We start from the raw sequence: 113,347 nt of genomic DNA on the forward strand, positions 1-113,347 counted from the left end.
CTCCGGCCCCGCGCCGGCCTTGCCGCCCGGCGGCATGCCGCTGCCGCCGGCACCGCCGCCCGTGGTGGCCGCAGCGCCCCCGGCCCGACCCGTGACACCGCCCGGTCCGCCGCCGCGCGCCACGGCCAGCCGCACCGACCGCATCATCATCGTGGCGCTCGACCCCGGCCACGGCGGCGAAGACCCCGGCGCCATCGGCCCGAACGGCACGCGCGAGAAAGACATCGTGCTGCAGGTGGCGCACCGCCTGCGCGAGCGCATCAACGCGGCCAGCGTCAACGGCAGCCCGATGCGCGCCTTTCTCACGCGCGACGCCGACTTCTTCGTACCGCTGGGCGTGCGCGTGCAGAAGGCGCGGCGCGTGCAGGCCGACCTGTTCGTGAGCATCCACGCCGACGCCTTCACCACGCCCGCCGCGCGCGGCGCCAGCGTGTTCGCATTGAGCCAGAGCGGCGCCTCCAGCAGCGCCGCGCGCTGGCTGGCCAACAAGGAAAACGACGCCGACAAGGTCGGCGGCGTGAACGTGGGCAACCACGAGGCCCAGGTGCAGCGCGCGCTGCTCGACATGAGCACCACCGCGCAGATCAACGACAGCCTGAAGCTCGGCGGCGCGATGCTCGGCGAAATCAAGGGCATCGGCGCGCGGCTGCACAAGGCGCAGGTCGAGCAGGCCGGTTTCGCGGTGCTGAAGGCGCCCGACATCCCGAGCGTGCTGGTCGAGACCGCCTTCATCAGCAACCCCGAGGAAGAAGCCAACCTGCGCCGCGCCGACTACCAGGAGAACCTGGCCGACGCGCTGATGCGCGGCATCCAGCGCTACTTCGCGCAGAACCCGCCGCTCGCGCGCAGCCGGCAGCTCTAGGCTAGAAGCCCGCCACGCGGGCGACCCACGCGGCCAGGTAAAGACCGATGCCGAAGACGCTGTGCGTGATCAGGCTCTGGAACCGCGCCATCGCAGGGCGCGGCGTGCGGCGCGCCGCAAAGCCCGCGCCCATCGCGGGCTGCATCACGCAGAACGGCACGAGCACGGTGCCGATGCCGACGATCAACGCAGGCACCAGCGTCGGCTGGCGCGCCCATTCCAATCCCCAGCCCGCGAGCAGCACGGCCGCGAACGCGATGCCGAGCAGGTAGTGCGCGGTCCAGCCGATGACGCCCTCGCCGGCCACGCGCGGCGACTTGCCGATGGGGTCGTGAAAGAAGCGCCCGCGCGTCAGGTGCACGAGCCAGCGGCCCACGAGCGCGTAGTCCAGCGACGGAATGCCGAACAGGCGCTGGCGCAGCACGGCCCACAGGTCCATCACCACGGTCGCGCCGACGCCGATCCACAGCGTGCGCAGTGCGCATTCGACCGCCTCAGACATGGCCGCGCTCCCGCATCGGGGCGCGCGCCGCGATCATCCAGCAGGCCGCGACAAAGCGCACGTCGTCGCCCTGCACATAGGGCGCGAAGGCGGCATGCAGCGTCTCGACGGCCTGCGCGCGCGTTGCGTCATCCACCCCCTGCAGGACCAGGCCGACCGGCCCGAGCCACGTGAAGTAGTCGGCCAGCGCCGTCGTGGGGAACGCGCATTCGACCTCGAAGGGCTGGATGTCGACCTCGCCCCATCCGCTCGCCTCGAGGATGCCCGCCACCCGCGCGCGGTCGGCAAACGCGAACTGGCCCGGTGCGTTCGGCTGGCGCGGCGGCAGGCCGGGCAGCAGCGGCGCGGCGGCGCGCTCGGCCGTGGTCATGAACGGGTTGTCGGCCCCGCCGCGCCAGGCGATGCAGCGCAGGGCCGCGCCGTCGGTCGCCGCATGCCGCAGGTTCGCGAAAGCCCGCACCGGGTCGTCGAAGAACATCACGCCCAGGCGCGAGATCACCGTGTCGAACGCGGCCGGCTCGAAGGCGTGGCCCTGCACGTCGGCGCAGACGAAGCGGGCCGACGGGAGCACCTCGCGTGCAGCGCGGGCCTTCGCCGCCTCGATCATCGGTGCCGAGATGTCGACGCCGAGGCACTGGCCCGCCGGGCCGAGTTGCCGCGCCACGGCGAGCGTCGTGCGGCCGGTGCCGCAACCCACGTCGAGCACGCGGCGGGCGCCCACGGCGCGCACCGCGTCGCTCAGCCGCGCTTCGAGCGGCTGGAACATCGCGTCGAGCACGGCCTGCGTCCGGACCCAGGCGCTGCCGGCGTGGCCGTTCCACAAGGCGGCCTGTTCGGCATTGGCGGGAGATGTGTCGTCCATGATCGTTTTCCTTCAGGTGCCTTCAAGCGGCGAGAGCTAGACTGTGCCAATTCAAGTCGACTTGAAGTCAAGAGGGGGCCGGCACATGGACATTTCGGAAGTCGCGCAACGCGCCGGCGTTCCCGCCTCGACGCTGCGCTTCTATGAAGAAAAAGGGCTGATCGCCTCGACCGGCCGGCACGGCCTGCGCCGCGTGTTCGCGCCCGAGGTGCTGGAGCGGCTGGCGCTCATCGCGCTGGGGCGCGCCGCCGGTTTCTCGCTGGAGGAAATCGGCCACATGTTCTCGCCCGAAGGCAAGCCGCGCATCGACCGGCAGGTGCTCGCGGACAAGGCGCAGGACCTCGACCGCACGATCCGCCAGCTCACGGCGATGCGCGACGGCCTGCGGCATGCGGCGGTCTGCCCCGCGCCCAGCCACATGGAATGCCCTACCTTCCGCCGCATCCTGCGGGCGGCGTCGTCGGGCGCGCTGGAAGCCCCGAAGAAGAAGACGCCGAAGCCGCGAACCCCCTAGCCACACGTGCTTTCAGGCGTTACGTTCCGCAACACGCGCCCCTGCGCACAGGCAAGCGCGGCAGGCTCCTACACCGCGAAATGCATACTTTTGACCATGATGAGCCATCACTCTCGAAAGGTGGACCTCATGTTGAAGACACGTCTCTGGATCGCCGCTGCAGCTGCCACTTCGGTCATGACGCTGGCAGGTTGTGCGAGCGGTCCGAACCAGAACCTCGGCACCGGCATTGGCGCACTCGGCGGCGCGGCGGTGGGCCATGCGATCGGCGGCAACACGGGCAGCACGCTCGGCGGCGCGGCCATCGGCGGCATCATCGGCAACCAGGTGGGCCGCAACGTCGACGAGCGCAACTACTACAACCAGCAACGCTACCCGCGCGGCAGTGGCTACTACCCGGACAACGGGCCGCGCTACTGATTGATCCTTCCAACCCTCAACGAAAAAACGCGCCCTCCGGCGCGTTTTTTTTCGGGGGGTGAGCCGAGAGCGGCTCAGGCCTGCGACGCCGCCGCCCGCGCCTTCTCGGCCTTCGAAGCGCGCCACGCGCCGAAGATGGCCAGCAGGCCGGGCACGAAGATCAGTGCCCAGATGATCTTGTCCAGGTGCTGGCGCACGAACGGCAGGTTGCCGAAGAAGTAGCCCGCGGTGGCGATGCCCAGCACCCAGATGAGCGCACCGCCCACGTTGTAGGCCGTGAACTTCGCGCGGTTCATCTCGGCCACGCCGGCCACGAAGGGCGCGAAGGTGCGAATGAAGGGCATGAAGCGCGCCAGCACGATGGTGATGCCGCCGTAGCGTTCGTAGAAGCTGTGGGCCTGGTCGAAGGCCTTGCGGTTGAAGAAGCGCGAGTTCTCCCACTGGAACACCTTGGGCCCGAAGTAGCGCCCGATCGAGTAGTTGCACTGGTCGCCCAGGATGGCCGCCGCGATCAGGATGCCGCAGGCCAGCGGAAAACTCATGAGGCCCACGCCGCACAGCGCGCCGACGATGAAGAGCAGCGAGTCGCCCGGCAGGAACGGCATGACCACCGCGCCGGTCTCGACGAACACGATCAGGAACAGCAGCGCATAGACCCAGGGGCCGTAGGCGACCACGAAGGCCTCGAGGTGTTTGTCGACGTGAAGGATGAAGTCGACGAGAAAGCTGATGATTTCCATGGGCGCGGATTATCCTTGTTGGCATGCCGCACCCTTTCCGAATCACCCCATGATCCAGATCCGCGAAGCCCTCGATACCGACTGGCCCGCCCTCTGGGCCGTCCTCGAACCGACGTTCCGCCGCGGCGACACCTACACCTACCCGCCCGATGTCACGGAGGAGCAGGCCCGCCACTCGTGGATGAAGGTGCCCACCCTGACCTTCGTGGCCTGCAGCGACGAAGGCGCCGTGCTCGGCACCTATGTGATCCGCCCCAACCAGCCCGGCCAGGGCGCGCATGTGAGCAACTGCGGGTACGTGGTGTCCGAGGCGGCGCGCGGCCTGGGCGTGGCCTCGGCGCTGTGCGAACACTCGCAGCAACAGGCCCTGCGCATGGGCTTCCTGGCGATGCAGTTCAACTTCGTCGTCTCCACCAACGAGCGCGCGGTGCGGCTGTGGCAGCACATGGGCTTCGCCATCGTCGGCACGCTGCCGGGCGCATTCAGGCATCCGCAGCTGGGCTTCGTGGACGCCTTCGTCATGTACAAGCAGCTGCAGCCTTTCCCCGGCGCGGCATGAAGAAGATCGAGCCCCGGCTCCTGCAGGCCTTCGTGGCCGTGGCCCGCGAGGGCTCGGTGTCGCGCGGCGCGCAGCGCCTGTTCCTCACACAACCGGCCGTGAGCCTGCAGCTCAAGGAACTGGGCGCGCTGGTCGAGCTGGAGCTGTTCCAGCGCACGCCCACCGGCCTGCTGCTCACGCGCGACGGCGCGGCGCTGCTCAACCACGCGGAGCATGCGCTCGAGAGCCTGAACGATTTCGCGGTGGCCGCCGAGCGGCTCAAGGGCGGCGTGCGCGGCTCGCTGCGCATCGGCACCATCCTCGACCCCGACTTCACGCGGCTCAGCCCCTTCCTCACCGAACTGGTGGCGCTGGCGCCCGAGCTCGAGACCGAGCTGCACCAGGGCACGAGCGGCGACGTGCTCGCCCAACTGCTCAACAAGGAACTGGACATCGGCTTCTACCTCGGAGACCCCGAGGCCACCGACCTGCCGCAGGCCAGCGCCGCGTCACGGCGCCACGACGGCGAGCTGTTCCATTCGCAGGTGCTGGCGCGCTTCAACTACCAGGTGATCGGCCCGAGCGGCTGGGCGCCGCAGGTGCTGGGCCGCGACTGGCCCGAGCTGGCCTACCTGCCGTGGGTGCTGGCACCGGCGACCTCCTCGCATTCGCGGCTGCTGGCGCCGGTGCTGCAGGCCCACAAGCTGGTGCTGAAGAAAGCCGCGCAGGCCGACCAGGAGATGTCGATGCTGGCGCTGGTGCGCGCCGGCGTGGGCATTTCGCTGGCGCGCGATGCGCTGGCGCTGCAGGCCAGCCAGCGCGACGGCCTGGTCATTGCCGACCGCGTGAGCATCGGCTGCGACCTGCGCTTTGTCTGCCTGGCCGGCGCGCTCAAGCGGCCGGAAGTCGACTGCGCGTGGCAGGCGCTGTCGCGCGTCTGGCGACAGGCCTTCTGAACGATCAGGCGCGCGCCCGGCCGTCGCGCACGGCCGCCGGCGCCGCAGCCGCCCCACTCTTCTTCGCCACGCGCCAGCCCTTGGGCATGAGCGCCAGCATCAGTGCGGCCAGCAGCGCCGCGCTGCCCAGCGTGTACAGCCCCGCGGCCGAGCCGCCGTGGTTCTGCTCCACGTAGGTCCGCAGGTTGGGCGCCACGAAGCCGCCCAGGTTGCCGATGGAGTTGACCAGCGCGATGCCCGTGGCAATGCCCAGCCCCGACAGCCGCTCCGACAGGAAGGCATAGAAGATCGGCGTGCCCGACAGGTAGGTCGACGCACCGATCGACAGCGCCGCGATCGCGAAAATCGGCGAGCCGTGCGCCGACAGGCACACGCACACGCCGAAGATCGTGTACAGCGTGGCCACGGTGACGCGGCGGCGGTCGTGGTGGCGGTCGGACCAGCGCGTGACGAAGTACACGACGAACAGCGCCAGCAGCCACGGGATGCTGGTGACGAAGCCGACCAGCAGGCCGATCTTCTGGCCCAGGATCTGCCCCACCTGGGTCGGGAGATAGAAGATGAGGCCGTAGGCGGCGATCTGCACGATGAAGAAGTTCAGCGCGAAGAACATGACCCGCGGATTGCACAGCGTCTGCCACACGGTCTGCGGGCTGTCGGCCGACTTCTCCGCCGCTTCCTGGTCGAGCACGGCCTGCAGTGCGTTCTGCTGCGCGGTCGTGAGCCAGGGCGCGTTGTGCGGCCGGTCGACGATGACGAAGAAGGCCACGATGCCCACCACCACGGCCATCAAGCCCTCGATGAGGAACATCCACTCCCAGCCCTTCAGGCCGCCGATGCCGTTCATGTCGAGCAGCGCACCGGAGATCGGCCCGCCGATGACGAGCGCGCCCGCAAAGCCGAACAGCAGGATGCCGTTGGCCTGCGCGCGCACCTTGGCCGGGAACCAGTAGGTCAGCGTGAGCAGCACGCCGGGGTAGAAGCCCGCCTCCGCGATGCCGAGCAGGAAGCGCAGCACGTAGAAGGAGGTCTCGGTGGTCGCGAACATCATGGCCGAGGCCACGAGCCCCCAGGTGACCATGATCCGGCACAGCCAGATGCGCGGGCCGACGCGCGACAAAATCACGTTGCTCGGCACTTCGAAGATCGCGTAGCTCACGAAGAAGATGCCGGCGCCGAGCGCGAAGGCGCTGTTGCTCAGGCCGGTGTCGATCTGCAGCGCCTGCTTGGCGAAGCCGACGTTCACGCGGTCGAGGATCGACATGATGTACATGACGATCAGCATGGGCAGCAGGCGCCAGCGCGCCTTGTGGATGGCGCCTGTGACCAGCTCGCCGTAGGGACTCGTGGTTGTCATTGTTGTTGTCTCCTGAATAGTTAGGTCTGTCTGGAAGCCGTGGAGGCTAGCCGCGTGCGACCGCGCCGTGGACCGGGTTGGTCACCGCGCCGAGCCCGTCGATCTCGACCGAGACCACGTCGCCGCGCTTGAGGAAGCGTGGCGGCTTCAGGCCCAGCCCGACGCCGGCGGGCGTGCCGGTGAGGATCAGGTCGCCGGGCTCCAGCGTGATGGCGCGCGAGAGGTACGCGATGAGGAACGCGACCGAGAAGATCATTTCGCTGGTGTTGGACGACTGCACGGCCTCGCCGTTGACGAGGCAGCGGATGCCCAGCGATTGCACGTCGGCCACTTCGTCGCGCGTGACGACGGTGGGCGCGAGCGGGCAGAAGCCGTCGAGCGACTTGCCGCGCACCCACTGCGCCTCGCCCAGTTGCACGTCGCGCGCGCTCACGTCGTTGGCTGCGACGTAGCCGAACACATGCGAGAGCGCATCCGCTTCGCTCACGCCTTGTGCGCGTTTGCCGATGACGACGCCGAGTTCGGCTTCCCAGTCGACCTTCTCGGTGAAGCCTTCGGGCCAGGTGATCGCATCGCCATCGGCGGCCAGCGTGTTGCTGAACTTCGCGAACACGACGGGCTTCTCGGGGATGGCCAGGCCGGTCTCGATGCAATGGTCGCGGTAGTTGGCGCCGATGCAGATGATGTTTCTCGGTGCGAACGGCAGCGTGGGCTTGACGTCGGCGAGGGGGATCGGCTGGCCTGCATCGCGCCAGGGCTTGCCTTCGACGATGTCCTGCATGCGGGCTGCATCGACGGGCTGCAGTGCGCCGTCCTTGATGTAACCCACGCGGGGGCCCTGCGGCGTTTGAACGCTCATCCACTTCATGTCTGACTCCTTCTTCTGATTTAAAAAATTCTGGGTGCGGGGGCGGGTTCATTCAGGGCGTGTGCTCAGGCCACCGGGTACTTCCCTCCGCGAATGTCCCCCGGGGCTTCGCCCCTCCTCCTTGATTTCGCTGCGGGAAGCACCCAGTGTCCTGAGCACGATGGGCGCGGTCGTTGTGCGGGCCGATCAACATGTGCTCTGAACACGCTCACGTCGATGGGGTGCCTTGCGCAGCGAAACCAAGGGGGAGGGGCGGAAGCCCGCAGGCCGGGGGACATTCGCGGAGCAAGGCTCCCCGTTGGCGGGAGCGTCGCCCTGAACAACCGTCCTCAGTGATTCCGACGCGGAATCCCCGCCGTCTGTGCCACGCGCTGGTACTTGGTCGCCGGTTTCAGCACCATGCCTTCGGACAGCGTGTCCACCATCGCGCGCTGGATCTCCTGCCATGGCGTCTGGCTCGCGGGAATCGGGTAACCGCCCTTCGCCTCGAGGTCGCGGGCGCGCGCTTGCAGCACCGCGTCGTCGACGAGCATGTTGACGGTGCGCTCCTTCAAATCCACGCGCACCTTGTCGCCGGTCTGCAGCAGCGCCAGGCCCGCGCCTGCGGCGGCTTCGGGCGAAGCGTTGAGGATCGACGGCGAGCCCGAGGTGCCCGACTGCCGGCCGTCTCCGATGCAGGGCAAGGCCGACACGCCGCTCTTGAGCAGGTGCGACGGCGCGCGCATGTTGACCACTTCCGACGAGCCCGGGTGCCCGATGGGGCCGACGCCGCGCATGAACAAGATGCAGCTCGCATCGATGTCCAGCGACGGGTCTTCGATGCGGGCTTCGAAATCTTCCGGGCCGTCGAACACGATGGCGCGGCCCACGAAGGCGTCGAGGTCGCCGGCCTTGCTGAGGTAGCGCGCGCGGAACTCGTCGGAGATGACGCTGGTCTTCATGATCGCGCTGTCGAACAGGTTGCCCGACATCACGAGGAAGCCGGCGTTCTCGCGCAGCGGCTGGTCGAAGGGGCGGATCACGTCGGCGTCTTTCACCGGCGCGTCGGCGCAGTTGACGGCCAGGGTGTGGCCGTTGACGGTGCGCGCGTCGGTGCGGATCAGGCCGTGGCGATGCAGCTCGGCTACGACGGCAGGCACGCCGCCTGCGCGGTAGAACTCCTCGCCGAGGTACTTGCCGGCGGGCTGCATGTCGAGCAGCAGCGGCACGTCGAGGCCGACCGTTTCCCAGTCCTGGATGTTGAGCTCGACGCCCGCATGCTTGGCGATGGCGATGAGGTGGATCGGCGCGTTGGTCGAGCCGCCGATGGCCGAGTTGACGACGATCGCGTTCTCGAAGGCCGAGCGCGTGAGGATGTCCGAGGGCTTGAGGTCTTCGCGCACCATGTCGACGATGCGCCGGCCGGTTTCGTAGGCCATCTGGCCGCGCTCGCGGTACGGCGCGGGAATGGCCGCGCAGCCGGGCAGGCTCATGCCCAGGGCTTCGGCCAGGGCGTTCATCGTCGAGGCCGTGCCCATCACGTTGCAGTGGCCGGCCGAGGGCACCGTGGAACCCACGAGGTCGATGTAGCCGGGGAAGTCGATGCTGCCCTTGGCGAACAGCTCGCGCGCCTTGAACAGCGTGGTGCCGGTGCCGGTGCGCTGGCCTTCGTGCCAGCCGTTGAGCATGGGCCCGCCCGACAACACGATGGCGGGGATGTTGGCGGTGGCCGCGGCCATCAGCGCGGCCGGCGTGGTCTTGTCGCAGCCGGTGGTCAGCACCACGCCGTCGATCGGGTAGCCGGTGAGGATCTCGACCAGCCCCAGGTAAGCCAGGTTGCGGTCGAGCGCGGCCGTGGGGCGGCGGCCGTTCTCCTGGATCGGGTGCATCGGGAATTCCATCGCGATGCCGCCCATCTCGCGGATGCCCTCGCGCACCCGCAGCGACAGCTCGCGGTGGTGGCGGTTGCAGGGCGTGAGGTCGGAGCCGCTTTGCGCGATGCCGATGATCGGCTTGCCCGATTGCAGCTCCTCGCGGGTGAGGCCGTAGTTCAGGAACCAGGCCAGGTGCAGGACCGAGAGTTCGCTGTGTTCGGGGTTGTTGAACCAGGCGGCGGAGCGCAGGGGGCGGGGTGTCGTCATGGCGTCGGCTTTCAGGGTGGTCGGCGAACGCGCGCGGCGGCCCCCTGCGCGGCATGGCGGTGGGCCATGGCGGTGTATTGGGTGTCTCCGGTGCGTTCTTGTTGTGCGAATACGTTGGCGAGAGGGAGCTTAGGTTTTCGCCTTCGCCAAAGCCAATGAGATCGGTTGAGGATCGGTATAAGCGCGCCAAATACACCGCCAACCGCCCTGCTCGGGCGCCGCTTTTAGAATGTTTCCGGTGAGTGCCCTACCCTCCTCCCTCCCCCCCGCCGAACGCCGCCCGATCCGTGAACTCCCCGACGAGCTGATCAGCCAGATCGCCGCCGGTGAAATGGTCGAGCGCCCCGCCTCGGTGGTGCGCGAACTGCTCGACAACGCGCTGGACGCCGGCGCGCGCCAGATCACCGTGCGGCTGGCCTCGGGCGGCGTGCGGCTGATCTCGGTCGAAGACGACGGCCTGGGCATTCCGCGCGAGGAACTCACGGTGGCGCTGCGTCGCCACGCCACCAGCAAGATCGCGAGCCTGAGCGACCTCGAAACGGTCGGCACCATGGGCTTTCGCGGCGAGGCGCTGGCGGCCATCAACGCGATCGCCGAGCTCAGCATCCTCTCGCGCTTCACCGGCGCCGACAGCGCCTACGTGCTCGACGGCGGCACCGGCGAGCTGCGGCCGGTGGCGCGCTCGGTGGGCACCACGGTCGAGGTGCGTGAGCTGTTCTTTGCCACGCCCGCGCGGCGCAAGTTCTTGAAGACCGACGCCACCGAGCTGGCCCACTGCATCGAGGCCGTGCGCCGCCATGCGCTGGCGCGGCCCGAGGTGGGCTTCTCGGTCTGGCACGACGGCAAGTTGATCGAACAATGGCGCGCCGCCGCCACGCCCGAGCAGCGGCTGGCCGATGCGCTGAGCGACGACTTCGTGTCGCAAAGCGTCTCCGTGCTGCGCGAAGGCGGCCCGGTGCGCGTGGTCGGCCGTGCCGGCATTCCCGATGCGGCGCGCTCGCGCAACGACCAACAGTTCTTCTACGTCAACGGCCGCTTCGTGCGCGACAAGGTGCTGTCGCACGCGGTGCGCAGCGCCTACGAAGACGTGCTGCACGGCCAGCGCCAGCCGGTGTACGTGCTGTACCTGGAGATCGACCCCGCGCGCGTCGACGTCAACGTGCACCCGACCAAGATCGAGGTGCGCTTCCGCGACGGGCGCGAGGTGCACCAGGCGGTGCGCCATGCCATCGAGGACGCCCTGGCCGCACCGCGCGCCGGCGATGCGCTGGCACCGGCCGACGCGCCGCCGCAGCCCTTCTTCAAGCAGACCCCACTGCCGCCGAGCGCCAGCTGGTCGCAGCCCGCGATCCCGTTCCAGGCGCGCGAGCGCGGTGCCGGCGACTTCGAGGCCATGTGGCCGCGGCGCACCGAGGAACAGGGACACGCGCCGGTCACGGCCCCGTCGCAGTGGCAGACCGAAGCGCCGGCGATGTCGTTCCGCGCACCGGTCGGGCTGCCGGAAGACGAAGCGCCCGCTCCCGCCCCCGTCATGAACCAGGACGCCTGGCCGCTGGGCCGCGCGCTGGCCCAGTTGCAGGGCATCTACATCCTGGCCGAGAACAGTCAGGGCCTGGTGATCGTCGACATGCACGCAGCGCACGAGCGCATCGTCTACGAGCGGCTCAAGACCCAGCTCGATGGCGCGGCCATCACGAGCCAGCCGCTCCTGATCCCGGCCACCTTCGCGGCCACGCCGCAGGAAGTGGCCACGGCCGAAGCCTGCGCCGAGGTGCTGCCCACGCTGGGGCTGGAGATCACGCCCTTCTCGGCCCGCACGCTGGCGGTGCGTGCCGTGCCCGGCACACTGGCCGACGGCGACCCGGTGGAGCTGGCGCGCAGCGTGCTCGCCGAGCTGGGCCAGCACGACGCGAGCACCGTGGTGCAGCGCGCGCAGAACGAACTGCTGTCGACCATGGCCTGCCACGGCGCGGTGCGCGCCAACCGCAAGCTCACCATCGACGAGATGAACGCCCTGCTGCGCCAGATGGAAGCCACCGAGCGCTCCGACCAGTGCAACCACGGCCGGCCGACCTGGCGCCAGCTGTCGATCCGCGAGCTCGATTCGCTGTTCATGCGCGGGCGCTGAGCCCGTCATCGGCGGCCACGCCGACATGCCGCAGCGTGACGGCAGCCAGCACCGCCAGGACCGCGATGCTGACGGCGCTGGTGGCTGCGGCGGCATTCAGTCCTGCGAGGAAGGCGGCTTGTGCTTGCTCCAGCACACCGACAGGCAGTTCGTGCGCCACCGATGTCGCGCCGGCCAGGCTGTCCGATACGGCGCGTTGAAGGTTCACGGCCATGCCATCGATCGGGTCGCCCATTCGCGTGCGATACACCGCCGTCGTCAGGCTGCCCAGCGTGGCGATGCCCACGGCCAGGCCCAGCTCCTGCACCGTTTCGGACAAGGCCGAGGCCGATCCCGCCTTCTCGGGCGGCGCGGCGCCCACGACCAGGTCGGTCCCCAGCGCGGCGATGGTGCCCAGGCCGAGGTACACGAGCGAGAACGCGGCCGTCACCCACGCAATGCCATGCGGCGTGCGATCGAGCTGGCTCAGCACCAGGTAGCCCACGACCGACAACCCCAGCGCGCCCGCCATCACATGGCCCGGCCGGATGCGCCGCGCGAGCAGCGGCGCCGTGGTGCCGGCCACCAGCATCGCAAGCGCCGGCGGCCCCATCCACAACCCGGCTTCCAGCGGCGACAGGCCCGCCACCAGCTGCAGGTACTGGGTCACCAGCAGCATCGTGCCGCCGACACCGACCAGCCCCACCAGCAACACCACGAGCGCGACGCTGAAGGCCCGGCTGGCGAACAGGCCGAGGTCGATCAGCGGATGGCGCAGCCGCCGTTGCCGCCGGACGAACCCCAGCGCGAACGCCAGCCCGCCGACGAGCGCCAGCACGGCCCCGACACCGATCCCGTCCTTCGCGACCTGCTTGATGCCGTAGACCACCGGCAGCAAGGCCAGCAGCGACAGCGCGACGCTGGGCAGATCGAGCCGCCCCTGCTGCGGCGCGCGGTACTCCGGCAGCAGGAACGGCGCCGCCACCAGCAGCAGCCCGACCACCGGCAGCGCGACGAGAAAGGCCGCGCCCCAGCCGTGGTGCGCCAGCAGCAGGCCGCCCACCACGGGCCCGGCCGCCATGCCGAGCGCGAACATGGTCGCCCACAGCCCGATCGCCAGCGCGCGCTGGTGCGGGTGCAGGAACATGTTGCTGATCAGCGCCAGCGTCGACGGCATCAGCGTCGCGCCCGCCACGCCGAGCACGGCACGCGCGGCGATCAGCTGGGCGGCGCTGGTCGAGCAGGCCGCCATGACCGATGCGGCCCCGAACGCCGCCGCGCCCACCATCAGCAGCTTGCGCCGCCCGATGCGGTCGCCCAGCGTGCCCATCGTGACGAGAAAGCCGGCAATCATGAAACCGTAGGCATCGACGATCCACAGCGCCTGCGCGCTCGTGGGGCGCAGGTCCAGGGCCAGCGCGGGCAGTGCGAGGTGCAGCAGCGTGAGGTCGAGGCCGAGCAGGAAGGTCGGCAGCGCCAGCAGCGCGAGCCCGGTCCATTCGCGGGCGCCTGCGCGGCCTTCGCGCCGCGCGGCCGGAAGGTGGTCGGAAAGGGAAAGTGAATCGCAAGGTGCGGTCAAAAGGGGCCTCCGGGTGCGCGTTCGGGTTGCGGAAGCCCCATCTTCAGGACAAGATCATCACATTACAATTTAAGCGTTTATCCTATTACTGGAGACAACAGCCTTGATCGAGCGCAGCCTCAGCCGCACCAAGAACGAGCTGTCGGAATTCCTGACCCGGCACCGCCGCAAGCTCACGCCCGCCGATGTGGGCCTGCCCTCGCAGGGGCGGCGCCGCACGCCCGGCCTGCGGCGCGAAGAAGTCGCGGTGATGGCCGGCGTGGGGCTCACCTGGTACACCTGGTTCGAGCAGGGGCGCGAGATCCAGGTGTCGCAGAAATTCCTGCTCGGCGTGGCGCACGCCCTGGAGCTGGACGACGCCGAGTGCAGCCACCTGTTCCTGCTGGCCCACCAGCGCCCGCCGCCGCCGGAGGCCCATCAGCAGGCGTCGGTCACGCCTCGCATCCAGCAGCTCATGGACGAGCTGCCCACCCGCCCCGCCTACGTGTTCAACCTGCGCTGGGACGTGGTGGCCTGGAACGCCGCGGCCGACGCGCTCTTCGGCTTCAGCGCGCGCGAGCGCGAGGCGCGCAACCTCCTTCGCATGGTGTTCGCCGACCCCGAGCTGCGCCGGCGCCTGCCCGCCTGGCGCGACGATGCGCCCGGGCTGCTGGCGCAATTCCGATACGACTTCGCCATCGCACCCGACGATCCGGCCATGCTGGGCCTGGTCGCGGACCTGCAAGCGCTCTCGCCCGACTTCCGCCGCTGGTGGGACACCCCCGACAGCGCGCCCGCCCGGCGCGGCCTCGGATGCGTACAGACGGCCGACAGCGGACCGTTGGAGTTTCACCACGAAACCTTGGTGGTCGACACGCACCGGCACCTGCGGATGGTGGTGTATTTCGTGCAGCCGGCGCCGGGCTGACCCCCGGGGCCTGTGCGGCAGATAAGCGCCGTCAGCGCCCATTTCGAGGGTTTTCGAGGGTTTTGTGGCGTCATCCACGGTGCGGGCACGCACGTTGCATGGTCTCGTGCCAGGCGCCGGCGAGCGCTGCACAGGGGGAGCTGACACGCGATGCCGACGCGTTTCAGAAAGCAAGCAGATGAACTTTCGGCCGACTTTCGCTGTCCCTCCACCCCATGATCAAACGCTGGCCCCTCCTCGCGTCCATCTTTTCGCTCTGTGCCCTCCTGGCAGCCGGCTGTTCGACCCTCGACGAACGCCAGCGCGAATGGATCTTCCAGCCCAGCGACCGCAGCTGGGGCAATTCGGCCCAGATGACCGAAGGCATGCAGGATGTCTGGATCGACTTCCAGTCGTCCATCACCGGTGAACCGGCGCGCCTGCACGGCCTGTGGCTCGGCGGCGCCCCCGAAACCACCGAGACCCCCGTGCTGCTGTACCTGCATGGTGCGCGCTACAACGTGGCCGGCTCGGCGCCGCGCATCCAGCGCATGCACGAGCTGGGCTTCTCGGTGCTGGCCATCGACTACCGCGGCTTCGGCAAGAGCTCCAAGGGCCTGCCCTCGGAAGCCTCGGCCCGCGAAGACGCCCGCGCCGCCTGGACCTGGCTCGCCGCACGCCACCCGCGCCAGCACCGTTACATCTTCGGCCACTCGCTGGGCGGCGCCATCGGCATCGACCTGGCGGCCACGGTGAACGACGAGAGCGGCACCATCGTCGAGAGCACCTTCACCTCCATCGCCGACGTGGCCAGCAGCTTCAAGTGGGGCTGGTTGCCCTTCGGCCCGTTCATCACGCAGCGCTTCGAGGCGATTCGCACCGTCAAGGACATCGGCGCGCCGCTGCTCGTGGTGCACGGCACCGCCGACAGCCTGATCAACCCGACGCTCGGGCGCAAGCTGTACGACGCGGCCACGGTGCCCAAGATGTTCGTGCTGGTCGAGGGCGGCTCGCACCACAACACCAACTCGGTGGGCGCGACGCAGTACCGCGCCGCGCTGTCGCAGCTGTTTCGCATGAAGCCCGAGGACAGCAGCACCGTGGCGGACAGCCGGCCGCAGCCGCGGCTGGTGTCGCCGCGGCCTGCACCGCCTTCCTTGCCTTCCGCGGCGCTGTCGCCGCAAGAGGTGCGGGGCGAGGCGCACACGCCCGCGCCCGCCGCCATCTAAACCGGCTTCTTCAACCGGTTCCGTTCCCGCGTCAGGCCGAGGCCAGGTCGAACGGCAGCTGGCGCAAGGGCTTGCCCGTCAGCCGCGCCACGGCATTCGCGAAAGCAGGCGCCAGCGGCGGCAGGCCGGGTTCCCCCATGCCCTTGGGCGCATCGGCACTCGGCACGATGTGCACGTCGAACTCGGGCACCTGCGTGATGCGCGCCACGCTGAAGTCGCCGAAGTTGCCCTGTTGCACGACGCCGTCCTTCAGCGTGATGGCGCTGCCCTGCAGGCAGGTCGACAGCCCCATCACCGCCGCGCCCTGCACCTGCGCCTCCACGCTGCGCGGATTCACCGCCAGGTTGCAGTGCACGCCCGAGGTCACGCGGTGCAGCACCGGCTGGCCGTCCTTCACCGACGCTTCGACCACATAGGCCACCACCGACTCGAAGGACTCGTGCACGGCCACGCCCCAGGCGCGGCCTTCGGCCAGCTTCTTCTTGCCGTAGCCGCTCTTGTCGACCGCCAGTTGCAGCGCGGCGCGGTGGCGCGGGTGCTTGTCGCCGAAGAGGTTCATGCGGTAGGCCACCGGGTCCTGCTTGGTCGTGCGGGCGATCTCGTCGATCAGCGTCTCCATCACGAAGGCGGTGTGCGTGGAGCCCACGCTGCGCCACCACAGCACCGGCACGTTGACCTGCGGATGGTGCACCGTGAGGCGCATCGGCACGGGGTACGGATCGCGCATGCCCTCCACCGCGGTGGCGTCGATGCCGTCCTTCACCATGGAACCCGCGAACACCGTGCCCGCGGTGATCGACTGGCCGACGATCACGTGGTCCCACGCCAGGATCTTGCCGCGTTCGTCGAAGCCGATGCGTGCGCGGTGCAGGTGCATGGGGCGGTAGTAGCCGCCCTTGATGTCGTCCTCGCGGCTCCACAGCAGGCGCACGGGGGCGTCTTTGAGGCCGGCGGTGCGCGCGGCCTTGGCGATCTCGCAGGCCTCGACCACGAAGTCGCTCGAGCCCACGAAGCGCCGGCCGAAGCCGCCGCCCGCCATCTGCACGTTCACCTTCACCTGCGCGGGGTCGAGCTTCAGCGTGCGTGCCGCGGCCTGGCCGTCGAGGTCGGCGGACTGCGTGCCGACCCACAGCTCGGCGCGGCCGTCCGACAGCTTCACGGTGCAGTTCTCCGGCTCCATGGGCGCGTGGGCCAGGTAGGGAAACACGAACTCGGCCTCGAGCTTGTGCGGCGCGCCGGCCAGCGGCGCCATGTCGGCGTCGAACTTGCGGTTGCCGGGGCGGCCGGCCAGTTCGCGGTACTGCGCCAGCTGCTTGTCGCTGTCGACCTTCTCCACCGCATCGGTGTTCCACTGCAGCTTGAGCGCGTCGCGGCCCAGCTTGGCGGGCCAGTAGCCGTCGGCCACCACGGCCACGCCCTCGGCGCCGCGGTCCAGCGGAATGCGCAGCACGGCCTTCACGCCCTTGACGGCGCGCGCCGCGCTGTCGTCCACCGAGGCCAGGCGGGCGCCGAACACGGGCGGATGCGCCACCACGGCCGTGAGCTGGCCGGGCTGCTTCACGTCGATGCCGAAGTCCTGTCGCCCGCTGCTCTTGGCGCGCGCGTCCAGGCGCGTGGTCGGGCGGCCGATGATCCGGAAGTCCTTCGGGCTCTTCAGCGTGACCGTCTCGGGCACCGGCAGTGCCATGGCCGCTTCGGCCAGCTCGCCGTAGCCCGCCTTGCGCCCGCCCGGGCCGATGACTGTGCCGGCTTGCGTGCGCAGCGTGGCCACGTCGACCTTCCAGCGCTGCGCCGCAGCCGACAGCAGCATGGCCCGCGCACGCGCGCCCAGTTCGCGGTACTGCGTGTAGCTGTTCTTGATCGAGTTGGAACCGCCCGTCAGGTGCATGCCGAACAGCGGGTCGGCGTAGGCGGCATCGTTGGTGCCGTTGCGGCTGCGCACCAGGGCCCAGTCGGCATCGAGCTCTTCGGCCAGGATCATCGGCAGGCCGGTCTGCACGCCCTGGCCGAACTCAAGGCGGTTGATGGTGACCGTGACCTCGCCGTTGGGCGCGATCTGCACGAAGGCCGAGGGCTGTTGCGTCGGCTTGAGCGCGCCGCCGGCCTTGGCCGGGCCGTCGGCCTGCGCCATGGCCAGGTGCGGAAAGGCGCCAAGCACGAGGCCGCCGGCGCCGGCCATCTTCAGGAAGCTGCGACGGGGCAGCGTGGCGGCCGCGTCGGCGTCATCGGTCGCAGGCTGGACCATCAGGCGCTGCAGCGCGCGCGGCAGGTCGTTGTAGTCGATGTTTGGCAGCATGTCGTCGGCTCCTTCAGGCGAGGGTCTTGGCCGCATCGGTCACCGCGGCGCGGATGCGGGCGTAGGTGCCGCAGCGGCAGATGTTGCCGGCCATGGCCGAGTCGATCTCGTCGGTGCTGGGCTGCTTGCCCTTGGGGAGCGACTGCAGGAAGGCCGTTGCGCTCATGATCTGGCCGCTCTGGCAGTAGCCGCACTGCGCGACGTCGTGCTTGACCCACGCGGCATGCACGGCCGCGCCGACGCGGTCGTTGCCGCCGGTCACGGCTTCGATGGTGGTGATCTTCTTGCCCTCGGCCGCCGCGATGGGCGTGATGCACGAGCGGATGGCCTGGCCGTCCATGTGCACGGTGCAGGCGCCGCACAGCGCGGCGCCGCAGCCGAACTTGGTGCCGGTCATGCCCAGCGTGTCGCGCAGGGCCCAGAGGATGGGGGTGCCGGGGTCGGCGTCGACCGTGTGGTCACGGCCGTTGACGTGGAGCGCGCTCATGTTGGTTTTCTCCGTGGGTAGGTGGGATGGGTCGGATTCACTTGGCGCCGTCGAGCACCCATTGCGCGAGCGCCTGAAGGTCCGCGTCGGGAACCTGGGCTTGCGCGGGCATGGGCATCGCGCCCCACTTGCCCGAGCTGCCGGCCTTCATGCTGGCCGCCAGCTGCGCGGCCGTGCCCTTGCCATCGCCGTAGCGCGCGCCGATTTCTTTCCAGGAAGGGCCCACCACCTTCACGGCGGCTTGGTGGCAGGCCACGCACGCGTACTTCTGCGCCAGCGCGGTGCTGGCGAAAGCGGGCGCGGACCCGGCCATGCTCGCGCCGATGGCCAGCGCGGCCACGAGCGAGGCGGTGATGCGATGCGGATGTCGTTCGTCGTGGGTCATTTCTTTTTTCATCATCGTGGAGGGGAAGCACGGTCCTCGCGCCGCACGCGGCAGGACTTCACGGCGGCCAGTGTCCGACGAAGCGCCCGCCGCCACTTGCCCAATCCGCGCGCGTTCTTGCCTGAAACAACGAGACTGCGCCAAAAACGCCAAGCGCATGAGAAGCGCCCGCTAGACTTTGCGCAAGCACCCGAAAGGATTCAGATGGAAGTGCTACAGCCGACGCAGCCAGACGATTCGGCCGTCCTCGGTGCCCTGGCCGCGGCCGTCGGGCGCATTGCCCGAAACGACGGCGACCACGCCACCGCCATTCCCGAGCTCTCGCTGCACCGTCGCAGCGCCGCGACCGAGCCCGTGCATTGCATCTACGGCTTCGGCCTGGGCATCACCGTCGGCGGACAGAAGCGCGCGGCGCTCGGCGACGAGATCTATGAATACGGCGCGGGCCAGTCGCTGCTGATCACGGCCGACCTGCCCGTGGTGGCGCACGTCACCCGTGCCAGCGCGGCGCAGCCCTTCCTGGGCCTCATGATCCGGCTCGATCCGCGCGCCATCGTGCAGGTGGCGACCGAGATGGCGCTGCCCCCGCCGTCCAGGGAGCCCCACAACCAGCGCGCCCTGTCGCTGGGCGCGCTCGACGCGACGCTGCTGGGCACCGTCACGCGGCTCGTCGAGCTGCTGGCCGAGCCCCAACTCGTTCCGCAGCTCGCGCCGCTGCTGCAAAAGGAAATCGTCGTGCGCCTGCTCGCCGGGCGCCACGGCCCGCAGCTGCAGCGCCTCATGACCGTGGGCTCGCCCAGCCAGCAGGTGGCGCAGAGCCTGGCGTGGCTCAAGATGAATTTCAGGAAGCCCGTGCAGGCGGACGAACTGGCCGCGTCGGCGCACATGAGCCCGTCGACCTACCGCCAGCACTTCCGCGCCGTGACCGGCATGAGCCCGATGCAGTACCTGAAGCAGCTGCGCCTGCAGGAAGCGCGGCAGCTGATGCTGAACCAGAACATCGATGCCGGCACCGCCGGCGTGCGCGTGGGCTACGAAAGCGCCTCGCAGTTCAGCCGCGAGTACGCGCGCCTGTTCGGTGCGCCGCCGCTGCGCGACATCCGGCGGATGCGGGACGCGACCGTCGTCGCCTGACGCACGGCGTCGCAGGCAAGCCCCGCGCTGCTGGCTGGCGCGCGCCATTTGCTACCCTCGACGCATGCCCCCCGCTTCCCCTGTTCCCCCGCGCTACATCGCGCTCGCCGGCCCCACTGCGTCCGGCAAGACCGCCGTGGCCCTGGCCGTGGCCCGGCTGCAGCCGGTCGAGATCGTCAGCGTCGACTCGGCGCTGGTCTACCGCGGCATGGACATCGGCACTGCCAAGCCCACCGCCGCCGAGCAGGCTGCGGTGCCGCACCACCTGATCGACATCCTCGATGCGCGCGACAGCTACAGCGCCGCCGCCTTCGTGGCCGACGCCACGCGCCTGATCGATGACATCCACGCACGCGGCGCGCTGCCGCTGCTCGTGGGCGGCACCATGCTGTACTTCAAGGCGCTGTTCGACGGCATCGACGCCATGCCCGCGGCCGACCCCGCCGTGCGCGCGCGCCTCGATGCCGAAGCCGCCGCGCTCGGCTGGCCCGCCATGCATGCGCGGCTCGCGCAGGTCGACCCCGTCACCGCCGCGCGGCTCGCACCGCAGGACAGCCAGCGCATCCAACGCGCGCTCGAGGTGTGGGAGAGCAGCGGCCAGCCGCTGTCGAGCTTCCATGCGAGCGACACCAAGGCCGCCAAGGCCGTCGACGGCGGCGTGCTCGTGTCGCTCGAACCGGAGGACCGCGCCTGGCTGCACGGGCGCATCGCCGAGCGCTTCGACGCCATGCTCGCGGCCGGTTTTCTCGACGAGGTGAAGGCGCTGCGCGCGCACGGCGACCTGTCGCCCGACCTGCCCTCGATGCGCTGCGTCGGCTACCGCCAGGCCTGGGAGATGCTCGACGCCTGCGGCGACGCACCGCCCGATGCCAAGGCGCTGGGCGAGTTGCGCGAGCGCGGCATCGCCGCCACGCGCCAGCTCGCCAAGCGGCAGATCACCTGGCTGCGCAGCATGCCGCAGCGCACCGTGATCGCCTGCGACGCGCCCGACGCGGTGCAGGCCGCCGTGCAGCACATCGCCCACATCGCACGCGGGGCGACGCCCGCATGACGCTGCACCTCTCCAACCTCGGCAAGCACTACGGCGACGCGCCCGTCTTCGAACACGTGAGCCTGCAGGTCGCGCCCGGCGAGTTCGTCGCCATCGTCGGCGAATCGGGCGTGGGCAAATCGACCCTGCTCAACTGCATGGCCGGCCTCGACACTTGGGACGAAGGCAGCGTGTCGCACGACGGCACCGACATCGGCGCGCTCGACGGCGAGGCCCGCGCGCTGTGGAGGCGCCAGCACGTGGGCTTCGTGTTCCAGGCTTTTCATGTGCTGCCGCACCTCGACGTGGCGCAGAACGTGTCGCTGCCGCTGATGCTCTTGGGCCGCCCGCGCGAAGACGCGCGCGTGGCCCACATGCTCGACGCCGTCGGCCTGCCCGGCATGGGCGCGCGGCTGCCGCAGACGCTCTCGGGCGGCCAGCTGCAACGCGTGGCGATCGCCCGCGCGCTGGTGCACCGTCCCGCGCTGCTGCTGGCCGACGAGCCCACCGGCAACCTCGACCCGTCCACCGCCGCGAAGGTGATGGACCTGCTGATCGGCCAGACGCGCGAGCACGGCGCCTCGCTGGTGCTGGTCACGCACTCGGAGAGCGCGGCGGCGCGCGCGGACCGGTTGCTGCACCTGACGGCGAGCGGTATCCGGGCCTGAGAAGAATCAGCCGATCAGCGAGGCGTAGCGCGACAGGTCGACGTTCCCGCCGCTGATCACGATGCCCACGCGCTGGCCTTCGATGGCCTTCGCAGCCGCGACGGCACCCGCGAACGCGAGGCACCCCGTCGGCTCCACCACCATCTTCATGCGCTCGGCGAAGAAGCGCATCGCCTCGACGAGCTGCTCGTCGGTGACGGTGAAGATGTCGTCCACATCACGCTGGATGATGCCGAAGGTGTACGCGCCCAGGTGCTGCGTCTGCGCACCGTCGGCGATGGTCTTGGGGGTTTCGATGTGCACGATCTTCCCGGCGCGCAGCGACTGCTGGCCGTCGTTGCCGGCCTCGGGCTCCACGCCGTAGACCTTGCAGGCGGGCGACAGCGCACGCGCCGACAGCGCCGAGCCCGAGAGCAACCCGCCGCCGCCGAGGCACACGAAGAGGTGATCGAGCGGGCCGGTCTCTTCGATGAGTTCCTTCACCGCCGTGCCCTGCCCCGTGAGCACGTCGGGGTGGTCGTAGGGCGGAATCATCGTCATGCCGCGCTCCTGCGCGAGCCGCTTCGTCAGCGCCTCGCGGTCTTCGGTGAAGCGGTCGTACATCACCACTTCGGCGCCGTAGCCCTTGGTGGCGGCAACCTTGGCGGCGGGTGCGTCCTTGGGCATGACGATCACGGCCGGCATCGACAGCAGGCGCGCCGACAGCGCGATGGCCTGCGCGTGGTTGCCTGACGAGAAGGCGATGACGCCGCCCTGGCGCTGCGCCGCGTCGAACTTCGACAGCGCATTGAACGCACCGCGGAACTTGAACGCGCCCATGCGCTGGAAGTTCTCGCACTTGAAGAAGAACTGCGCGCCCCAGCGCTCGTTGGCGGTGGTCGATTGCAGCACCGGCGTGCGGTGGGCATGGCCTTCGAGCCGCGCGGCCGCGGCGATGACGTCGTCGTAGGTAGGGAGTTGCATGGGTCGAGCTTAGCGGCGGCGCGCCGTTCCTTGCAGCCCCGATGGGTAAAAACCCGGGGATGCGCCCCGCCGCCGAAGTCCGTACTCTGTATACAGAGTTCAGAAAAGGCCCGTCATGCCCGCCCAGTTGCTCAGCATCGAAGTCGCCCCCGACCTCGTCGACCAGGTCTACCGCGCCCTGCTCGGCGCCATCAGCAGCGGCGCGCTCGCGCCGGGCGAGCGGCTCACGCAGGAGGACATCGCGGCGCGGCTCGCGGTGTCGCGCCAGCCGGTGCTGCAGGCGCTGCGGCTGCTCAAGAAAGACGGCTTCGTGCAGGACGCGCCCGGGCGCGGCGTGCTGGTGGCGCCGCTGGAGGCCGAGGCGATGCGCAAGGTCTACCAGGTGCGCGGCGCGCTCGACGTGCTGGCCGCGCGGCTGGCGGCGCAGCAGCGCTTTCGCATCGACCCGAAGCTCATCGAACGCGGCCGGCGCGCGGCGCGCGGGCGCAATGTCGAAGCCATGATCGACGCCGACGTGGCCTTTCACCAGGCCATCTACGCCGCCTCGGGCAACCCGCTGATCGGTCAGAGCGCCGACCCGCACTGGCGCCACCTGCGCCGCGCGATGGGCGCGGTGCTGCAGGCCGAGCCGCAGCGCGAGTCGCTGTGGGACGAGCACGAAGCCATTGCCGACGCCATTGCCGCCGGCGACGTCGAACGCGCCGCGCGCCTGAGCGACGAGCACGTCTCGCGCGCCAGCGATGCGCTGGCCGAGCGGCTCGCGCAGCAGCTGGCACGCACGGCATCCGCATCTGGAACCCCCACCCGAAAAGGAGACAAGGCATGAAGCTGACCCCCGAGCAACGCGCGCAGTTCGAGCGCGAGGGCTACCTGTTCTTCCCCGGCCACTTCTCGCCCGAAGAGACGAAGGTGCTGACCGATGCGGTGCCCGACCTGTACAGCAAGCGCGCGGCCTTCAACGTGCGCGAGAAAGGCTCCGACGCCGTGCGCACGAACTTCGCGGCGCACCTCATCAGCGAGCCCTTCGCGCGGCTGGCGCGCCACCCGCGCATGGTCGAGCCGGTGATGGACCTGTTCGACGAAGCGGTCTACATGCACCAGTTCAAGATCAACGGCAAGATGGCCTTCGAGGGCGACGTGTGGCAGTGGCACCAGGACTACGGCACCTGGCTCAACGACGACCTGATGCCCACCGAGCGCGCGATGAACGTGGCCATCTTTCTCGATGAAGTGACCGAGCACAACGGCCCGCTGATGTTCATTCCGGGCAGCCACCGCAAGGGCGTGGTCGATGCCAGGCACGACCTCACGACCACCAGCTACCCGCTGTGGACGGTCGACAACGACCTGATCCGCCAGCTGGTCGACCGCGCGGGTGGCAGGCAGGGCGGCATCGTCTCGCCCAAGGGCCCGGCCGGCTCGATGATCCTGTTCCACAGCTGCCTCGTGCATGCCTCGGGCAGCAACCTCTCGCCCTTCAACCGCGTGGCCGTGTACCTGAGCCTGTGCGCGGTCAGCAACCACATCCGCCGCCACCAGCGGCCCGAGTACATCGCGCACCGCGACTTCACGCCGATCGAGGTGCTGCCCGACGACTGCCTGCTGACGCCCTACCCCGTCGAGGTGCCGTGGAAAGACGGCCTGCCCGAGAGCGCGCTGCGCACCTCGCCCGACGTCATCGAAACCGTGGAAGCCTGACCGCCATGAGCCTGCACACCCGCCTGCAACAACGCGCCGCCGAAGGCCGCCCCATCCGCATCGGCCTGATCGGCGCCGGCAAGTTCGGCGCCATGTACCTGGCGCAGATCCCGCGCACGCCCGGCGTGCAACTGGTCGCCATTGCCGACCTCTCGCCCGCCGCCGCGCGCGTCAACCTGGAACGCGTGGGCTGGCAGGCCGAGCGCAGCAACGCCGGCTCGGTGCAGGAGGCGCTGAAGACCGGCGCCACCTGGATCACCGACGACTGGCAGGCCGTGACGCGCGAGCACGGCATCGACATCGTGGTCGAGTGCACCGGCAACCCGATTGCCGCGGTCGACCACTGCCTGGACGCCTTTGCGCACGGCAAGCACGTGGTCAACGTGACGGTCGAAGCCGACGCCTTCTGCGGCCCGCTGCTTGCGCACAAGGCGCAGCAGGCCGGCGTGGTGTATTCGCTGGCCTTCGGCGACCAGCCCGCGCTGATCTGCGACCTGGTCGACTGGGCCCGCACCTGCGGCTTTCCGGTGGTGGCGGCCGGGCGCGGCCACAAGTGGCTGCCGCACTTCACCGAATCGACGCCCGAGACGGTGTGGGGCAACTACGGCCTCACGCCCGAGCAGGCGAAACGCGGCGGGCTCAACCCGAAGATGTTCAACAGCTTTCTCGACGGCTCCAAGCCGTCGATCGAGAGCTCGGCCGTGGCCAACGCCACCGGCCTGGGCGTGCCTTCCGACGGCCTGCTCTACCCGCCCGCGAGCGTGGAAGACATTCCCTTCGTCACGCGTCCGCGCAGCGAAGGCGGCGTGCTGGAGCGCAAGGGCATGGTCGAGGTGATCTCGTCGCTCGAGGCCGACGGCCGCAAGATCCCGTACGACATCCGCATGGGCGTGTGGGTCACGGTCGAGGCCGAGACCGACTACATCAAGAACTGCTTCGAGGAATACAACGCCCACACCGACCCGAGCGGGCGCTACTTCACGCTGTACAAGCGCTGGCACCTGATCGGGCTCGAGGTGGGCATGTCGGTCGCCAGCGTCGCGCTGCGCGGCGAGCCCACGGGCGTGGCCACCGGCTGGAATGCCGACGTGGTCGCCACCGCCAAGCGCGACCTCGCCGCGGGCGAGATGCTCGACGGCGAAGGCGGCTACACCGTCTGGGGCAAGCTGCTGCCGGCCGAGCGCTCGCTGCGCCTGGGCGGCCTGCCGCTCGGGCTGGCGCACAACGTCAAGCTCGTGCGCCCCGTGAAGAAGGGCCAGAGCCTGAGCTGGGCCGACGTGGCGATGGACACCAGCACCGCCGCCTACCGGCTGCGCCAGGAAATGGAAACGCTGTTCACGCCCGCGGTACGCGCCCACGCGGCCTGAGCGCAGGGCCTGGCGCCCACGTTGCGCCAAAGAGCGAACAGGACAAGAATCTTCTGCTCGGCACCGGTCCGGTGTCGAAATGACCGGTTGCGGGCCGTCATTGTGGTGAGCGCTCTTGCTCGGCAAGCTTTTCCTCACGGAGAAACACCATGCAGTACATGTTGATGTTCTACCAACCCGCGGCCGAATTCGAACAACGCAACGACGCCTCGTCGCAGGCCTACCGCGCCAGCTGGGTCGCGTACGCCGACGCGGTGCGCCAGTCGGGCATTTCGCTCGGCGGCCACGGCCTGCTGCCGCCCATGACCGGCACCACGCTGCGCGTGCGCGGCGACAAGCGCCAGGTGCAGGACGGCCCCTTCGCCGACACCAAGGAACAGCTCGGCGGCTACTTCGTCGTCGACGTGCCCGACCTCGACGCCGCGCTCGAATGGGCCGCGCGTGCGCCCTGCGCCGCCAGTGGCGGTGTCGAAGTCCGGCCGGTCTTCACCGCCACCGCAGCGGCGGGCGCGAGCCAGACGTGACCACTCCGGCGGCACACCACGCCGCCGAACGCGCGGCACGCGAGTCGTACGGGCGGCTGCTGGCCATCCTGTCCGCCCGCACGCACGACATCGCGGCCTCCGAAGACGCCCTGGCCGACGCCTTCGCCCGCGCGCTCGAGCGCTGGCCCGCCGACGGCGTGCCGGTGCAGCCCGACGCCTGGCTGCTGAGCGTCGCGCGGCACCGCAAGCTCGACGCCTGGCGCCACAGCCGTGTGCAGGACGACGCCACGCAGACCCTGCTGCTGCTCGCCGGCGAGATGGACGAGGCCGACCCCGATGCCGCCACCGTGCCCGACGAGCGCCTGCGCCTGCTCTTCGTCTGCGCGCACCCGGCCATCGACGCCGCCGCGCGCGCGCCGCTCATGCTGCAGACCGTGCTCGGGCTCGATGCCGCGCGCATGGCCGGCGCCTTCCTCACCTCGCCTTCCGCGCTGGGCCAGCGGCTGGTGCGCGCCAAGGCCCGCATCCGCGCGGCCGGCATTCCTTTCGAATACCCGCAGGCGCGCGACCTGCCGCACCGGCTGCGCGACGTGCTCGACGGCATCTACGCCGCCTACGGCACCGGCTGGGACGACGTCGACGGCGCCGACGCCCTGCCGCGCGGCCTGACGACCGAGGCCATCGACCTGGGCCGCATCCTGTGCCGCCTGCTGCCCGCCGAGCCCGAGCCGCTGGGCCTGCTGGCGCTGATGCTGTTCTGCGAGGCGCGCACCGCGGCGCGCCGCACCGAGGCCGGCGCCTACGTGCCGCTCGACCAGCAGGACATCACGCGCTGGGACCACGCGCTGCTGGCCGAGGCCGAGCACCATCTGCGCATCGCATCGGCCATGCAGTCGCTCGGTCCCTACCAGCTCGAGGCTGCGATCCAGTCGGCCCACTGCGAGCGCCGCGCCGGCGCACCGGTGCCGCCCGAAGTGCTGGTGTCGCTGTACGAAGGCCTGCTCGCGCTGCGGCCCAGCATCGGCGCGCAGGTCAGCCTGGCGTGCGCGCTGGCGAATGCGCGCGGGCCCGAAACCGGGCTGCGCGCGCTCGATGCCATTCCGTCGGACGAGGTGGCGAGCTACCAGCCGTTCTGGGCGGCGCGCGCGCACCTGCTCGCGGCCGGTGGCGCGCGCGTGGCGGCGCGACAGGCCTACGACCGGGCGATCGGGTTGAGCAGCAATGGCGCGGTGCGGGCGTACCTGCACACGATGTCGGAGCGGGCCTGAGGCGTTCAGTCCTGCGGCACAGCAACGCCGACCCGCCGCCCTTCGAGCCGGCTGCCACCCTGCGTCAGCGTGACGCCGATCACCTCGCCCCCATCCCCACGCCGGAACACGAACTGCGCACCGATCGCCGTCACCGCAAAGCGATCCGGCCCGGTGGGCGTGAGCCCGTTGTAGCCCTTGCCCGATTCACGCGCCAGCAAACGCCCGTCGCGCACGGTGAAGCCCAGCACCTGCGCCTTGCCGACGCGGAACTCGCCGGCGTAGTCGGCCAGGCGCTTCGGATCGATGGGCACTTCGGTCGTCGGCACCGGGTAGCGGCTCTTGCCGATGGCGAGCATCACGGGCTGCAGCGGCGCGCGCTGATTGCTGGCCAGCACGATGAGCGCCTCGCCGGTGTCGGGCGCCAGCAGCCAGAGCGTGCGGTAGCCCTCGGTGACGCCCGCGTGGTAGTAGGTGCGTCGGCCGGTCTCGGGGCCGCGCACCATCACGGCATAGCCGATCTCGGCGCCCTCGTAGCGCGCGAGCGGCGTGAGCAGGCGCGCGGCGGCCGGGCCCAGCGGGCCATGCGCGCCGGCGAGGATGGCGCGGCTGAAGGCCAGCATGTCGGCGGCGGTCGAGCGCAGCGCGCTGGCGGGCGCGTAGGCATGCATGTCGAAGCGGCGCTGGCGCTGGTCGCCCGCGAACGGCGGCGCCATGCGCGAGGCCTTGTCGCCGAGGGGGATCACGGTGTCGTTCATGCCCAGCGGCTCGGTGATGCGCGCACGCACCAGCTCGCCCCACGAGGTGCCGTAGCGCAGCGCCAGCAGCTGTCCGAGCAGCGCCATGCCGAAGTTGCTGTAGCGCGCCTCGCACGGCGGCGCGGCGGCGGTGAGGCGAATGCGCGCGAGCGCGGCCCAGAACATCGGCAGGTCGAAGCTGCGGAACTGCTCGGCCAGCGCGGCACCGCCGGTCACGCCGTCGGCCATCACGGGCAGGCAGCCGGTGTGGGTGACGAGCTGCCGCAGCGTGATCGATGCCACGGCGGGCGGCACGCCCTCGGCGTGGCCGGCCAGCAGCTTGCCCACGCTGTCGTCGAGCGCCACGTCGCCGCGCTCCACGGCCTGCGCGAGCAGCAGGCCGGTGAAGACCTTGGTGACCGAGCCGATCTCGAACATCGGCTGCTCCGCGCTGGCCGCCGCAATGGCGCGCGCCACCAGCGGCTCGGGGTTGTGGGCGATGCCGTAGGCGGCCTTGTCGCCGCGCAGCACGCCGACCACCAGCGTGCCGCGCTCGGCGCCGAGCGCGGTGCGGGCCAGCACGGCGGGGTCGCTGGCGAGCGAGAGCGGTGCGGCCGGCGGTGCGAGTTGCGCGCTCGCCGCGCCCGCCAGCCAGGGCACGAGAAGCCAGGGCGCCAGCCAGCGGCGGCACCAGGCGGAGGGCAGAAGCCGCATCGTCGGAATCCTCGGGCGTGAAGTCGTCATCGTCGAACAGACGCCATCCTGCCACGGCGGCCACAATGACCCCATGCGTGCATTGCTTTCGACTTTCTCCTGGCAGGAACTGCGCCACCACCCCTGGCGCAACGCGGCGGCCGTGCTGGCCGTGATGCTGGGCGTGGCGCTGGCGTTTTCGGTGCAGCTCATCAACGCCTCGGCGCTCGACGAGTTCTCCAGCGCAGTGCGCTCGGTGAACGGCCAGCCCGACCTCGAGGTGCGCGCCGCGCAGGGCAGCTTCGACGAGGCCGTGTTCGGCCGGCTCGCGCGGCGGCCCGAGGTGGCGCTGGCGAGCCCGGTGCTCGAGTTCCAGGGCCTTGCGCTGAGCGGCGACGGACGCCAGGTGCCGCTGCGCGTGATCGGCGTCGATGCGCTCGCGCTGCCCACCATCGCGCCCGCGCTGATGCCGCAGTCGGCCGCCGGTGCGGACCGCTTCGCGCTGTTCGCGCCCGGCCATGTGTTCCTCAACGCGGCGGCGCGCCAGGCGCTGCAGCTGCCATTGCAGCCTGCGACCGATGAGAGCCTGCAGCTGCGCAGCGGCGCCGCGTGGCAGCGCCTTGCGGTGTCGGGCCACGTGACGGCCGGCGGCGCGGCGCTGGCGGTGATGGACATCGCGGTCGCGCAGGAGCTGTTCGGCCCGCTCGGCCAGTTGAGCCGCATCGACCTGCGGCTCGCGCCGGGCACCGACCGCGCGGCCTTCGTGGCCACGCTCGAGAAGTCGCCCGATTGGCCGGCGGGCCTGAAGTTCGCCGAGCCGGGCGATGCGGCCGAGCGCGTGAGCAACCTGTCGCGCGCCTACCGCGTCAACCTCACGGTACTGGCGCTGGTGGCGTTGTTCACCGGCGCGTTCCTGGTGTTCTCGGTGCTCGCGCTCAGCGTGGCCAAGCGCGCGCAGCAGTTCGCGCTGCTCGGCGTGCTGGGCCTCACGCCGCGCGGACGGCTGCGGCTGGTGCTGGCCGAATCGCTGGTGCTCGGGTTGATCGGCAGCGCCGCCGGCCTGGCGCTCGGCACCGCGCTCGCGGCCTTCGCGTTGCGCGTGCTGGGCGGCGACCTGGGCGGCGGCTACTTCGAAGGCGTGGCGCCTCGGCTGCACTGGAGCAGTGGCGCCGCGCTGCTGTACGGCGGACTCGGCGTGGTGGCCGCGCTGGTGGGCGGCTGGTGGCCCGCGCGCGCCGCGCAGGCACTGCCCGAGGCGCAGACGCTCAAGGGCCTGGGCGCGGCGCCCGCGCAGGGCCGCCACCACTGGCTCGCGCTCGGGCTCATCGGCGCGGGCGCGGCGCTGGCCAACCTGCCGGCCATCGGCGGCATTCCGGTGGCGGCGTACCTGTCGGTGGCCTGCCTGCTGGTGGGCGGCATCACCGCCCTGCCCTGGCTCATCGCGCTGCTGTACGACCGCGTGGCGCCGGCGTTCGCACGGCGCGTGCTGCCGATGCTCGCCGTCGAGCGCGCGCGGCGCATGCGCGGCACGGCGGCCGTGGCGGTGAGCGGCGTGGTCGCGAGCCTGAGCCTGGCGGTGGCGCTCACGGTGATGGTCGCGAGCTTTCGCGAGTCGGTCACGCACTGGCTCGACGTGGTGCTGCCGGCCGACCTGTACGTGCGCGCCACCTCGGGCGGGCGCGGCAGCGGCAACAGCGGCGGCACGAGCAGCACCGACACCGCGACCTTCGCGCCGGCCTTCGTGCAGGCGCTGGCGCAACTGCCCGGCGTGGCGCGCACCGGCACGCTGCGCACGCAGTCGCTGCAGCTCGACCCCGCGCAGCCCGCCGTGACGCTGATCGCGCGCAGCCTCGAAGGCGGCGTGGTGCGCGGGCTGCCGCTGGTGGGCGAGGCGCTGCCGGTGCCGCCCGGGCAGACCGGCATCTACGTGAGCGAGCCGATGGTCGAGCTGTACGGCGCGAAGCCGGGCAGCGCGTTCGCGCCGCTGTCCGATGCGATGCGCACGGCGACGCCGCAGGTGTTCTTCGTGGCCGGCGTGTGGCGCGACTACGCGCGGCAGTTCGGCGCGATCGCGATGGACGCGCGCGACTTCGAGCGCATCACCGGCGAGCACGACGTGAGCGACGTCGCGCTGTGGCTCGCGCCCGGTGCGTCCGAAGCAGAAGTGCAGGCGGCCGTTCGCGCGCTCGCCTCGCGCGCATCACGCGACGGCGCCGTGGAGCTCGCCTCGGTCGGCCAGATCCGCGCCACCTCGCTGCGCATCTTCGACCGCAGCTTCGCCGTCACCTACTGGCTGCAGGCCGTGGCCATCGCCATCGGCCTGTTCGGCATCGCGGCCAGCTTCAGCGCGCAGGTGCTGGCGCGGCGCAAGGAGTTCGGCCTGCTCGCGCACCTGGGCTTCACGCGGCGGCAGGTGCTGGCCGTGGTGGCCGGCGAAGGCGCGGCCTGGACGGCCATCGGCGCGGTGGCCGGGCTGCTGCTCGGGCTGGCCGTGTCGGTGGTGCTGGTGAAGGTGGTGAACCCGCAGAGCTTCCACTGGAGCATGGACCTGCTGGTGCCGTGGGTGCGACTGCTGGCGCTGTGCGCGGCCGTGGTGGCGGCCGGCACGTTCACGGCGTGGATGGCGGGGCGCGCCGCGGCGGGGCGCGACGTGGTGCTGGCGGTGAAAGAGGACTGGTAGCGCCCGACATCCGCTGGACCCGTTCCACGGCCTCCTTCTCGCCAGCCGGGCGGCAGGTCTTCGGTGGCCAGGTGATCGGTGTCGCCAAAGGCCTGCCACTGGCCGTTGGCTACCTTGCGGGCCGGTTCGTCGGTCGCAACGCGCCCGGCCACGGCCCTTGATCGCGCGAACACGCCCTAGCCATCGCGGCTAGTGCGTCCGGCCCTGCGTCGCACGACGATCACCAAGGGAACGGATTGCGCCGTGACGCCTTCGGCGGATCGCTCCGTTCCGTCACCCAAGGAGATCGCGACATGCAGGTCGAACGCAGCGTCTATCGTGAGGACCACGAGACATTCCGCACCACGGTGCGCCGCTTTCTCGAACGCGAGTGCGTGCCCCACCAGGCCGATTGGGACCGCGCCGGCCAGGTCAGCCGCGAGGTCTGGCTAAAGGCCGGCCGCGAGGGCCTGCTGTGCACCACGCTGCCCACCGAATACGGCGGCGGTGGCGGCGACTTCGGCCACGCGGCCATCATTGCCGAGGAGATTGCGCACGCCGGTGTCGGCGGCCTGTCGATCGGGCTGCATTCGGACATCGTGGCGCCCTACATCCACCGCCTGGGCACCGAGGCGCAAAAACGGAAATGGCTGCCGGGCATCTGCCGCGGCGAGCAGATCCTGGCGGTGGCCATCACCGAACCGGGCGGCGGCTCGGACGTGAAATCGCTGCGCACCACCGCCGTGCGCGACGGCGACGACTACCTCATCAACGGCAGCAAGACCTTCATCAGCAACGGCTTTCTCAGCGACCTGGTGGTCGTGGTGTGCAAGACCGACCCGGCCGCCGGCGCCAAGGGCGTGAGCCTGGTCGTGGTCGAGACGGACCGCCCCGGCTTTCGCCGCGGCCGCAAGCTCGACAAGGTCGGCATGCGCGCCCAGGACACGGCCGAGCTGTTCTTCGACAACATCCGCGTGCCGGTAGCCAACCGGCTGGGTGAAGAAGGCAAGGGCTTCGCCTACCTGATGCAGGAGCTGCCGCAGGAGCGTTTCATGATCGCCGTCAGCGCCGCGACCAAGCTCGAGCGGCTGCTCCAGCAGACCCTCGACTACGTGAAGGACCGCCGCGCCTTCGACCAGACGGTGTGGGATTTCCAGAACACGAAGTTCAAGCTGGCCGACATCAAGGCCCAGTCGGTGGCACTGCGCACGATGGTCGACCACTACCTCGCGGCCCACATGAGCCGGCGCCTCACGGTGGAAGAAGCCGCCATCGCCAAGCTCTTCGCCACCGAGACGCTGTGGAAGTGCATCGACGACATGGTGCAGCTGCACGGCGGCTACGGCTACATGCTGGAGTACCCCATCGCACGCGCCTTCGTCGACATGCGCGTGAGCCGCATCTACGGCGGCACCAGCGAAGTGATGCGCGACCTGATCTCGCGCAAGCTGTAGGCCGGGCAAGCCGGCATTCAAACAAGGAGCATCTTCATGATCGACAGGAACATCATCGGCATGGCTTTCCCGCCCTTTGCCATCACCGCCGAAGCCGGGCAGCTGCGCTTCTTCGCCAAGGCCATCGGCGAGACCGATCCGGTCTACTTCGACGAGTCCGCCGCGCGCGATGCCGGCCACCCCACCTTGCCGCTGCCGCCCACCTTCCTGTTCTCGCTGGAACTCGCGCGTCCGCCGAGCAACTGGCGCGAGGAAGCCGGCATCGAATTGGCGCGCGTGCTGCACGGCGAGCAGTCTTTTACCTACCGGCGCATGGCCCATGCGGGCGACACGCTGCACTTCGACAGCCGGGTCACCGACGTCTACGAGAAGAAAGGCGGCGCGCTCGAGTTCGTCGTCATGGAAACCCGCGTCACCAACCAGCGCTCGGAGCACGTGGCCGACATCCGCAAGGTGCTGGTGCACCGCAATGGCTGAACACAAGGAACACCCGATGAAGACCCTGAATTTCGACGCCCTCGAACCTGGCGATACCTTGCCCCCACTGGCACTCGCCCCGATCAACCGCACGACCCTGGCGCTTTTTGCCGGCGCATCGAACGACCACAACCCGATGCACATCGACCTGGACTTCGCGCAGCGCGGCGGCATGCCCGACGTGTTCGCGCACGGCATGCTGTCGATGGCCTACCTGGGCCGCCTGCTGACGCAGTGGGTCGACCAGCGCAAGGTGCGCCAGTTCAACGCGCGCTTCGCCGGCATCACGCACCTGGGCCATGCCATCACCTGCACGGGCGAGGTCATCGAGAAGTTCGAGGCCGGCGGCGAGGAGCGGGTGAAGGTGGAAATCCGCACCACCAACCAGGACGGCGAGGTGAAGATCCTGGGCGACGCGGTCATCGCGCGCTGACCCGGCCTGAACGTGGTCCCCGGTGCCACGGCGCCGGGGACCGCGCGATCGATCACTGCATGAAATTCGGCCCGGCCAGCTTGACCAGTTCGCGCGTGCGCACCGACTCGCTGGCGATCATGGCGCTGAAGGGCTCCCGGCCCGTGCCGGCGAACTCCCCGCCGCTGATGCGCACCACCTGCTCGCGGAACGCCGGATCGGCAGCCGCGCGCACCATCAGCGCCTCGAACTTGCCGGCAATCGGCGCCGGCGTCTTGGCGCGGATCGCAAAGCCGATGAAGGTGAAGAGCGTGTAGTCGGCCACGCCACCTTCCTGCACGGTGGGCACTCCCGGCATCAACGCATGGCGCTTGCCCGACGACACACCCAGCCCGCGCACCTTGCCCGAGGCGATCAGCGGCGCCGCGCCGCCGACGTCGGTCAGCGCCGCATCGGCCACACCGCCGATCACGTCGGCGATGGCCTGCGAGGCACCCTTGTAGGGAATGGCGTTGAACTTCACGCCCGCCCGGCGCGCGAGGTCCAGCGCGCCCAGCCGGTACGAATTGCCGTAGACACCGATGCTGACCGACCCCGGCGCCTTGCGGGCCGCATCGAGCAGATCGCCCAGCGTCTTGAACCGCGAGTCGGGCGATGTCACCAGCACGGCCGGAATGCGCACCAGGTCGAGCATCGGCGTCAGGTCTTCCACCTTGTAGGGCAGGTCCTTGATGACCAGCGGATTGATCACCATGGTGCTGTTGCTGACGAGCACCACTGAATGGCCGTCCGCCGGCGCGCCCAGCAGGTTCTGCGTGCCCACGACAAGATCGGCGCCGGGCCGGTTCTCGACGAAGGTCGCCTGCCCCGAGACGGCCCTGAACTGCTCCGCCATCAGCCGCGTGAGCGTGTCCCCGCTGCTGCCGGGCCCGATGGGCACGATGAAGCGCACCGCGCGAGAGGGATACCCCTCGTCGGCCTGGGCCTGCGAGAGCGTGGGGACGGCCACGGCCAGGGCCAGCCACACGGCACCGATCTTCTTGTTCATGTCTTGTCTCCTTGAAGGGTCTTCACGTGAGCGCGAGTGCGGCAGCGCGCGCGGCCTGGTCGTTCGCGTCCTGCTGCGCCTGCATCTCGCGCCACAGGATCTTTCCGGTCGCGGTCTTGGGCAGGGCCTCGACGAACTCGACCAGGCGCGGAACCTTGTAGGCCGACAGGCGCGTGCGCGCCCATTCCGTGACCGCCTCCGGCGCCAGCGTGCCGCGCGCCGCCGGACGCAGCACGACGAAGGCCTTGACGGTCTCGCCGCGGCGCGCATCGAAGGCCGAGATCACGCAGGCTTCCTGCACCGCCGGGTGGCCGTACAGCGAGGTCTCGATCTCGGCGGGCCAGATCTTCAGGCCCGCCGCGTTGATCATTCGCTTGAGCCGGTCGGTGACATAGAAATAGCCGTCTTCGTCGTGATGGCCGATGTCGCCGCTGCGCAGGAAGCGCTTGCCGTCGATCTCGATGGTCGCCGCCGCCGTGGCCTCCGGCTGGTTCCAGTAGCCCTCGAACAGGGTCGGCGCGTGGATCACGATTTCCCCAGGGTGCGCGGGCCCCAGCTCCGCGCCCGAATCCGGATCGATCACGCGCGCATCGCAGTTGATGTGCGGCACGCCTGCGCACTGGCGCCGCGCCGCGTGGGGCGGGTTGATGTGCGAGGCGCCGCAGGCCTCCGTGAGGCCGTAGCTTTCGATGAAGGACAGCCCCAGCCGTTCCTCGATCTTGCGGATCAGCGCCTCGGGCATGGCCGTGGCGCCGCCATAGAGCCGCCGCAGCGACGACAGGTCGCGCTGCGCGATGTCGGGCCGCGAGAACACCTCGGCCAGCATCGGCGTGACGGCGCACCAGGCGTACAGGCGCAGCCGCTCGATCAGCTCGACCACCGCGTCGCCATCCCAGCGCGACAGCAGCACGACGGTGCGCCCGACGTAGATCGCCAGGTTCATCACGTTCATGCCGGCCAGGTGGCTGGCCGGCAGCACCAGCAGCTCGGACTGGTCGGCCTGCTCCGACAGCCACTGCACGCGCTGCAGCGATGCATGGGCAAAGTTGCGGTGCGTCAGCATGGCGCCCTTGGGCTTGCCGGTGGTGCCCGAGGTGTAGGCCACCACGGCAAGGTCGCCGCCCCCGCCCTGCATCGGGGTCGGCGCGATGCCTGCCGCGAGCGCGCCGGAGAACGTGTGCAGCCCGGGGCCGGCCAACGGCCGCCGCGCTTCGCGCACGAACTCGGGAATCTCGAGGAAGGGCACATCCTGCGGCCTTCCGGCCAGCTCGGAGACCGCGCCGACCACGCAGCCGTCCAGGCGGTTGTCGTCGAGCAGGGACTGCGCCCTGTCCATCATGTCCTGCGTGGCGATCAGCACCCGCGCGCCGGAATCGCTGGCGTAGTAGGCGACCTCCTCGGCGGTGCTCATGGCGTTCATCGCCACCACCACGGCATCGCACCGCAGCACCGCGTAGTAGGCGATGACGAACTGCGGGCAGTTCTGCATCAGCAGCATCACGCGGTCGCCGCGCCGCACGCCCAGCCGCTGCTGCAGGTAGCCGGCCAGCGCCAGTGCATCCGCATGCAGGCTGCGGTAGCTGGTCGAGCGTCCGTAGTAGGAGATCGCGACCTTGTCCGGCGCGGCCTCGGCGCTTCTGGCGAGGTGGCTGAACAGGTTGCGATCGGCCACTTCCAGCGTCTGCGGAACGCCGGCGGGCCAGTGTGCGTAGTGGCGGGTCAACCGTGCCATGAAAGCTGCCTTGAGGCGTGCCTGGCTAGAAACCGCCGCGCCCGCCGCCGCAGATCAGCGTCTGGCCGGTGACGTAGTTCGACTCCGGAATGCAGAACATGTAGACCGAGCCCGCCGCTTCCTCGGGCGTGCCGGGGCGGCCCAGCGGAATCTCGCTGCTGGCGCGCTCGATGGTCTCGGGGCGCACGCCGATGCGGATTTCCTTGCCCTCGATCTGGATCGTCTTGGCTTCCTTCACGGGCTGCGTGAGCCGGGTCGCGATGAAGCCGAAGGCCACGCAGTTCACGTTGACCTTCATGCGGCCCCATTCCTTGGCCAGCGTCTTGGTCATGCCCACCAGGCCCGCCTTGGCGGCCGAGTAGTTGACCTGGCCCGTGCTGCCCTGCGTGCCCGAGATCGAGGAGATGTTCACCACCTTGCGAAACACCTCCTTGCCGTTCTCGGCCTCGGCCTTGCTCACTTCGCGAAAGTACGGCTGCGCGGCGCGCAGCACCTGGAACGGCGCCTTCAGGTGGCAGTCCAGAATCGCGTCCCACTGCTCATCGCTCATCTTCTGGATCACGTTGTCCCAGGTGTAGCCGGCGTTGTTGACGATGATGTCGATGGCGCCGAAGGCGTCGAGCGTCGCCTTGACGAAGCTGGTGCCGAAGTCCGGCGCGGTCACGCTGCTGGCGAACGCGACGGCCTGGCCGCCGGCGGCGCGGATCTCGGCCACCACCTCTTCGGCCGGTGCGGCGTCGAGGTCGTTGACCACCACCTTGGCGCCTTCATGGGCGAGCTTCAGCGCGATGCACCGGCCGATGCCGCGTCCTGCGCCGGTGACCATGGCCACTTTGCCTTCGAGATTTCTGTTCATGCTTGCTTTCTCCTGTGGATGGAATTTCAAAGGGCGGCCACCACGGCTTCGCCGAGGATCTTCACGTCGCCGTTCTGGTTGGCGCACTGCACTTCGACACGCAGGCGCGGCTCGCCTTCGTGCTCGAAGCGCTCGGTCACGCGGCCGGTGCACAGCGGCACGTCGTGCACCTGCGTGATGCCGGTGAAGCGCACATGCAGGCGCCGCAGCCGCTCCTGCCCCGCCCAGTCCGTGACCAGCCGTCCCACGTAGGCGGCCGACAACATGCCGTGCGCGAACACGTCGTCCAGGCCGGCATTGCGGGCGAAGTCGATGTCGATGTGAATCGGGTTGTGATCGCCCGAGGCGCCGGCATACAGCGCCAGCGTGGTGCGGGAGATCGCGGGCAGCTGCAGCGCGGGAATGCTGTCGCCCACCTGCGGGTCTTTCAGTGCCGGGGTCGTCATGTGGTCATGCCTCCGCAAGCTGGCGTTGCACGAGGGCCGTGCGCAGGTCGGCGATGTGCACGCCGTCCTGGTTGGTCACGCGGGTCTGCTTCACCAGGAACTCCAGCGCGCCGCCCTTCTTGTCGTAGACGTCGACGATCTTCGGCTCGTAGCTGAGGACATCGCCGGCATAGGCCTGTGCGTGGTACTCGTAGCTTTGCTCCGCATGCAGCAGGCGCTTGAGGTCGATGCGGGCCAGGTCCAGCAGCGCGCGCGTCTGGAACAGCCGGCCTTCCAGGCACGACAGGAAGGTGGGCGGCACGCGCAGCGCGCGGTGGCCGGCGTCGCGTGCGGCCGACGCATCGAGGTAGGTGGCATCGGTCTCGCCGATGGCCTGCGCATACGAGCGCACGGCGCCCTCTTCGACGGTGAGGCTGCGCTTGCCGAGGGCGTGGCCGATCAGGTTGTGGTCGAGCATGTCGCGTCCCGCTCAATTGCGGCCGTACAGCGTCACCACGCAGGCGCCGCCAAGACCCAGGTTGTGCTGCAGCGCGAGCGTCACGCCGTCCACCTGCCGCTGGTCGGCCGTGCCGCGCAGCTGGTGCGTCAGCTCGTAGCACTGCGCGAGACCCGTTGCGCCCAGCGGATGGCCCTTGGACAACAGGCCGCCCGACGGGTTGGTCACCACCCGCCCGCCGTAGGTGTTGTCGCCGTCCTCGACGAACTTCTCGCCCTCGCCCACCGGGCACAGGCCCAGTGCTTCGTAGGTCAGCAGTTCGTTCTGGGCAAAGCAGTCGTGCAGCTCGCAGACGCGGATGTCCGCGGGGTCGACGCCGGCCTTCTCATAGACCTTGTTCGCCGCCGCCTGCGCCATGTGGAAGCCGGCGTAGCTGATCATCGACGGCGGATCGAAGGAGGCGACCGGGTCGGTGGTCATCGCCTGCGCCAGGATCTGCACGTCGCTGCGCAGGCCGTGCTTCTTCGCGAACTTCTCGGACACGATCAGCGCGGCGGCCGCGCCGCAGGTCGGCGGGCAGGCCATCAGGCGCGTCATCACGCCGGGCCACATCACCTTGTCGTTCATCACGTCCTCGGTGCTGAGCACGTTCCTGAAGATCGCCAGCGGGTTGGCGGCGGCATGCCGGCTGGCCTTGGCGCGGATCGCGGCGAAGGTCTGCATCTTCGTGCCGTACTTCTGCATGTGCTCGCGGCCCGCGCCGCCGAAGGTGCGCAGGGCCTGCGGCAGCTCGGGCACGTCGGCCGTGAGGTCGCTCACGATGTGCGAGACGCGGGCCCGCGTGCGGGGCCGGTCGTCCCAGTGCGACTTGAGCGCGCCGGCCTGCATCTGCTCGAAGCCCAGCGCCAGCACGCAGTCGGCGTCGCCCAGCGCCACGGCCTGGCGCGCCAGGTACAGCGCGGTCGAGCCGGTCGAGCAGTTGTTGTTGACATTGACGACCGGAATGCCGGTGAGCCCGACCTCATACAGCGCCGTCTGCCCGCAGGTCGAGTCGCCGTACACGTAGCCCACGTACGCCTGCTGCACCAGCTCGTAGCCGATGCCGGCATCGGCCAGCGCGCGGCGCACCGCGTCGGCGCCCATGTCGGTGTAGCTCGGACTCGCGCCGGGCTTGGCAAACGGGATCATGCCGACACCGCCGACCAGGACTTTTTCACTCATGGTTTCTCCAGTTCAGTAAAGGGGAAGAAGGAAGGAAAGTCGTAGGCAGCGCGGTGCCTACAGCTTGCGTGCGATGAGGTCGCGCATGACCTCGTTGGCGCCGCCCACCACGCGCGAGACGCGGTAGTCGGTGAAGGCGCGTGCGATGGGGTACTCCAGCATGTAGCCGTAGCCGCCGTGCAGCTGCACCATGTCGTCCAGGCACTTCCACAGCGCCTCGGTGGCGTACATCTTGGCGATGGCGGCCTCCTGCACGCTGAGCTTGCGGCGCAGGTGTTCGCCCAGGTAGTAGTCGACCAAGGTGCGCACGGCCACCGACTGGGCCTTCACGTCGGCCAGCTTGAACTTCGTGTTCTGAAAGTCCCACACGGTCTGGTTGAAGGCGCGGCGGTCCTTCACGTACTCGAGCGTGAGGCCGAGCAGGCGCTCCAGCGCAACAGCGGCATACAGGGCGATGATCAGGCGCTCCTGCGCCAGCTCCTGCATGAGGTAGGCGAAGCCCTGGTTCTCTTCGCCCAGGCGATTGGCCACGGGCACGCGCACGTTGTCGAAGAACAATTCGGCGGTGTCGGCCGCGGGCTGGCCCACCTTGTCGAGCTTGCGGCCGCGGCGAAAGCCCGCGCGGTCGGCCTCGACCATGATCAGGCTCACGCCCTTGGCGCCGGCGGCCGGATCGGTCTTGCACACCAGCAGCACCATGTCGCAGCTCAGGCCGTTGCTGATGAAGATCTTGCTGCCGTTGATGACGTAGTCGTCGCCGTCGCGCACGGCGGTGGTGCGGATCGCCTTCACGTCGGAGCCGCCGCCCGGTTCGGTGATGCCCACCGCCAGGATCTGCTCGCCGCGGCAGATGCCGGGCAGCCACTTCTGCTTCTGCGCTTCGGTGCCCAGGCGCACGATGTACGGCGCAATGATGTCGGAGTGCAGCGAGAACCCCGCGCCCGACACACCCGCACGGTGCACCTCTTCGAGGACCACCGCCGCATGGCCGAAGTCGCCGCCACCGCCGCCGTATTCGGCCGGCACCGTCACGCACAGCAGGCCTTCGCGGCCGGCCTTGAGCCAGGTCTCGCGGTCGATCCGGCCGGCCTGGTCCCACGCCGCCTGGCGCGGCACGCACTCGCGTTCAAAGAAGCGCTGTGCGCTGGGCCTGAGCATTTCGTGGTCTTCGCGAAAGACCGTGCGATTCACATCCACTGGGAGCTCCTCTCGATGCGTCTGTTGATGGAACTTCGGCGTCGGGGAAACCGGGTCGCCTTGGGGTTCATGATCGCCACTCGCCGCGCAAGATTCACTAGCCGTAATGGCGAGTCGGCGCGCCCATTCAGTCCATCTTTGCCCCCGAGATCCGCACGAGCTTCTCGATGACCGGCCCGCTGGCTTCGAAGCCCTCGCGCGCCTCCTTGGCGCTGTTGCCAACGCCGATCAGGCCGAAGACCTGGAACCGCGCCCTGAGCTGCACGGTTTGAATGGCCGCCCTCGCCTCCTTCTCCAGGCGGGCGAGCACGGGCGCCGGCGTGCCCGCGGCCACCATCATGGTCAGCCCGCCGATGATCTTGAACTCCGGGTCGCGAAAGCCGGCCTCGATCAGCGTCGGCACGCCCGGCAGGTCGTCGAGCCGCTGCTCGGCCACCACGGCCAGCGGCCGCAACTGGCCGCTCGCGAAGTGCGGCGACAGGGAGCCGGCCGTGGCGAAGGCCCAGGGGATGTGCCCGCCGATGAGGTCCTGGATCATGGGCGCCTCGCCCTTGTAGGGCACATGCGACATGCCGAGTTGCCGTGACTCGCCGAGGTAGGAGCTCATCAGGTGCCCGGACGAGCCCACGCCATAGGAGCCGTAGCTGACCTTGCCCTTGTTGGACCTGGCCCATGCAATGAACTCCGTCATGTTCCTGGCAGGCACATCCTTGTGCACCGCCAGCACCAGGCTCGCATCGCAGATGTGCGTCACGAAGGCGAGGTCCCGACGCACGTCGTAGGGCACCTTCGAGAAGGTGTGGTGCGCGTAGTAGATGGGCGTGGTGTGCGTCACCAGCAGCGTGTAGCCATCGGCGGGCGCACGCGCGACAAGCTGCGTGGCCAGCATGCCCGACGCGCCGGGCTTGTTGTCGGCGACGATGACCTGCCCCAGTGCCTTGCCCATCGCGTCGGCCAGCGACCGTGCAATGGCATCCGACGCGCCGCCGGCCGGCGCGGGCACGACCATGGTGATGGAACGGGTCGGAAAGCCCTGGGCGAAGCCCGGAGCGCTGCACGCCAGGGCGGCGGCGAGCACGAAGGTCTGGATGCGGTGCATGGCGGGTTCCTCGCCGGACGCACGGTCCGGACAGATGGCAGGACGGACAGGTCGAACGGGAAAGGGCCGCCGGCGCGCTACTCCGGCTGAAGGCCCGTGGTCGTGATGTAGTGCTTCCAGCGCGCCTGGTCTTCGCGGATGGCCTTCTTGAACTCACCCGAGGCCGCCGGGTAGGCCGCCGTGCCGCGCCGCGCGAAATGCGCCTGGGCTTCAGGCGAAGCGACGAACTCCACGGCCAGCAGCGAGAGCTTGTCCACGATGGGCCGCGGCGTGCCGGCCGGCGCGAACAGGCCCAGCCAGCTCGTCAACGTGGCATCACCCAGGCCCAGTTCGCCCAGCGTGGGCACATCGGGCAGCGCCGCAACGCGCACCGGGCTCGACACCGCCAGTGCCCGGAGCTTGCCGCCTTCGACCTGCGGCACGGCCTGCGACACCTCCAGCATCGCGTAGTCGATGGTGCCGGCGAGCAGGTCGGGCAGCATGCCCGACGAACTCTTGTAGGGCACGTCCAGCGCCTGGACCTTCGCCAGGCCGTTGATCGCCGCGGTCATGACCTTGTAGCCCGATGTGCTGGTGCCATAGCTGAGCTTTCCGGGATGGGCGCGCGCGGCCGCCAGCAAGGCGTCCAGGCTGCGGTACGGCGACGTGGCCGGCACCGTCACCACGATGGGGACCACGGACATGCGCGCGATCGGCAGCAGGTCCTTGTTCGCGTCGTAGGGCAGGCTCTTGAACATGTAGGGGTTGGCGGCCACGGCGCTGGCCACCGCCAGCAGCAGCGTGTAGCCGTCGGGCGCCGCCTTGGCCACGTGGTCCGACGCCAGGATGCTGTTGGCGCCGGGCCGGTTCTCTACATAGAACGACTTGCCGGTCTTGTCGCTGAGGTACTTGGCGGCCAGCCGGGTGAAGTCGTCGACCCCGGTGCCCGCGCCGCTGACCGACACGATGCGCACCGGCCGGTCAGGGTAGGCCGCGGGCTGCGCCGTCGCCGATGCGGCAAGGCCCAGCAAGGCCCCCCACAGGCTGAGCCGCAGGACCCGCCGGTGCAGGGTGGTGGCATCTTGCGAGTGCGTGAACATGGTCTTGTCTCCTGGTGAAAGTCGGAAAGCCGCAACGACGGGAACCGTCTGAAAAACTCAATGCCTGCCGTACAGCGTGACCACGCAGGCGCCGCCCAGGCCCAGGTTGTGCTGCAGCGCCAGCCGCGCACCGTCGACCTGGCGCTGGTCCGCAGTGCCGCGCAGCTGGTGCGTCAGCTCGTAGCACTGCGCCAGGCCGGTGGCGCCCAGCGGATGGCCCTTGCACAGCAGGCCGCCGGAAGGATTGGTGACGACACGGCCACCGTAGGTGTTGTCGCCGTCCAGCACGAACTGCTCGGCGCCGCCTTCGGGGCACAGGCCCAGCGATTCGTAGCTCAACAGTTCGTTGTGCGCGAAGCAGTCGTGCAGTTCGACCACCGGGATGTCCCGCGGATCGACACCGGCCTGCTCGTAGACCGCACGCGAGGCGCGCTGAGCCATGTAGCTGCCGACGAAGCCTTTCATGGTCGGCGGCTCAAAGGACTCCTGCGGGTCCGTGACCATGGCCTGCGCCAGGATCGCGACGTCGGTGCGCAGGCCGTGCCGCCGCGCGAACGCGGGCGAGCAGACGACCGCTGCAGCCGCGCCGCAGGTGGGCGGGCAGGCCATCATGCGGGTCATCACGCCGTCCCACATGACCTGGTCGTTCATGACGTCTTCGGTCGTCACGACCTTCCTGAACAGCGCCAGCGGGTTGTTCGCGGCATGGCGACTGGCCTTGGCGCGGATCGCGGCGAAGGTGGACATCCGCGTGCCGTACTGGCGCATGTGCTCGCGGCCGGCGCCGCCGAAGGTCACCAGGTTGCGCGGGATCTCGCCGGCATCGCCGCACAGCGCGTCCTGGATCGGCAGCACGTCGCCGCGCGGGATCGGGCGATCCGGAAAGTTGGAACGCGTGGCCCCCGGCTGCATCTGCTCGAAGCCCAGCGCCAATGCGCACTCGACCTGCCCGCTCTGTACCGCGGCGCGCGCCAGGTAGAGCGCGCTGGAGCCGGTGGCACAGGCGTTGTTGACGTTGAACACCGGAATGGCCGTGCGGCCCACGCGGTACAGCACGCCCTGCCCGCAACTGGTGTCGCCATAGACATAGCCGGCGAAGGCCATCTGCAACTGGCCGTAGCCGATGCCGGCGTCGGCCAGTGCCAGGCGCACGGCATCGCCGCCCATCTCGAGGTAGCTGGGGCCCGCGCCGGGCTTGGTGAAAGGCACCATGCCGACGCCAGCGACCAGAACGTTGTCAGTCATGCGGTTGTTCCCTTGCGATTCAGGAGGTGGAGCGCCCGGCCGCCATGCGGTCCCAGTCGTAGCGGAAGGCGCCGTCGCGCGCGAAGTCGGCCACGGCCTGGGCGTGATAAGGCGTCTGCATGGCCACGGCCTGCGCGCTGGCCTCGGCCGTGAACATCGCGGCGCAGTCGGTCTCGAAACTTCGGTTGACCAGGTTCTTGGTCATGCCGGCCGCCTCGCGCGGGCCTGCGCACAGGCGCTGCGCGAACGCCCTCGCCTCGGCCTGCAACGCATCGTCCGCATGGACCGCATGCACGAGGCCCCAGGCCTGCGCTTCCTGCGCCCCCAGTCGGCGCGCCGTGAGCATCAGCTCCTTCGCGCGGGACAGGCCCACGATGCGCGGCAGCGTGTGCAGCAGGCCGAAGTCGGGCACCGCACCCAGGCGCGCGAACGAGGCGCAGAACACCGCACGCGTCGATGCGAGCACGAAGTCGGCCTGCAACGCCAGGCCGAAGCCCGCGCCGTAGGCCGGCCCGTCGACCGCGGCAACCACCGGCACCTCGAGTTCGCGCAGGCGGGTCAGCCACTGGTGCGCCTTGCGCAGCCGGCCACGCATGTAGTCCGCCGTCGCCACGCTCGGGTCGGTCAGCCGCTCGCGCATGAACTTGACGTCGCCGCCGGCCGAGAAACTGCCGCCCGAGCCGGTGATCAGCAGCACGCGGATCTCGCGGTCGCTCTCGACGCGCGCGATCACGTCGACATAGTCCATCTGCAGTTCGGTCGACAGCGCATTGCGCAGCGCCGGGCGCTGATGACTGAGTTCGACGATGCCGCCCTCGATGCACAACTGCGACGCGCGCAGGGTTTCGGTGGTGTCGTTCATGTCTGTGGTTCCTGGTTCAGTTCAGGCCTGGCATAGCGCTCGCGCAGCGCGCGCTTGTAGAGTTTTCCGGTGGGAAGGCGCGGCATCTCGTCGATGAAGTCCACCGAGCGCGGCAGCATGTAGCTCGCGACCTTGCCGCGCAGGAAGGCGATGAGCGCTTCGGCCAATGCCGGCGTGGGCGCCACGCCGGGCGCGGGCTCGATGACGGCCTTCACGGCCTCGCCCATCTCGGGGTCGGGCACGCCGATCACGGCGGCGTCCTGCACGCTGGGATGCAGGGCCAGCGCATCCTCGATGGCCTGCGGGTAGATGTTCACCCCGCCCGAAATGATCATGTAGAAGAGCCGGTCGGTCAGGTACAGATAGCCGTCCGCGTCCAGGTGGCCGATGTCGCCGATCGCGGTCCAGTTCGGGTGCCGTGGATGCTGGGCCGCGCGGGTCTTGCCGGGGTCGCGGTGATAGTGAAAGGGCAGCTTGTCGCGCTCGAAATAGATCAGCCCGTCCTGGCCCGCCGGAAGCTCATTGCCGTCGTCGTCGCAGATGCGCAGCACGCCCAGCACGGCACGGCCCACCGAGCCGGGGTGCGCGAGTGCTTCGCGGCTGTCGATGGAGGTGAGGCCGTTGCCCTCGCTGCCGCCGTAGTACTCCACCACGATCGGGCCCCACCAGTCGATCATGCGGCGCTTGACCTCGGCAGGGCACGGCGCCGCGGCATGGATGGCCACGCGGTGGCTGGACAGGTCGAAGGCTTCGCGGGATGCGTCCGGCAGCTTCAGCAACCGGATGAACATGGTCGGCACCCACTGGCTGTGGGTGACGCGGTAACGCTCGATCAGTGCCAGCGACTCGACCGCATCGAACCTGGGCATGAACACCACGGTGCCGCCGAAGAAGTGCGTGTTGGTCGCATAGGACAGCGGGGCCGCGTGGTACAGCGGCGCCGTGGACAGGTAGACCGAATCGGCGTCGAACTTGTACCGGTGCATCATCATCAGGCGCGGGTCGGCCACGTCGTCGTCGAAGCGCGCACGGGCCGCCGCGCGCACGATGCCCTTGGGCCGGCCCGTCGTGCCGGAGCTGTACAGCAGCGTGCCGCCCACCCACTCCTCGGCCAGCCGCTGCGCCGGCGCGCCGGCCACGGCCTGCTCGTAGGACTCCCACCCGGGAATGACGCCGTCGATCATCAGCCGCCGCGCGCAGTGCGGCGTGGTGCCGGCCAGCTCGGCCGCGACACCGGCCATCGCGACCGAGGAGATCAGCACCTGCGCACCGCTGTCCTCCACGATGTAGGCCACCTCCCCCGCCGTGAGGAACCGGTTGACCGCCGTCAGCAGCAACCCCGAACGGAAGGCGGCCCAGGCCACCTCGAAGCAGCGCATGTGGTTCTCCAGCAGCATCGCGATGCAATCGCCGCGGCGCAGGCCTTGCGCGTACAGCACCTGTGCGAGGCGGTTGGAGCGTTCGTCCAGTTCGCGGTAGCTGAGGCGCTCGCCGCTGCTGCCGTTGATGACGGCGGGCTTGTCCGGCGTCAGGGCGGCAAAGTCTCCAAGGTAGTTCGCCGTTTTCATGCGGTGCCTCCTGGGGCGGACCGGTGTCCGCAGTCCTTGTTCATGTCACGCGTTCGACGCATTCAGCTGGCCGCTCAGGTCGGCGTTCGGCGCCGCGCGCGCAACGAGGCCGGGCAGCACCTCGCCCAGCTCGGCGACGGTCCAGCGGCTGTCCTTCTGCACGTGAGGACCGGCGCGCCACCCTTCGGCCACCGTGATGCGCCCGCCCTTGGCGCCGAACACCCGGCCGGTGACGGCGCCCGAATGCACGCTGCCCAGCCAGACGACCAGCGGCGCCACGTTCGCCGCGTCCAGCGGGTCGAACCCGGCGGCGCCGGCCGGTGCCTTGGAGTTGAGCTGGCCGCTCTTGAAAAGGTCTTCCGTGAGGCGGCTCATCGCGGTCGGGTAGATCGCATTGACCGTCGCGCCATAGCGCTCCAGCTCGCGCGACGCGACGATGGTCATGTTGGCGATGCCGGCCTTGGCCGCGCCATAGTTGGTCTGCCCGACGATGCCGTACAGGCCGGACGACGAACTGGTGTTGACGACGCGCGCCACGCGCGGGCGGCCGGCCTTGGCTTCTTCGCGCCAGTACGCGGCGGCATGGCGCATCGGTGCGAAGGTGCCGCGCAGGTGGACGCGGATCACGGCGTCGAAATCGTCGATGTCCATGTTCACGAGCGTCTTGTCGCGCAGGATGCCGGCGTTGTTGACCAGCACGTCGAGCCCGCCGAACGCCGTGATCGCGGCCTCGATCAGCCGCCTGGCGCCCTCCCAGTCGGACACGTCGTCGGTGTTGGCCACGGCCTCGCCGCCCATCGCGCGGATCTCGACCACCACCTCCTGCGCGGGGCCGTTCATGGCGCCCGTGCCGTCGGGCCTGGCGCCCAGGTCGTTGACGACCACCTTCGCGCCCTGGCGCGCGAACTCCAGTGCGTATTCGCGGCCGAGGCCGCGGCCGGCACCGGTGATGACGACCACGCGGTCCTTGCAGAGCTGTTGCATCTCCATTCCTTTCGTTTCGCTGGGATCGATGTGCCGGACCGGACGGTCCGCAGCGGCAGTCGCCTGGCAGGCGCTGTCGCGTGCATCGATGATGCGAAGCCGAAGGCCGCGAGCCACTAGCCGCGATGGCTAGCCGGTGTTCAGTGCAGCCTGGGGGTTTCCCGGACCAGCGAGAGATCGCGCATGCGCGCAACCGCTTCGTCGCGCTCGGCGACGCCCAGCTTGCTGTAGATCTTGCGCAGATGCCACTTCACGGTGTGGGGCGTGACGCCCAGCACGCGGGCAATCTTCTTGTTGGGCATGGCCTGCGCCACGAGGTCGAGCACCTCGCGCTCACGCTCGTTGAGCAGGTCGACGGCCACGCCTTCGGCTGCGGCGCTCTTGGCCATGCGGACGGCGGCACGTGCGCGTCGCGTGGCCGCGGCCGCCTCCAGCAGCCGCCGCGCATAGAACGCAAGGACCGGGTCGAGCGCCGCATCCGCCAGCAGCGCATCGAGGAGCGACGGCACGTTCGCCGATACGTCCAGCAGGCTGCGCACGAGACCGAGCCGATGGCCCAGCCGCAAGGCTTCGATCGCCTGCTCACGCGCGGGCCGCTGGTTGCCGCGCCCCGACTCCGCGATGGCCAGTTGCAGCCGAAGGGCCGCGAGGATGCGCGACCGGCCGGCCGATTCGGTGCAGGCCACGAGGGGCTTCAGGCAATCGACGGCGCCGTCGAAGTCGTTCCAGTGCAGGCACATGTCGGCACGCGCACGCTCGGTGATGCGCCAGGTTTCGGCGGTCGTGCCCTTGCCCGCATCGGCATGGCGCACGTTCAGCACCTTGATCCGCTCGAACACCTGATCGGCCTGCGCGGTCTCGCCTTGCTTGAGGTACAGGCGCAGGCGCAGGACCAGCGCATGCGCGAGCAGGCGGTCCAGGCTGTGGCGCACGGCGTAGTCCTCCAGGTGGTCCAGGTGGTCGAGCGCTTCGAGGCGCCGGCCCGCCAGCCAGTGCGCGCACGCCAGGACGACAAAGGCGCGCAGCACCGCATCGGGAATCGAGGCGCGCTCCAGCACCTCGATGCGAGGCTCGAGCAGGCTGCAGGCGGCCTCGAGTTCGTTCCACTCGTAGAGCACGTCGCTTTGCAGGCCCGCGGCCATGCTGGCCACGCCGATGCGGGCGGCGCCGTGTCCTTGCGCCTCCTGCAGTACCGCGCGGAACAGGTGCTCCGCTTCGGTCATGCGGCCTTCGAGCGCAAAGCTCATGCCGGCGAGGCAGCGCGCGATCAGGCCGCGCCCGGTCGAGGTGCCGTGCTGCTGCGCGGCCTCTTCCAGCAGCGCGCGGGCCTCGGCGTAGGCATCGCGGTACATGTGCATCCAGGCCAGCAGGTGGTTGCGCCCAGCGAAGATGGCCTGTGCGTCGTCGGGAATGGCTTCGAGCTGCGGCGCGATCGCCAGCAGGGTCTCGGTGTCGTCGCGCTGAAGCGCCAGGCCGCCGCGCAGCAGCGTGAGACCCCGGCGCTGCAGAGCGTCCAGCGTGTCGAATTCCGCCTCCAGCTGCGAGATGCTGCCCTCCAGCGCTTCGATATCGCGCGCATACAGGCGCAGGTAGGCCGCCACGAGCCGCAGCCCGAAGCGCGCCTGCACCTGGGTCGTCGGCAGCCGCCGCATGAGGCCACCCAGCGAGGTCAGTTCGCCCCGGGCCAGCAGGTCGGACGCGCAGGCCTCCACGATGTCGGCTGCCGCGTGCGCATCGCCCGCCAGCACCGCATGGCGCACGGCTTCGTCGAAGTGCCCGTGCGCCTCGAACCAGCGCCAGGCCGCGCCATGCAGCGCACCGCGTTCCTCGCCCGGCAGCCTTTCCAGGCGCGCCAGCAGGATCTCGCGCAGCAGCGGATGCACGCGATACCAGGTCTCGCGGTCGTGGCTGCTGACCTGGCTGATGAACAGGTTCTCGCTGTCCAGGCGTGCCAGCCGCAACGCCATGTCCGCACCGGCGTGCGGCAACACCAGCAACGCGGCGCACAGGGAGGCGCAGAAACGGTTGCACAGGGCCAGCCGCGTGAGCAGCGCCAGCTCATCGGGCGGCAGGTGCGCCAGCACCTCGCCTTCGAAGTAGCTGGCGAAGGCCTGCGCGTCGCGCACCTGCACCCGGGCATACGGGGCGCCCCGCTTGGCCTGCATGTCGACCACGAACAGCTGCAGGCCGGCCACCCAGCCATCGGTGAGCTCGTGCAGCACCTGCACGTCGCGCTTGTCGATGCTGGCCAGCTGCTCGCGCAGGAAACGCTCGGTTTCCTCGGCGGTGAAGCGCAGGTCGCGCAGGTCGAACTCGCTCACGAGGCCTTGGGAGCGCAGCCGCGCGAACGACAACGGCAAGGCGGTGCGCGAAGCGAACGCCAGGTGCAGCCGCGGCGGTGCGTAGTCGAGCAGCCATTGCAGCACCTGGAAGATGCGCGCGTCCTCCAGGTGCTGGAGATCGTCGAGCATCAGCACCAACTCCCGCGAGCGCAACGAGATGGCCTGCACGACGGTGATCACGGCGTGCTCCAGCGCCGACTCGTCGCTGTCCCGCCCCATCAGCAGCGCCGCCTCGCGCACCGCCTCGGGATCGACCTCGCCGATGCTGGCCAGCAGGCAATCGAAGAAGCGTGTCGGCTCGCAGTCTTCGGCGGACAGCGACAGCCAGGCGACGTCGAAGTCCAGCGCCAGCAGGGCCTGCCGCCAGGCCACCAGCGTGCTGGTCTTGCCGCTGCCCGCGGGCCCCTGCACGACCACGCAGCGCTGGCGTCGGGCCTCCAACAGCCGCGCCTGCAAGGCGTCGCGCGGCACCAGCCGGCGCGACGGACGTGGCGGAAGCAGCTTGGTGCTGGCGACCGGTTCGATCCTGCGCTCCGGCACCGTCGCAAGGCGGTTGTTCAAGGATTCATCCATGGACACGAAGGAAGAAACTCCCCGCAGTATGGAGTGCCGATGCGCAAATCAGCGTCGCGCGGTGCGCCATTCGGCGGCGATGGCGGCGAGGTCGGCGTCCGGCCGTTCCTGGGGCGCCCTGGGCATGGCGGGCACGGTGCGGCTGAAGCGCGGCGCCGGGGCCGGCTGCACCACGCCCTCGACCTCGACGAAGGTGCCGCGCGCCTTCATGTGCGCATGCTGCGGCGCCTCGGCAAAGGACAGCACCGGCGCAAAGCAGACATCGCTGCCTTCAAGCAGGTCGCACCACTGTTGCCGCGTGCGCGACTTGAAGCGCTGCGCGATCTGCACCTTGGCCTGTGCCCATGCGCCGCGGTCGTGCTGGTCGCCGAGCGCTGCGGCATCGAGGTCCAGCTTCTGCAGCAACTGCGCATAGAAGCGCGCCTCGATCGGGCCGACCGAAATCCATCCGCCGTCCTGGCATTCGTAGACCTCGTAGAACGGCGCGCCGGTGTCCAGGATGTTGGTGCCGCGGCGTTCGTCCCACAGCCCCGCGGCATGCAGGCCGTAGAAGGAGGTGGCCAGCGAAGCCGCGCCGTCGACGATGGCGGCATCGACGACCTGGCCCTGGCCGGAGCTGCGCGCTTCCAGCAGCGCCGCCAGCACGCCCATCACCAGGTAGAGCGCGCCGCCGCCCATGTCGCCGGCCAGGGCCAGGGGAATCGAAGGCGCCTGGTCCTTGCGGCCGATGGCGTTCAGCGCACCGGTGAGCGCGAGGTAATTCACGTCGTGGCCCGCGGCGTGCGCGAGCGGGCCGGTCTGGCCCCAGCCCGTCATGCGGCCGTACACGAGGCGTGCATTGCGCGCGAGGCAGGGCTCGGGCCCGAGCCCGAGGCGCTCCGCCACGCCGGGTCTGAATCCCTCGATCAGCACGTCGGCGTGCTCCACGAGTTCCAGCACCTGCTCGACGGCCGCGGGCTGCTTCAGATCGAGCATCGCGCATTGGCGGTTGCGCAGCAGCAGGTTGTATTTGGCCGGGCGCTTGACGCCCAGGTCGGCCGCCTCGGTGCGATCGATGCGCAGCACCGTGGCGCCAAGGTCGGCCAGCAGCATGCAGGCCATGGGGCCCGGGCCGATGCCGGCGAGCTCCACGATCCTGATTCCTTGCAAGGGTCCCATTCGCTTGTCTCCTTCGATGCGTGGCGGCTTCCTGCCACGCGGATTGGTCAAAACTCAGGCCAGGGCCGGCGCGGACAAGCGCAGCCGGACGAAATCGAACAGCCCGTCGGGTTGCGCGAGCAGGGCCTCGCCCAACAGGCGCGCGCACTGCGTCTCCGTGCCCGGCACCGCCCGCCACTCATGCAGCCGGCGCGTGTACAGGCCGAGCACATGCTCCTCGGTGATACCGATGGCACCGAACACGGCGTGCGCGATGGCGCAGACGCTGCGCGCCGCCTCGCAGGCCCGCAGCTTCGCGGTGGCGGCCAGCAGCGGATCGGGTTGCACGCCCGCAGCGCTGCAACCCAGGCGTGCGGCCAGCGTGGCCGAATGCGCCTGCTCGCCCAGCACGCTGAGTTCCTGCTGCACGGCCTGGAACTGCGCGATCGGCCGGCCGAACTGCTTGCGGTCGCGCGCGTAGTCGGTCACCAGTTCGAGCACGCGCGCCATGGCGCCCGCCATGCCTGCGGCGTGAAGCGCGTTGCAAAGCGCCACGGCGTCGGCCGCGCCCGCATCGAAGCGCGCCACGGCGAGATCGGGTATGTGCCACAGCAGGGTGGCCGAAACCTGCGGGCGCCACGCACCCGGCGTGGCCGTTGCACGCTCGCGCGGCAGCAGCAGCCATTCGCCTTGCCAGCTCACGAGCACCTGCTGCACGAGCGCGCCGCCGGGCACGTCGCGGCAAACGATGGAACCCGCGTCACCGGGAACACCCAGTGCGATCGCGATGGGGCCGGCGCCGCGCCGCTCGCCATGCCCCGCCGCAGCCAGCAGTGCGCGCGCGACGGCGGTCTCGCCGAAGGGAAGCCCGAGCCCGGCCTTGCCGGCGGCGAACACGAGCGCGAACAGCTCGCGCAGCGACAGGCCTGCGCCGCCCTGCGCTTCCGCCACGAGTGCATCGGTGTAGCCGAGCGCATCGATGGCCTGCCACAGCGCGTCGGTGGGCGCGCCGGCTTCGACGGCGCGCAAGGTGTCGTCCGTGCACAGCGCGCGCAGCGGGCGTTCGAATTCGTCAAGGAGTGTGTCGTCCATCATGTGTCCTTGTGTGCGGCGCTGCTAGCGAACGCCCAGCCCGCGGGCGATGATGCCGCGCATGATCTGGCGCGTGCCGCCGCGCAGGGAAAAGCTCGGCGCCAGTTGCGTCACGTAGGCCAGGGTCTGCAGCAGGCCGGCCGACGGCACCGGATGGCCGGGCGCATCGAAGGCTTCCTCGATCCATCCGGGCATCGCCTGTTCGAACTCGGTGCCCAGGTCTTTCACCAGCGAAGCCTCGAAAGCGGGATCGAGCCCGCGGCCCAACTGCTCCGCCACGGCCAGCGACATCGCGCGCAGCACCGCCATGCGCGCGGCGATGCGGCCCGCGATGACCTGCGCGCCGGCCGCCGGCGCCGGGCCCTGGCGCAATTCGGCGAGCCAGGCTTCGGCGAGCACGAGGCTGGAGTAGATGCGCTCGGGCCCGCTGCGCTCGAAGGCCAGTTCGGCCGTCACCTGCTGCCAGCCCGCGCCCTCTTCGCCGACCAGCGCATCGGCCGGCAGCTCGACGTCCTCGAAGAGCACTTCGCAGAAATGCCCGTCGCCGCTGAGATCGCGGATCGGCCGCACGGTGATGCCCGGCAGCGTCAGGTCAACCAGCAACTGCGACAGGCCCTTGTGCCGGTCTTCCGACGTGCCCGAGGTGCGGACCAGCGTGCACATGTAGTGCGCGCGGTGCGCATTGGTCGTCCAGATTTTGCGGCCGTTCAGGCGCCAGCCGGTGGCGGTGGGCACGGCCCGCGAGCGGACACCGGCCAGGTCGGAGCCGGTGTCGGGCTCGCTCATGCCGATGCTGGTGAAGAGTTCGCCGCGCGCGATGCGCGGCACGAAGAACGCGCGCTGCGCCTCGCTGCCGTAGCGCAGGATCAGCGGCGCGGTCTGCCGGTCCGCGATCCAGTGGGCCGACACGGGTGCGCCCGCGGCGAGCAGTTCTTCGAGCAGCACGAAGCGCGCGAAGCTGCTGCGCCCGGCGCCGCCATAGGCCTTGGGCAGCGTCAGGCCGATCCAGCCCTGGCGCCCGAGCGCGCGGCTGAAGTCGGCGTCGAACCCCATCCAGGAGCGCGCCCGCACGGCCGGCGCAACGCCGTGCAGCGCCGACTGCAGGAAGGCGCGCACCGGCGCGCGCAGGGCTTCGTCCTCCGGTGGAATCGCGACCAGCGAAAACGATTGCAGGGTGTTCAATGGTGTGTCCTCACAGATGCTTCATCGGGTTTTGCCCGCTTCGGTCGGATGGGTGCAAGCGCCATAATCCGCGTGGCTCCTGCACCGTTTGGCAGCCGCAGCGGGCCACCCGTTACTGCCGCAATCACCGAGACATTCGCCCCCATGGAGCTTCGCCAACTGCGGCAGGTCGTCGTCCTGTCGGAGACGCTCAACTTTCACCGCGCCGCAGAGCGGCTGCACATGGCGCAGCCGCCGCTGTCCACCTCGATCAAGAAGCTCGAGGAAGAACTCGGCGTGCTCCTGTTCGACCGGCTTTCCACCGGTCTGCGGCTCACGGCCGCCGGCGAAGCCGTGCTGCAGAACGCCAAGCGCGCGCTGTTCTTCGTCGACGAGGTCCGCCGCGCGGCCCGCGACGGCGTGGCGGGCGAAGAGGGCCTGCTGCGCATCGGCTTCGTCGGCTCGGCCACCTATTCGCTGATGCCGCAGATCGTGCGCAGCTTTCACCGCCAGTACCCGCGCGTGGATCTGGAGATCGAGGAGTCGACCACCACCGATCTGCTGCGGCGCATCGAAGACCACTCGCTCGACCTCGCGCTGGTGCGCTATCCGGTGCTGACGCCGACGGCCGCGGAACTCACAGTGCTGCAGCTGGACCACCTGGTGCTGGCTGTGAGCGCCGATTCGGCCTTCGCGCAGCGCAGCGAGATCGCCATCGCCGAGCTGGAGGGCGAGCCCTTCATCGCGTATTCGCGCACGCTGGTGCCCACCATGCACGTGCTGACCATGCAGGTGTTCCAGGATGCCGGCGTGCAGCCGCGCATCACGCAGGAGGCGGTGCAGGTCCAGACGATCCTCGGCCTGGTGGAAAGCGGCCTCGGCATGGCGCTGGTGCCGGCGGTGGTGCAGCGCTACGCCAGCAACGGCGTGCGCCTGATCCCGCTGACCGACATGCCCTCCAAGTACACCGTGGGCATCGCGATGGCCACGCTGCCCGACGCCTTGACGCCGGCCGCACGCAATTTCATCGCGGTGGCGCATGCTGCTGTCCAGCCTTCTGCAACGCAGCCACCGGCTCAATCTTCGTAGCCGATGTTGGCGGTCTTCACGATGCGCCGGGTCTTCTCGATCTCGGCCCGCTGGAACTCGCCGAAGGCCTGCGGCGCGCCGTAGAACACCGCCCCGCCCTGCAGGGTGATGAAGGTCCTGGCCTCGTCGCTGTCCATCAGCTCCTTGATGGCCTGCGACGCCCGGGTGAGCACGGGCTCGGGCACGCCCGCGGGAAAGAACACGCCGGTCCAGGCATACGACTCGTAGCCGGGCGTGCCGCTCTCGCTCACGGTCGGCACCTGCGGCAGTTCCTTGATGCGTTCGCTCGCGGCGACGGCCAGCGCACGCACCTTGCCGCCGCGCAGCAGCGGCATCACCGCGCTGACCTCCGCCATCGTGTAGTCGATGTTGCCGCCGGCCAGGTCGGTCATGGCCGCCGAGGTGCCCTTGTAGGGCACGGCCGTGGCCTTGATCTGGTTGCGCTCGTGCAGCAGTTCGAGCGCGACGCGGTAGGTGGCGGTGCCGCTGCCGAAGTTGAGCTTGCCCGGCGCCTGGCGTGCGGCGGCCACCAGGTCCTGCAGGGTCTTGAAGGGCGAGCTGGCGGGCACGACCAGCACCATCGGAAAGCGGGCGATGCGCGCCAGCGGCTGGAAGTCTTTCACCGCGTCGTAAGGCAACTGCCGGAACACGGCCACGTTGGTCACCATCGGCGAGTTGCTGGCGACGAACATCGTGTAGCCGTCGGCCGGTGCGGTGGCCACGGCGCGCGCGGCGATGAAGCTGTCGGCGCCGGGCCGGTTGTCCACGAGAAAAGGCTGGCCGAGCTTTTCGCTCAGGTGCCTGGCCAGGAAGCGCGCGGTGGTGTCGGCGCCGCTGCCGGGCGGCAGCGACACGATGATCTTGACGGGCTTGTCCGGATACCCGGCCGCGGTCGCCAGCGCGGCGGCGCAACCCAATGAAAGCGCCAGCAGCCAGCGCGCGAGGAAAGGGGTCTTCATGTCTCTGGTTCCTTGTAGTTGTCGTCCGGCCCGGTCATTGCGGGTCCGCTGTCTGTCTTCCTACTCGGCCTCGATGCCCGCGGCCTGCACCGCGCCAGCCCAGCGCTTGAGTTCCGCGCGCAGATACGTGCCGAACTGCTCGGGCGTGGAAGATTGGAGCAGCACGCCCTGCGGCTCGAACTGGCCGCGCAGGCTCGGGTCGGCCACCACCTTGTTGACGGCTTCGTTGAGCGCCTTGACGATGGCCGGCGGCGTGCCCTTGGGCACCAGCAGGCCGTGCCAGGTGGGTGCGTCAAAACCCGGGATCAGCGACTCGCCCAACGCCGGCACGCCGGGCAGCACGCCGATGCGCGCCTTGCCGGCCACGGCCAGCGCGCGCACGCGGCCATCGCGGATGAAAGGCAGCGACGAGTTCACGGCGTCGAGCAGGAACTGGGTCTGCCCGCTCATGAGGTCGGCCATGGCGGGTGCGGTGCCTTTGTAGGGCACATGCATCGCATCGAGCTTCAGGGCCTGCAGGAACAGCGCAACGCCCAGGTGCGTGACGTTGCCCTGCCCGCCCGAACCGTAGGCGAGCTTGCCGGGCCGCGCCTTCATGTACTGCACGAACTCCTCGATGTTGGCCACGGGCAAGCTCGGGCTTGCCATGAGCACGGTCGGGATCAGCGCGGGCAGCGCCACGGGCACGAGATCGCGCAGCGTGTCGTAGGGCAGGTTCTTGTGCAGCGCCGGACTGATGGCCAGGCCCGACGAGTGGTACAGCACCGTGTAGCCGTCCGGTGCCGAGCGGGCCACGAACTCGGTCGCGATGTTGCCGCTGGCGCCGGTGCGGTTGTCGACGACCACCGGTTGCCCCAGCAGTTGCGAGAGCCTGAACCCGATGGCGCGTGCCACGACGTCGGTGGGCCCGCCCGCAGCGTAAGGCAGCACCAGCCGGATCGGCTTCTGCGGCCAGGCTTTGGGTTCATCGGCCGCGCGGGCCAGGGGCATCGCTGCGAGCGCACCCGCAGCGGCAAGGATGTGGCGCCGTTGAAAGGACATGTTCATTCCCCGCTGTCAGGCGCGCGCCGCGGCACGGGCCTTCGCCGCATCGAGAAAGGCATCGAGCGCGGACTCGTGCGCGGCGGTGTGGTGGGCCAGCGCCTGGAAGCCCGCCGACATCTCCAGCACCGTGTCGAGCCGCGCATGCTGTGCCTCGCGCAGCAGCCGCTTGGTCATGCGCAGGGCGTGCGACGGATTGCTGGCGATGCGCTGCGCGAGCCGCAATGCCGTGGGCATCAGCGCATCGGGCTCGACCACATCGGAGACCAGCCCCCATTGCAGGGCCTGCACGGCATCGATGGGATCGCCAGTGAAGGCCATTTCGCAGGCGCGCGACATGCCGACCGCGCGCGGCAGCAGCCACGCGCCGCCGTCGCCCGGAATCAGACCGAGCTTGACGAAGCTCTCGGCGAACACGGCCGTGCGCGAGGCAATGCGGATGTCGCACATGCAGGCCAGGTCGCTGCCCGCGCCGTAGGCCGGCCCGTTGACGGCCGCGATGGTCGGCACCTCGAGGTTGCACAGCGCCAGCGGCAGGCGCTGGATGCCGTCGCGATAGGCGTAACGGCTGTGCACCGGCTCGCCGAGCCCGCTGCCGATGGTGTCGCGCAAGGTCTTCAGGTTGCCGCCCGACGAGAACGCCGTGCCGGCACCGGTCAGCACCACGGCGCGCACGGACAGGTCGCGGTTGACGGTGTCGCACAGCGCGATCAGCGACTCGACGGCATCCGCGTCGGACAGTGCATTGCGGGTCTGCGGACGGTTCATCGTCACCACTGCGACGCCGCCGTCGCGCTCGATCTTGAGGAAGTCTTCCATGTCAGTGTGCCTTCTTTTCGTCTGCCGGCTTCATGCGCATCATGCGCAGCGGCGTGTAGGTGAGAACGGTCTTGCCATCCTGGTTGAGAACCGAATTGCGGGTGCGCACGAGGCCGCGTCCCGGCTTGGCGGTGGGGCGTCGCTCGATCACTTCGCATTCGACATGGATCGTGTCGCCCACGAAGGTCGGCGCGGCGATGTCGAGCTCTGCATTCAGGAACGCGAGGCCCGTGCCCTGCATGGACGGCGTGATCAGCCCCTCGGCGAAGGCATAGACCAGCGCGCCCGGCACCACCCGGCCCGCGATCGCCATGTGCGCCCGGTCGCTGGTGTCGGTGAACAGCTCCTCGTTCAGCCAGCTCAGGTTGATGAAGCTCACGAGGTCCGCCTCGGTCACGGTGCGGGCACGGGAACGAAAGCGCATGCCCGATGGCAGCTCGTCGAAATGGAAGCCGGTGTTCAGCTGGATCAAGGGTTCGCTCCGTTCAGGTCCATGCGATGGCGGTTCAACTCGCTTCGGAAATCAGTTCGGCGGGCAACAGGGTGGCGCCCTGCGCAGCCAGCGCTTCGATCTGCGCCGCGCTGTAGCCGACCTCGGCCAGCACCTCGGCGCTGTGCTCTCCGAGCCGGGGCGCCTGGCGCACCACCGCGGGGGGCGAGTCGGACCATCGCGTCGCGATCGCCATGGCGCGCAGGCGCCCTTCGCTGGGGTGTTCCACGGTTTCGAAGAAGCCCACGGCCTTGAGATGCGGATCGTCCATCAGCGACTCGAGGGTGTGCATTGGCATGACCGGGATGTCGGCGGCTTCGAGCCGTGCGGTCCAGTCGGCCGATGTGCGGGTCTTCATCACCTGGCCCACCAGCTGGTACAGCTCGCCAATGTTCTCGGTGCGCCGGCCGATGGTGCTGAAACGCGGATCGGCCTCCATCTCCTGCGACTTGCCGATCAGGCCGAAGAAGGTCTTCCACTGCTTGTCGTTGTAGATCAGCACGCACAGATGGCCGTCCAGCGTCGCGTAGGGACGGCGGTGCTCGTTGAGCAGCCGCGCATAGCCGGCAGGCCCGATCGGCGGCTCGAAGGTGCAGCCGCCCATGTGGTCGCCGAGAACGAACTGCGCCATGGTCTCGAACATGGGCACGTCGATCGATTGCCCCCTGCCCGTGCGTTCACGGTGGAAGAGGCCCGCCGACACGGCATTGGCCGCGCTCATGCCCACGATGCGGTCGACCATGGCGCTGGGCACGTAGCGCGGCACGTCGGCGCCCGCGCGCACGCCCAAGGTGGGAATCGCGGCCGCGCCCTGGATCAGGTCGTCATAGGCCGGCTTGGCCGCATAGGGCCCGTCTTGCCCATAGCCGTACACACCGACATACAGGATGCGCGGATTGACGGCAGCAATGGCGGCGTAATCCAGCCCCAGGCGCGCCATGGCCTGCGGCCGGACGTTGTAGATGAGCACGTCGGCATCGGCGGCGAGCCGCAACAGCGCCTCGCGGCCGTCGGGCTGCTTGAGGTCCAGCACCACGCTGCGCTTGCTGCGATTGGCGTGCAGGAAGATGCCGCCCATGCCGGGATTCCGGCCGGGCCCGATGCCGCGCACCGTGTCGCCGCCGGGCGACTCGATCTTGATGACGTCGGCGCCCAGGTCGCCGAGGATCTGGGTGGCATAGGGCCCCATCAGCACCGCGGTCATGTCGATGATGCGCACACCGTCGAGGGGTCCGCTCATGGGGCCACCTGGCTTTTCGAAGCCGGTATCGCGGTGCGCGAAAGGAAGCGACCCGCCGCTTCTGTCCTTGTGTCCATTCGGTCTCCCGTGTCGTTGGAACGATGCTAGGGGAACCGGTGTTGGCCGTGAAATACCGTCTTCATGTCGGGCGATACGCGTTGGGTATCGGGTGCTCGATCGGACAGATCGTGCGTCCCGCAACCACGCCCACCCGAACGCCGGCGAGATCGGCAGCAGCAAGTTGCTACCGGTCCGGCGCCGCCCGCAGGCGGGATTTCATTTCTCCGCGCGTGGCGCGCCGGCGCGCATCGGGGCGACGACTTTCTCCTGCCATCGCCGGGAAAGACCCCGCCGCGGCGAAGCGCCTTCCGCCCGCACGGTGTGACCGGACGCATGCGCGCAATAGTCCAGGGCCTGGCGAAGTGCCGTGTCCACCCGGCGCAAAGAGATGCAATGCCGGTCCGCCACGTCCTGGCGGGTCATCTCCTCGATCTGCAGTGCCACGAGCACCGAACGATGCCGGTGCGAAAGCCGCTGCATCGCCTGCTCCACGGCCTCCACGGCCGAACGCGCCTCGGCGATGGCATCGGGGCCGGGCGCGTGATCGGCCAGGAGATCGAGGGCCGTATCCCATTCGCCCACGTACTGCCAGGACCGGTCGCTGCGCAGGCGATCCATGGCCAGGTTGCGCGCCGTTCGATAGACATAGGCCCCGGGACTGCGCACGGGCTCCGATGCCGTCATGTCGCCCAGGCGCAGCCAGGCCTCGTGCAGGCACTCGCTGGCCTGGTCGGAACAGCCGAGATCGCGGGCCAAGCGGCGATGCAGGTACGTGTAGTTCGCCGTCAGGAACGCCCGCAGCGCCACGCCGGTGGGCTCGCCGTGACCCGCGTATGGCCCTTGAAAACAAGAACCGAGATCGAACTCAGCCGCGGACATCGTCTTACTTGCCGGCATGGCGCAACCTGCTCTTCTCGGCGTCGGTCAGCAACGACATCACCGATGCGTCGAACTGATTGCCGTGCCCAAAGACCTGCACGGGGTTGGCAGGGTCGTACCGAGGCGAAGCGCCCGCTTGCGCGCCGGGGCGTGGCGGCGACGATGCACCCGCACCGCCCGACGGCAGGCTTTCGTTGCCGAAGCCCAGCACCCGCACCGTGAAGACCGAGGGCAGGTTCTGCCGTGCCGCGGCCCGCTCCTGGCGCATGGACTCCTGCGCCGCCATGGCCGCCGCCGACGCTGCCGCGCTGGCGGTGGTCAGTGCCCCGATGTTCACCGCGGCCACCACCGGCAGCCCCGTCGTTTCGCCCTTGACCTGGATGTTGTCGGCGTTGCGCACCTGCAGCGCTGCAATGTTGAGGTTGCTCGCGACCCGGATGCCGGCATCGCCCGCATCGATGGTGCCCCGGGGCGCGACCAGGTCCACGTCGCCTTCGCCCACGGTGCCGATGCCGGCGCCGCTCATGTCGCGCTTTTCCTCCACGGTGATGTTGCCGTCCACGTCCGACGTGACTTCCGGCGCCTGCGGGATGCGCACCGTCTTGGCGCCGCGGCCGGCGTCGATGTCGCCCTGGCTGGACCACAACACCTGGTCGCTGCCCAGCGGCTCGGCCTGCGAGACGAAGGACAGGATGCGCGAGCGGTTCACGATGATGTCCCGGTCGGTGAACACATTGACCTGCCCCGGCGAGGCCAGCGTCACCAGGCCGTATCCGTCCGGCACCACGGCGCCCAGCCCCGCCACCTGCAGGCCGCCGCCGGGGGTGAAGACGTTGATGTCCCCCCCCTGGTGGGTGCGCGCCGCCATCCGGGTCGCGGCGATGCTGCCCACGCCGGACCAGCTGCTGCGCCAGTTGTCCGGCAGGTCCGCGGCGTAGCGAACGGGCTGGCCTTCGGCCGTCGCACCGCGGAACAGCGTGTCGATGGCCGCGGAGCCGCGGCGGTAGCCGCCGTTGATCGGACCGTTCTGCCCATCGCCCCCGTTCTGGTCGCGCCCTCCTTCGCGCAGTTCATAGACAAAGACCTGGCGCAGGAACTGCTCGCGCACCAAGGGCGGCAGTTGCCGGTATTGCTCCCACGCCTGCTGCGGGCTCAGCTTGCCGTCCGCAGTGCCGGTGAGGCTGGCGACCTTGTCGGCACCGAGCATGCCTTCCACGAAGGACACCAGGCCCCGGCGCGCCAACTTGGCCAGGTCGCCGCGGTTTTCCACCCCGTCGCTCAGGTACAGCGGCGCCACGGTGCCGTCGGCCAGGGTGGTCTTCAGATAGTCCGGCATGGCGGCCACGTTGGCCGGGTTCAGGTAGGCCCGCTCGAAGGCGTCGTAGCTGGCGGCCTTGTTCATGCCGGCCATCAGGGTGATGCCGGCGCCCTCGGCCGGCAGGGCCTTGATGACGTTCGATTCTTCGCCGAGCGGCGTTGCCGACACGTAGTCCCAATAGCGATTGGCATTGGTGTACAGCGACAGGTTGTTGCCCTGGATGTCGCGCCCGGCCAGCAGCAGCAGGGATCCCGGCCCTTGCAGCGCGGTGCGGCTGCCCCTGTCGTAGTAGTAGGCCGCCGCGTCGCCGCTGTATCGCGCATATCGGTGCGACAGGAGCCTGTTGGCGACAGCCAGGATGTCGTTGCCCGCCGCCAGCATGGTGGTGTCGGTGGGGCGCAGGTTGCGCGCGCTGAGCTCGAAGTTGCGGATGTCGGTGCCGGCCTGCACGTGCACCGATTCCGACGCGATCAGATTCAGGTCGCTGATGGAACCGGTCGCCGCGTACAAGCGGCTGGGCGTGAAGTCATGCACCTGCATCGGCAGCACATCGGGGTTGTCGAACAGCTCCATGCCATTGAGGCTGTTGGTCAGGAACGTGTTCGTCACCGAGAAGCCGCCATAGACCGACTTCAGCGGCGCGCCGAACGCCGATGCCCCGCCCAGCGTGATCGTGAAACCCATCCACGGCCGGAATATCGACGGCCACTTGTCCAGCGTGGTCTGGGTCATGACGATGGCACCCGTGTTCTGCAGGCTGCTGCCGCGCAGGAAGCGCAGGTCTTTCGCGGCCAGCAAAGACAGGTCGCTGCTGTTCGCCGGCGCCATCGCCAGCAGGCCCGCGACGTCGATGTTGCCGCTCAGGGCCGACACGCTGACCTTGGCCGGGTACAGGCCCACCATGTCCGTCTGGAGCTTGGTGTCCGTCATGCCGCTCACCAGCCTGGTGGTGTTCTCCGTGTCGTTTCCTGCCACGAATTCCGACTGGTTGACCAGGCGCACGTTGCCGCCGGTGGACACCAGGCTGACGGCGCTGCGCTCTGTCTGACTGCTCATGAACATCGCATGGCTGGACGCGCCGCTGGTGTCCCGGTCGGCCTGGTCGACGTAGGCACGGCGTATCTGCATCGGGTCGATCACGGTCTGCAGGACCAGGTCGCCCAGCGTCTGCAGCTTGAGCGTGGCGTCCGACAGCGCCAGCACGGGCGCGATGTCGTAGGAATAGGCGGTGTTGGGCCAGCTGCTCGAGATGCCGGTCAGGGCATAGCCGGAGGCGCTTGCGCCGGCTTCGATCTCGCCGGCGCCGCGGCCCACGTAGTACTGGCCGGCCTTCAGGGTGCCGCCCGCCGCCACCTGCAGCTGCCCGCCGTTGCGGGTCACCGTGGAGGCCGCGGCATCGCCAGCGGAACGCCCGCCCGTCACGCGCATGGTGCTGGGCAAGGCCACCACCAGGTTCACCAGGTCGCCGCCCGCCGACAGCTTCACGTTGCCGCCGCCCAGCGCGCCCAGGCCCTGCTGGAAGCTGGCGTGGTTCACCCACCAGCTCGGTTGCTGGCCCCGGGCGGACATGACCGGCGCCCAGCTCTCGCCCATGTTGTACGCGTCGTAGTAGCCGGTGGGACTGCTGAGATCTCCGCCATAGCGGCCCTGGCGGAACAGCCATTCGGTCAGGATCTGGTCCGAACGCGCGCCCTGCGCGGTGGGCGCACGCACGCTGCCCTGGACCGCGACATCCACGTGGCCACCTGCGGTGCCGTACTGGGCATCGACGCTGGCGGTGTCGAAGCCGCCGCCCAAGGTGGGATCGGCCTCGGCCCGGCCTGCGGTGTACAGCGCGGACTCCTTGTGCGCCAGCACGAGGTCGCGCCCGGCGCGTACCGTCAGGTCGCCGCTGCCGGTGCGCACCAGCTTGCCGGCGCCCGACTCGGTGCCGGCCGTGCCCACGCGGATCGTGCCGGTGTCGGCTGCAAGCGCGCCCGATGGCCGCGTGGCCAGTGCATCGACCGACCCCAGGTCCGCGCCCGCCACCAGGCGCAGGTTCCACGACGCGGCCTGCTGCAGCCGCGCCGCCCGGCCCGCGCCGTTGTCGCGGCCCGCCACGTCGAAGCCGTCGCTCAGATGGCCGTCGATGTTCAGGTTGCCGCCGGCGCGCAGCGTGAGCGTGCCTTCGCGGTGCGCCGCACCGAAGCTGTCGAACAGGTTCCAGTCGCGGCCCAGCGTCAGGTCGCCCGGGCTGGTGATCTCGATGCCCGCCGCCAAGGTGTAGGCGGCGGCGTTGCCACCCAGCCTCGCCAGGATGCCGGTGTGGCCTGCAAAGGCATTGGCCTCGGCGATCGCCTGCGGGGCCACGGATTCCACTGTGCCATCCGTGCTCGCATGGCGGCGCACGCCTTCGAGCACCGCGGAGCGCGCGCCCTGCACGGCGGCGTTCAGCGCCGTGACGTTCAGGCCGTCGTTGCCTGCGGTGCGCTGCGCCCGCAATCGCAGCTTGCCGCCTTCGCCGCCGCTCAGGTCCAGCGTGCCGCCGGCCAGGTGCAGTTGGCCGTCGACCGCTTCCAGGTCGATGCGGCTGCTGCCCAGGCCATCGATGGCGTCGGTGGCATGGGCCGCCAGCACCGCGCCAGGCTGCATCGTCAGCCCTGCCCCACCGACCAGGCGGATGCTGCCGCCGTAGGCCGCGTTGGCCTCGACGCGCGCCGTGCCGTCGACAGAGATCACGCCGCGGTCGGTGATGACTTCGAAGTCGGCCACGCGCGTGGTGCCCGCGATCGTGAGGTCGCCCTGGCGGACGCGGAACTGCCGCGAGCGGCTGAAGCCCGCATCGTTGAGCGTTCGCGCCAGCGCGCCGAAATCGTCCAGCCGATCGATGGCCAGCGCAAAGTTGCCACCGTTGCCGCCGGCACCGGCCTGCGCTTGCACAGTGCCACCGAAGTGGACCCGTCCGCCGGCCGATGCATCCACCGTCAGGCGGCCGGCGTCGCCACCGCGCGGATGGGCGGACAGGTCCAGCAGGCTGCCCGGGGCCAGGTCGATCAGGCCGCCCCGCGTCGCCAGGCTGATCTGGCCCGCGTCCACGTACTGGGCCGCGTCGAAGAAGACTTTTTCCAGGCCCCCCGCGTGCAGGCGGCCCGACTCTGCAACCGTGAGGTTGCCCGTGCCGGCATCGACCGCAATGCTGCCGCCCAGCGCGAGCACCGGCAGCGCCACGGTCACGCCCTGGCCCGACAGGCTCAGGCGCGCGCCCAGGCTGGCGCGGCCCAGTGACGCCATCTCTTGCGCATCCAGCTGCGCGTCCTGCTGCAACACCAGTTGGCCCTGCGCTCGCAGGGCCTGGTCGGCGCCGGACACCCCTTGCAGCACCGGCGTGCGCAGCGTCAGCGCCGCCGCACCGGCGTCCAGGCTCCCGGTGCCTTCGCCGGCGATGCGCCGGCTGGCCGACAGCAGCACCTGGTCGAAGCCGGACATCGTCTTGTTGCCCGCGCCCAGCACCAGCTCGCCGGCCGACAGTTCCAGGCGACCACTGCCTGTGCCCGCGCTGCCGAGCGACGCGCCCGTGTTCTGCAGCGTCAGGTGGGAGGCCTGCACCTGCACGGCATCGGCGCCATGACCCCGCAGGGCTGCGGCGTCGAACACCACCTGCGCCAGGCCGCGCATGTCGAGCGAGCGATAGAAGTCCAGGCTGCCGTAGCTGTGCAGCGTCAATGACTGCGCGCGCGACAGCTGCGCCAGGGCGTCGGTGTCCAGCACCAGGCCGCCGCTGCCGCCGCCGATGCCGATGCGGCTCGCGGTCACCGACAAGGCCTTGCCCGACAGCTGCGCGCCAGCGGCCATCTCGGTGTTGTTGGTGGCGTCGAGCAGCAACGCCTCGCCGCCCTGCAGCAGCGCACCGGCACCGATGCGCACCTGGCCGCCGACCGTGGTGTCCACGTTCTCGCGCAGCGCTCGCACGGCCTGGCCGCTGCTCACGCGCACCAGCGCACCCCAGTCTTTGGAAGGCGTGACGATGTGGTCGTCGCTGGTGTCGTTCGGCGTGTTGTTGTCGCTCCACACGGCCGCCACCTGCGGCTTGAGCACCAGGTTCGCCTCGTCGCCCGACGCCCGGCCGTCCGCGCGCAGCACGCTGCCCGACTCGATCGACACCGCATTCGCCGCGGCCAGGATCACCTCCGGGCCGCTCAACGCGGTGCCTGCCGTGTTGCGCAGCACCACGTCGCTGGCAGCCACGTCCACCTGCAGGCCCCGCACGTTGCCCGTGCGCGTGCCGCCCACCAGCAGGCTGCCCGCGCCGAAGCGCGTCAGGCTGCCGGCATCCACGACCAGGTAGCCGTCGGCGCGCAGGTCGCTGCTGTCCTGCCCCGCGCCGACGATGGCGATCTTGGCAGCGGCGATGTCCACCAGGCTGCCGCGCCCGCCCGCATCGGGTTGCGCGCGCAGCTCGCCGTCCAGCGTCAGCGCGCGGTCGGCCTTGAACACCACGGCGCCGCCATCGCGCGCCAGGCGCGGGGTCACGACGTCCTGCCCCGTGAGGCGATATTGCGTCAGCTTGAACGCATCCGACGAGAAGAAGGCGTTGCCCCGCGCTTCGTTGTATTCACTGACCTTGCGCACCAGGCTGGCGGGCAGCACGCGCCAGCCCGAGGCCGTGGCATCGCGCGCGCCGCTGATCGTGTTCTGTTCCCGACCGGCCACGATCGTCGAGCCGTCGCGCAGGCTCACCACCTCGCCACGGGACGCAGCCCACGCCGGCAAGGCCTGGCCCGTGCTCTGCACCGCGAAGGCGCCGGGCAGCAGCGCATAGCGTGCCGGCAGGAGCGTGTACCAGCCGGCGCCCAGGCCGCCACCGGCCAGCCAGACCTTCTGGCCCGCCGCACCGCCCGCCACGGGCGACAGGCCCTGGTAGCCCGGCAGCACGGCGTACATGCCGGGCAGCGTCAGCACGTCGTGCGAGCCGCCCGAGCCGGGCACGTGTTCCCACGCATGCAGGTCGCCGCCGCCCGCGATGTCCACCACCGCGCCCGCGGCCATGGCCACATCGGGCGCTTGCAGGAGCACGCGCTTTTCCGGCAGCGACGACAGGTAGCGGTTTTCGTCCAGGGAACTGGCATCGCCGGCATTGGCGCGGTTGCGGCCCTGCGGGTTGGCCGGGTCCAGCCAGTACTCGGCGTTGCGCAAGCTGCCGTAGAGCACGTCCAGGCCCGCACCGGACACCGAGGTCAGGCTGTTCGTGCCCAGCGTCAGGCGCTCGCTCGCATTCAGCGCGATCTGCCCGAAGGGCGCGCGCAGCACGCCGTCTTGTTCGATGACGGGCGCGTTCAGCGTCAGGCCGCCGCCGGCCGACAGAGGCGCCGCAGCGCTCCCGTTGCCGCGCACGGTGATGGAGTGGTCCGAGTTGATTCGCGCCGTGACGGCCGTGGCCGGATAGACCTGCGCGGCCTTGATCTCCAGCGCGCCCCCCACGTCCAGCGTGGCCCGCAGCTGGGGGTCGTCGTAGTCGGTGCCGCCTTCGCTGTAGGCCCCCGCCACGAAGCGCAGGTCGCCGGTTTGCAGCACCGTGCGTTCGAAGCCGCGCAGCTTGACGTCGACGGGCGAGGCGGACTCGCCCTTCGCCCCCCTGCCTGCGATGTCGATGGCCTGGGTGGCCGACAGGAACAGTTCGCCCGCATTGCGGGGCGTGGCGCCGACCGCGCCCACCGCACCTGTCAGTGGATTCAGTTGCAGATGGTGGGCATGCAAGCGCACCACGCCGCCCAGCCCGTCGCTCTGGATGACCGGGGCGGTGATGCCCAGGCGACCGGCGACGCTCAGGTCGACGCCACCGGCCAGCTGCACGCCCACCTGCGTGGAACGCAGGTCGACCGCCGAGAAGCCCGTGTCCTGCAGCGCCTTCGCCGACACGTGCAGGGTGCCGTCCGAGGTGGCGATGTTGCCGATCTGGATCTTGTGGCTCAGCGCCGTTCCGGTGCCGCTCCAGAAGTACTTGTTGAGCAGTTCGACCACCCGCTTGTCGATGCTCGCGTCGTGCTCCCACGGCGCCCTGTCGGCGCCCGGTCCCGCGGCCAGCGCCGCACCCGCGTCGAGGACGAGCCCCTTGCTGCTGGACACCGACGTCGGCAGCGTGGTGTTGATCGCGGTGCGCATCGCGCTGTTCATCTTGACGTCGCCGGCGTACTCGTCGCGCACGTCGAGGTTGCCGCTGGTGCCGATGATCCGCGCGTACTTTTCTCCGTTGAACGTGTACGTGCCGGTGGGGCTCTTGTAGTAGAGGAAGGAGCCGATGTCCGGCGCCACCAGGTCCCCGGACGAACTCCCGGCCGCGCTCGTGTCCGTGATGGACAAGGACCCGCCCGCCGCCTGCGCATTGCCGCCGTGCGCGCGCAGCCTGGCATTCATGGCACCGCCGGCGGCGGCCTCCATCACGACCGCGCCGCCGTCGCTGCCCAGTTCCTGTTCCACGCGCCGCAAGGCGCCGAGCGCGCCCGTGCCGCGGTCCCAATACGCCACAGTGCCCCGCGCGCCCGACACGTCGATCAGCGCACCCGCCTGCGCGTCCAGCGTGCCGGCGCTCAGTGTGACCGTGCCGCCCGGCAGCACCTTGCCCTGGGGCAGGCGCATGGCCGGGTCGTGGAAGATTTGCGCCACGCCGGGCAGCAGCAACTCGGCCCCGTCGGCCAGCGTCAGGGTGTTCTTGGCGCGGATGTTCAGCGTCCCGGCCGGCGCATGGAGGCGGCCCGCCACCCGCACGGAAGCCTGTCCGGACCCGTCCGCGTCCAGCGAGATCGCGCCGCCGGTTTCGGTCTGGATGCTGGCGTTCGCGTCGATGCGGATGCCGCCGCCGGTCGCGCCGGTCGCCAGCGACAGGCCGCCGGGCGCGCGCGCGGCGCGGCGCTGTTCGCTCAGTTCGTCCAACGCCTTGGGGGCCAGCACATCGCCCAATGCGCTGCCGCTGGGCAACGTGCGCAGCGTCGATGCCGCGGCGGGCATGTCCCAGCTCGTGGGCTGGATGTGCACCTGTGCGCCTTCCGCGACCACGACGTCCCCGCCGAGCGAACGGATGCCGATCGTGCCGAAGCCGCGCTCGGCGTACAGGGTCTGCGGCAGGTGCAGCGGTTTGGCTGCACCCGATGCCTTCCCGCCCGTGGCGTCGGCCGCGGGCGCGGCGCCGCCCACCTGCACGTCGCCGATCGCCGTGAGGGTGAGCCGGGACGCATCGCCCCCCGCCCAGCCGCGCAGGTCCAGCGTCTCGAGCGCCGTGTTGTCGAACGCCGTGAGGCTGATGGCCCCGCCGTTGCCCGCCTTCACCTTGCCGGCCTTGCCGCCCGCCGTGGCACCGGACAGCCAGCCGCCGCCGGACACGTCCAGCGCTGCGCCGGCGGCCACCTCCACGTTGCCGTACACCGTGCCCAGGCCCTCTTTCATCGGGGTCCCCAGTGCGATCGAACCGCCGTGGATGGCGCGGCCCAGCGTGACGCCGCTGCCGGTGTCGTTGACCCACTGGCCCGCGACGCTCAGCAGGCTGTTCGCACCCAGGCGCAGCACGCTGTCCGCCTTGCCGCCGGCGCTCAGCGCAATGGAGCCGCCCGGGGCGATGAGCTTGCCCTGGATGTCGAAGTTGCCGGGGATGCCCTGGCCGTCGTAGACCGCGGCCGTGAAGCGCGCCCCCGGCTGCAGAGTCACCACCGCGCTGTCTTCCAGCACGAAGCCGGTGTTGAGGTTCAGCTCGATGGCCCCCAGGCCTGAATGGCTCAGCCCCGCGGCGGACAGCCAGGTGGTGCGGCCCACGCCCGCGCCGGCGCCGGGAGATTGCCCTTCCAGCTCGGTCAGGAAGGCGTCCTTGCCCAGCGGGCTGTCGATGCTGAAACCCGCCGGCAGCAACGCGGGCTTGTCGCTGATGACGACCTGGCCCAGGGTCCACATGCCCTCTTGCGCCCGGTTGGAACCTACCGTCAGGCGGCCGGCCCGAGGCAGCTCGGCCACTTCCTGCACCCGGTCGCCGGGCTGCACCGAGCCCCTGAACTCACCCTCCAGGATGAAGGCGCTGCCGGCACGGATGTCGATCGAACCGGCATTGCGGCCTTCCTCGTAGCCCGGCTCCCAGCGCCGCCCCGACAGCATCGGATTGACATAGGTCTGCGTGACGCCCCAGCGCGCATGCGCCTGCAGGTACTGGCCCGCGATGCCCGTGTAGGTCATGTCCGCCGGCGCGGACGACATGGTGTAGGTGCGCCCGTCCGCGCCGCGCAGCAGGGTTTCCGTGTTCCAGCCGTCGCTGTAGCGCACCGAGCCGCCCGACACATCCAGGATGGAACCGGGCCGCGTGATCACCGAGCCATTGGACTGGATGGTGATGTCGCCGCCTCGCGCCGCCAGCTCGGACAGGCCGACCAGGCCGTTGCCCACCCAGCCCGTCACGTCCGCCAGCGGGGTGCCGACCCAGACGCCCTTGAGCGCCTTGCCGGACTCGTCAGTGACCCATTCGACGCCCGCCATCAGCCCCTTGAAGGCACCCGACCTGCGTCGATCCACGATGACCTTCCGGCCGTACAGCCAGGTGTTCGCCTGCAGGTGGGAATCGCGCAGTTCGTTGATGCGCAGTTCGGCCTCGACGAAGTTGCTGGCCATGTCCACCGGCATCTGCATCAGCCCCGCGGTGCTGACGGTGGCCTGTTCACCGATGAGGATTCGGCTGCCGTCGCCCACCTGGGTGTTGCGCTGCAGGGCCGCCGGGTTGGCCTGGGCCTGGATGTCGATGTGGCCCGCGGCGGCGGTGACCTGGGCACGGGTCTGCACGTCGATCGTCTTGCCGTAGAGCTCGATGCGCCCGGGCTGGTAGCGGTTGGCCAGCGAGCCGCTTTCGATCCGCGTGGTGTCCTGCCAGTCGTTGACGACCTGGGTGATGCTGTCCGGCCCCAGGGTCAGCGTGCCGCCCGACCAGGCCGTCAGGCGCGGGACGTCGGCCGCCAGGTTGATGTCGATGTTGTGCACGCCCTGGCCCCAGGCGCGCAGGCGGATGGAGCCCGTGCGGTTGTTCAGCGCGGTGCTGGCTTGCAGGATGCCGCCCTGGTGGATCTCGCGCGACACCATGGTGATGTCGCCGTGATCGGCCTGGATGATGCCGGTGTTGTGCACGCTGTAGCCGACCTGGGCCGCGCGCTGCTCCATCAGCGGCAGGATGTCGGACACGATGCGCCCGATGAGGTAGGGCTGGAAGGCGGGCGCCGTCTGCGGGTTGATCAGGAACTTGGCCGGAAAGAGCCAGGGCCGCACCGACGAAGTGACGGCATCGAAGCCGCGCACGGTGGGGCTGATTTCCTTGGCCTCCAGCCACACGTTCTCGCCGGCGCCCAGCAGCGTCTGGCCACTCGGCGTGCGGATGCTGCCCGCGTTGCTGACCTTGGGCGCGAACATCAGCACGTGGCCGCCCTGCCCCGTGATCTGCGCACCGGCCAGCACCTTCACGTCGCCCGGCGGCTTGCCCGGATCGAAGGCCGGGCCCATGTCGGCGAACTGCACGTTCGAATCGGCTGGCATCTGCTTGGAGTTCTCGCCGAAGGTGGGAATGCCGACGCCCACTTCGAGGCCGCTCCAGTAACCGGGGTCACCCGATTTCGCGCCCAGGCGCGTGTTGAGGCCGGCCTTGAACTGTTCGTCGCTGAGCTTCAGGCTGGAGGCGACCAGGTTGCGCACGTTGACCTGGCTGCTGCCGGTGAACAGGATGCCGTTGCGATTGATGAGGTAGACGCTGCCCTCGGCCTCGATGCGGCCGGCGATCTGGCTAGGTCGGCCGCTGGGGTCGTTGATGCGGTTGAGCGCGATCCACTCGTTGGCGCCGGTCTTGGCGTGGGTGCCTGCACGCTGGTCGAACTTCACCGTCGTGTGCTTGCCGACGTTGAAGGTCTCCCAGTTCAGGATGGCCTTGTCGGCGGTCTGCTCGATGGTGACCGTGGTCCTGCCGTTGGCTGCGGCCTGCACGGGGTCCCTGGCGTTGAGCCAGCCGGCGGTCAGCGAATTCGTGTCGACCTTCAGGCCGCCTTCGGTAAGACCGTCCGGCGCGGATTCACCGCTGGCCAGCGCCTCGGCCCGCTTCTGTGTCTGCTGCGCCTGCTGCGCGGCGATCGCGCGCGCGGCCAGGTTCAGGTTGGTGATGGACGTCTGCAGCTGCTGGCTCGCCACCGACGACGGCTGCGTCGGGTGGATCAGGCTGGACGCCGGCGCGCCGTTCGGCAGCTTGCCCGTGGCGATCGCGCCCGCCTGCGCCGCGCCCTTGTCGGCGAACCACGCCGGACTGAACGCCCGCTGGGCGTGCGCGCTGCCGAGGACCCCACCGGCGGCCAGCGCCACCGCGATGGCCCGCGCGAGGGGCGCCATCCTGAAAACCTGCTGCGCCGCGCGCGCCGGTCGATTCTTTTCGTTGCACCCACTGATGGTCATGTCTCGTTCCCGCCGAAGTAAAGCCTGTGCCGAAGGGGCTTCGCGCGTCGCGCAGGCCAGCCCCGTTCAAGAAGCCCCTGCGGTGGCGATCGAAAGCCAACGCGACAGGAGCCGTCAGTTTCTTGACGAGACGGGAACGTCGAATTCCAGAAGAATATTTTTGGCCTCGTTGTGGGCGCGCGCGTGCTACTGCGGCCTTGGTCCGGAAAGTCCTTGCAGATCAACGGCGGGGACGCGCTGCACCTCGGCAAAGTCACGAAAACTTCACAGTGGCTGCGCACGACCCCCATGGGGAGCCGCGACATCGAGACAGGGTCACCACCCAACCCCGAGGTCCACCTCTAGCTCAGAACCAGCACGCCGGCGGGGAGCGACCGGGCGTTCAAACCGAAGGAGCGCTGCATCTGGAGCAAGGCCAGGTCGAGGCGGTCGAGCTTGAAGGTCGCGGTGACCGTTTTCCCCCGCAGCGCATCCACCATCAGCACCACACGCCCGGGGCGGTAGCGATTGATCTCGTCCAGCACCACCGACAAGGGCGCCTGCTTGAACACGAGCTCACCGCGCCGCCAGGCAGAAGCCACCTCGGGGTCTGCGGCGGCGATGCCGCTGATCGAGTGGTCGCGGTAGACCGCTTGCTGGCGCGCCAGCAGCAGTCGGTCGCCGGCCGGGTGCTCGATGCGCACGCGCCCCGCCAGGCAGGTCACGCACACCCGCCCTTCCAGGCGGCTGATCTCGAAGCGCGCCGATTCGCCAATGCTGCGGCCGGCGCCGGCCACGACGCTGAAGGTGCGCGCACCGGGCAGCATCTCGATCGCCGCTTCGCCGTTCAGCAATTCCAACCCCTCGGCCTGGTCGTCCGAGGCCACCCGGCGGATGCTGGTGCGGGTGTTCATGGTCACGTCGATCTGGTCGGACCACGCGATGGCACGCTGCTCGCCGGCGGCTGTGCGCCAGTCCGCATTCCACTCGTTGGCCGTGGGCCACAACCCCAGGGGCGAATAGACCGCCACCCCCGCGACACCGGCCGCGGCGGCTGCGCCGGCCACCCCCAGGAAGGCCCGGCGGCTCGCCGCGGGCTTGCGCAGGGTCTCGCGGTGAAGGCTGGCCGCTTCGGCGTCGGTGCGCACCAGCCTGTTCAGCGCGGGTTGAAGCACGCGCCACTGCTGCCGGGCCTCGACGAACGCCGCCTGATGCAAGGGACTCGCGTCGCGCCAGCGGCGGAACGCCTGCGCCTCCCACTGCGTGGCGGCGCCCGAATGCAGCTTGCGCACCCACGCGCGCGCGTCTTCGCGCAGCGTCTCGGGAAGCGTCGGTGGTGAAGGGTGCGTCGTCATGTCGGTTTCAGGGGCCCCGTACTTGATAGACGGTTGCCGACACCGCAATCCGCAAACTATTTCTTCGTGCCGTCATGAAGACCTGCCAGGGCGAGGTTCCAGCCGCGAGAACAGAAGGTCCTGTGCGGCCTTCAGTTCGTACTCGACGGTCCGCACAGGAATGCCAAGCCGCGTGGCCACGTCCCGCTGGGACCAGCCCTCCAGGCGAACCAGCAGCAGGATTTCGCGGCGGCGCGGCGGCAGGCGCGACAGCAGGCCGTCCAGCGCCTCCAGCTGCGAACGAGCTTCGGCGACCTCGGCGGGACCGGGCGCCGGGTCCGGCAGCTCATTCATCAGCATGTCGATGTCGTCCGACAGCAAGACCTGGCTCTGCGCGCGCCGGACGTCGATGGCCAGGTTGACCGCCATGCGCAGCAGGTACGCCTGGGGTGTGGCAATGGGGCCCGCCATGGGCTGGCTGCGCTCCAGCTTCAGCCAGGTTTCGTGCAGGGCGTCTTCCGCCAGTTCGCGATTGCCCAGCCGCACGGCCAGGCGTTGCCTGAGCTGCTCGTAGCGTTGCACCAGGAAGCTGCGCAGCAGCGGGATGACGTTCTCCGTCATGCGTCAGTGCACCGTGGCACAGCGGGGCCCGGGCAACACGTCGTGCGGGAGGATGGCCAGCGTGAGCGGCAGCGCCAGGTCCACCGGCGGAGGATGGTCCATCTTCAGAGGGGCCAATGCCGCAAGCATGGCGGCGTCCCGCGCAGGGTCTCCCGAAGACGACACCAGGCGGGCCTGGCTGATGCGGCCCGACGCGGTCACCTGCAGTTGCAGGATCGCGCGGTAGTGGCCGGGGGCCGTACGCAGATCGGCGCACAACGCGTCCCAGACGCGGGCCTGGACCAGGGCGTCGTACCCGCGTGGCGAACCGGCGGTCGATGCCAGCCCGGGCGCTGCTGCGACGCGCTTCAGGATGAAAGCCCCGGAAAGCTGCGTGTCCACGTCGTCCGCGGTGAAACCCGTGCCGGCCAGCAAGGCCCGCAAGGCGGCATGCGGCGTATGGCGCCCGCGCACCGCGGCGGAGGTTCGCCCCGCCACCCACTCGTCGATGAACATCACCGATCGCCCTGACACCGCGGCGTATTGCGCCAAGGCAGCCGCCAAGGGCTGCGCCGGCAGATCGAAATCCAGCATCTGCGCTTCGGACGACGCGCGGGTGGCGGCATCTGCCGACTGCACGTCGGTGCCTGCGGCCACGGCCTTCGCTGTCGATCCCCAGGCGATGCAGACGCACACGGCCGTGCACGTCAGGCCGGAGACAAAGGCTCGCACGAGCCTGTCGTCCCTGCCCCGGCCCAAGCCCCGTCCAACCACTCGCCCACGACCACCATGCGCTGAAGTCAACAAGGAAGAAGTGGATCGTGTCAGCAAGCTTGTGGGCAGTATTTCAACTCCTGCAAGCATCACATCGGCGAATGACGACCGCGTGACGACCGGCAGGGCCGGGCGCGCCGCGGCGGGGCGCGGGCAGCGCCCTCTTGCGTGACCGGTCCTGCTAGCGCCCCGGCGTCAGCTGGATTCGTTCCACCGTTTCCTTCTCGACCGCCCCACGGCTGTAGACCAGCGGCACGTACTTGCCTTCGAGCCACAGCGGCGCGAGGTCGCGGTAGTTCGGGCTGTCGGGGTTGCCCGACTGGCCCGGCGTGTTGATGACGCGCGAGGCGTCCCAGTTGCCCACGTCGAGCACCATGCGAAACGAGGCGCCCGAGGTCAGCTTGTAGTCGTTCGCGCGGTAGGTGGCCGCCATCGGCGTGAACGACGAGCCGGACATCGGCCAGTCGCCCACCTCGAGCTTCTTGCGCGTGGCCGCATCGACCACGCCGCCCAGCGGATGCCGGAACTCCGCGCGGTGCAAGGCGCCCCACTTCCACGCCGCCAGGTCGGGCCCGAGCTTGGCGGACAGCTCCTGCATCGCGGCGGGCAAGGTGGTCAGCAGCAAGGCGTCGCGCTGCGCGTTGCTGACCCAGCCGGACGGGTTCTCCAGCAGCAGCACCATGCGCGTGTTGTCGCCGGGTGCGGCCAGCGCGGCGGCGGCATCGCCCGCCCCCGCCTTGAGCACGGCCTGGCGCAGGAACTTGCTGCTCCACACCTCGTACAGCGCGGCGGCCGCGCTGTCGCGGTCCATGGCGCCGTCCCAGCCCTGCAGCAGGCGCAGCGCCGCCGCGGTCTGGGCGTCGTCGCTGCGCTGGCCGGCCAGCAGCTTCAGCAGCCGCTGCGCCGGCGTCGCGACGATGTCGTTCTGCATGCGCTCCGAGTCTTCGATGGTGAAGCGCGAACCCGCCGCCACCTTGGCCGCGAACAGTTCCTTGAGCCGGCGCGCGCGGGCCGCATCGCTCCACTCGTAGCCCACGCCCTTCTTCGCGGCGGGATGGTCGGGCGGGATGTTGTTCTCGTTGGCCGTGACCACGTAGCCGCGCGCGGGGTTGAACTCCGAGGGCAGCTCGTCGCCGTTGCGGAAGCCCGACCATTCATAGCGGCCGTCGCCCGGCACGGGCAAGAGGCCGTCCCAGTTCGGGCGGATCGGCGTGAGCCCGCCCGGAATCCAGCCGACGTTGCCGCTGCTGTCGGCATACACCTGGTTCTCGCCCGGTGCGCCCCAGCGGTTCATGGCGGCGCGGAACTGGTCCCAGTTGCGCGCGCGCATGTAGTCCATCGAACCGAAGTACGGCGCCATGCCGGGCTCCAGCCAGGCGGCGCGCAAGGCGAAGGCGCGGCGCTTGCCGGGCTCCGCGACCAGCACCGGGCCGTGGCGCGTGAAGGTGTTGACCACCTCGCGCGGCGCGGCCTCGCCCTTGACCGCGATGCGCTCGGTGACGCGCGTCATCGGCTCCCAGCGGCCCTGGTAGCGGTATTCCTCGGGGTTGGCCGGGTTGAGCTCGTACACGTACAGGTCTTCCTGGTCCATGTAGAAGCGCGTGAGGCCGAAGGCGATGGTGCCGTTGTGGCCGATCGACAGGCCCGGCAGGAAGGGCTCGCCCGCGCCGATGGCGTCCATGCCGGGCGCGCTCAGGTGCGTCATGTAGCGCAGGCTCGGCGCGCCGTGCGCGCGGTGCGGGTCGTTCGCCAGAATCGGCCGGCCCGTGGAGGTGAGCTTCGGCGCGATGACCCAGTTGTTGCTGCCGTAGGCGGCCGTGGGGTCACCTTGCGATGCGCGTTGCTCCGCCTCGTCCTGCTCGGCCTTCGCGGCGATCGCCTCGGCGCTGCCGGGCAGCAGCGCGACCGGCGCGGAAGACGCGCCCGCGTTCATGCCCACGCGCGTGTTCTCCTTGGTGAAGCGCGGCGCATCGGTCGCCCGCAGGTAGGCCGCGCGCAGTTCCGCCGCCGGAAGGCTGCAGGGATCGAAGCCCTCGGGCACCTTGGGCGTGACCGGCGGATCGAGTTCGCGGCGCAGCCAGTCGGCCTTGACGCCCGGCGCGCCTGCGCAGAACGCGCGTGCGCGGTCGACCTCCGACGTGAAGTTGAGCGTGAGCCCGTGGTGCCGGATGCGCACCACGTCCTCGGGCGACCACATGGCCGGCTGGTAGCCCAGCAGCGCGAACTCGGTCGGCAGCAGCGCGGGCTGCGCGCGCACCTGCGCCACGTAGGCGTTGACGCCGGCCGTGAAGGCCTCGGCCACGCGCTTGGCGTCGGAGCCGTAGGCCAGCCATTCGCGGTACATGTCGCCGCGGTAGAGCACGGCGCGCGCGGCGCGGTCGCTCTCGACCCAGGCGGGGCCGAAGTCCTTCGCCATCTCGCCCAGGCCGCGCTTGCGCCACAGGTCCATCTGCCAGAGCCGGTCGCGCGCGGCGATGAAACCCTGCGCCACGAAGGCGTCGTAGAGCGTGCCCGCGTACAGGTGCGGCACGCCCCAGCGGTCGACCAGCACTTCGGCCGGCTTCTCGAGGCCGGGCACCGCGAAGGATGACGAGGGGCGCGTGGGCGTGTTCACGCCCGGGGCATTGGACGCACACCCGGCGAGGGCGAGGATCGCCAGCGACACGGCGCCCAGGGAAAGCCGATGGTTCATTCTCTTCATGCAGTTCGTCTCCGGTCTTGTTGTGGATTGGCAGCGGGCAGTATCCCGATTTCTGTCACCCGACGGGTGACAAGGCATGACTTGTAGACTGGCGCGCTATGCAGCCCACCACCCCTTCAACCTCCTCCTGCGACAGCTGGCTCGCCGGCGCGATCCGCCGCATCGAAGCCGACTACCAGCGCAGCGCCGACACGCACCTCATTCCGCTGCCGCTGCCCGCGCTGGCCGCGCACGGCATCGACCTGTACCTGAAGGACGAATCGACGCACCCCACCGGCAGCCTCAAGCACCGGCTCGCGCGCTCGCTGTTCCTGTACGCGCTGTGCAACGGCTGGGTGCGCGAAGGCACGACCATCGTCGAGGCCTCGAGCGGCTCCACCGCCGTGAGCGAGGCCTACTTCGCGCGACTGCTGGGCCTGCCCTTCATCGCCGTGATGCCGCGCAGCACCTCGCCCGAGAAGGTGGCGCAAATCGCCTTCTACGGCGCGAGCTGCCACTTCGTCGACCACGCCGCGCAGGTGTACGACGAGGCCCGCGCGCTGGCCGAGCGCACCGGCGGCCACTACATGGACCAGTTCACCTACGCCGAGCGCGCGACCGACTGGCGCGGCAACAACAACATCGCCGAGAGCATGTTCCAGCAGATGGCGCGCGAGCGGCATCCGGTGCCCGCGTGGATCGTGGTGGGCGCCGGCACCGGCGGCACCAGCGCCACCATCGGGCGCTACCTGCGCTTTCGCTGCCACGACACGCAGGTGTGCGTGGCCGACCCCGAGGGCTCGGTGTTCTCGGCCTACCACCGCAGCGGCGACGCCACGCTCACGGCGCCCGGCTCGCGCATCGAAGGCATCGGCCGTCCGCGCGTGGAGCCCAGCTTCGTGCGCACGCTGGTCGACCGCATGCTCGAAGTGCCCAACCTCGACTCGGTGGCCGCGATGCATGCGCTGTCGGCGCTGCTGGGGCGCAAGGTCGGCCCGTCGACCGGCACCAACTTCGTCGGCATGCTGGCCGTGGCGCACGAGATGCGCGCGGCCGGCCAGCAGGGCTCGATCCTGTCGCTGCTGTGCGACGCGGGCGAACGCTACCTGCCGAGCTACCACGACGCCGACTGGGTGCGCAACGCCTTCGGCGACATCGCGCCCGCGCAGCAACGCATCGACGCACTGGTGGCAGGTTGACGATGTCCACGCGCGCACCCGGCGGCCTCATCGCGCGGCGGCAGCTGTTGCTGCTGGCCGCGCTGGCTGCGTCGGGCGCGCCGCATGCCGCCTGGGCCCTGCCCGCGAAGGCGCTGCAGTTTCCACGCGACTTCGGCAGCCACCCCGCGCTGCGCACCGAGTGGTGGTACATCACCGGCCACGGCCAGACCGCCGCGGGGCGCGCGTTCGGCTTCCAGGTGACCTTCTTCCGCTCGCGCGTCGACGCCACGCAGGCCATGCGCTCGGCCTTCGCCGCCAAGCAGCTGGTGTTCGCGCACGCCGCCGTCACCGACCTCGAAGGCCGCGTGCTGCGGCACGACCAGCGCATCGCACGCGCGGGCTTCGACGTGGCCTCGGCCAGCGAGGCCGACACCGACGTGCGGCTGCGCGACTGGTCGCTGGTGCGCGACGCCGGCAGCGGCGCCTACACCGCGCGCATCCCCGCGGGCGAATTCACGCTCGACCTGCGCTTCGCGCCGTCGCAGCCCGTGCTGCTGCAGGGCCGCGAAGGCCTGTCGCGCAAAGGCCCCGAGCCCGAGCAGGCGAGCTACTACTACAGCGAGCCGCAGCTGCAGGCGCAGGGCCGCCTCACGCTGCAAGGCCAGGCCCCGTTCGAGATCGCCGGCACCGCCTGGCTCGACCACGAATGGAGCGAAGCGCTGATGCACCCCGAGGCCGTGGGCTGGGACTGGATCGGCATGAACCTCGACGACGGCAGCGCGCTCACCGCCTTCCACCTGCGCCGCCGCGACGGCAGCGCGCTGTGGTCGGGCGGCTCGTTCCGCCCGCGCGGCGGCGCGGCGCGCATCTTCCAGCCCGGCGAGGTGCGCTTCGACGCCCTGCGCAGCTGGACCAGCCCGCGCACGCGCGCGAGCTACCCCACGCACTGGCGCATCGACACGCCCGCGGGCCGCTTCGAGGTGCAGGCCCTGCTCGACGACCAGGAACTGGACAGCCGCGGCTCCACGGGCGGCGTGTACTGGGAAGGCTTGAGCGAGCTGCGCGATGTGCAGCAGGGCCAGCGCGTGGGGCGCGGTTACCTCGAGATGACGGGCTACGCGGCGCCGCTGCGGCTGTGAGCCGAAGCACGGCGCGAGGGGCTACTTCACGCCCTGGCTCAGCGCCTGCGCCGTGTTGCGCGACAACGCGCGGACGTGGTCGTCGATCGCCGAAGCAACGGGCGCGAACTCGGCAGCGCTCAACCGCTTGAGGTCGCGCGGTTCCGGGAAATCCTTGAGTTGCCGCACCCGTTGCCGCTGCTGGGCGAGCATCGGCTCGTAGGCCGCGAGGTTCAGTGGCGGGTCCATGACGAAGACCTTGGCTTCGATCGCGGGCACCGCGTAGTACCGCGTCGACCCCAGCATGCCGCGCGTGAAGAGGCCCGAGTTCTGCATGACGCTCTCGCCGCAGGGCCCACCGGTGCACTCCAGGCGCGCCTGCGTTCGCGTCGCCTCGACGAGGACCACCGCGGCAATCTGGTCGTCCTTCAGCTTGCGTGCCGCCCACGCCTGCGCAGGATTCGCGATCCAGCGATCGTGCTTGAAGACGGCCAGCGCGTTGACGGAGGTCGTGGCAAAGCTCGTGAGCCGAACCACCTGGAAGCCGGCCTTTTCGAGCTCCGACGTGAAGGCCTCGTAGACCCTGGCCGTGGGGTTCCAGGGGAACGGGTACGTGGTCGAGAAGTTGTTGAAGACGGTCGTGCCCACGTGCATGTGTTCCGCAGAGGCGGTGGGGATGCGCACCAGCAGGCCGACCTTCGCGCCCTTCGCGAGCTGGCCGCCGTTCGGCGGCAGCGGCGGTGGGGTCATGCACCCTGTCAGCGCGAGCGCCACGAAAAGTGCGAGCAGCCGTCTGCGCATGGGGGTCTCCTCCATCTTCTTGTCGGTGTGGGCCTGTGCGGCCGGGTGCGGATGATTGTGCCGAGCGCTGCATGCGGCGTCGCCACGGGAACCGGTGGTTTTGGATAGAGTCGGCCCCACGCCATGCCGAGCAGCCCACCGCCAACGAACCCCACGCGCCGCCAGAAGCTGCGCACGGCCTTCATCGCGGTCGCCGTGTTCGCGGCGATCGCCCTCGCGGGCGTGCTGTTGGGCTCCGGCCGCAGCGGCAATTCGACAGGCCTCGCAGGCCGCGAAATCTGCCGGGCAACCTGCATCGCACGCGGCTGGAAAGACGGCACGATGCAACCCCCATCGCACGCGACGACCGGCTCGACGCAAGGCCCGAACGCGTGTCAATGCCGATGAGGGCCGCGGCTCACGCCGAGACCGTCACCCCATTGCGCGCCAGCACCGCCAGCAGCTTCGGAATGTCGGGCGCCGGCCCGACCGGAATCTCGCGGTCGATGGCGGTGAACATCTGCGCGGCCATCGCGTCCTGCCCCGTGATCTCAAGCATCTGGCCGCCGCCCTTGCCGTAGTGAAAGCCGTGCACCGTGCCGCGCGGCACGTGCACCAGCGTGCCAGGCTGGCACCGATGCGCCTGGCCGTCGCAGAGGAATTCGACCTCGCCGCCGAGCACGTAGAACGATTCGTCCCAGTCGTGGCTGTGCGGTGGCGGGCCCGTGCCTTCGTCGCCGCGCTGGAAGGTGACGCCGTAGCTCTGCGTCGAGGCATTCGACGCCAGCACCGTCACCTGCGTTCCGAGCACATTCAAGGGCGTTTCGCGCCGCTCGGGTGTGAGGACAAAGTACGGAAGAAGGGCCATGGCCGGCTCCTCGAAGTGGGAGCCGGATTCTGCGCCCCGGCCACAGGGGGCACAAGCGGTGGCGCCGCAGGGAGGGTAACCACCCCGCCGTCACGCCACCGGCATCGCTACTTCGCGCGGCGGCGCTCGATGAAGGCGATGATCTCGCCCATGATGCCCTTGCGGAAGGCCAGCACGCAGATCACGAAAATCAGGCCCGTGACCATGGTGACCGACTCGCCCAGCGTGTTGAACCAGTCGACGGTCGTGATGCGCGCCAGGAAGTTGCCGAGTTCGCCGATCTTGTTCTCGAGCAGCACCACCACCGCCGAGCCCACGATGGGGCCCGACAGCGTGCCCAGGCCGCCCACCAGCGTCATCAGGATGACCTGGCCCGAGGCGGTCCAGTGCACGTCGGACAGCGTGGCAAAGCCCAGCACCAGCGTCTTGAGCGAGCCGGCCAGACCCGACAGCGCGGCCGAGATCACGAAGGCCAGCAGCTTGAAACGGCTCACGTCGTAGCCCAGCGAGAGCGCGCGCGGCTCGTTTTCCTTGATGCCCTTGAGCACCTGCCCGAACGGCGAGTGGATGGTGCGCACGATCAGCAGGAAGGCCGCGACCACGATCACCAGCGCCACGTAGTACATGGTGAGGTCGTTGGACAGGTCGACGATGCCGAAGAGCTTGCCGCGCGGCACGCCCTGCAGGCCGTCTTCGCCGCCCGTGAACTTGGCCTGCAGCGCGACAAAGAACATCATCTGCGCGAGCGCCAGCGTGATCATCGCGAAGTAGATGCCCTGGCGGCGGATGGCCAGCACGCCGAACAGCCAGCCCAGCAAGGCGCCGGTGAGCGTGCCCGCGATCAGGCCCAGCTCGGGCGTGAGGCCCCACACCTTGATCGCATGGCCCGCCACATACGCGGAGCCGCCTAAAAAGGCCGCGTGGCCGAAGGACAGCAGCCCGGTGTAGCCCAGCAGCAGGTTGAAAGCCGCGGCGAACAGCGCGAAGCACATGAGCTTCATCACGAACACCGGGTAGGCGCCGAAGAACGGTGCGAGCACCAGGGCGACCAGCAGCAACGCGTAGACGACGGTGGAGATTTTTTTCATGTTCATGCCGCTCGCCTTATTTCTCTTTGCCGAACAGGCCGGCGGGGCGGATGAGCAGCACGATGACCATGATCACGAACACAACCGTCGAAGAAGCCTCGGGATAGAAAACCTTGGTGAGCCCCTCGATCACGCCCAGGCCCAGGCCCGTGAGGATGGCGCCCATGATGGAGCCCATGCCGCCGATCACGACCACCGCGAACACCACGATGATGAGGTTCTGCCCCATCAGCGGCGACACCTGCATCACCGGCGCGGCCAGCACGCCGGCGAAGGCGGCGAGCGCGCAGCCGAAGGCGTAGGTCAGCGTGATCATCAGCGGCACGTTGACGCCGAAGGCTTCCACCAGGCGCGGGTTCTCGGTGCCGGCGCGCAGGTAGGCGCCCAGGCGCGTCTTCTCGATCACGTACCAGGTCGCAAAGCAGATCACCAGCGACGCCACGACCACCCAGGCGCGGTAGTTGGGCAGCACCATGAAGCCCAGGTCGGTGGCGCTGGACAGCAGCTCGGGCGCGTCGTAGGGAAGCCCCGACACGCCGTAGACCGAGCGGAACACGCCTTCGATCAGCAACGTGAGGCCCAGCGTGAGCAGCAGGCCGTAGAGGTGGTCGAGCTTGTAGATCCAGCGCAGCAGCAATCGTTCGATGACCACGCCGAACAGGCCGATGAGGACCGGCGCGGCGATCAGCATCACCCAGTAGTTGACGCCCAGGTACTCCATCGCCATCCAGGTGAGGACGGCCCCGAGCATGAACAGCGCGCCGTGCGCGAAGTTGATGACGTTGAGCAAACCGAAGATCACCGCCAGCCCGAGGCTCAGGATGGCGTAGAACGAGCCGTTGACCAGCCCCAGAAGGAGCTGGCTCAACAAGGCGGGAAGGGAAATGTTCATAAGCGTTTCAACGAACCCGGGCGCCGCAGGGGCGCCCGCGGGAGGTCACTTCCAGAGGGCGCAGCGGCTTTCGGCCTTGGTCGTGAAGACTTCTTCGCCCTTGAGCTTCTGGACCACCTTGTAGTAGTCCCACGGCTGCTTGGATTCGGCCGGCGACTTGACCTGCACCAGGTACATGTCGTGCACGAAGCGGCCGTCGGCGCGGATGCTGCCCTTGGCGTAGAAATCGTCGATGGGCGTGGACTTGAGCGTGGCCATGACCTTGTCGGCATCGACCGTCTTGGCGGCCTGCACGGCCTTCAGGTAGGTCATGGTGGCCGAGTAGTCGGCGGCCTGGATGTCGGTGGGCATGCGCTTGGTCTTCTCGAAGAAGCGCTTGCCGAAGGCGCGCGTCTTGTCGTCCAGGTTCCAGTCCCAGCTGGTGGTCAGCAGCAGGCCTTCGGTGTTCTTCAGGCCCAGGCTGTGCACGTCGGTCACGAACACCAGCAGGCCCACCATCTTCATGCTCTTGGTGATGCCGAACTCTTTCGCGGCCTTGATGCTGTTGATGGTGTCGCCGCCGGCATTGGCCAGCGCCAGCACCTGCGCCTTGGAGTTCTGCGCCTGCAGCAGGAAGGACGAGAAGTCGGAGGTGTTGAGCGGCGCCTTCACCGAGCCCAGCACGGTGCCGCCCTTTTCCTTCACGACCTTGGTCGCGTCGGCTTCCAGGGCCTGGCCGAAGGCGTAGTCGGCGGTCAGGAAGTACCAGCTCTTGTCGCCACGGCCGATCACGGCCGCGCCGGTGCCCTTGGCGAGCGCGACGGTGTCGTAGGCGTAGTGCACGGTGTAGGGCGAGCACTGTTCGTTGGTGAGCGCCGAGCTGCCGGCGCCGTTCACGACGAAGACGCGCTTCTTCTCCTGCGCCACCTTGGCCATGGCCAGGGCCGTGCCGGAGCTGGTACCGCCGAACAGCATGGTCAGGCCCTGCGTGTCGATCCACTCGCGCGCCTTGGAGGCGGCGATGTCGGCCTTGTTCTGGTGGTCGGCCGTGAGCAGCTCGATGGGCATGCCGTTGACCTTGCCGCCGAAGTCGTCGATGGCCATCTGGATCGCCAGCGCGCCGTTCTTGCCTTCGACGTCGGCGTACAGGCTCGACATGTCGGTGACGAAGCCGATCTTGACCTTGTCCTGCGCCTGGGCGGCACCGGCGGCCAGCGCGGCGGCGGCGAAAACGGCGGAGAGAGCGAATGTGGTGGTCTTCATGAATGTGGTTCCTGTGGGGTGTTCGGTGGTGTCACTTCCAGAGCGTGCACTTGGACTCGGCCTTGGTGGTGAACACCGTGTCGCCGGGCAGCTTCTTCACGAGCTTGTAGTAGTCCCACGGCGTCTTCGATTCGGCCGGCGACTTGACCTGCATCAGGTACATGTCGTGCACGTAGCGGCCGTCGGGGCGGATCTGGCCGGTGCCGAAGAAGTCGTTGAGCTTCATCTTCTTGAGCTCGGCCATGACCTTGTCGGCATCGTCGGTCTTGGCGGCGTCCACGGCCTTGAGGTAGGTCATGGTGGCCGAGTAGTCGGCGGCCTGGATCTCGGTGGGCATGCGCTTGGTCTTGTCGAAGAAGCGCTTGGCGAACTTGCGGGTCTCGTCGTTCAGGTCCCAGTACCAGCTGGTGGTGAACTGCAGGCCTTCGGTGTTCTTCAGGCCCAGGCTGTGCACGTCGCTCAAAAAGATCAGCAGGCCGGCCAGCTTCATCGACTTGCCGATGCCGAACTCCTTGGCGGCCTTGATGCTGTTGACGGTGTCGCCGCCCGCGTTGGCCAGGCCCAGGATCTGCGCCTTGGAGTTCTGTGCCTGCAGCAGGAACGACGAGAAGTCGGACGCATTGAGCGGGTGGCGCACCGCGCCGACGATCGTGCCGCCCTTGGCCTTCACGACGGTGGAGGTGTCGGCTTCGAGCGCGTGGCCGAAGGCGTAGTCGGCCGTCAGGAAGAACCAGGTCTTGCCGCCGCCGTCGACCACCGCGGCGCCGGTGCCCTTGGCGAGCGCGACGGTGTCGTAGGCGTAGTGCACGGTGTAGGGCGAGCACTGTTCGTTGGTGAGCGCCGAGGAGGCCGCGCCGTTGTTGAAGTACACGCGCTTCTTCTCGGCTGCGACCTTGGCCAGCGCCAGGCCCACGCCCGAGTTGGTGCCGCCAAAGACCATGCTCAGGCCTTGCGTGTCGATCCACTCGCGCGCCTTCGAGGCGGCGATGTCGGGCTTGTTCTGGTGGTCGACGGTGAGCAGCTCGACCGGCTTGCCGGCCGCCTTGCCGCCGAAGTCGTCGATGGCCATCTGGATCGCCAGCGCGCCGTTCTTGCCTTCGAGGTCGGCGTACAGGCTGGACATGTCGGTGATGAAGCCGATCTTGACCTTGTCCTGGCCTTGCGCCTGGGCGGACGCGGCGAGCGCCAATGCGCTGAAAGCCAGGGCGAAAGCGGTGAGCTGATTTTTCATGGATGTCTCCAGCAGTGGCAAGGGGTGAAAGAACTCAGACGCCGAGCAGCTCGGTCAGCACGGGCATCTTGGCTTCGAGCTCGGCGGCGCCGAACTTCTCGACGATGCGGCCGTGCTCCATCACGTAGAAACGGTCGGCCAGCGGCGCGGCGAAGCGGAAGTTCTGCTCGACCATGACGATGGTGTAGCCCTTGGCGCGCAGCGTGGTGATCATGCGGGCCAGCGCCTGCACGATGACGGGCGCCAGGCCTTCGGAGATTTCGTCGAGCAGCAGCAGCTTGGCGCCGGTGCGCAGGATGCGCGCCACGGCCAGCATCTGCTGCTCGCCGCCCGACAGGCGCGTGCCCTGGCTGTGGCGGCGCTCGGCGAGGTTGGGGAACATGGCGTAGATCTCGTCGACCGACATGCCCTGCCCCGCGCCCTTCAGTTCGGGCGGCAGCATCAGGTTTTCTTCGCACGAGAGGCTGGCGAAGATGCCGCGCTCTTCGGGACAGTAGCCGATGCCCAGGTGCGCGATGCGGTGCGTCGCCATCGAGACGGTCTCGACGCCGTTGACCTTGATGCTGCCCTTGCGGGCGCCGGTGAGCCCCATCACGGCGCGCATGGTCGTCGTGCGGCCCGCGCCATTGCGGCCCAGCAGCGTGACGACTTCGCCCGGCTGCACGACCATGTCGACGCCGTGCAGCACGTGCGATTCGCCGTACCAGGCCTGCAGGCCCTTGATTTCGAGTGCAGCGGTCATCAGTGAGCCCCCTGCATTTCGCCGTCGGTGGTGCCCATGTAGGCTTCCATCACCTGCGGGTTCTTCGAAACTTCGGCGTACGGGCCTTCGGCCAGCACGGCGCCGCGCTGCAGCACCGTGATGGTGTCGGCGATGGTCGAGACCACGCTCATGTTGTGTTCGACCATCAGGATGGTGCGTCCGGCCGACACGCGCTTGATGAGCTCGGCCACGCGGTGCACGTCTTCGTGGCCCATGCCCTGCGTGGGTTCGTCCAGCAGCATCAGCTCGGGCTCCATGGCCAGCGTGGTGGCGATCTCGAGCGCACGCTTGCGGCCGTAGGGCAGGTTGACGGTCTGTTCGTCGGCCAGTTCTTCGAGGCCCACCTCGGCGAGCAGCTCGCGGGCGCGCGCATCGAGCGGCTTGAGCGACTTCTCGCTCTTCCAGAAGTGGTACGAAGTGCCCAGCTTGCGCTGCAGGCCCAGGCGCACGTTCTCGAGCAGCGTGAGGTGCGGGAACACGGCGGAGATCTGGAACGAGCGGATCACGCCGCGCCGCGCGATCTGCGCCGGGCGTTCGCCCGTGATGTCGTGGCCGTTGAACAGGATCGTGCCGGCCGTGGGCTCGAGGAATTTGGTGAGCAGGTTGAAGCAGGTCGTCTTGCCGGCACCGTTGGGGCCGATGAGCGCGTGGATCGAACCGCGCTTCACCGACAGGTCGACCTTGCTGACCGCGGTGAATCCCTTGAATTCCTTGGTGAGCTGGCGTGTTTCAAGAATGACGTCGCTCATCTCGCGGCGTCGTCCGTGTGCGGAAAAAAGAAATCGGTCATGCGGTCCATCTCAATGCGCCACCATCGAGCGCGGACCGATTGTTGGTGGCTGCTATGCAATTGCATACTGGGGCAAATGCCTATGCTGCACTGCAACCATTCACAGAGTGCGCACCCTCTGTGCGAGCGACTGTCGTCCCGACGACATTGCGCACCGCAGCACGCACACCTGCGAACACGCGATGCATGCACGCGCACCGTCATGAGGATGTCGGGCACGCATGCACGCTTCGTGAAAAACTGGCGTGCCCGCTGCGCTGCCGCGATGCGCTTTCACCCGGATTGAATCCATCACCGCCATGCCGAACTTCCGCTCACCCGAATTCCTTGCCGACCACATCGCCCACACGCTGGCGTTCTACGCGCCGCGCAGCCGCGATGCCTCGGGCGGCTTCTTCCATTTCTTCAAGGACGACGGCACGGTGTACGACCGCCGCACGCGCCACCTCGTGAGCAGCACGCGCTTCGTGTTCAACCACGCGATGGCCTGGCGCCGCTTCGGCCGGCCCGACGACCTCGCGGCGGTGCGCCACGGCCTGGCGTTTTTGCAGACCGTGCATGCGCAGCCGAATGGTGGCTATGCATGGCAGATCGACTGGGATGGCCATCAAGCCACCGTGCAGGACGGCACGCAGCACTGCTACGGCCTGGCCTTCGTGCTGCTGGCGCACGCGCATGCGCTGATGGCCGGCGTCGAGGAGGCGCGCGCCGGCCTCGCTCGCACCCGCGACCTGATGGAACGGCATTTCTGGGAGCCGCAGCACCAGCTGTACGCCGACGAGGCCACGCCCGGCTGGCAGGTCGGCCCCTACCGCGGCCAGAACGCCAACATGCACGCCTGCGAGGCGATGCTCGCGGCCTACGACGCCACGCGCGAGCCCTTCTACCTCGAGCGCGCACGCACGCTGGCCGAGAGCATCACGGGCCGGCAGGCCGCGCTCGCCGACGGGCTGGTGTGGGAGCACTACCGCGAGGACTGGTCGATCGACTGGGACTACAACCGCGGCGACAAGACCAACATCTTCCGGCCCTGGGGCTTCCAGACCGGCCACCTCACCGAATGGGCCAAGCTGCTGTTGCAGCTCGAGAGCCACCTCGGGCCCGGCGCGCCCGGCACCGAATGGATCGTGCCGCGCGCACGCCATTTCTTCGACACCGCGATGCAGCGCGGCTGGGACGCCGCGCACGGCGGGCTGGTCTACGGCTTCGGGCCCGATGGCGCGGTGTGCGACGGTGACAAGTACTTCTGGGTGCAGGCCGAAAGCTTCGCCGCCGCCGCCCTGCTCGCGGTGCGCACGGGCGACGCTGGCTACTGGGACTGGTACGACCGGATCTGGGCCTACAGCTGGGACCACTTCGTCGACCACGCGCACGGTGCGTGGTATCGCATCCTCACGCCGCAGAACGCGAAGATCAGCGACGAGAAGAGCCCGGCCGGCAAGACCGATTACCACACGATGGGTGCGTGCCATGACGTGCTGAAAGCGCTGGGGCACGGCGTGAAGTAGCCGCGTCACCCTTCACGATCCGCACAAATCTTGTGCGGCGGCGCCCCTACCCCGCAGCGCGCGGGCTGCCTACGCTTCAGGCCTTCTTTCACTCACGCAGAGAACGCATGAAGCACCCCAGCATTCGCAGCCTCACCGGCGCCGTGCCGACGAGCCGCATCGATCCCGCCGCCACGGCGCTGATCGCGATCGATTTCCAGAACGAGTACTTCGACGGGCGCATGCCCATTCCCGATGGCCTCGCCGCCCTGCGCCAGGCGCGGCGCCTGATCGATGCCGCCGACCGGCATGCGGTGCCGGTGTTCCATGTTCAGCATGTGGCACCCGCCGACAGCCCGATCTTCGCGGAGGGCAGCCACGCCTTCGGCATCCACGACGCACTGCGCCCGGCGCCGCAACACGCCGTGCTGCGCAAGGCCACGCCGAGTGCTTTCGCCGGCACCACGCTCGAGGCCGAGCTGCAGGCGCGCGGCATCACGACGCTGATCCTCACGGGCCTCATGACGCACATGTGCGTGTCGGCCACGGCCTTCGACGCCACACCGCGCGGCTACCAGAGCCTCATCGTGGGCGATGCCTGCGCGACGCGCGACCTCGACCTGGAAGAAGGCGGCGTGCTGGGCCACCGCGAGCTGCATCGTGCGGCGCTGCGCGGCGTGTCGGATGTGGTGGCCGAGGTGCGCTCGACCGACGAGGTGCTGCGGCTGCTGGAGGCGGACGCCTGACGCCCTGCCCTTCGCATGCCCCCACGACTCCACCCTCTTCGATCCATGACCATGAAGTTCTCTTCTGCCCTGATCCTCGCCCTGTCCTGCGCCCTGTGCGCGCCGGGCTTCGCCACCGCCGCCACGCCGGCATCCCGCACGCCGATCTCGGCGCCGGCCGACACGCTGCAATGGCAGGCCCTCGCGGGCGGCATCCGCTACGCCAACGTGCGCGGCAACCTGACGGGCAATGGCCCGTACGAAGCCTTTGTCGAATTCCCGGCCGGCTTCGACAACCCGCACCATCGCCACACGCAGGCGCTTCCGTCCGTCGTGCTCTCCGGTGTGTTCTATGCGATCTTCGACGACGGAAAGAAGGTGCTGTACCCGGCCGGCTCGTACTACCTGCTGCCGGCGCGGCTGCCGCACCGCAGCGGCTGCGAACCGGGCGCCAACTGCCTGCTGTTCCAGTACCAAAGCGACCGCTTCGACCTGGTGCCCACCGCAGCGAAGTAAGGCGCGGCTGCCGCGCTCAGTCGCCCTGCCCGTCCGCGGGCAGGTAGCGCGCGGCAGCAAAGTCGACAAACGCCCGCACCTTCGGCGACAGGTGCCGGTTCTGCGGATACAGCGCATACAGGTTCAACGGCTGCTGGCGGAATTCGGGCAGCACGCGCACGAGCTCCCCGCGCGCCACAGGGTCGCGCACGAGGAACGCCGGCGACGCCGCCAGCCCCGTGCCTGCCAGCGCGGCGCTGCGCAGCACGAGCCCGCTGTTGGCCTGCAGCCGCCCGCCCACGTCGACCGTGCAGACGCTGCCGTCCGGCGCGGTGAAGCTGGGCTGGGCGGCCTTCGCGGCCAATGAATAGTTCAGGCAGTCGTGCCCCGCCAGGTCGGCGGGTGTGCGCGGCGTGCCGCGCCGCTGCAGGTAGGCGGGCGACGCCACCCACCACTCCTCGAAGCTGGCGAGGCGCTTGACGATCAGCGTCGAGTCCGAGAGTGCATACGCCAGTCGCAATCCCACGTCGAAGCCCTCTTCGATCAGGTCGACGAAGCGGTCGTTGCACACGAGGTCGGCCTTGACCTGCGGGTGTGCGTCGAAAAAAGCCGGCAGCCACTGCGCCAGTTCCTCCAGCCCGAAGGACATCGGCGCGTTGATGCGCAGCAGGCCCGTGGGCTCAATCTGGTGCTGCGCCACGACCAGCGCCGCGGTCTCGACCTGGTCGAGGATCTGCCGCGCATGTTCGTAGTAGGTCTGGCCGGCCTGCGTGAGCGCGAAACGGCGCGTGGTGCGGTTCAGCAGCTGCACGCCCAGCGCCATTTCCAGCTGCTTGACGTGGCGCGAGACCACCGTGTGCGACACGTCCATCGCGTCGGCCGCGGCGGTGAAGCCGCCGGCCTCCACGACGGCACGGAACGCCTTCATGGCCGCGAACTGGTCCATGCGCGAGCGCTGCCTGTCGTCAGTGCGCGCCGGCGGCCGCGTCGCCGCCCGCGCCGCCCTTTTGCGGCCGCGCCAGCCACACCAGCGGGATCAGCAGCAGGAACAGCACCGCCGAGGCATAGAAGATGTCGTTCGTGGCGAGCATGAACGACTGCTGGTCGACCAGGCGGTTGATCTGCCCGAGCACCTGCTCGGAACTGAAGCCGCTGCCGGTCAGCCCCGAGATGGCGCTGGTGGCCGCGCTGTTGCCCGGGTTCACCGACTCCACGAGCTGCGCGTGGTGCAGGGCCGCGCGGCTGTCCCACAGCGTGGTCGCGATCGAGGTGCCCATGGCGCCCGCCGTGATCCGCAGGAAGTTCGACAGCCCCGACGCGGCCGGAATGCGGTCGGGCGTGAGGCCCGACAGCGTGATGGTCACGAGCGGAATGAAGAAGAACGCCATCGCGATGCCCTGGATGATCGTCGGGATGATGATCGTCACGAAGTCGGCCTGCGTGTTGAAGTTCGAACGCATCCACAGCACCAGCGCGAACACGAGGAACGAGAAGGTCGCGTAGCGGCGCGGATCGATCTTGGACACTGTGAGGCCCACCACCGGCGAGAAGAAGATCGCCAGCAGCCCCACGGGCGCCATGATCATCCCCGCCTGTGTGGCGGTGTAGCCCATCCACTGCTGCAGCCACAGCGGCAGCAGCACCACGTTGCCGAAGAACAGGCCGTAGGCAATGGCCGTGGCCACCGCGCCCGACCAGAAGTTGCGGCGCTTGAACAACGACAGGTCGACCACCGGATGCTTGTCGGTCAGCTCCCAGACCAGGAAGAACGCGAAGCCGACCACGGCCACCACGGCCATCGTGACGATCTCGGCGGAGTGGAACCAGTCGAGTTCCTTGCCCTTGTCGAGCATGAGCTGCAGCGAGCCCACCCACAGCACCAGCAGCGCCAGGCCGATGGCGTCGATCGGCACCTTGTGCGTCTTGCTCTCGCGCTTGTGGTACAGCGTCCAAGTGATGGCCGCGGCCACGATGCCGACCGGGATGTTGATGTAGAAGATCCACGGCCACGAGATGTTGTCGGTGATCCAGCCGCCGAGCAGCGGCCCCATCACCGGCGCGACCAGCGTCGTCATCGACCACATGGCCATGGCCAGGCCGGCCTTGGCCTTCGGGTAGCTCGACAGCAGCAGCGTCTGCGACAGCGGGATCATCGGCCCCGCCACGAAGCCCTGCAGCGCGCGAAACAGGATGAGCGTGGTCATGTTGGGCGCCAGGCCGCACAGCAGCGAGGCGACCATGAACAGGATCACGCTGGCCATGAACAGGCGCACCTGGCCGAAGCGCTGGGTCATGAAACCCGTGAGCGGCACCGCGATGGCGTTGGCCACCGCGAAGCTGGTGATGACCCAGGTGCCTTGCGTGGTGCTCACGCCGAGGTCGCCCGAGATGGCCGGCAGCGACACGTTCGCGATCGACGAGTCGAGCACGTTCATGAAGGTGGCGGCGGACAGCGCGACCGTGCCCCACACGCGGGCGGAGCCCTCGAGCGGGGGGTGCGCGATATAGGCAGGAGCAGCAGTGGCCATGGCGCGGGCTGTGAGGGTTCAGCGAAGGGCTGCGATCAGCCCGGCTGGCCCTGCGTGGCGACGTGCGCGGCCGGCGCAGCGTTGGAGGCCGCCGGACGGCTCACCGCCGCCGTGGGCGTACCGCGGCCGAGGTTGGCGGCCACGATGCGGTCCACCTCGGCGTCGGCGCCGCGGTCGAGCTGGCTGTAGACCTGCGTCTGCGCGAAGGCGGTGCTGCGCGGTGCGTCGGCCAGCATCTTGCCGGTCTTCTGCGTGATGTCGATCTCCGCGTCCATCGACAGGCCGATGCGCAGCGGGTTGGCCTTGAGCTGCTCGGGGTCGAGCGCGATGCGCACGGGCACGCGCTGCACCACCTTGATCCAGTTGCCGGTGGCGTTCTGCGCCGGCAGCAGCGCAAAGGCGGCGCCGGTGCCCACGCCCAGGCCGGCCACCTTGCCGGTGTACTCGACCTTTTTGCCGTACACGTCGGCGGTGAGCTTCACGGGCTGGTCGATGCGGATGTTGCGCAGCTGCACTTCCTTGAAGTTGGCGTCGACCCACAGCTGGTGCAGCGGCACGATGGACATCATCGGCGTGCCGGCGGCCACGCGCTGGCCCAGCTGCACGGTGCGCTTGGCCACGTAGCCGTCGACCGGCGCGGGCATGGCCACGCGCTGCGTGGCGAGGTAGGCCTCGCGCACCTTGGCGGCGGCGGCCAGCACGCTCGGGTGCTGGGCCACGCTGGTGCCTTCGGTCAGCGACTGGTTGCTGGCCAGCGCCTCGCGCGCGGCGACCACGCCGGCCTGTGCGGCGGCCAGTGCGCTCTTGGCGTTGGCCAGCTGCGTCTCGGCGTGGTTGAGTTCTTCCTTCGACACGGCGCCGTTGCCCGACAGCGCACGGCGGCGCTGCAGGTCGTCCTGCGCCTTGGCGATGTCGCTCTGGGCCTTGGCGATGTCGGACTGGCGCAGCGTGACCTGCGCGGCCAGCGAACCGTTGTTCGCGTACAGCGTGCGCACCTGGCGCACGGCCTGCGCGAGCGCGGCCTCGGCCTGCTCGAGCGCGACCTTGGCATCGGCCGGGTCGAGCTGCACCAGCGGCTGGCCGGCCTTCACGAAGTCGGTGTCGTCGGCGCCGATGGCCATGACGGTGCCGCCGATCTGCGGCGTGATCTGGATGACGTTGCCCTGCACGTAGGCGTTGTCGGTGTTCTCGTAATGGCTGGCGACCAGCCATTCGTACAGGCCCCAGCCGCCGCCGGCGACCAGCACCACGGCGGTGAGCGCGGTGAGCGCGCGGCGGCGCTTGCCGTTGCCCGCGGGCGCTTCGGGCGCTGCGGTGGGGGGCACGGGGGAAGCGGATGTCGGAGTGTTGTTATCGCTCATGATGGAGTTCTTTCCGAAGAAGGCGGATCAGCAAATCAGTTCTGGGTGGCGGCCGTCGGGGCCGCGGCCGTGGCGGTGGCCGGCGGCTGCCAGCCGCCGCCCAGGGCGCGCGCCAGGCCCACCTGCGTGTCGAGGGCGCGGGCCGCCAGGTCGACCGCGAGGCGGCGCTGGGCCAGCACGGCGGTTTCGGCGGTCAGCACGTTGAGGTAGTTGCCCAGGCCCGCGCGGTAGCGCTGCACGGCAATGTCGTAGGCGCCTTCGGCGGCCGTCTGCGCGGCGCGCTGCTCGGTCTGCTGGCGCGTGATCGACTGCGCGCTCGACACTTGGTCGGCCGCGTCGCGCACGGCATCGAGCACGGTGGCGTTGTAGCTTTCGATGGCCACGTCGAGGTCGGCCGACTTGCCGCGCAGGTTGGCGCGCAGGCGCCCGCCTTCGAAGATCGGCAGGTGGATGGCCGGGCCCACGCCCCACTGCTCGCTGCCCGACTTGAGCAGCTTGCCGAAGCCCAGGCTCTGGAAGCCGGCAAAGGCCGTGAGGTTCACGTTGGGATAGAACTGGGTCTTGGCATTGGCCACGTCGCTGGTGGCCGCTTCGACGCGCCAGCGCGCGGCGGCGATGTCGGCGCGGCGGCCCAGCAGGTCGGCGGGGATGTTCGCCTGCAGCGCCATCGGCTTCACGCCGGCCAGCACCGGCGGCTTGAGCGAGGCCGACACGTTGGGCTGGCCCACGAGCGCGTCGAGCGCGTGCTGCTGCAGCGCGATCTGCTCGTTGAGCGCTTCGATCTGCTGGCGGGCTTCGGGCAGGCCGCCTTCGCTCTGGCGCAGTTCGAGGCGGGTGTCGAGGCCCGCCGAGACGCGGTCGCGCACCAGCTTGAAGGTCTCGTCGCGCTGGGCCAGCGTGCGCTTGGCCACCTCGACCTGCTCGTTCAGGCGCGCCCACTGGAAGTAGCTGCGCGCCACGTTGCTCGCGAGCAGCACGCGCGCGGCATCGGCGTCGGCCGCGGCGGCGTTGGCCCCGCCGAGGGCGGTGTCGAGCGCGCTGCGGTTCTTCCCGAAGAAGTCGAGCTCCCAGCTCGCGCCGAGCTGCAGCAGGCCGATGTTCTGCGTCGAGCCGCCCAGCGGCGCCGGGTAGATGTAGTTGCTGTTGAACTTCTGGCGGTTCAGGTTGAGGTCGGCGCCGACCTTGGGCAGCAGCGCCGCGCCGGCGATGTCCGCCGAGGCCTGGGCGCGCACGAGGCGTGCACGCGCGACCTGCAGGTTCGGGTTGCCGGCCACGGCCTGGTCGACCAGCGCATTGAGCTGGCTGTCGCCGAAGGCCTGCCACCACTGGCTGTCCAGGCTGGGCACGGACGCGCGCGCAGGGTCGGCCGCGATGCCGAGCGTGGTCGCATCGCGCAGCGTGGCGTGCGAGCCGATGCCGGCCATGTCGGCGCAACCGGCGAGCGCGACCACCGCCAGCGCGGCGGCCACGACGGGCGTGCGGCGCAGCGCGCGCACGGCGAAAGACTCAGTCATTCTTCTCTCCACGGGCCGCAAGGCCCTGTGCGTTGTCGAGGATGCGGCGCAAGTAGTCCTTGAGCTGCTCCCATTCTTCGAGGCTGAAGCCGGCCAGGTACTCGTTCTGCACCCGGCTCAGCACATAGGGCACTTCCTTCGCGGCCGCACGGCCTTCGTCGGTGAGTTCGATGTTGACCACGCGCCGGTCTTCGAGCGAGCGCACGCGGCGGCACAAGCCCTTGGCCTCGAGGCGGTCGAGCAGGCGCGTCATGGCGCCGGTGTCGAGCTCGCAGGCGCGGGCCAATTCGGCCACGGTGGTGGCGGCGCCGACGTGCAGCTTGTACAGCGGCACCCACTGCGGGTAGGTGGGGCTGCCGGGTTCGCACATGCGCGTGCCGACGGTCTGGCCGACGGACGTGACGATGCGGCGCATCAGGTAGCCGATGCTCTCTTCGGCGCGGTAGTCCTCGGCGCGATAGAAGTCGGCCGGCGGGCGCACGGCCTCGTCGGGCGTCGGAGGGACCGGGGAAATGGGGGCATCGCTCATGGCCGAAATATTAGTTGTCATGGCAATTACTGTCAAGGCGACCTTTGTGGGGGCAAGGGCTCGGTAGAATTCGCGCCCATGGCCTCTTCCCCTCCGTCGTCCTCCGCAGCCAAGGGTTCGCCCCGCTCGCTGTCGGGGTTGCGCCCCTTCCTTCGCCCCTACCGCGTGCAGATCGTTCTGGCGGGGGTCTTCCTGGTGATGGCGGCGGTCACGACGCTGGCTTTTCCTATCGCCCTGCGCAGCCTGATTGATGGCGGCTTGGTCAGCGCCGACAAGGGCGCGCAGACCATGGCGCTGCGCGAACACTTCGGCGCCCTCTTCGCGGTGGCCGTGGCGCTGGGCCTGTTTTCGGCCGCGCGCTTCTATACGGTGAGCTGGCTCGGCGAGCGCGTCACGGCCGACCTGCGCAACGCGGTCTACGGCCATGTGCTGCAGCAGAGCCCGGCCTTCTTCGAGACCACGCAGACCGGCGAGGTGCTGTCGCGCCTCACGGCCGACACCACACTCGTGCAGACGGTGGTCGGCTCGTCGCTGAGCATGGGCCTGCGCAATGCCGTCATGGGCGTGGGCGCGCTGGCGGTGCTGGTCTGGACCAACCCCTATGTGATGGTGCAGGTGCTGGGCATCCTGGTGCTGGTGGTGCTGCCGAGCATGTGGTTCGGCCGCCGCGTGCGCAAGCTCTCGCGCGCCAGCCAGGACCGCGTGGCCGACTCGAGCGCCATCGCGGCCGAGGTGCTGAACGCCATTCCGGTGGTGCAGAGCTACACGGCCGAAGGCCGCGAGGCCGACCGCTTCAAGGGCTCGACCGAAAACGCCTTTCATACCGCCGTGCGTCGCACGCGCGCGCGCTCGGTGCTCGTGGCCTTCATCATCATCGCCACCTCGGCCGCCCTGCTCTGGGGCCTGTACGAAGGCACGCAGGCCGTGCTGCGCGGCGACATCACGGCCGGCCACCTGGGCCAGACCGTCGTCTACGTGGCGATCCTGGCGAGCGCCACCGCGGTGCTCGGCGAGGTGTACGGCGACCTGCTGCGCGCCGCCGGTGCCACCGAGCGCCTGATGGAACTGCTGCATGCGCCGACGGCCATTGCGTCACCCGCACGGCCGGCGGTCGCGCCCGTTCCCGCCGCGGGCAGCGCCATCCGCTTCGACGCGATCACCTTCCACTACCCCTCGCGGCCGGGCACGCCGGCGCTGCGCGACTTCAGCCTCGACATCGCGCCGGGCGAGACCGTGGCGCTGGTGGGATCGAGCGGCGCGGGCAAGAGCACGGTGTTCCAGCTGCTGCTGCGCTACTACGACCCGCAGTCGGGCCGCATCGTGCTCGACGGTGCGTCGCTCGATGCACTCGCGCTGCACGACCTGCGCACCCGCATCGGCCTCGTTCCGCAGGACGCGGTGATCTTCTCGGCCAGCGCCTTCGAGAACATCCGCTACGGCCGGCCCGACGCCAGCGCCGAGGAGGTGCACGCCGCCGCGCGCGCCGCCTTCGCGCATGACTTCCTGCAGGCCCTGCCCGAGGGCTACGACACCTTCCTGGGCGAACGCGGCGTGCGGCTGTCGGGCGGCCAGCGCCAGCGCATCGCCATCGCACGGGCCATCCTGAAGAACCCACCGCTGCTGCTGCTGGACGAAGCCACCAGCGCGCTCGACGCCGAGAGCGAACGCATGGTGCAGGCCGCGCTCGAATCGGCGATGGAAAACCGCACCACGCTCGTGATCGCCCACCGCCTGGCGACCGTGCAGAAGGCCGACCGCATCATCGTGCTGGACCACGGCGGCATCGTCGAACAGGGAACGCACGCGGCGCTGGTGGCGCAAGGCGGCGTGTACGCGCGGCTGGCCGCGCTGCAGTTCACGGCCTGAGCGGGCCGAGCCGGACTGACTCGTCGTCGAGCCGGCCGGTTACTGCAGGGTTTCTTTCAGCGCCGCCGGAATCGGCAGCGCCATCACCGGAATGCCTTCATCGAGCAGCGCCTCGGTCTGCTCCGGTGTGGCCTGGCCGCGGATGCCGCGCTCGGCGGTTTCGCCGTAATGCATCTTGCGCGCCTCGTCGGCAAAGCGGTCGCCGACGTCTTCGGTCTTGGCCAGCACTTCGCGCACGGCGCGCATCCAGCGGGCTTCGGGTGAAGTCGCGCTTGCGGAGACTTGCGTGGAAGGCGTTGCGGGTGCCGCCGGCGCGCGGGCCGCGTCGCCGCGCCCTTCTTCCTTCGGCGCCTTGGCGTTGCTCAGGTTCAGGCGGGGTGCGCTCAGCAGCTTGACGATGGCGGTGTCGCCGCAGACCGGGCACTCGACGAGGCCGCTGGCAAGCTGGCTGTCGAACGCTTCATTGGACGCAAACCAGCCCTCGAAGCCGTGGCCGTGCGTGCAGCGGAGATCGAGGACCTTCATGCGCGGATTATCCCGCGCCGCCTTGCGAGGCTGCGGCCTGCCAATCCAGTGCCCATGCGCCCGACAGGACGTTCTGCAGCCACAGGGCGCAGGTGAGCGTCTTCGCGTCGGTCACGGTGCCGTCGCGGCACCAGCCGATGAGCTCCTGCGGCGTGGCGGTGAACACGTCGAGAAACTCGCCGTGGTCGAGCTGGCGCTCGCCCAGCGAGAGGCCGCGTGCGAAGTAGATGTGGATGATCTCGGTCGAGTACGCCACCGCCAGGTGCGTGGCGCCCGCATGCGCCCATTCGCGCGCGGTGTAGCCGGTTTCCTCGAGCAGTTCGCGCTGACCGCACAGCAGCGGATCTTCGCCGGCGTCGAGCTTGCCCGCGGGAAACTCGACGATCACCCGATCCACCGGGTAGCGGAACTGGCGCTCCAGCACCACGCGGCCGTCGTCGAGCAGCGGAATCACCACCACCGCGCCCGGGTGCACCACGTACTCGCGCGTGGCGCTGTGGCCGTCGGGCAGGCGGATGGTGTCGCGCTTGGCATGCAGGAATTTGCCCTTGAAGAGCTCTTCGCTGCTGACGAGCGCTTCCTTCAGGTGCGCATCGACGGTTGCGGTGGCGGGAGAAGTCATGTCGGTCAGTGCCTGTGCTTCATCAGGTAGCGCCAGGTGAACCCCGGGAAGGCCAGCACGACGAACAGCGAGGCCGTCACCGCGTAGAACTCCCAGCCCTGGGCGGCGATCTGCCCTGCCCTGCGCTCGAACAGCAGGCCGATGCCGCCGGCGATGAAGTACAGCACCACCAGTTCGCCGAAGCGGATGGCGAGCGACTTGTGCCCGGTCGACAGCGGCACCGCCCCGAACAGGCGCTCATTCAGGAACGGCAGGTTGGCGGCCACCAGGGCCACCAGCAGCACCACCCAGACCGACGCGGTTTGCGACACCGTGTTGCGGACCGCGTCAGTGGGCCAGCGTGGCCGCGATAGCGTCGTAGCACAGCGTCATCAGACCGCCGGGCAGCACGCCAAGAATCAGGATCAGCGCGCCGTTGATCGTGAGCACGGTGCGCACGTCGAACGAGGCCGACACGGTGGTCGCCGTGACGGGCGCGTCGAAGTACATGACCTTGACCACGCGCAGGTAGTAGAACGCGCCGATCAGCGAGGTGATCACGGCGAACACCGCCAGGCCGATGTAGATGGCAGCGCCCGAGGCGATCAGCGCCTGCAGCACGGCCAGCTTGGCGTAGAAGCCAACGAGTGGCGGCAGGCCGGCCAGCGAGAACATCGCGATGGCCATCACGCCGGCGTACAGCGGGCTGCGCTGGTTGAGGCCGGCCAGGTCGGTGATCTCTTCGCTTTCGAAGCCTTCGCGCGCCAGCAGCAGGATGATGCCGAAGCTCGCCAGCGTGGTCAGCACGTAGGTCACGACGTAGAACATCGCGGCGCTGTAGGCGGCCTGCGCGTTCTGCGTGCCCTGCAGGTCGGAACCCGCCACCAGGCCCAGCAGCATGAAGCCCATCTGCGCGATGGTCGAGTAGGCCAGCATGCGCTTGAGGTTGCTCTGCGCGATGGCGGCCAGGTTGCCGATCACCAGCGACGCCACCGCCAGCACGGCCAGCATCTGCTGCCAGTCGATAGCCAGTGGCTGCAGGCCGTCGACCAGCAGGCGGATGATGATGCCGAAGGCAGCCAGTTCGGGCGCGGCGCCGATCAGCAGCGTGATCGCCGTCGGCGCACCCTGGTAGACGTCGGGCACCCACATGTGGAACGGTGCGGCACCGACCTTGAACGCCAGGCCGGCCACGATGAAGACCAGGCCGAACACCAGCACCTGGTGGTTCACCTTGCCGGTCGAGATCGCCTTGAACACTTCGTTCAGGTCGAGCGAGCCGGTGGCGCCGTACATCATCGACAGGCCGTACAGCAGGAAGCCGCTGGCCATGGCGCCGAGCACGAAGTACTTCATGGCGGCTTCGCTGGCCACCGCGTTGTCGCGGCGCAGCGCCACGAGCGCGTAGCTCGACAGCGTGAGCAGTTCCAGGCCGAGGTAGATCAGCAGGAAGTTGCTGCCACCGATCATCACGAACATGCCCAGCAGCGCCAGCATGCTGATCGTGAACATCTCGCCGCCGCGCAGCATCTCGCGGTCGGCCGCATAGGGACGGCCGTAGACCAGCGTGACCATCAGGGCCAGCGAGGCGAAGCACTTGAGCCAGTTGCCCATCGTGTCGCTCACCACCATGCCGCCGAAGCCGTAGGAAGTCTTGCCGCCGACAGCGGCCAGGCCCGTGAGCACGGCCACCGCCGCCAGCGTAAGCAGCGTCAGGATGTAGGTGCGGGTACGGCGCGGGCTCGTGTCCGACAGGTCGACCAGCGCAATGATGCAGGCCATGACCAGCAACACGATTTCGGGGTAGATCGTCACCCAGCTGAGTTTGTCAATCATCTCGTTCTCTTCTTCAGCGTGGCATCAGACGGGCAGCTTCGAAATCGCCACGTGGCGCAGAAGCTCGACGACGGAGGCATCCATCGCGTCGGTGAAAGGCTTCGGATACAGGCCCATCCACAGCACGGCGATGGCCAGCAGCGAGAGCATCAGGAATTCGCGGGCGTTGATGTCCTTCAGTTCCTTGACGTGGTCGTTGCCGACCGGGCCCAGATACACGCGCTTGTACATCCACAGGGTGTAGGCGGCGCCGAAGATCAGTGCGGTGGCAGCGCCCAGGCCGACCCAGAAGTTGGCCTTGACGGCGCCCAGGATCACCATCCATTCGCCCACGAAACCGGCGGTGCCCGGCAGGCCGCAGTTGGCCATGGCGAACAGCAGCGCGAACGCGGCGAACTTGGGCATGGTGTTGACCACGCCGCCGTAGTCGGCGATCTGGCGCGAGTGCACGCGGTCGTACAGCACGCCGATGCCCAGGAACATGGCGCCCGACACGAAGCCGTGGGCAATCATCTGCACGATGCCGCCGGACACGCCGAGCTCGTTGAAGATGAAGAAGCCCAGCGTCACGAAGCCCATGTGGGCGACCGACGAGTACGCCACCAGCTTCTTCATGTCCTGCTGCACCAGTGCAACGAGGCCCACGTAGATCACGGCGATGAGCGACAGCGCGATCATGAGCCACGCCCACTCGTGCGAAGCGTCAGGCGCGATCGGCATCGAGAAGCGCAGGAAGCCGTAGGCACCCAGCTTCAGCATGATCGCGGCCAGCACGGCCGAACCGCCCGTGGGGGCCTCGACGTGCACGTCGGGCAGCCAGGTGTGGACCGGCCACATCGGCACCTTCACGGCGAAGGCCGCGAAGAAGGCGAAGAACAGGAAGGTCTGCGCGGTCGAGCCCAGCGGCAGCTTGTGCCAGCTCAGGATGTCGAAGCTGCCGCCCGACTTGTTGTACAGGAAGATCAGCGCGACCAGCATCAGCAGCGAGCCGAGCAGCGTGTACAGGAAGAACTTGAATGCCGCGTAGATCTTGTTCGGGCCGCCCCAGATGCCGATGATCAGGTACATCGGGATCAGCGTGGCTTCGAAGAACACGTAGAACAGGATGCCGTCGAGCGCCGAGAACACGCCGATCATGAAACCCGACAGGATCAGGAACGCGCCCATGTACTGGTTCACGCGCTCGGTGATCACTTCCCAGGCCGAGATCACGACCACGACCGTGATGAACGAGGTCAGCAGCACCAGCCACAGCGACATGCCGTCGATGCCCAGGTGGTAGTTGACGTTGAAGCGCGAGATCCAGCTCGTCTTCTCGACGAACTGCATCGCGGCGGTTCCGTTCTGGAAGCGCGTGAACAGCGGCACCGTGACCAGGAAGCTCACGATGGCACCGACGAGCGCGACCCAGCGCACGCCCTTGGCGTGCTCGTCGCGGCCAAACGCCAGCAGCACGGCGCCGAATGCGATCGGCACCCAGATGGCAAGGCTCAACAAACCCATTTTTCTTTTTCTCCAGCGTTCGGGCTCAACGTTTGAACCAGACGAAGTACGTCATCAGGATGAAGATGCCCAGCAGCATCGCGAAGGCGTAGTGGTAGATGAAGCCCGACTGCAGCCAGCGCACGACGCCGGCCACGCGACCCACCACCTTCCAGGAACCGTTGACGAGCGCGCCGTCGATCAGCGCCTGGTCGCCGCCCTTCCACAGGCCCGTGCCGAGCAGGCGCGCACCGCGGGCGAGGATGTTCTCGTTGATCCAGTCGAGGTAGTACTTGTTCTCGAGCAGGTTGTAGATCGGGCTGAAGGCGCGCTTGATGGCGGCCGGCAGTGCCGGGTTCATCATGTACATGTAGTACGACAGCGCCACGCCGGCCAGCGCCAGCCAGAACGGTGCGGTCTGCAGGCCGTGGATCGCCATGGCGACCGGGCCGTGGAAGGCTTCCTTCAGCTCGCCCATCGCGTGGTGCTTGGCACCGTCGACGAAGATCGCGTCCTTGAAGAAGCTGCCGAACAGCATCGGGTCGATGGTCATGAAGCCGATCACCACCGAGGGGATCGCCAGCAGCACCAGCGGCAGCCAGACCACCATCGGCGATTCGTGCGGCTTGTGGGCGTCGTGGCCATGGCCGTGGTCGTCGTGTCCGTGCGCGTCGTGCGCATGGTCGTCGTGGTGTGCGTCCGGGTTCTGGTCGTAGCGTTCCTTGCCGTGGAAGACCAGGAAGTACATGCGAAACGAGTAGAACGCCGTCACGAACACGCCGGCCAGCACCGCGTAATAGGCGAACTGCGCGCCCCACAGGTGGCTTTCGTGCACGGCCTCGATGATGCTGTCCTTCGAGTAGAAGCCCGAGAAGAACGGCGTGCCGATGAGGGCGAGCGAACCCAGCAGCGAGGTGATCCAGGTGATGGGCATGTACTTGCGCACGCCACCCATCCAGCGGATGTCCTGGTTGTGGTGCATGCCGATGATCACCGAGCCCGCGCCGAGGAACAGCAGCGCCTTGAAGAACGCGTGCGTCATCAGGTGGAACACCGCGACCGAGTAGGCCGAGGCACCGAGCGCCACGGTCATGTAGCCCAGCTGCGAGAGCGTCGAGTACGCGACCACGCGCTTGATGTCGTTCTGGATGATGCCCAGGAAGCCCATGAACAGCGCGGTGATGGCACCGATCACAAGGATGAAGCTCAGGGCCGTGTCGCTCAGCTCGAACAGCGGCGACATGCGCGCCACCATGAAGATGCCGGCCGTCACCATGGTCGCTGCGTGGATCAGCGCCGAGATGGGGGTCGGGCCTTCCATCGAGTCGGGCAGCCACACGTGCAGCGGGAACTGGGCGCTCTTGCCCATCGCGCCGATGAACAGGCAGATGCAGATCACCGTGATGAGCATCCACTCGGTGCCCGGGAAGGTGATGCCGGCCAGCGTGTGCGCCTTGGCGAAGGCTTCGCCGTAGTTCAGCGTGCCGGCGTAGGCGGCGATCAGGCCGATGCCCAGGATGAAGCCGAAGTCACCCACGCGGTTGACCAGGAAGGCCTTCATGTTCGCGAAGATGGCCGTGGGCTTGTTGAACCAGAAGCCGATCAGCAGGTACGACACCAGGCCCACCGCCTCCCAGCCGAAGAACAGCTGGAGCATGTTGTTGCTCATGACGAGCATCAGCATCGAGAAGGTAAAGAGCGAGATGTACGAGAAGAAACGATTGTAGCCGTCGTCTTCTTCCATGTAGCCGATTGTGTAGATGTGAACCATCAGCGACACGAAGGTCACGACGCACATCATCATGGCCGTGAGGCCGTCGACCAGGAAGCCGACTTCCATCTTCAGGCCGCCGACCATCATCCATTCGTAGATGGTCTGGTTGAAGCGGGCACCGTCGACGATGACCGACTTCAGCGTCATCGCCGAGATCACGAAGGCGACGAACACGCCCAGGATGGTCAGCGAATGCGTGACCTTGCGGCCGATGTGGTTGCCGCCGAACTTCGTGCCGAACAGGCCGGCAAGTGCGGCGCCGACCAGGGGTGCCAGCGGCACGGCCAGCAAGGTGGATGCGGAAAGGGTTGCGCTCATACTGCTGTCAACCCTTGAGCGAGTTGAGTTCGTCGACGTTGATGTTGGACTTGTTGCGGAACAACAGGACCAGCAGCGCCAGGCCGATGGCCGATTCGGCCGCCGCCACCGTCAGGATGAAGAACACGAAGATCTGGCCGTGCATGTCGCCCAGGTAGTGCGAGAAGGCCACGAAGTTCATGTTGACCGCCAGCAGCATCAGCTCGATGGCCATCAGCAGCACGATCAGGTTCTTGCGGTTCAGGAAGATGCCGATCACCGACAGCGCGAAGAGCATCGCGCCGAGCGAGAGGAAGTGTCCGAGCGTGAGCGTCATGCCTTGTTTTCCTTTGCAGCGGCATCCGCTGCCGGGGCCTCAACCACCGGCTCGGCCGCACGCGTGACGGGCATCTGCACGATGCGCACGCGGTCGCGCGCCTTCACGCGCACCTGGTCCGACGGGTTGACGTACTTGCTGTCCTTGCGGGTGCGCAGCGTCAGTGCAATGGCAGCAATGATGGCCACCAGCAGGATGACCGCGGCGATTTCCAGCGGGTAGAGGTATTCGGAATACAGCAGCTTGCCCAGCTCGAGCGTGTTCGAGCTGTTGGGCGAGGTCGTCGCCATGGCGCGCGGGCCTTCGCCCAGGCGGAAGCCGCCCATGAGCACGGCGGCCATTTCGAGCGCGATGAGCGCGCCGATGCCTGCCGCCAGCGGGAAGTGCTTCCAGAAGCCCTCTCGCAGGCCGTCGACGTCGATGTCCAGCATCATCACAACGAACAGGAAGAGCACCATCACGGCGCCGACGTACACCAGCACGAGCGAGATCGCCAGGAACTCGGCGCGCAGCAGCAGCCAGATGGCCGAGGCCTGGAAGAATGCCAGCACCAGGTACAGCGCGGCGTACACGGGATTGCGGGAGGTGATGACGCGGAAGGCTGCAAACAGCAGCACCGCGGCAAACAGATAGAACAGACCGGTCTTGACGTCCATTGGGATTCGATTGGTACGGGTTTCGAGCGGAGCCGGCTCAGCGGTACTTGGCGTCGGCCGCCTTGTTCGCCGCGATTTCTTTTTCGTAGCGGTCGCCCACGGCCAGCAGCATGTCCTTGGTGAAGTACAGGTCGCCGCGCTTTTCGCCGTGGTATTCGAAGATGTGCGTCTCGACGATCGAGTCGACCGGGCAGCTCTCTTCGCAGAAGCCGCAGAAGATGCACTTGGTCAGGTCGATGTCGTAGCGCGTGGTGCGGCGCGAGCCGTCGTCACGCACGTCGGATTCGATGGTGATCGCCAGCGCGGGGCACACGGCCTCGCACAGCTTGCAGGCGATGCAGCGCTCTTCGCCGTTCTCGTAGCGGCGCAGCGCGTGCAGGCCGCGAAAACGCGGCGACAGCGGCGTCTTCTCTTCGGGGAACTGGACGGTGATCTTGCGTGCGAAGGCGTACTTGCCCGTGATGGCCAGGCCCTTGAACAGTTCGAACAGCATGAAGCTGCCCAGGAAGTCCTTGAGCGAGAACGGTGCGGAGGCCAGCTTGGAGGTGCGTCCGAGCCCTCCGGCGGTGTGTGAAGCAGTCATGATGTCGTCGCTTCCTGCTTATTTCCAGATGTTGAACGGCGTCTGCATCCAGCCACCGACCACGACCAGCCACACCAGGGTGACGGGAATGAAGATCTTCCAGCCCAGACGCATGATCTGGTCGTAGCGGAAGCGCGGGAACGTCGAGCGCACCCACAGGAACATGGTGACCACGCAGAAGGTCTTCAGGCCCAGCCAGATCCAGCCCGGAATGAAGCTCAGGAACTCGAACGGCGGCAGCCATCCACCGAGGAACAGCACCACGGTCAGGATCGAGACGAGCCACATGTTGGCGTACTCGGCCAGGAAGAACATCGCGAAGCTCATGCCCGAGTACTCGATCATGTGGCCGGCCACGATTTCGGATTCGCCTTCCACCACGTCGAACGGGTGGCGGTTGGTTTCGGCGAGACCCGAGATGAAGTACACGACGAAGATCGGCAGCAGCGGCAGCCAGTTCCACGACAGGAAGCCAATGCCCATGTCTTGGAACATGCCCTTGCCCTGCACTGTCACGATGTCGGACATGTTCAGGCTGCCCGTGACCATCAGCACCACGACGAAGCAGAAGCCCATCGCGATTTCGTAGCTCACCATCTGTGCCGAGGCGCGCAGCGCGCCCAGGAAGGCGTACTTCGAGTTCGAGGCCCAGCCGGCGATGATCACGCCGTACACCTCAAGCGAGGTGATGGCCATCACGAACAGCAGGCCGGCGTTGATGTTGGCCAGCGCCACGTCGGGGCCGAAGGGAATCACGGCCCATGCGGCCAGCGCCGGCATGATGGTCATGATGGGACCGAGCAGGAACAGGCCCTTGTTGGCGACCGTCGGAAGGATGATTTCCTTGGTCATCAGCTTGAGCGCGTCGGCGATCGGCTGCAGCAGGCCCAGCGGCCCGATGCGGTTCGGGCCCACGCGGATCTGCGTGAAGCCGATGGCCTTGCGTTCCCACAGCGTGAGGTACGCCACGGCCAGCATCAGCGGGATCACGACGACGATGATCTTGATCAGCGTCCAGACCACGGGCCAGACGACGGACGTCCACCAGCCTGCGGCGACCAGCCCCTGGCCGAAGCCATGAATTGCGTCGATCATGCCAGGGCCTCCTCGGCACGAGCGGGTGCGGCCGGTGCGCTGTTGCGCGCGTCGGCGGTCAGCTGCAGCGACGGTGCGCGGCGCACGATCGAGTCGAGCTGGTAGATGCTCGCGACCACGGGCGCAGTCACGGCGCCGCTGGCCGCGACGGCCTTGGCAGAGGTGGCGTTGCTCAGCGCATTCGCCGGCACGGTGCCCTTGTCACCGACGGTGGCCAGCACCTCGGCGGTCGATTCGAAGGCGAAGCCCGGCAGGCCGAGCAGGTTCGCCAGCACGCGCAGCACCTTCCACGCCGGACGCGTTTCGCCTTGCGGCTTCACGACGGCATGGAAACCCTGCACGCGGCCTTCGGCATTGACGAAGGTGCCGGGCGTTTCGGTGAACGGGGCGATGGGCAGCAGCACGTCGCTGAACTCGAGGTTGGCCTTGAAGGGGCTCAGCGTGACCACCATCTGCGCATTGCCGATGACATCGGCGGCGGCAGCACCGGCGGCCGAGTCGAACACCGGCTCGGTGTTCAGCAGCAGCACGGCCTTCAGGCCGGAGCCGGCGGCGAGCATGCGGCCGGCATCGAGGCCGCCGTTTTGCGGGAAGGCGCCGACGAGCTGTGCGCCCACGGTGTTGCCCGCTTCGGTCAAGTAGCCGACGGTGGCGCCGGTCTGTGCGCCGATCCAGTTCGCGAGGGCCAGCAGGCTGCTGGCTTGTGCGTGGTGCGCGGCGGCATTGCCGAGCAGGATGGCCTTGCGTTCGCCGCTCAGCAGCGAGGCTGCGATGGCTTGCGCGGCGGCGTCGGGCGCGTTCTTCGGTGCCAGCGGCGCGGCGGCACCGTTGGTCTGGGCGATGGCAGCGGCCACGGCGGCCAGCGCCTCGACCCACTGGTCGGCTTCGACGATGGCCGCTTGCGCCACGTCGATGGCCCAGGCACCGCGGTCGGCCATGAGGCTGGACGAGGTGATCACCGACAGCGCGGCGCCCTTGCGCACGGCCTGGCGGATGCGCTGCGCAAACAGCGGGTGTTCCTTGCGGAGGTTCGAACCGACGACCAGCGCGCGCTGCACTTGCGTGAGCGAAGCGATCGAAGTGCCGAGCCAACGCACGCCTTCGAAGGCCGTGAATTCGGCATTGCGCAGGCGGTAGTCGATGTTGTCGCTGCCGAGTTCACGCGTGAGCATGGCGGCGAGTTGCAGCTCTTCGAGCGTGCTGTGCGGGCTGACCAGCGTGCCGATGCTTTGCGCACCGTGGTCGGTCTTGATCTGCTTGAGGCCGTTGGCGACGTACTCGAGCGCCGTCTGCCAGTCGACCTGCTGCCATTGGCCGCCCTGCTTCAGCATGGGCTGCGTCAGACGTTCCGTGCCGTTGAGCGCTTCGTACGAGAAGCGGTCGCGGTCGGCGATCCAGCATTCGTTGACGTCTTCGTTCTCGAGCGGCACCACGCGCATGACGCGGTTGTTCTTGACCTGGACGATCAGGTTGGCACCGGTGGAATCGTGCGGGCTCACCGACTTGCGGCGCGACAGTTCCCAGGTGCGGGCGCTGTAGCGGAACGGCTTGCTCGTGAGCGCGCCGACCGGGCAGATGTCGATCATGTTGCCCGACAGCTCGGAGTCGACCGAGTCGCCGAGGAAGGTTTCGATTTCGGAGTGCTCGCCGCGGTGCGACATGCCCAGCTCCATCACGCCGGCCACTTCCTGGCCGAAACGGACGCAGCGCGTGCAGTGGATGCAGCGGCTCATTTCTTCCATGCTGATCAGCGGGCCGACGTCCTTGTGGAACACGACGCGCTTTTCTTCTTCGTAACGCGAAGAAGAGCCGCCGTAGCCCACGGCCAAGTCCTGCAGCTGGCATTCGCCGCCCTGGTCGCAGATGGGGCAATCCAGTGGGTGGTTGATCAGCAGGAACTCCATGACGGACTGCTGGGCCTTGATGGCCTTGTCGCTCTTGGTGCGAACGATCATGCCCTGCGTGACGGGCGTGGCGCAGGCCGGCATCGGCTTGGGCGCCTTTTCCACGTCGACCAGGCACATGCGGCAGTTGGCCGCGATGCTGAGTTTCTTGTGATAGCAGAAGTGCGGGATGTAGGTGCCCGCCTTTTCGGCCGCATGCATCACCATGCTGCCTTCGGTCACTTCGACCTTCTTGCCGTCGAGTTCGATTTCGATCATGTCTGTGTTTCTTCTCGCACTCAGGCCTTGACGGGCGCCGTCGGGACGTGGCCCGGGATCAGGGCCTCGAACTCATGGCGGAAGTGCTTGATCATGGCGCGCACGGGCATGGCTGCCGCATCGCCGAGCGCACAGATGGTGCGGCCCATGATGTCGCCGGCCACGGAGTCCAGCAGCTGCATGTCGCTGGGCTTGCCCTGGCCGTTGTGGATGCGGTCCACCACGCGGTAGAGCCAGCCCGTGCCTTCGCGGCAGGGGGTGCACTGGCCGCAGGACTCATGCATGTAGAAGTACGAGAGGCGCTTGAGCGACTCGACCATCGAGCGCGTGTCGTCCATGACGATCACGGCGCCCGAACCCAGCATGGAGCCGGCCTTGGCGATGGAGTCGTAGTCCATGGTGCAGGCCATCATGATGTCGGCCGGCAGCACCGGCGACGATGAGCCGCCGGGGATCACGGCCTTGAGCGTGCGGCCCTTGCGCACGCCGCCGGCCAGTTCGAGCAGCTTGGAGAACGGCGTGCCCATCGGCACTTCGTAGTTGCCGGGCAGCTCGACGTCGCCGCTCACCGAGTAGATCTTGGTGCCGCCGTTGTTCGGCTTGCCGCACTCGAGGTAGGCCTGGCCGCCGTTGCGGATGATCCAGGGCACCGCCGCGAAGGTCTCGGTGTTGTTGATGGTGGTCGGCTTACCGTACAGGCCGAAACTGGCCGGGAACGGCGGCTTGAAGCGCGGCTGGCCCTTCTTGCCTTCGAGCGATTCGAGCAGCGCGGTTTCCTCGCCGCAGATGTAGGCACCGAAGCCATGGGCGGCGTGCAACTGGAAGTTGTACGTGCTGCCCATGATCTTGTCGCCGAGGTAGCCGGCGGCACGTGCCTCTTCGAGGGCGGCCTCGAAGCGGTCGTAGCTCTGGAAGATCTCGCCGTGGATGTAGTTGTAGCCCACGCTGATGCCCATCGCATACGCGGCGATGGCCATGCCTTCGATCACGATGTGCGGGTTGAACTGCAGGATGTCGCGGTCCTTGCACGTGCCGGGCTCGCCTTCGTCCGAATTGCAGACGAGGTACTTCTGGCCCGGGAACTGGCGGGGCATGAAGCTCCACTTCAGGCCGGTCGGGAAACCCGCGCCGCCGCGGCCGCGCAGGCCCGAGGCCTTCACTTCGGCGATCACCTGGTCGGGCGTGAGGCCCTCAGTGAGGATCTTGCGCAGCGCCTGGTAGCCGCCGCGCGCTTCGTAGTCGGCCAGGTGCCAGTTGGTGCCGTCCAGGCCTGCATAGATCTGAGCGCCGATGTGGCGATCATGGAAGCAGGTCTGGACACCGGTGGCCTGGAATTGCGAGAGAACCTGTTCGGGCGTCATCACGAAGCCTCCCCTGGCTTGGCACTGCGCAAACCGTCGATGAGCTGGTCGAGCTTGTCGTTGCTCATGAAGCTGCACATGGTGCGGTCGTTGACCAGCATCACGGGCGAATCGGCGCAGGCGCCCAGGCATTCGCTCTGCTGCAGCGTGAACAGGCCGTCGGCCGTGGTCTCGCCCATCTTGATGCCGAGCTTCTTCTCGAGGTGCACGAGCGCGGTGACGCCGTCGCGCAGCTGGCACGGCAGGTTGGTGCACACGTTGAGCTTGAACTTGCCCACCGGATGCTGGTTGTACATGTTGTAGAAGGTCGTCACTTCGTGCACGGCGATGGGCGCCATGCCGAGGTAGGCGGCGATCTCGCGCTCGCGCTGCACGCTCACGAAGCCTTCGTCCTGCTGGACGATGGCCAGGCAGGCCATCACGGCCGACTGCTTGCCGGCTTCGGGGTACTTCGCGACCTCGCGCGCAAAGCGCTCGAGGATGGCAGCCTTCAGCGGCGCCGAGGGCGCTGCGTCATGGTGATGGGTTGAGGAAGTCGTCATTCGCTCTTTCTCACCTGTCGATTTCGCCGAACACGATGTCCATCGTGCCGATCACCGCGACAGCGTCGGCGATCATGTGGCCGCGCGACATTTCGTCGAGGGCAGCGAGGTGCGGGAAGCCCGGGGCGCGGATCTTCAGGCGGTACGGCTTGTTGGCGCCGTCGCTCACGAGGTAGATGCCGAACTCGCCCTTGGGATGCTCGACGGCGGCATACGCCTCGCCTTCGGGCACATGGAAGCCTTCGGTGAAGAGCTTGAAATGGTGGATCAGCTCCTCCATGTTCGCCTTCATCGATTCGCGCGCGGGCGCTGCGACCTTGTGGTTGCTGGTGATGACCGGACCCGGATTCACGCGCAGCCATGCCGAGCACTGCTGGATGATCTTGTTGGCCTGGCGCATTTCTTCCACGCGGACCAAGTAGCGGTCGTAGCAGTCGCCGGTCTTGCCCACGGGCACGTCGAACTGCATCTGGTCGTAGACGTCGTAGGGCTGCTTTTTGCGCAGATCCCATTCGACGCCCGAGCCGCGCAGCATCGGGCCGGTGAAGCCCAGGTTCAGCGCGCGCTCCGGCGTGACCACGCCGATGCCCACGGTGCGCTGCTTCCAGATGCGGTTGTCGGTGAGCAGCGTCTCGTACTCGTCGACCATCTTCGGGAAACGCTTGCAGAAGTCGTCGATGAAGTCGAGCAACGAGCCCTGGCGGTTCTCGTTGAGCTTCTCGATGGCCTTCGCATTCTTGATCTTGCTGACCTTGTACTGCGGCATCGAATCCGGCAGGTCGCGGTAGACGCCACCCGGACGGAAGTACGCCGCGTGCATGCGCGCGCCGGACACGGCTTCGTACATGTCGAACAGGTCTTCACGCTCGCGGAAGCAGTAGATGAGCATGTTCATCGCGCCGCAGTCCAGACCGTGCGCGCCGAGCCACAGCAGGTGGTTCAGCAGGCGGGTGATCTCGGCGAACATCACGCGGATGTACTGCGCGCGGATCGGCACATCCAGGCCCATCATCCGCTCGATGGCGAGGCAGTAGGCGTGCTCGTTGGACATCATCGACACGTAGTCGAGGCGGTCCATGTAGGGCAGCGACTGGATGAAGGTGCGCGATTCGGCGAGCTTCTCAGTCGCACGGTGCAGCAGGCCGATGTGGGGGTCGGCACGCTGGATCACTTCGCCGTCCAGCTCGAGCACCAGGCGCAGCACGCCGTGTGCTGCGGGGTGCTGGGGACCGAAGTTGAGTGTGTAGTTCTTGATTTCGGCCATATCTGTCAGTGCAAACCGCCGCCGTAGTTGTCTTCGCGGATCACGCGCGGCGTGATTTCGCGCGGCTCGATCGAGACCGGCTGGTAGACCACGCGCTTCTGCTCTTCGTCGTAGCGCATTTCGACGTCACCCGACACCGGGAAGTCCTTGCGGAACGGGTGGCCGATGAAGCCGTAGTCGGTCAGGATGCGGCGCAGGTCGTCGTGGCCGTCGAACACGATGCCGTACAGGTCGAAGGCTTCGCGCTCGAACCACGTGGCGGCGCTCCACACGGGCTGGAGCGAATCGACCACGGGCAGGTCTTCGCTGGTCGCGAACACCTTCAGGCGCACGCGCTGGTTGAGACTCACGGAAAGCAGGTGCGAGACGACGCCATAGCGCTCGCCCTGCCACTCGCCTTCGCGGTAGTCGGAATAGTCCATGCCGCACAGATCGATCAGCTGTTCGAAACGGCAACCGGGCGCATCGCGCAACAGCAGCGCCGCGTCGATGTAGTCGGCGGCGCTGACCACGACAGTCACTTCTTCAAGCGCAACCGTCACGCTCTTGGCCTTGGCGCCGAGTGTCTCGGCGATGGTGGCGCGCAGCACCTCCGGCGAAATTGCAAAGTCAGTCATCGTCGGCAATCTCTCAGGCGCGGGCAATGGTGTTGGTGCGGCGAATCTTCTGCTGCAGCTGGATCACGCCGTACAGCAGTGCTTCAGCGGTGGGCGGACAACCCGGCACATAGACGTCGACCGGCACGATGCGGTCGCAGCCACGCACCACGGAATAGCTGTAGTGGTAGTAGCCGCCGCCATTCGCACAGGAGCCCATCGAGAGCACCCAGCGCGGCTCGGGCATCTGGTCGTAGACCTTGCGCAGCGCCGGCGCCATCTTGTTGCACAGCGTGCCG

At 69.0% G+C, this 113,347-nt stretch carries 97 protein-coding genes (1 of these 97 cut by a window edge); 28 read left to right on the forward strand and 69 right to left on the reverse strand.

What is annotated here, in order from left to right:
• Positions 1–862: N-acetylmuramoyl-L-alanine amidase family protein (locus AC1RAD_RS17405; protein WP_492736235.1), on the forward strand; the 862-nt coding region annotated here is incomplete at its 5' end.
• Position 863: 1 nt separating this feature from the next.
• Here the strand turns inward: AC1RAD_RS17405 and AC1RAD_RS17410 are convergent.
• Positions 864–1,364: a DUF2938 domain-containing protein gene (locus tag AC1RAD_RS17410; protein WP_492736237.1), complete on the reverse strand. Its 501-nt coding sequence runs from the start codon at positions 1,362–1,364 to the stop codon at positions 864–866.
• Positions 1,357–2,226 (reverse strand): class I SAM-dependent methyltransferase, encoded by an 870-nt coding sequence (locus AC1RAD_RS17415; RefSeq protein ID WP_492736239.1) that lies wholly within the window; start codon positions 2,224–2,226, stop codon positions 1,357–1,359. Before AC1RAD_RS17415 ends, AC1RAD_RS17410 begins: the two co-directional genes overlap by 8 nt.
• A gap of 85 nt (positions 2,227–2,311) precedes the next feature.
• Between AC1RAD_RS17415 and AC1RAD_RS17420 the strand changes: the two genes are divergently transcribed.
• Both AC1RAD_RS17420 and AC1RAD_RS17425 read left to right on the forward strand, forming a co-directional pair.
• Positions 2,312–2,740 carry a helix-turn-helix domain-containing protein gene (locus tag AC1RAD_RS17420; protein ID WP_070063064.1) on the forward strand — a complete coding sequence of 143 codons (429 nt, stop codon included), beginning with the start codon at positions 2,312–2,314 and terminating at the stop codon, positions 2,738–2,740.
• 129 nt (positions 2,741–2,869) lie between these two features.
• Positions 2,870–3,160 (forward strand): YMGG-like glycine zipper-containing protein, encoded by a 291-nt coding sequence (locus AC1RAD_RS17425; protein ID WP_223301444.1) that lies wholly within the window; start codon positions 2,870–2,872, stop codon positions 3,158–3,160.
• Positions 3,161–3,234: 74 nt separating this feature from the next.
• On the opposite strand, the gene AC1RAD_RS17430 is transcribed toward AC1RAD_RS17425, so the two are convergent.
• Complete coding sequence (locus tag AC1RAD_RS17430; protein WP_062478522.1) at positions 3,235–3,900, reverse strand: DedA family protein; 666 nt, start codon at positions 3,898–3,900, stop codon at positions 3,235–3,237.
• 49 nt (positions 3,901–3,949) lie between these two features.
• On the opposite strand from AC1RAD_RS17430, the gene AC1RAD_RS17435 reads away from it, so the two are divergent.
• Together AC1RAD_RS17435 and AC1RAD_RS17440 are read left to right on the forward strand one after the other, a co-directional pair.
• Positions 3,950–4,459: a GNAT family N-acetyltransferase gene (locus tag AC1RAD_RS17435; protein WP_492736241.1), complete on the forward strand. Its 510-nt coding sequence runs from the start codon at positions 3,950–3,952 to the stop codon at positions 4,457–4,459.
• A complete protein-coding gene (locus tag AC1RAD_RS17440; protein ID WP_062478516.1) occupies positions 4,456–5,394 on the forward strand; it encodes a LysR family transcriptional regulator in 939 nt (312 codons plus the stop codon). Before AC1RAD_RS17435 ends, AC1RAD_RS17440 begins: the two co-directional genes overlap by 4 nt.
• A 4-nt stretch (positions 5,395–5,398) precedes the next feature.
• Here the strand turns inward: AC1RAD_RS17440 and AC1RAD_RS17445 are convergent, their stop codons facing one another.
• From AC1RAD_RS17445 to AC1RAD_RS17455, 3 genes are all read right to left on the reverse strand, one after another.
• Complete coding sequence (locus AC1RAD_RS17445) at positions 5,399–6,751, reverse strand: MFS transporter (RefSeq protein ID WP_492736243.1); 1,353 nt, start codon at positions 6,749–6,751, stop codon at positions 5,399–5,401.
• Positions 6,752–6,797: 46 nt separating this feature from the next.
• Positions 6,798–7,619: a fumarylacetoacetate hydrolase family protein gene (locus AC1RAD_RS17450; protein ID WP_492736245.1), complete on the reverse strand. Its 822-nt coding sequence runs from the start codon at positions 7,617–7,619 to the stop codon at positions 6,798–6,800.
• A 329-nt stretch (positions 7,620–7,948) separates the two neighbouring features.
• A complete protein-coding gene (locus AC1RAD_RS17455) occupies positions 7,949–9,739 on the reverse strand; it encodes an IlvD/Edd family dehydratase (RefSeq protein ID WP_153283101.1) in 1,791 nt (596 codons plus the stop codon).
• 238 nt (positions 9,740–9,977) lie between these two features.
• Here AC1RAD_RS17455 and mutL point away from each other — a divergent pair, with 238 nt between their 5' ends.
• Complete coding sequence (gene mutL, locus AC1RAD_RS17460) at positions 9,978–11,867, forward strand: DNA mismatch repair endonuclease MutL (RefSeq protein WP_492736247.1); 1,890 nt, start codon at positions 9,978–9,980, stop codon at positions 11,865–11,867.
• Here the strand turns inward: mutL and AC1RAD_RS17465 are convergent.
• Entirely contained in the window at positions 11,851–13,425 is a 1,575-nt protein-coding gene (locus AC1RAD_RS17465) for an MFS transporter (protein ID WP_492736248.1), read from the reverse strand. The genes mutL and AC1RAD_RS17465 overlap by 17 nt on opposite strands.
• A gap of 103 nt (positions 13,426–13,528) precedes the next feature.
• Between AC1RAD_RS17465 and AC1RAD_RS17470 the strand changes: the two genes are divergently transcribed.
• Both AC1RAD_RS17470 and AC1RAD_RS17475 read left to right on the forward strand, forming a co-directional pair.
• Complete coding sequence (locus AC1RAD_RS17470) at positions 13,529–14,332, forward strand: helix-turn-helix transcriptional regulator (RefSeq protein ID WP_492736249.1); 804 nt, start codon at positions 13,529–13,531, stop codon at positions 14,330–14,332.
• A gap of 215 nt (positions 14,333–14,547) precedes the next feature.
• Positions 14,548–15,540, forward strand: coding sequence for an alpha/beta hydrolase (locus AC1RAD_RS17475; RefSeq protein ID WP_447745695.1), 993 nt, complete (start codon positions 14,548–14,550; stop codon positions 15,538–15,540).
• A 31-nt stretch (positions 15,541–15,571) separates the two neighbouring features.
• Here the strand turns inward: AC1RAD_RS17475 and AC1RAD_RS17480 are convergent, their stop codons facing one another.
• From AC1RAD_RS17480 to AC1RAD_RS17490, 3 genes are read right to left on the reverse strand one after another with little or no spacing between them, the layout of a single operon-like run.
• A complete protein-coding gene (locus tag AC1RAD_RS17480; RefSeq protein WP_492736251.1) occupies positions 15,572–17,836 on the reverse strand; it encodes a xanthine dehydrogenase family protein molybdopterin-binding subunit in 2,265 nt (754 codons plus the stop codon).
• 13 nt (positions 17,837–17,849) lie between these two features.
• Positions 17,850–18,323 (reverse strand): (2Fe-2S)-binding protein, encoded by a 474-nt coding sequence (locus tag AC1RAD_RS17485; protein WP_492736253.1) that lies wholly within the window; start codon positions 18,321–18,323, stop codon positions 17,850–17,852.
• Positions 18,324–18,360: 37 nt separating this feature from the next.
• Positions 18,361–18,708 (reverse strand): c-type cytochrome, encoded by a 348-nt coding sequence (locus AC1RAD_RS17490; RefSeq protein WP_492682667.1) that lies wholly within the window; start codon positions 18,706–18,708, stop codon positions 18,361–18,363.
• 204 nt (positions 18,709–18,912) lie between these two features.
• On the opposite strand from AC1RAD_RS17490, the gene AC1RAD_RS17495 reads away from it, so the two are divergent.
• From AC1RAD_RS17495 to AC1RAD_RS17505, 3 genes are all read left to right on the forward strand, one after another.
• On the forward strand, positions 18,913–19,842 hold the full coding sequence (locus AC1RAD_RS17495; protein WP_492736255.1) for an AraC family transcriptional regulator: 930 nt from the start codon (positions 18,913–18,915) through the stop codon (positions 19,840–19,842).
• Between the two features lie 64 nt (positions 19,843–19,906).
• Positions 19,907–20,893 carry a tRNA (adenosine(37)-N6)-dimethylallyltransferase MiaA gene (miaA, locus tag AC1RAD_RS17500; RefSeq protein ID WP_492736257.1) on the forward strand — a complete coding sequence of 329 codons (987 nt, stop codon included), beginning with the start codon at positions 19,907–19,909 and terminating at the stop codon, positions 20,891–20,893.
• The gene (locus AC1RAD_RS17505) at positions 20,890–21,540 is read left to right on the forward strand and encodes an ABC transporter ATP-binding protein (protein WP_307589185.1); all 651 of its coding nucleotides are present in this window, start codon (positions 20,890–20,892) and stop codon (positions 21,538–21,540) included. Before miaA ends, AC1RAD_RS17505 begins: the two co-directional genes overlap by 4 nt.
• 6 nt (positions 21,541–21,546) lie before the next feature.
• On the opposite strand, the gene AC1RAD_RS17510 is transcribed toward AC1RAD_RS17505, so the two are convergent.
• A complete protein-coding gene (locus tag AC1RAD_RS17510; protein WP_492736259.1) occupies positions 21,547–22,503 on the reverse strand; it encodes a threo-3-hydroxy-L-aspartate ammonia-lyase in 957 nt (318 codons plus the stop codon).
• Positions 22,504–22,618: 115 nt separating this feature from the next.
• Here AC1RAD_RS17510 and AC1RAD_RS17515 point away from each other — a divergent pair, with 115 nt between their 5' ends.
• The 5 genes from AC1RAD_RS17515 to AC1RAD_RS17535 all read left to right on the forward strand — a co-directional run bounded on the left by AC1RAD_RS17515 (position 22,619) and on the right by AC1RAD_RS17535 (position 27,321).
• On the forward strand, positions 22,619–23,329 hold the full coding sequence (locus tag AC1RAD_RS17515) for a GntR family transcriptional regulator (protein WP_492736261.1): 711 nt from the start codon (positions 22,619–22,621) through the stop codon (positions 23,327–23,329).
• Complete coding sequence (locus tag AC1RAD_RS17520; RefSeq protein ID WP_492736263.1) at positions 23,326–24,201, forward strand: phytanoyl-CoA dioxygenase family protein; 876 nt, start codon at positions 23,326–23,328, stop codon at positions 24,199–24,201. The genes AC1RAD_RS17515 and AC1RAD_RS17520 overlap by 4 nt, the downstream gene beginning before the upstream one ends.
• Before the next feature lie 5 nt (positions 24,202–24,206).
• Positions 24,207–25,568 carry an NAD(P)H-dependent oxidoreductase gene (locus AC1RAD_RS17525; protein ID WP_492736265.1) on the forward strand — a complete coding sequence of 454 codons (1,362 nt, stop codon included), beginning with the start codon at positions 24,207–24,209 and terminating at the stop codon, positions 25,566–25,568.
• A gap of 149 nt (positions 25,569–25,717) precedes the next feature.
• Complete coding sequence (locus AC1RAD_RS17530) at positions 25,718–26,092, forward strand: YciI family protein (protein ID WP_062478473.1); 375 nt, start codon at positions 25,718–25,720, stop codon at positions 26,090–26,092.
• Positions 26,089–27,321, forward strand: coding sequence for an RNA polymerase sigma factor (locus tag AC1RAD_RS17535; RefSeq protein WP_492736266.1), 1,233 nt, complete (start codon positions 26,089–26,091; stop codon positions 27,319–27,321). The genes AC1RAD_RS17530 and AC1RAD_RS17535 overlap by 4 nt, the downstream gene beginning before the upstream one ends.
• Positions 27,322–27,326: 5 nt before the next feature.
• On the opposite strand, the gene AC1RAD_RS17540 is transcribed toward AC1RAD_RS17535, so the two are convergent.
• On the reverse strand, positions 27,327–28,751 hold the full coding sequence (locus AC1RAD_RS17540) for a serine hydrolase domain-containing protein (protein WP_492736268.1): 1,425 nt from the start codon (positions 28,749–28,751) through the stop codon (positions 27,327–27,329).
• A 73-nt stretch (positions 28,752–28,824) separates the two neighbouring features.
• On the opposite strand from AC1RAD_RS17540, the gene AC1RAD_RS17545 reads away from it, so the two are divergent.
• The 4 genes from AC1RAD_RS17545 to AC1RAD_RS17560 all read left to right on the forward strand — a co-directional run bounded on the left by AC1RAD_RS17545 (position 28,825) and on the right by AC1RAD_RS17560 (position 33,753).
• Positions 28,825–31,410 carry an FtsX-like permease family protein gene (locus AC1RAD_RS17545; protein ID WP_492736270.1) on the forward strand — a complete coding sequence of 862 codons (2,586 nt, stop codon included), beginning with the start codon at positions 28,825–28,827 and terminating at the stop codon, positions 31,408–31,410.
• Positions 31,411–31,703: 293 nt separating this feature from the next.
• On the forward strand, positions 31,704–32,843 hold the full coding sequence (locus tag AC1RAD_RS17550; RefSeq protein ID WP_492736272.1) for an acyl-CoA dehydrogenase family protein: 1,140 nt from the start codon (positions 31,704–31,706) through the stop codon (positions 32,841–32,843).
• Between the two features lie 36 nt (positions 32,844–32,879).
• Positions 32,880–33,320 (forward strand): MaoC family dehydratase N-terminal domain-containing protein, encoded by a 441-nt coding sequence (locus AC1RAD_RS17555; protein ID WP_354345040.1) that lies wholly within the window; start codon positions 32,880–32,882, stop codon positions 33,318–33,320.
• A gap of 16 nt (positions 33,321–33,336) precedes the next feature.
• Positions 33,337–33,753 carry a MaoC family dehydratase gene (locus AC1RAD_RS17560; protein WP_062482834.1) on the forward strand — a complete coding sequence of 139 codons (417 nt, stop codon included), beginning with the start codon at positions 33,337–33,339 and terminating at the stop codon, positions 33,751–33,753.
• Between the two features lie 52 nt (positions 33,754–33,805).
• Here the strand turns inward: AC1RAD_RS17560 and AC1RAD_RS17565 are convergent, their stop codons facing one another.
• From AC1RAD_RS17565 to AC1RAD_RS17645, 17 genes are all read right to left on the reverse strand, one after another.
• A complete protein-coding gene (locus AC1RAD_RS17565) occupies positions 33,806–34,780 on the reverse strand; it encodes a tripartite tricarboxylate transporter substrate binding protein (protein ID WP_159276136.1) in 975 nt (324 codons plus the stop codon).
• A 22-nt stretch (positions 34,781–34,802) separates the two neighbouring features.
• Positions 34,803–36,512 (reverse strand): AMP-binding protein, encoded by a 1,710-nt coding sequence (locus AC1RAD_RS17570; protein WP_492736274.1) that lies wholly within the window; start codon positions 36,510–36,512, stop codon positions 34,803–34,805.
• Positions 36,513–36,537: 25 nt separating this feature from the next.
• A complete protein-coding gene (locus tag AC1RAD_RS17575; protein ID WP_492727698.1) occupies positions 36,538–37,368 on the reverse strand; it encodes an SDR family NAD(P)-dependent oxidoreductase in 831 nt (276 codons plus the stop codon).
• A gap of 26 nt (positions 37,369–37,394) precedes the next feature.
• Positions 37,395–37,814: a MaoC family dehydratase gene (locus tag AC1RAD_RS17580; RefSeq protein ID WP_492736276.1), complete on the reverse strand. Its 420-nt coding sequence runs from the start codon at positions 37,812–37,814 to the stop codon at positions 37,395–37,397.
• Between the two features lie 4 nt (positions 37,815–37,818).
• The gene (locus AC1RAD_RS17585; RefSeq protein ID WP_492736278.1) at positions 37,819–38,271 is read right to left on the reverse strand and encodes a MaoC family dehydratase N-terminal domain-containing protein; all 453 of its coding nucleotides are present in this window, start codon (positions 38,269–38,271) and stop codon (positions 37,819–37,821) included.
• Between the two features lie 12 nt (positions 38,272–38,283).
• On the reverse strand, positions 38,284–39,471 hold the full coding sequence (locus tag AC1RAD_RS17590) for a lipid-transfer protein (RefSeq protein WP_062474020.1): 1,188 nt from the start codon (positions 39,469–39,471) through the stop codon (positions 38,284–38,286).
• A gap of 57 nt (positions 39,472–39,528) precedes the next feature.
• On the reverse strand, positions 39,529–40,668 hold the full coding sequence (locus tag AC1RAD_RS17595) for an acyl-CoA dehydrogenase family protein (protein ID WP_492736280.1): 1,140 nt from the start codon (positions 40,666–40,668) through the stop codon (positions 39,529–39,531).
• A gap of 127 nt (positions 40,669–40,795) precedes the next feature.
• On the reverse strand, positions 40,796–41,767 hold the full coding sequence (locus tag AC1RAD_RS17600) for a Bug family tripartite tricarboxylate transporter substrate binding protein (RefSeq protein WP_492736282.1): 972 nt from the start codon (positions 41,765–41,767) through the stop codon (positions 40,796–40,798).
• A gap of 77 nt (positions 41,768–41,844) precedes the next feature.
• Positions 41,845–42,846: a Bug family tripartite tricarboxylate transporter substrate binding protein gene (locus AC1RAD_RS17605; RefSeq protein ID WP_492736284.1), complete on the reverse strand. Its 1,002-nt coding sequence runs from the start codon at positions 42,844–42,846 to the stop codon at positions 41,845–41,847.
• A gap of 57 nt (positions 42,847–42,903) precedes the next feature.
• Positions 42,904–44,091 carry a lipid-transfer protein gene (locus AC1RAD_RS17610; RefSeq protein ID WP_492736286.1) on the reverse strand — a complete coding sequence of 396 codons (1,188 nt, stop codon included), beginning with the start codon at positions 44,089–44,091 and terminating at the stop codon, positions 42,904–42,906.
• A gap of 19 nt (positions 44,092–44,110) precedes the next feature.
• A complete protein-coding gene (locus AC1RAD_RS17615) occupies positions 44,111–44,953 on the reverse strand; it encodes an enoyl-CoA hydratase/isomerase family protein (RefSeq protein WP_492736288.1) in 843 nt (280 codons plus the stop codon).
• The gene (locus tag AC1RAD_RS17620; protein WP_492736289.1) at positions 44,950–46,521 is read right to left on the reverse strand and encodes an acyl-CoA synthetase; all 1,572 of its coding nucleotides are present in this window, start codon (positions 46,519–46,521) and stop codon (positions 44,950–44,952) included. Before AC1RAD_RS17620 ends, AC1RAD_RS17615 begins: the two co-directional genes overlap by 4 nt.
• Positions 46,522–46,566: 45 nt before the next feature.
• Entirely contained in the window at positions 46,567–47,505 is a 939-nt protein-coding gene (locus tag AC1RAD_RS17625; RefSeq protein WP_492736291.1) for an SDR family oxidoreductase, read from the reverse strand.
• A 140-nt stretch (positions 47,506–47,645) separates the two neighbouring features.
• Complete coding sequence (locus AC1RAD_RS17630; protein WP_492736292.1) at positions 47,646–50,408, reverse strand: winged helix-turn-helix domain-containing protein; 2,763 nt, start codon at positions 50,406–50,408, stop codon at positions 47,646–47,648.
• 60 nt (positions 50,409–50,468) lie between these two features.
• Positions 50,469–51,578, reverse strand: coding sequence for a CaiB/BaiF CoA transferase family protein (locus tag AC1RAD_RS17635; protein ID WP_492736294.1), 1,110 nt, complete (start codon positions 51,576–51,578; stop codon positions 50,469–50,471).
• Positions 51,579–51,632: 54 nt separating this feature from the next.
• Positions 51,633–52,649 carry an acyl-CoA dehydrogenase family protein gene (locus AC1RAD_RS17640; RefSeq protein ID WP_492736296.1) on the reverse strand — a complete coding sequence of 339 codons (1,017 nt, stop codon included), beginning with the start codon at positions 52,647–52,649 and terminating at the stop codon, positions 51,633–51,635.
• 24 nt (positions 52,650–52,673) lie between these two features.
• Positions 52,674–53,831 (reverse strand): acyl-CoA dehydrogenase family protein, encoded by a 1,158-nt coding sequence (locus AC1RAD_RS17645; RefSeq protein WP_492736298.1) that lies wholly within the window; start codon positions 53,829–53,831, stop codon positions 52,674–52,676.
• Between the two features lie 144 nt (positions 53,832–53,975).
• Here AC1RAD_RS17645 and AC1RAD_RS17650 point away from each other — a divergent pair, with 144 nt between their 5' ends.
• On the forward strand, positions 53,976–54,899 hold the full coding sequence (locus tag AC1RAD_RS17650; RefSeq protein WP_062474040.1) for a LysR family transcriptional regulator: 924 nt from the start codon (positions 53,976–53,978) through the stop codon (positions 54,897–54,899).
• Here AC1RAD_RS17650 and AC1RAD_RS17655 read toward each other — a convergent pair.
• From AC1RAD_RS17655 to AC1RAD_RS17705, 11 genes are all read right to left on the reverse strand, one after another.
• Positions 54,887–55,858 carry a Bug family tripartite tricarboxylate transporter substrate binding protein gene (locus AC1RAD_RS17655; protein WP_492736300.1) on the reverse strand — a complete coding sequence of 324 codons (972 nt, stop codon included), beginning with the start codon at positions 55,856–55,858 and terminating at the stop codon, positions 54,887–54,889. The genes AC1RAD_RS17650 and AC1RAD_RS17655 overlap by 13 nt on opposite strands.
• 60 nt (positions 55,859–55,918) lie before the next feature.
• Entirely contained in the window at positions 55,919–56,899 is a 981-nt protein-coding gene (locus AC1RAD_RS17660) for a tripartite tricarboxylate transporter substrate binding protein (protein ID WP_492736302.1), read from the reverse strand.
• 15 nt (positions 56,900–56,914) lie between these two features.
• Entirely contained in the window at positions 56,915–57,718 is an 804-nt protein-coding gene (locus AC1RAD_RS17665; protein WP_492736304.1) for a crotonase/enoyl-CoA hydratase family protein, read from the reverse strand.
• Position 57,719: 1 nt separating this feature from the next.
• Positions 57,720–58,142 carry a hotdog family protein gene (locus AC1RAD_RS17670; RefSeq protein ID WP_082818094.1) on the reverse strand — a complete coding sequence of 141 codons (423 nt, stop codon included), beginning with the start codon at positions 58,140–58,142 and terminating at the stop codon, positions 57,720–57,722.
• Positions 58,143–58,224: 82 nt separating this feature from the next.
• Positions 58,225–59,448: a CaiB/BaiF CoA transferase family protein gene (locus AC1RAD_RS17675; protein WP_492736305.1), complete on the reverse strand. Its 1,224-nt coding sequence runs from the start codon at positions 59,446–59,448 to the stop codon at positions 58,225–58,227.
• A gap of 276 nt (positions 59,449–59,724) precedes the next feature.
• Positions 59,725–60,405 carry an RNA polymerase sigma factor gene (locus AC1RAD_RS17680; protein ID WP_492736307.1) on the reverse strand — a complete coding sequence of 227 codons (681 nt, stop codon included), beginning with the start codon at positions 60,403–60,405 and terminating at the stop codon, positions 59,725–59,727.
• Positions 60,392–72,070, reverse strand: coding sequence for a filamentous hemagglutinin family protein (locus tag AC1RAD_RS17685; RefSeq protein WP_492736309.1), 11,679 nt, complete (start codon positions 72,068–72,070; stop codon positions 60,392–60,394). Before AC1RAD_RS17685 ends, AC1RAD_RS17680 begins: the two co-directional genes overlap by 14 nt.
• Before the next feature lie 404 nt (positions 72,071–72,474).
• A complete protein-coding gene (locus tag AC1RAD_RS17690; protein ID WP_492736311.1) occupies positions 72,475–73,467 on the reverse strand; it encodes a FecR family protein in 993 nt (330 codons plus the stop codon).
• Positions 73,468–73,539: 72 nt separating this feature from the next.
• Positions 73,540–74,067: an RNA polymerase sigma factor gene (locus AC1RAD_RS17695; protein WP_062474055.1), complete on the reverse strand. Its 528-nt coding sequence runs from the start codon at positions 74,065–74,067 to the stop codon at positions 73,540–73,542.
• A 3-nt stretch (positions 74,068–74,070) separates the two neighbouring features.
• A complete protein-coding gene (locus AC1RAD_RS17700; RefSeq protein ID WP_492736313.1) occupies positions 74,071–74,703 on the reverse strand; it encodes an STN domain-containing protein in 633 nt (210 codons plus the stop codon).
• Positions 74,704–75,001: 298 nt separating this feature from the next.
• Positions 75,002–77,521, reverse strand: a complete 2,520-nt coding sequence (locus AC1RAD_RS17705) for a penicillin acylase family protein (protein ID WP_492736315.1) — start codon at positions 77,519–77,521, stop codon at positions 75,002–75,004.
• A gap of 98 nt (positions 77,522–77,619) precedes the next feature.
• Here AC1RAD_RS17705 and AC1RAD_RS17710 point away from each other — a divergent pair, with 98 nt between their 5' ends.
• Both AC1RAD_RS17710 and AC1RAD_RS17715 read left to right on the forward strand, forming a co-directional pair.
• Positions 77,620–78,699 (forward strand): PLP-dependent cysteine synthase family protein, encoded by a 1,080-nt coding sequence (locus tag AC1RAD_RS17710; RefSeq protein ID WP_070063094.1) that lies wholly within the window; start codon positions 77,620–77,622, stop codon positions 78,697–78,699.
• A 2-nt stretch (positions 78,700–78,701) separates the two neighbouring features.
• Positions 78,702–79,799 (forward strand): lipocalin-like domain-containing protein, encoded by a 1,098-nt coding sequence (locus AC1RAD_RS17715; RefSeq protein ID WP_492736317.1) that lies wholly within the window; start codon positions 78,702–78,704, stop codon positions 79,797–79,799.
• Positions 79,800–79,820: 21 nt separating this feature from the next.
• On the opposite strand, the gene AC1RAD_RS17720 is transcribed toward AC1RAD_RS17715, so the two are convergent.
• The gene (locus AC1RAD_RS17720; protein ID WP_492736319.1) at positions 79,821–80,579 is read right to left on the reverse strand and encodes a hypothetical protein; all 759 of its coding nucleotides are present in this window, start codon (positions 80,577–80,579) and stop codon (positions 79,821–79,823) included.
• Between the two features lie 123 nt (positions 80,580–80,702).
• Between AC1RAD_RS17720 and AC1RAD_RS17725 the strand changes: the two genes are divergently transcribed.
• Complete coding sequence (locus AC1RAD_RS17725) at positions 80,703–80,966, forward strand: hypothetical protein (protein WP_492736321.1); 264 nt, start codon at positions 80,703–80,705, stop codon at positions 80,964–80,966.
• Positions 80,967–80,976: 10 nt separating this feature from the next.
• Here AC1RAD_RS17725 and AC1RAD_RS17730 read toward each other — a convergent pair whose 3' ends face one another.
• The 7 genes from AC1RAD_RS17730 to AC1RAD_RS17760 form a co-directional block, all read right to left on the reverse strand.
• Entirely contained in the window at positions 80,977–81,426 is a 450-nt protein-coding gene (locus tag AC1RAD_RS17730; protein ID WP_062474067.1) for a cupin domain-containing protein, read from the reverse strand.
• 107 nt (positions 81,427–81,533) lie between these two features.
• Positions 81,534–82,520, reverse strand: coding sequence for a branched-chain amino acid ABC transporter permease (locus tag AC1RAD_RS17735; protein WP_174254353.1), 987 nt, complete (start codon positions 82,518–82,520; stop codon positions 81,534–81,536).
• A gap of 10 nt (positions 82,521–82,530) precedes the next feature.
• Positions 82,531–83,406: a branched-chain amino acid ABC transporter permease gene (locus AC1RAD_RS17740; protein ID WP_062474069.1), complete on the reverse strand. Its 876-nt coding sequence runs from the start codon at positions 83,404–83,406 to the stop codon at positions 82,531–82,533.
• Positions 83,407–83,451: 45 nt separating this feature from the next.
• The gene (locus AC1RAD_RS17745; protein WP_062474071.1) at positions 83,452–84,648 is read right to left on the reverse strand and encodes an ABC transporter substrate-binding protein; all 1,197 of its coding nucleotides are present in this window, start codon (positions 84,646–84,648) and stop codon (positions 83,452–83,454) included.
• Positions 84,649–84,679: 31 nt separating this feature from the next.
• Positions 84,680–85,879 (reverse strand): ABC transporter substrate-binding protein, encoded by a 1,200-nt coding sequence (locus AC1RAD_RS17750; RefSeq protein WP_095949065.1) that lies wholly within the window; start codon positions 85,877–85,879, stop codon positions 84,680–84,682.
• Between the two features lie 34 nt (positions 85,880–85,913).
• Positions 85,914–86,621 carry an ABC transporter ATP-binding protein gene (locus AC1RAD_RS17755; protein WP_062474075.1) on the reverse strand — a complete coding sequence of 236 codons (708 nt, stop codon included), beginning with the start codon at positions 86,619–86,621 and terminating at the stop codon, positions 85,914–85,916.
• Positions 86,621–87,391 carry an ABC transporter ATP-binding protein gene (locus tag AC1RAD_RS17760; RefSeq protein ID WP_062474077.1) on the reverse strand — a complete coding sequence of 257 codons (771 nt, stop codon included), beginning with the start codon at positions 87,389–87,391 and terminating at the stop codon, positions 86,621–86,623. The genes AC1RAD_RS17755 and AC1RAD_RS17760 overlap by 1 nt, the downstream gene beginning before the upstream one ends.
• 340 nt (positions 87,392–87,731) lie before the next feature.
• On the opposite strand from AC1RAD_RS17760, the gene AC1RAD_RS17765 reads away from it, so the two are divergent.
• The 3 genes from AC1RAD_RS17765 to AC1RAD_RS17775 all read left to right on the forward strand — a co-directional run bounded on the left by AC1RAD_RS17765 (position 87,732) and on the right by AC1RAD_RS17775 (position 90,160).
• Positions 87,732–88,940: an AGE family epimerase/isomerase gene (locus AC1RAD_RS17765; RefSeq protein WP_492736323.1), complete on the forward strand. Its 1,209-nt coding sequence runs from the start codon at positions 87,732–87,734 to the stop codon at positions 88,938–88,940.
• 107 nt (positions 88,941–89,047) lie between these two features.
• Positions 89,048–89,665, forward strand: a complete 618-nt coding sequence (locus AC1RAD_RS17770) for a cysteine hydrolase family protein (protein ID WP_492736324.1) — start codon at positions 89,048–89,050, stop codon at positions 89,663–89,665.
• A gap of 45 nt (positions 89,666–89,710) precedes the next feature.
• Positions 89,711–90,160: a cupin domain-containing protein gene (locus tag AC1RAD_RS17775; protein WP_492736325.1), complete on the forward strand. Its 450-nt coding sequence runs from the start codon at positions 89,711–89,713 to the stop codon at positions 90,158–90,160.
• Between the two features lie 16 nt (positions 90,161–90,176).
• Here AC1RAD_RS17775 and AC1RAD_RS17780 read toward each other — a convergent pair whose 3' ends face one another.
• The 5 genes from AC1RAD_RS17780 to AC1RAD_RS17800 are packed head-to-tail and all read right to left on the reverse strand — an operon-like array spanning position 90,177 to position 96,071.
• Entirely contained in the window at positions 90,177–91,085 is a 909-nt protein-coding gene (locus AC1RAD_RS17780) for a LysR family transcriptional regulator (RefSeq protein ID WP_492736327.1), read from the reverse strand.
• A gap of 19 nt (positions 91,086–91,104) precedes the next feature.
• Complete coding sequence (locus tag AC1RAD_RS17785; RefSeq protein WP_062474087.1) at positions 91,105–92,667, reverse strand: DHA2 family efflux MFS transporter permease subunit; 1,563 nt, start codon at positions 92,665–92,667, stop codon at positions 91,105–91,107.
• Between the two features lie 35 nt (positions 92,668–92,702).
• On the reverse strand, positions 92,703–94,028 hold the full coding sequence (locus tag AC1RAD_RS17790) for an HlyD family secretion protein (protein WP_492736329.1): 1,326 nt from the start codon (positions 94,026–94,028) through the stop codon (positions 92,703–92,705).
• A gap of 35 nt (positions 94,029–94,063) precedes the next feature.
• Positions 94,064–95,542: an efflux transporter outer membrane subunit gene (locus AC1RAD_RS17795; protein ID WP_492736331.1), complete on the reverse strand. Its 1,479-nt coding sequence runs from the start codon at positions 95,540–95,542 to the stop codon at positions 94,064–94,066.
• The gene (locus AC1RAD_RS17800; RefSeq protein ID WP_159271080.1) at positions 95,535–96,071 is read right to left on the reverse strand and encodes a MarR family winged helix-turn-helix transcriptional regulator; all 537 of its coding nucleotides are present in this window, start codon (positions 96,069–96,071) and stop codon (positions 95,535–95,537) included. Before AC1RAD_RS17800 ends, AC1RAD_RS17795 begins: the two co-directional genes overlap by 8 nt.
• Positions 96,072–96,149: 78 nt before the next feature.
• Between AC1RAD_RS17800 and AC1RAD_RS17805 the strand changes: the two genes are divergently transcribed.
• Positions 96,150–97,937 (forward strand): ABC transporter transmembrane domain-containing protein, encoded by a 1,788-nt coding sequence (locus AC1RAD_RS17805; protein WP_492736333.1) that lies wholly within the window; start codon positions 96,150–96,152, stop codon positions 97,935–97,937.
• A gap of 39 nt (positions 97,938–97,976) precedes the next feature.
• Here the strand turns inward: AC1RAD_RS17805 and AC1RAD_RS17810 are convergent, their stop codons facing one another.
• The 16 genes in view from AC1RAD_RS17810 to AC1RAD_RS17885 are tightly spaced (at most 37 nt apart) and all read right to left on the reverse strand, a layout consistent with a single transcriptional unit that may run on beyond the window.
• Positions 97,977–98,462 carry a DUF1178 family protein gene (locus AC1RAD_RS17810; RefSeq protein ID WP_095949073.1) on the reverse strand — a complete coding sequence of 162 codons (486 nt, stop codon included), beginning with the start codon at positions 98,460–98,462 and terminating at the stop codon, positions 97,977–97,979.
• Between the two features lie 7 nt (positions 98,463–98,469).
• Positions 98,470–99,084: an NUDIX domain-containing protein gene (locus AC1RAD_RS17815; RefSeq protein WP_492736335.1), complete on the reverse strand. Its 615-nt coding sequence runs from the start codon at positions 99,082–99,084 to the stop codon at positions 98,470–98,472.
• 5 nt (positions 99,085–99,089) lie between these two features.
• Complete coding sequence (locus tag AC1RAD_RS17820; RefSeq protein WP_095746054.1) at positions 99,090–99,395, reverse strand: DUF2818 family protein; 306 nt, start codon at positions 99,393–99,395, stop codon at positions 99,090–99,092.
• A 16-nt stretch (positions 99,396–99,411) separates the two neighbouring features.
• Positions 99,412–100,899 carry an NADH-quinone oxidoreductase subunit NuoN gene (gene nuoN, locus AC1RAD_RS17825; RefSeq protein WP_062475383.1) on the reverse strand — a complete coding sequence of 496 codons (1,488 nt, stop codon included), beginning with the start codon at positions 100,897–100,899 and terminating at the stop codon, positions 99,412–99,414.
• A 24-nt stretch (positions 100,900–100,923) separates the two neighbouring features.
• Positions 100,924–102,402 (reverse strand): NADH-quinone oxidoreductase subunit M, encoded by a 1,479-nt coding sequence (locus tag AC1RAD_RS17830; RefSeq protein WP_062475386.1) that lies wholly within the window; start codon positions 102,400–102,402, stop codon positions 100,924–100,926.
• Between the two features lie 25 nt (positions 102,403–102,427).
• Positions 102,428–104,473, reverse strand: a complete 2,046-nt coding sequence (gene nuoL, locus AC1RAD_RS17835) for an NADH-quinone oxidoreductase subunit L (protein WP_095746056.1) — start codon at positions 104,471–104,473, stop codon at positions 102,428–102,430.
• A 7-nt stretch (positions 104,474–104,480) separates the two neighbouring features.
• Positions 104,481–104,789, reverse strand: coding sequence for an NADH-quinone oxidoreductase subunit NuoK (gene nuoK, locus AC1RAD_RS17840; protein ID WP_007837741.1), 309 nt, complete (start codon positions 104,787–104,789; stop codon positions 104,481–104,483).
• Positions 104,786–105,445, reverse strand: a complete 660-nt coding sequence (locus AC1RAD_RS17845) for an NADH-quinone oxidoreductase subunit J (protein WP_062475392.1) — start codon at positions 105,443–105,445, stop codon at positions 104,786–104,788. The genes nuoK and AC1RAD_RS17845 overlap by 4 nt, the downstream gene beginning before the upstream one ends.
• A 37-nt stretch (positions 105,446–105,482) precedes the next feature.
• Complete coding sequence (gene nuoI / locus AC1RAD_RS17850) at positions 105,483–106,028, reverse strand: NADH-quinone oxidoreductase subunit NuoI (RefSeq protein ID WP_062475395.1); 546 nt, start codon at positions 106,026–106,028, stop codon at positions 105,483–105,485.
• 18 nt (positions 106,029–106,046) lie between these two features.
• On the reverse strand, positions 106,047–107,123 hold the full coding sequence (nuoH, locus tag AC1RAD_RS17855) for an NADH-quinone oxidoreductase subunit NuoH (RefSeq protein WP_095949076.1): 1,077 nt from the start codon (positions 107,121–107,123) through the stop codon (positions 106,047–106,049).
• Positions 107,120–109,285 (reverse strand): NADH-quinone oxidoreductase subunit NuoG, encoded by a 2,166-nt coding sequence (nuoG, locus tag AC1RAD_RS17860; protein WP_492736337.1) that lies wholly within the window; start codon positions 109,283–109,285, stop codon positions 107,120–107,122. The genes nuoH and nuoG overlap by 4 nt, the downstream gene beginning before the upstream one ends.
• Before the next feature lie 20 nt (positions 109,286–109,305).
• Positions 109,306–110,646 (reverse strand): NADH-quinone oxidoreductase subunit NuoF, encoded by a 1,341-nt coding sequence (gene nuoF, locus AC1RAD_RS17865; protein ID WP_070063112.1) that lies wholly within the window; start codon positions 110,644–110,646, stop codon positions 109,306–109,308.
• Positions 110,646–111,188 carry an NADH-quinone oxidoreductase subunit NuoE family protein gene (locus AC1RAD_RS17870; protein ID WP_062475406.1) on the reverse strand — a complete coding sequence of 181 codons (543 nt, stop codon included), beginning with the start codon at positions 111,186–111,188 and terminating at the stop codon, positions 110,646–110,648. Before AC1RAD_RS17870 ends, nuoF begins: the two co-directional genes overlap by 1 nt.
• 10 nt (positions 111,189–111,198) lie before the next feature.
• On the reverse strand, positions 111,199–112,452 hold the full coding sequence (locus tag AC1RAD_RS17875) for an NADH-quinone oxidoreductase subunit D (protein ID WP_062475408.1): 1,254 nt from the start codon (positions 112,450–112,452) through the stop codon (positions 111,199–111,201).
• 5 nt (positions 112,453–112,457) lie between these two features.
• Positions 112,458–113,069 (reverse strand): NADH-quinone oxidoreductase subunit C, encoded by a 612-nt coding sequence (locus AC1RAD_RS17880; protein ID WP_492736339.1) that lies wholly within the window; start codon positions 113,067–113,069, stop codon positions 112,458–112,460.
• A 13-nt stretch (positions 113,070–113,082) separates the two neighbouring features.
• Positions 113,083–113,347, reverse strand: partial view of a NuoB/complex I 20 kDa subunit family protein gene (locus AC1RAD_RS17885; protein WP_007837763.1) — the 3' portion only. The gene runs 215 nt beyond the window's last position; 265 of the gene's 480 nt are visible here — the last part of the coding sequence; its start codon lies beyond the right edge, outside the window; the stop codon is at positions 113,083–113,085.

It is taken from the genome of Variovorax sp. GW823-FHT04B03 (assembly GCF_058796495.1).

Bases quoted from the DNA above. Each gene is read 5' to 3' on its own strand.
- AC1RAD_RS17785 (WP_062474087.1), bottom strand. From the start codon at position 92,667: ATGGCCACTGCTGCTCCTGCCTATATCGCGCACCCCCCGCTCGAGGGC.
- AC1RAD_RS17635 (WP_492736294.1), bottom strand. From the start codon at position 51,578: ATGGGACCCTTGCAAGGAATCAGGATCGTGGAGCTCGCCGGCATCGGC.
- AC1RAD_RS17695 (WP_062474055.1), bottom strand. From the start codon at position 74,067: ATGACGGAGAACGTCATCCCGCTGCTGCGCAGCTTCCTGGTGCAACGC.
- nuoK (WP_007837741.1), bottom strand. From the start codon at position 104,789: ATGACGCTCACGCTCGGACACTTCCTCTCGCTCGGCGCGATGCTCTTC.
- AC1RAD_RS17685 (WP_492736309.1), bottom strand. From the start codon at position 72,070: ATGGCGCCCCTCGCGCGGGCCATCGCGGTGGCGCTGGCCGCCGGTGGG.
- AC1RAD_RS17495 (WP_492736255.1), top strand. From the start codon at position 18,913: ATGGAAGTGCTACAGCCGACGCAGCCAGACGATTCGGCCGTCCTCGGT.
- AC1RAD_RS17770 (WP_492736324.1), top strand. From the start codon at position 89,048: ATGAAGCACCCCAGCATTCGCAGCCTCACCGGCGCCGTGCCGACGAGC.
- AC1RAD_RS17615 (WP_492736288.1), bottom strand. From the start codon at position 44,953: ATGAACGACACCACCGAAACCCTGCGCGCGTCGCAGTTGTGCATCGAG.
- nuoN (WP_062475383.1), bottom strand. From the start codon at position 100,899: ATGATTGACAAACTCAGCTGGGTGACGATCTACCCCGAAATCGTGTTG.
- nuoI (WP_062475395.1), bottom strand. From the start codon at position 106,028: ATGACTGCTTCACACACCGCCGGAGGGCTCGGACGCACCTCCAAGCTG.
- AC1RAD_RS17590 (WP_062474020.1), bottom strand. From the start codon at position 39,471: ATGAGTGAAAAAGTCCTGGTCGGCGGTGTCGGCATGATCCCGTTTGCC.
- AC1RAD_RS17435 (WP_492736241.1), top strand. From the start codon at position 3,950: ATGATCCAGATCCGCGAAGCCCTCGATACCGACTGGCCCGCCCTCTGG.
- AC1RAD_RS17755 (WP_062474075.1), bottom strand. From the start codon at position 86,621: ATGACCGCTGCACTCGAAATCAAGGGCCTGCAGGCCTGGTACGGCGAA.
- AC1RAD_RS17610 (WP_492736286.1), bottom strand. From the start codon at position 44,091: ATGACTGACAACGTTCTGGTCGCTGGCGTCGGCATGGTGCCTTTCACC.
- AC1RAD_RS17560 (WP_062482834.1), top strand. From the start codon at position 33,337: ATGAAGACCCTGAATTTCGACGCCCTCGAACCTGGCGATACCTTGCCC.
- AC1RAD_RS17550 (WP_492736272.1), top strand. From the start codon at position 31,704: ATGCAGGTCGAACGCAGCGTCTATCGTGAGGACCACGAGACATTCCGC.
- AC1RAD_RS17805 (WP_492736333.1), top strand. From the start codon at position 96,150: ATGGCCTCTTCCCCTCCGTCGTCCTCCGCAGCCAAGGGTTCGCCCCGC.
- AC1RAD_RS17665 (WP_492736304.1), bottom strand. From the start codon at position 57,718: ATGGAAGACTTCCTCAAGATCGAGCGCGACGGCGGCGTCGCAGTGGTG.
- nuoL (WP_095746056.1), bottom strand. From the start codon at position 104,473: ATGAGCGCAACCCTTTCCGCATCCACCTTGCTGGCCGTGCCGCTGGCA.
- AC1RAD_RS17730 (WP_062474067.1), bottom strand. From the start codon at position 81,426: ATGGCCCTTCTTCCGTACTTTGTCCTCACACCCGAGCGGCGCGAAACG.
- AC1RAD_RS17680 (WP_492736307.1), bottom strand. From the start codon at position 60,405: ATGCCGGCAAGTAAGACGATGTCCGCGGCTGAGTTCGATCTCGGTTCT.
- AC1RAD_RS17740 (WP_062474069.1), bottom strand. From the start codon at position 83,406: ATGAACATTTCCCTTCCCGCCTTGTTGAGCCAGCTCCTTCTGGGGCTG.
- AC1RAD_RS17410 (WP_492736237.1), bottom strand. From the start codon at position 1,364: ATGTCTGAGGCGGTCGAATGCGCACTGCGCACGCTGTGGATCGGCGTC.
- AC1RAD_RS17480 (WP_492736251.1), bottom strand. From the start codon at position 17,836: ATGCTGCCAAACATCGACTACAACGACCTGCCGCGCGCGCTGCAGCGC.
- AC1RAD_RS17580 (WP_492736276.1), bottom strand. From the start codon at position 37,814: ATGACGACCCCGGCACTGAAAGACCCGCAGGTGGGCGACAGCATTCCC.
- nuoF (WP_070063112.1), bottom strand. From the start codon at position 110,646: ATGACGCCCGAACAGGTTCTCTCGCAATTCCAGGCCACCGGTGTCCAG.
- AC1RAD_RS17715 (WP_492736317.1), top strand. From the start codon at position 78,702: ATGTCCACGCGCGCACCCGGCGGCCTCATCGCGCGGCGGCAGCTGTTG.
- AC1RAD_RS17515 (WP_492736261.1), top strand. From the start codon at position 22,619: ATGCCCGCCCAGTTGCTCAGCATCGAAGTCGCCCCCGACCTCGTCGAC.
- AC1RAD_RS17845 (WP_062475392.1), bottom strand. From the start codon at position 105,445: ATGGACGTCAAGACCGGTCTGTTCTATCTGTTTGCCGCGGTGCTGCTG.
- AC1RAD_RS17600 (WP_492736282.1), bottom strand. From the start codon at position 41,767: ATGCACCGCATCCAGACCTTCGTGCTCGCCGCCGCCCTGGCGTGCAGC.
- AC1RAD_RS17505 (WP_307589185.1), top strand. From the start codon at position 20,890: ATGACGCTGCACCTCTCCAACCTCGGCAAGCACTACGGCGACGCGCCC.
- AC1RAD_RS17875 (WP_062475408.1), bottom strand. From the start codon at position 112,452: ATGGCCGAAATCAAGAACTACACACTCAACTTCGGTCCCCAGCACCCC.
- AC1RAD_RS17745 (WP_062474071.1), bottom strand. From the start codon at position 84,648: ATGAAGACCACCACATTCGCTCTCTCCGCCGTTTTCGCCGCCGCCGCG.
- AC1RAD_RS17430 (WP_062478522.1), bottom strand. From the start codon at position 3,900: ATGGAAATCATCAGCTTTCTCGTCGACTTCATCCTTCACGTCGACAAA.
- AC1RAD_RS17605 (WP_492736284.1), bottom strand. From the start codon at position 42,846: ATGTTCACGCACTCGCAAGATGCCACCACCCTGCACCGGCGGGTCCTG.
- AC1RAD_RS17640 (WP_492736296.1), bottom strand. From the start codon at position 52,649: ATGGACGACACACTCCTTGACGAATTCGAACGCCCGCTGCGCGCGCTG.
- AC1RAD_RS17720 (WP_492736319.1), bottom strand. From the start codon at position 80,579: ATGCGCAGACGGCTGCTCGCACTTTTCGTGGCGCTCGCGCTGACAGGG.
- AC1RAD_RS17520 (WP_492736263.1), top strand. From the start codon at position 23,326: ATGAAGCTGACCCCCGAGCAACGCGCGCAGTTCGAGCGCGAGGGCTAC.
- AC1RAD_RS17440 (WP_062478516.1), top strand. From the start codon at position 4,456: ATGAAGAAGATCGAGCCCCGGCTCCTGCAGGCCTTCGTGGCCGTGGCC.
- AC1RAD_RS17575 (WP_492727698.1), bottom strand. From the start codon at position 37,368: ATGAACAGAAATCTCGAAGGCAAAGTGGCCATGGTCACCGGCGCAGGA.
- AC1RAD_RS17815 (WP_492736335.1), bottom strand. From the start codon at position 99,084: ATGACTTCTCCCGCCACCGCAACCGTCGATGCGCACCTGAAGGAAGCG.
- AC1RAD_RS17455 (WP_153283101.1), bottom strand. From the start codon at position 9,739: ATGACGACACCCCGCCCCCTGCGCTCCGCCGCCTGGTTCAACAACCCC.
- AC1RAD_RS17710 (WP_070063094.1), top strand. From the start codon at position 77,620: ATGCAGCCCACCACCCCTTCAACCTCCTCCTGCGACAGCTGGCTCGCC.
- AC1RAD_RS17570 (WP_492736274.1), bottom strand. From the start codon at position 36,512: ATGGCACGGTTGACCCGCCACTACGCACACTGGCCCGCCGGCGTTCCG.
- AC1RAD_RS17810 (WP_095949073.1), bottom strand. From the start codon at position 98,462: ATGAAGGTCCTCGATCTCCGCTGCACGCACGGCCACGGCTTCGAGGGC.
- AC1RAD_RS17490 (WP_492682667.1), bottom strand. From the start codon at position 18,708: ATGACCCACGACGAACGACATCCGCATCGCATCACCGCCTCGCTCGTG.
- AC1RAD_RS17625 (WP_492736291.1), bottom strand. From the start codon at position 47,505: ATGCAACAGCTCTGCAAGGACCGCGTGGTCGTCATCACCGGTGCCGGC.
- AC1RAD_RS17750 (WP_095949065.1), bottom strand. From the start codon at position 85,879: ATGAAAAATCAGCTCACCGCTTTCGCCCTGGCTTTCAGCGCATTGGCG.
- AC1RAD_RS17735 (WP_174254353.1), bottom strand. From the start codon at position 82,520: ATGAACATGAAAAAAATCTCCACCGTCGTCTACGCGTTGCTGCTGGTC.
- AC1RAD_RS17510 (WP_492736259.1), bottom strand. From the start codon at position 22,503: ATGCAACTCCCTACCTACGACGACGTCATCGCCGCGGCCGCGCGGCTC.
- AC1RAD_RS17650 (WP_062474040.1), top strand. From the start codon at position 53,976: ATGGAGCTTCGCCAACTGCGGCAGGTCGTCGTCCTGTCGGAGACGCTC.
- AC1RAD_RS17670 (WP_082818094.1), bottom strand. From the start codon at position 58,142: ATGCGCTTTCGTTCCCGTGCCCGCACCGTGACCGAGGCGGACCTCGTG.
- nuoG (WP_492736337.1), bottom strand. From the start codon at position 109,285: ATGATCGAAATCGAACTCGACGGCAAGAAGGTCGAAGTGACCGAAGGC.
- AC1RAD_RS17530 (WP_062478473.1), top strand. From the start codon at position 25,718: ATGCAGTACATGTTGATGTTCTACCAACCCGCGGCCGAATTCGAACAA.
- AC1RAD_RS17655 (WP_492736300.1), bottom strand. From the start codon at position 55,858: ATGAAGACCCCTTTCCTCGCGCGCTGGCTGCTGGCGCTTTCATTGGGT.
- AC1RAD_RS17765 (WP_492736323.1), top strand. From the start codon at position 87,732: ATGCCGAACTTCCGCTCACCCGAATTCCTTGCCGACCACATCGCCCAC.
- AC1RAD_RS17705 (WP_492736315.1), bottom strand. From the start codon at position 77,521: ATGAAGAGAATGAACCATCGGCTTTCCCTGGGCGCCGTGTCGCTGGCG.
- AC1RAD_RS17870 (WP_062475406.1), bottom strand. From the start codon at position 111,188: ATGACGACTTCCTCAACCCATCACCATGACGCAGCGCCCTCGGCGCCG.
- AC1RAD_RS17660 (WP_492736302.1), bottom strand. From the start codon at position 56,899: ATGTCCTTTCAACGGCGCCACATCCTTGCCGCTGCGGGTGCGCTCGCA.
- nuoH (WP_095949076.1), bottom strand. From the start codon at position 107,123: ATGATCGACGCAATTCATGGCTTCGGCCAGGGGCTGGTCGCCGCAGGC.
- AC1RAD_RS17445 (WP_492736243.1), bottom strand. From the start codon at position 6,751: ATGACAACCACGAGTCCCTACGGCGAGCTGGTCACAGGCGCCATCCAC.
- AC1RAD_RS17795 (WP_492736331.1), bottom strand. From the start codon at position 95,542: ATGACTGAGTCTTTCGCCGTGCGCGCGCTGCGCCGCACGCCCGTCGTG.
- AC1RAD_RS17565 (WP_159276136.1), bottom strand. From the start codon at position 34,780: ATGAACAAGAAGATCGGTGCCGTGTGGCTGGCCCTGGCCGTGGCCGTC.
- AC1RAD_RS17485 (WP_492736253.1), bottom strand. From the start codon at position 18,323: ATGAGCGCGCTCCACGTCAACGGCCGTGACCACACGGTCGACGCCGAC.
- AC1RAD_RS17545 (WP_492736270.1), top strand. From the start codon at position 28,825: ATGCGTGCATTGCTTTCGACTTTCTCCTGGCAGGAACTGCGCCACCAC.
- AC1RAD_RS17725 (WP_492736321.1), top strand. From the start codon at position 80,703: ATGCCGAGCAGCCCACCGCCAACGAACCCCACGCGCCGCCAGAAGCTG.
- AC1RAD_RS17830 (WP_062475386.1), bottom strand. From the start codon at position 102,402: ATGGGTTTGTTGAGCCTTGCCATCTGGGTGCCGATCGCATTCGGCGCC.
- miaA (WP_492736257.1), top strand. From the start codon at position 19,907: ATGCCCCCCGCTTCCCCTGTTCCCCCGCGCTACATCGCGCTCGCCGGC.
- AC1RAD_RS17760 (WP_062474077.1), bottom strand. From the start codon at position 87,391: ATGAGCGACGTCATTCTTGAAACACGCCAGCTCACCAAGGAATTCAAG.
- AC1RAD_RS17475 (WP_447745695.1), top strand. From the start codon at position 14,548: ATGATCAAACGCTGGCCCCTCCTCGCGTCCATCTTTTCGCTCTGTGCC.
- AC1RAD_RS17675 (WP_492736305.1), bottom strand. From the start codon at position 59,448: ATGAGCGGACCCCTCGACGGTGTGCGCATCATCGACATGACCGCGGTG.
- AC1RAD_RS17775 (WP_492736325.1), top strand. From the start codon at position 89,711: ATGACCATGAAGTTCTCTTCTGCCCTGATCCTCGCCCTGTCCTGCGCC.
- AC1RAD_RS17800 (WP_159271080.1), bottom strand. From the start codon at position 96,071: ATGAGCGATGCCCCCATTTCCCCGGTCCCTCCGACGCCCGACGAGGCC.
- AC1RAD_RS17880 (WP_492736339.1), bottom strand. From the start codon at position 113,069: ATGACTGACTTTGCAATTTCGCCGGAGGTGCTGCGCGCCACCATCGCC.
- AC1RAD_RS17585 (WP_492736278.1), bottom strand. From the start codon at position 38,271: ATGCTCGACCACAACCTGATCGGCCACGCCCTCGGCAAGCGCAGCCTC.
- AC1RAD_RS17780 (WP_492736327.1), bottom strand. From the start codon at position 91,085: ATGGACCAGTTCGCGGCCATGAAGGCGTTCCGTGCCGTCGTGGAGGCC.
- AC1RAD_RS17450 (WP_492736245.1), bottom strand. From the start codon at position 7,619: ATGAAGTGGATGAGCGTTCAAACGCCGCAGGGCCCCCGCGTGGGTTAC.
- AC1RAD_RS17620 (WP_492736289.1), bottom strand. From the start codon at position 46,521: ATGAAAACGGCGAACTACCTTGGAGACTTTGCCGCCCTGACGCCGGAC.
- AC1RAD_RS17425 (WP_223301444.1), top strand. From the start codon at position 2,870: ATGTTGAAGACACGTCTCTGGATCGCCGCTGCAGCTGCCACTTCGGTC.
- AC1RAD_RS17415 (WP_492736239.1), bottom strand. From the start codon at position 2,226: ATGGACGACACATCTCCCGCCAATGCCGAACAGGCCGCCTTGTGGAAC.
- AC1RAD_RS17690 (WP_492736311.1), bottom strand. From the start codon at position 73,467: ATGACGACGCACCCTTCACCACCGACGCTTCCCGAGACGCTGCGCGAA.
- AC1RAD_RS17790 (WP_492736329.1), bottom strand. From the start codon at position 94,028: ATGAGCGATAACAACACTCCGACATCCGCTTCCCCCGTGCCCCCCACC.
- AC1RAD_RS17420 (WP_070063064.1), top strand. From the start codon at position 2,312: ATGGACATTTCGGAAGTCGCGCAACGCGCCGGCGTTCCCGCCTCGACG.
- AC1RAD_RS17540 (WP_492736268.1), bottom strand. From the start codon at position 28,751: ATGCGGCTTCTGCCCTCCGCCTGGTGCCGCCGCTGGCTGGCGCCCTGG.
- AC1RAD_RS17555 (WP_354345040.1), top strand. From the start codon at position 32,880: ATGATCGACAGGAACATCATCGGCATGGCTTTCCCGCCCTTTGCCATC.
- AC1RAD_RS17525 (WP_492736265.1), top strand. From the start codon at position 24,207: ATGAGCCTGCACACCCGCCTGCAACAACGCGCCGCCGAAGGCCGCCCC.